At 50.0% G+C, this 115,343-nt stretch carries 103 protein-coding genes, 1 tRNA gene and 1 other RNA gene (2 of these 105 cut by a window edge); 64 read left to right on the forward strand and 41 right to left on the reverse strand.

The window, feature by feature from the left end; translation table 11 throughout:
• The 7 genes in view from mlaF to murA are tightly spaced (at most 17 nt apart) and all read left to right on the forward strand, a layout consistent with a single transcriptional unit that may run on beyond the window.
• A protein-coding gene (gene mlaF, locus BZG77_RS00250; protein WP_021022669.1) for a phospholipid ABC transporter ATP-binding protein MlaF crosses the window boundary here: on the forward strand, positions 1 to 672 show its 3' portion. 129 nt of this gene lie to the left of the window's left edge; only the last 672 of its 801 coding nucleotides appear in the window; the start codon falls outside the window, past its left edge; its stop codon occupies positions 670 to 672.
• Positions 668 to 1,447: a lipid asymmetry maintenance ABC transporter permease subunit MlaE gene (gene mlaE, locus BZG77_RS00255; protein WP_269087438.1), complete on the forward strand. Its 780-nt coding sequence runs from the start codon at positions 668 to 670 to the stop codon at positions 1,445 to 1,447. Before mlaF ends, mlaE begins: the two co-directional genes overlap by 5 nt.
• A gap of 2 nt (positions 1,448 to 1,449) precedes the next feature.
• Positions 1,450 to 1,929, forward strand: a complete 480-nt coding sequence (gene mlaD / locus BZG77_RS00260) for an outer membrane lipid asymmetry maintenance protein MlaD (protein ID WP_077645743.1) — start codon at positions 1,450 to 1,452, stop codon at positions 1,927 to 1,929.
• Between the two features lie 5 nt (positions 1,930 to 1,934).
• The gene (gene mlaC / locus BZG77_RS00265) at positions 1,935 to 2,609 is read left to right on the forward strand and encodes a phospholipid-binding protein MlaC (protein WP_077645744.1); all 675 of its coding nucleotides are present in this window, start codon (positions 1,935 to 1,937) and stop codon (positions 2,607 to 2,609) included.
• Positions 2,606 to 2,920, forward strand: coding sequence for an STAS domain-containing protein (locus BZG77_RS00270; protein ID WP_021022665.1), 315 nt, complete (start codon positions 2,606 to 2,608; stop codon positions 2,918 to 2,920). Before mlaC ends, BZG77_RS00270 begins: the two co-directional genes overlap by 4 nt.
• Positions 2,921 to 2,937: 17 nt before the next feature.
• Entirely contained in the window at positions 2,938 to 3,192 is a 255-nt protein-coding gene (locus BZG77_RS00275; protein ID WP_394329756.1) for a BolA family protein, read from the forward strand.
• 9 nt (positions 3,193 to 3,201) lie between these two features.
• Positions 3,202 to 4,491 carry a UDP-N-acetylglucosamine 1-carboxyvinyltransferase gene (gene murA / locus BZG77_RS00280; RefSeq protein WP_021022663.1) on the forward strand — a complete coding sequence of 430 codons (1,290 nt, stop codon included), beginning with the start codon at positions 3,202 to 3,204 and terminating at the stop codon, positions 4,489 to 4,491.
• Between the two features lie 82 nt (positions 4,492 to 4,573).
• On the opposite strand, the gene degS is transcribed toward murA, so the two are convergent.
• From degS to zapG, 3 genes are all read right to left on the reverse strand, one after another.
• Positions 4,574 to 5,644, reverse strand: coding sequence for an outer membrane-stress sensor serine endopeptidase DegS (gene degS, locus BZG77_RS00285; RefSeq protein WP_077645745.1), 1,071 nt, complete (start codon positions 5,642 to 5,644; stop codon positions 4,574 to 4,576).
• A gap of 164 nt (positions 5,645 to 5,808) precedes the next feature.
• Positions 5,809 to 7,173 (reverse strand): Do family serine endopeptidase, encoded by a 1,365-nt coding sequence (locus tag BZG77_RS00290; RefSeq protein WP_108743917.1) that lies wholly within the window; start codon positions 7,171 to 7,173, stop codon positions 5,809 to 5,811.
• Between the two features lie 87 nt (positions 7,174 to 7,260).
• Positions 7,261 to 7,638: a Z-ring associated protein ZapG gene (zapG, locus tag BZG77_RS00295; protein ID WP_077645747.1), complete on the reverse strand. Its 378-nt coding sequence runs from the start codon at positions 7,636 to 7,638 to the stop codon at positions 7,261 to 7,263.
• 243 nt (positions 7,639 to 7,881) lie between these two features.
• On the opposite strand from zapG, the gene zapE reads away from it, so the two are divergent.
• From zapE to sspB, 8 genes are all read left to right on the forward strand, one after another.
• A complete protein-coding gene (gene zapE / locus BZG77_RS00300; protein WP_077645830.1) occupies positions 7,882 to 8,988 on the forward strand; it encodes a cell division protein ZapE in 1,107 nt (368 codons plus the stop codon).
• A gap of 230 nt (positions 8,989 to 9,218) precedes the next feature.
• On the forward strand, positions 9,219 to 9,647 hold the full coding sequence (rplM, locus tag BZG77_RS00305) for a 50S ribosomal protein L13 (protein WP_025674468.1): 429 nt from the start codon (positions 9,219 to 9,221) through the stop codon (positions 9,645 to 9,647).
• Positions 9,648 to 9,660: 13 nt separating this feature from the next.
• Positions 9,661 to 10,050, forward strand: coding sequence for a 30S ribosomal protein S9 (gene rpsI, locus BZG77_RS00310; RefSeq protein ID WP_021022657.1), 390 nt, complete (start codon positions 9,661 to 9,663; stop codon positions 10,048 to 10,050).
• A gap of 379 nt (positions 10,051 to 10,429) precedes the next feature.
• Positions 10,430 to 11,020: a ubiquinol-cytochrome c reductase iron-sulfur subunit gene (gene petA / locus BZG77_RS00315; RefSeq protein ID WP_077645748.1), complete on the forward strand. Its 591-nt coding sequence runs from the start codon at positions 10,430 to 10,432 to the stop codon at positions 11,018 to 11,020.
• Positions 11,020 to 12,288, forward strand: coding sequence for a cytochrome b (locus BZG77_RS00320; RefSeq protein ID WP_077645749.1), 1,269 nt, complete (start codon positions 11,020 to 11,022; stop codon positions 12,286 to 12,288). The genes petA and BZG77_RS00320 overlap by 1 nt, the downstream gene beginning before the upstream one ends.
• Positions 12,285 to 13,022 (forward strand): cytochrome c1, encoded by a 738-nt coding sequence (locus BZG77_RS00325; protein ID WP_077645750.1) that lies wholly within the window; start codon positions 12,285 to 12,287, stop codon positions 13,020 to 13,022. The genes BZG77_RS00320 and BZG77_RS00325 overlap by 4 nt, the downstream gene beginning before the upstream one ends.
• Positions 13,023 to 13,109: 87 nt before the next feature.
• Complete coding sequence (gene sspA / locus BZG77_RS00330) at positions 13,110 to 13,748, forward strand: stringent starvation protein SspA (protein WP_021022653.1); 639 nt, start codon at positions 13,110 to 13,112, stop codon at positions 13,746 to 13,748.
• The gene (gene sspB, locus BZG77_RS00335) at positions 13,748 to 14,272 is read left to right on the forward strand and encodes a ClpXP protease specificity-enhancing factor (RefSeq protein WP_077459889.1); all 525 of its coding nucleotides are present in this window, start codon (positions 13,748 to 13,750) and stop codon (positions 14,270 to 14,272) included. Before sspA ends, sspB begins: the two co-directional genes overlap by 1 nt.
• Before the next feature lie 133 nt (positions 14,273 to 14,405).
• Here sspB and pyrI read toward each other — a convergent pair whose 3' ends face one another.
• From pyrI to argF, 3 genes are all read right to left on the reverse strand, one after another.
• Complete coding sequence (pyrI, locus tag BZG77_RS00340) at positions 14,406 to 14,873, reverse strand: aspartate carbamoyltransferase regulatory subunit (protein WP_021022651.1); 468 nt, start codon at positions 14,871 to 14,873, stop codon at positions 14,406 to 14,408.
• Positions 14,870 to 15,814, reverse strand: coding sequence for an aspartate carbamoyltransferase (gene pyrB / locus BZG77_RS00345; protein WP_021022650.1), 945 nt, complete (start codon positions 15,812 to 15,814; stop codon positions 14,870 to 14,872). Before pyrB ends, pyrI begins: the two co-directional genes overlap by 4 nt.
• A 214-nt stretch (positions 15,815 to 16,028) precedes the next feature.
• A complete protein-coding gene (gene argF, locus BZG77_RS00350; protein ID WP_077645751.1) occupies positions 16,029 to 17,036 on the reverse strand; it encodes an ornithine carbamoyltransferase in 1,008 nt (335 codons plus the stop codon).
• Positions 17,037 to 17,358: 322 nt separating this feature from the next.
• Between argF and BZG77_RS00355 the strand changes: the two genes are divergently transcribed.
• The 7 genes from BZG77_RS00355 (at position 17,359) to BZG77_RS00390 (ending at position 21,655) form a co-directional block, all read left to right on the forward strand.
• The gene (locus BZG77_RS00355) at positions 17,359 to 17,601 is read left to right on the forward strand and encodes a hypothetical protein (protein ID WP_021022648.1); all 243 of its coding nucleotides are present in this window, start codon (positions 17,359 to 17,361) and stop codon (positions 17,599 to 17,601) included.
• Between the two features lie 156 nt (positions 17,602 to 17,757).
• Positions 17,758 to 17,833: transfer RNA gene (locus tag BZG77_RS00360), tRNA-Ile, on the forward strand.
• A 523-nt stretch (positions 17,834 to 18,356) separates the two neighbouring features.
• Complete coding sequence (locus BZG77_RS14795) at positions 18,357 to 19,394, forward strand: TIR domain-containing protein (RefSeq protein WP_158011394.1); 1,038 nt, start codon at positions 18,357 to 18,359, stop codon at positions 19,392 to 19,394.
• A 135-nt stretch (positions 19,395 to 19,529) separates the two neighbouring features.
• On the forward strand, positions 19,530 to 19,733 hold the full coding sequence (locus BZG77_RS00370; RefSeq protein WP_077645752.1) for a hypothetical protein: 204 nt from the start codon (positions 19,530 to 19,532) through the stop codon (positions 19,731 to 19,733).
• A gap of 313 nt (positions 19,734 to 20,046) precedes the next feature.
• Complete coding sequence (locus BZG77_RS00380) at positions 20,047 to 20,625, forward strand: toll/interleukin-1 receptor domain-containing protein (RefSeq protein WP_158011395.1); 579 nt, start codon at positions 20,047 to 20,049, stop codon at positions 20,623 to 20,625.
• Positions 20,626 to 20,636: 11 nt separating this feature from the next.
• Positions 20,637 to 21,215, forward strand: a complete 579-nt coding sequence (locus tag BZG77_RS00385; RefSeq protein ID WP_077645755.1) for a TIR domain-containing protein — start codon at positions 20,637 to 20,639, stop codon at positions 21,213 to 21,215.
• Between the two features lie 2 nt (positions 21,216 to 21,217).
• Complete coding sequence (locus tag BZG77_RS00390; RefSeq protein WP_198532365.1) at positions 21,218 to 21,655, forward strand: hypothetical protein; 438 nt, start codon at positions 21,218 to 21,220, stop codon at positions 21,653 to 21,655.
• A 496-nt stretch (positions 21,656 to 22,151) separates the two neighbouring features.
• Here BZG77_RS00390 and BZG77_RS00395 read toward each other — a convergent pair whose 3' ends face one another.
• The 5 genes from BZG77_RS00395 to BZG77_RS00415 form a co-directional block, all read right to left on the reverse strand.
• The gene (locus tag BZG77_RS00395; RefSeq protein WP_077645756.1) at positions 22,152 to 23,690 is read right to left on the reverse strand and encodes a replication endonuclease; all 1,539 of its coding nucleotides are present in this window, start codon (positions 23,688 to 23,690) and stop codon (positions 22,152 to 22,154) included.
• Positions 23,674 to 23,937 carry a hypothetical protein gene (locus tag BZG77_RS00400; RefSeq protein WP_077645757.1) on the reverse strand — a complete coding sequence of 88 codons (264 nt, stop codon included), beginning with the start codon at positions 23,935 to 23,937 and terminating at the stop codon, positions 23,674 to 23,676. The genes BZG77_RS00395 and BZG77_RS00400 overlap by 17 nt, the downstream gene beginning before the upstream one ends.
• Complete coding sequence (locus BZG77_RS00405) at positions 23,930 to 24,172, reverse strand: helix-turn-helix transcriptional regulator (protein ID WP_074213514.1); 243 nt, start codon at positions 24,170 to 24,172, stop codon at positions 23,930 to 23,932. The genes BZG77_RS00400 and BZG77_RS00405 overlap by 8 nt, the downstream gene beginning before the upstream one ends.
• Positions 24,173 to 24,263: 91 nt before the next feature.
• Complete coding sequence (locus tag BZG77_RS00410; RefSeq protein ID WP_077645758.1) at positions 24,264 to 25,160, reverse strand: hypothetical protein; 897 nt, start codon at positions 25,158 to 25,160, stop codon at positions 24,264 to 24,266.
• A gap of 36 nt (positions 25,161 to 25,196) precedes the next feature.
• Entirely contained in the window at positions 25,197 to 26,435 is a 1,239-nt protein-coding gene (locus BZG77_RS00415; protein ID WP_077645759.1) for a site-specific integrase, read from the reverse strand.
• A gap of 920 nt (positions 26,436 to 27,355) precedes the next feature.
• Here BZG77_RS00415 and BZG77_RS00420 point away from each other — a divergent pair.
• The 4 genes from BZG77_RS00420 to BZG77_RS00450 all read left to right on the forward strand — a co-directional run bounded on the left by BZG77_RS00420 (position 27,356) and on the right by BZG77_RS00450 (position 33,168).
• Positions 27,356 to 28,405, forward strand: coding sequence for a hypothetical protein (locus BZG77_RS00420; RefSeq protein WP_077645760.1), 1,050 nt, complete (start codon positions 27,356 to 27,358; stop codon positions 28,403 to 28,405).
• A 768-nt stretch (positions 28,406 to 29,173) separates the two neighbouring features.
• Positions 29,174 to 29,545, forward strand: coding sequence for a hypothetical protein (locus tag BZG77_RS00435; RefSeq protein ID WP_077645762.1), 372 nt, complete (start codon positions 29,174 to 29,176; stop codon positions 29,543 to 29,545).
• A gap of 350 nt (positions 29,546 to 29,895) precedes the next feature.
• The gene (locus BZG77_RS00440) at positions 29,896 to 30,744 is read left to right on the forward strand and encodes a hypothetical protein (RefSeq protein WP_077645763.1); all 849 of its coding nucleotides are present in this window, start codon (positions 29,896 to 29,898) and stop codon (positions 30,742 to 30,744) included.
• A 720-nt stretch (positions 30,745 to 31,464) separates the two neighbouring features.
• Positions 31,465 to 33,168 (forward strand): hypothetical protein, encoded by a 1,704-nt coding sequence (locus BZG77_RS00450; RefSeq protein ID WP_077459881.1) that lies wholly within the window; start codon positions 31,465 to 31,467, stop codon positions 33,166 to 33,168.
• A gap of 353 nt (positions 33,169 to 33,521) precedes the next feature.
• Here the strand turns inward: BZG77_RS00450 and BZG77_RS00455 are convergent, their stop codons facing one another.
• The 4 genes from BZG77_RS00455 to arcA all read right to left on the reverse strand — a co-directional run bounded on the left by BZG77_RS00455 (position 33,522) and on the right by arcA (position 38,235).
• Positions 33,522 to 34,382 carry an endonuclease/exonuclease/phosphatase family protein gene (locus tag BZG77_RS00455; protein WP_077459880.1) on the reverse strand — a complete coding sequence of 287 codons (861 nt, stop codon included), beginning with the start codon at positions 34,380 to 34,382 and terminating at the stop codon, positions 33,522 to 33,524.
• A gap of 635 nt (positions 34,383 to 35,017) precedes the next feature.
• Positions 35,018 to 35,161, reverse strand: coding sequence for a hypothetical protein (locus BZG77_RS14800; protein ID WP_158011396.1), 144 nt, complete (start codon positions 35,159 to 35,161; stop codon positions 35,018 to 35,020).
• A gap of 327 nt (positions 35,162 to 35,488) precedes the next feature.
• On the reverse strand, positions 35,489 to 36,637 hold the full coding sequence (locus BZG77_RS00465; RefSeq protein WP_077645766.1) for a DUF3103 family protein: 1,149 nt from the start codon (positions 36,635 to 36,637) through the stop codon (positions 35,489 to 35,491).
• Between the two features lie 377 nt (positions 36,638 to 37,014).
• Positions 37,015 to 38,235 (reverse strand): arginine deiminase, encoded by a 1,221-nt coding sequence (gene arcA / locus BZG77_RS00470; RefSeq protein ID WP_077645767.1) that lies wholly within the window; start codon positions 38,233 to 38,235, stop codon positions 37,015 to 37,017.
• A 327-nt stretch (positions 38,236 to 38,562) separates the two neighbouring features.
• On the opposite strand from arcA, the gene rraB reads away from it, so the two are divergent.
• Positions 38,563 to 38,946 (forward strand): ribonuclease E inhibitor RraB, encoded by a 384-nt coding sequence (gene rraB / locus BZG77_RS00475; RefSeq protein WP_021022642.1) that lies wholly within the window; start codon positions 38,563 to 38,565, stop codon positions 38,944 to 38,946.
• Between the two features lie 51 nt (positions 38,947 to 38,997).
• Here rraB and BZG77_RS00480 read toward each other — a convergent pair whose 3' ends face one another.
• The 4 genes from BZG77_RS00480 to pepA all read right to left on the reverse strand — a co-directional run bounded on the left by BZG77_RS00480 (position 38,998) and on the right by pepA (position 44,660).
• The gene (locus tag BZG77_RS00480) at positions 38,998 to 39,381 is read right to left on the reverse strand and encodes a DUF2061 domain-containing protein (RefSeq protein ID WP_077645768.1); all 384 of its coding nucleotides are present in this window, start codon (positions 39,379 to 39,381) and stop codon (positions 38,998 to 39,000) included.
• A gap of 239 nt (positions 39,382 to 39,620) precedes the next feature.
• Positions 39,621 to 42,479, reverse strand: coding sequence for a valine--tRNA ligase (locus BZG77_RS00485; RefSeq protein ID WP_077645769.1), 2,859 nt, complete (start codon positions 42,477 to 42,479; stop codon positions 39,621 to 39,623).
• Between the two features lie 18 nt (positions 42,480 to 42,497).
• Positions 42,498 to 42,998: a DNA polymerase III subunit chi gene (locus BZG77_RS00490; RefSeq protein WP_021022638.1), complete on the reverse strand. Its 501-nt coding sequence runs from the start codon at positions 42,996 to 42,998 to the stop codon at positions 42,498 to 42,500.
• Between the two features lie 150 nt (positions 42,999 to 43,148).
• Positions 43,149 to 44,660, reverse strand: a complete 1,512-nt coding sequence (pepA, locus tag BZG77_RS00495; RefSeq protein WP_021022637.1) for a leucyl aminopeptidase — start codon at positions 44,658 to 44,660, stop codon at positions 43,149 to 43,151.
• A 194-nt stretch (positions 44,661 to 44,854) separates the two neighbouring features.
• Between pepA and lptF the strand changes: the two genes are divergently transcribed.
• Positions 44,855 to 45,955: an LPS export ABC transporter permease LptF gene (lptF, locus tag BZG77_RS00500; RefSeq protein ID WP_021022636.1), complete on the forward strand. Its 1,101-nt coding sequence runs from the start codon at positions 44,855 to 44,857 to the stop codon at positions 45,953 to 45,955.
• Positions 45,955 to 47,028, forward strand: a complete 1,074-nt coding sequence (lptG, locus tag BZG77_RS00505) for an LPS export ABC transporter permease LptG (RefSeq protein ID WP_077645770.1) — start codon at positions 45,955 to 45,957, stop codon at positions 47,026 to 47,028. The genes lptF and lptG overlap by 1 nt, the downstream gene beginning before the upstream one ends.
• A 138-nt stretch (positions 47,029 to 47,166) precedes the next feature.
• On the opposite strand, the gene BZG77_RS00510 is transcribed toward lptG, so the two are convergent.
• The 5 genes from BZG77_RS00510 to BZG77_RS00530 form a co-directional block, all read right to left on the reverse strand.
• The gene (locus BZG77_RS00510; RefSeq protein WP_077645771.1) at positions 47,167 to 49,119 is read right to left on the reverse strand and encodes a TonB-dependent receptor domain-containing protein; all 1,953 of its coding nucleotides are present in this window, start codon (positions 49,117 to 49,119) and stop codon (positions 47,167 to 47,169) included.
• Between the two features lie 292 nt (positions 49,120 to 49,411).
• Positions 49,412 to 49,963, reverse strand: coding sequence for a BON domain-containing protein (locus BZG77_RS00515; protein WP_077645772.1), 552 nt, complete (start codon positions 49,961 to 49,963; stop codon positions 49,412 to 49,414).
• Between the two features lie 3 nt (positions 49,964 to 49,966).
• Positions 49,967 to 50,557 (reverse strand): phosphoheptose isomerase, encoded by a 591-nt coding sequence (locus BZG77_RS00520; RefSeq protein WP_077645773.1) that lies wholly within the window; start codon positions 50,555 to 50,557, stop codon positions 49,967 to 49,969.
• Between the two features lie 3 nt (positions 50,558 to 50,560).
• Complete coding sequence (locus tag BZG77_RS00525) at positions 50,561 to 50,926, reverse strand: YraN family protein (RefSeq protein WP_077645774.1); 366 nt, start codon at positions 50,924 to 50,926, stop codon at positions 50,561 to 50,563.
• Positions 50,923 to 52,773, reverse strand: a complete 1,851-nt coding sequence (locus tag BZG77_RS00530) for a penicillin-binding protein activator (protein ID WP_158011397.1) — start codon at positions 52,771 to 52,773, stop codon at positions 50,923 to 50,925. Before BZG77_RS00530 ends, BZG77_RS00525 begins: the two co-directional genes overlap by 4 nt.
• Positions 52,774 to 52,834: 61 nt before the next feature.
• Here BZG77_RS00530 and rsmI point away from each other — a divergent pair, with 61 nt between their 5' ends.
• From rsmI to lpxC, 17 genes are all read left to right on the forward strand, one after another.
• Entirely contained in the window at positions 52,835 to 53,692 is an 858-nt protein-coding gene (gene rsmI, locus BZG77_RS00535; protein WP_021022630.1) for a 16S rRNA (cytidine(1402)-2'-O)-methyltransferase, read from the forward strand.
• 54 nt (positions 53,693 to 53,746) lie between these two features.
• Positions 53,747 to 54,127: RNase P RNA component class A (gene rnpB / locus BZG77_RS00540), an RNA gene on the forward strand.
• Between the two features lie 251 nt (positions 54,128 to 54,378).
• Positions 54,379 to 54,837 (forward strand): division/cell wall cluster transcriptional repressor MraZ, encoded by a 459-nt coding sequence (gene mraZ, locus BZG77_RS00545; RefSeq protein WP_021022628.1) that lies wholly within the window; start codon positions 54,379 to 54,381, stop codon positions 54,835 to 54,837.
• Between the two features lie 16 nt (positions 54,838 to 54,853).
• Complete coding sequence (gene rsmH, locus BZG77_RS00550) at positions 54,854 to 55,804, forward strand: 16S rRNA (cytosine(1402)-N(4))-methyltransferase RsmH (RefSeq protein ID WP_077645776.1); 951 nt, start codon at positions 54,854 to 54,856, stop codon at positions 55,802 to 55,804.
• Positions 55,805 to 55,807: 3 nt separating this feature from the next.
• Positions 55,808 to 56,137, forward strand: a complete 330-nt coding sequence (ftsL, locus tag BZG77_RS00555; protein ID WP_077645777.1) for a cell division protein FtsL — start codon at positions 55,808 to 55,810, stop codon at positions 56,135 to 56,137.
• Positions 56,134 to 57,900: a penicillin-binding transpeptidase domain-containing protein gene (locus tag BZG77_RS00560; protein WP_077645778.1), complete on the forward strand. Its 1,767-nt coding sequence runs from the start codon at positions 56,134 to 56,136 to the stop codon at positions 57,898 to 57,900. The genes ftsL and BZG77_RS00560 overlap by 4 nt, the downstream gene beginning before the upstream one ends.
• Complete coding sequence (murE, locus tag BZG77_RS00565; protein WP_077645779.1) at positions 57,887 to 59,359, forward strand: UDP-N-acetylmuramoyl-L-alanyl-D-glutamate--2,6-diaminopimelate ligase; 1,473 nt, start codon at positions 57,887 to 57,889, stop codon at positions 59,357 to 59,359. Before BZG77_RS00560 ends, murE begins: the two co-directional genes overlap by 14 nt.
• Positions 59,356 to 60,723, forward strand: coding sequence for a UDP-N-acetylmuramoyl-tripeptide--D-alanyl-D-alanine ligase (locus tag BZG77_RS00570; RefSeq protein WP_077645780.1), 1,368 nt, complete (start codon positions 59,356 to 59,358; stop codon positions 60,721 to 60,723). The genes murE and BZG77_RS00570 overlap by 4 nt, the downstream gene beginning before the upstream one ends.
• On the forward strand, positions 60,723 to 61,805 hold the full coding sequence (gene mraY, locus BZG77_RS00575; RefSeq protein WP_077645781.1) for a phospho-N-acetylmuramoyl-pentapeptide-transferase: 1,083 nt from the start codon (positions 60,723 to 60,725) through the stop codon (positions 61,803 to 61,805). The genes BZG77_RS00570 and mraY overlap by 1 nt, the downstream gene beginning before the upstream one ends.
• 2 nt (positions 61,806 to 61,807) lie before the next feature.
• Positions 61,808 to 63,142, forward strand: coding sequence for a UDP-N-acetylmuramoyl-L-alanine--D-glutamate ligase (gene murD / locus BZG77_RS00580; protein WP_077645782.1), 1,335 nt, complete (start codon positions 61,808 to 61,810; stop codon positions 63,140 to 63,142).
• Complete coding sequence (gene ftsW / locus BZG77_RS00585) at positions 63,139 to 64,347, forward strand: cell division protein FtsW (RefSeq protein WP_077645783.1); 1,209 nt, start codon at positions 63,139 to 63,141, stop codon at positions 64,345 to 64,347. Before murD ends, ftsW begins: the two co-directional genes overlap by 4 nt.
• Entirely contained in the window at positions 64,340 to 65,401 is a 1,062-nt protein-coding gene (murG, locus tag BZG77_RS00590; protein ID WP_077645784.1) for an undecaprenyldiphospho-muramoylpentapeptide beta-N-acetylglucosaminyltransferase, read from the forward strand. Before ftsW ends, murG begins: the two co-directional genes overlap by 8 nt.
• Before the next feature lie 10 nt (positions 65,402 to 65,411).
• On the forward strand, positions 65,412 to 66,869 hold the full coding sequence (gene murC / locus BZG77_RS00595) for a UDP-N-acetylmuramate--L-alanine ligase (RefSeq protein WP_077459859.1): 1,458 nt from the start codon (positions 65,412 to 65,414) through the stop codon (positions 66,867 to 66,869).
• Positions 66,870 to 67,093: 224 nt separating this feature from the next.
• A complete protein-coding gene (locus BZG77_RS00600) occupies positions 67,094 to 67,864 on the forward strand; it encodes a cell division protein FtsQ/DivIB (protein ID WP_198532367.1) in 771 nt (256 codons plus the stop codon).
• A 12-nt stretch (positions 67,865 to 67,876) separates the two neighbouring features.
• Positions 67,877 to 69,133 carry a cell division protein FtsA gene (gene ftsA / locus BZG77_RS00605; protein ID WP_077459858.1) on the forward strand — a complete coding sequence of 419 codons (1,257 nt, stop codon included), beginning with the start codon at positions 67,877 to 67,879 and terminating at the stop codon, positions 69,131 to 69,133.
• 33 nt (positions 69,134 to 69,166) lie between these two features.
• The gene (gene ftsZ / locus BZG77_RS00610) at positions 69,167 to 70,339 is read left to right on the forward strand and encodes a cell division protein FtsZ (protein WP_021022615.1); all 1,173 of its coding nucleotides are present in this window, start codon (positions 69,167 to 69,169) and stop codon (positions 70,337 to 70,339) included.
• Between the two features lie 117 nt (positions 70,340 to 70,456).
• On the forward strand, positions 70,457 to 71,374 hold the full coding sequence (gene lpxC, locus BZG77_RS00615) for a UDP-3-O-acyl-N-acetylglucosamine deacetylase (RefSeq protein ID WP_025744297.1): 918 nt from the start codon (positions 70,457 to 70,459) through the stop codon (positions 71,372 to 71,374).
• 150 nt (positions 71,375 to 71,524) lie between these two features.
• On the opposite strand, the gene BZG77_RS00620 is transcribed toward lpxC, so the two are convergent.
• The gene (locus BZG77_RS00620) at positions 71,525 to 71,983 is read right to left on the reverse strand and encodes a DUF721 domain-containing protein (protein ID WP_021022613.1); all 459 of its coding nucleotides are present in this window, start codon (positions 71,981 to 71,983) and stop codon (positions 71,525 to 71,527) included.
• Between the two features lie 482 nt (positions 71,984 to 72,465).
• Between BZG77_RS00620 and secA the strand changes: the two genes are divergently transcribed.
• Complete coding sequence (secA, locus tag BZG77_RS00625) at positions 72,466 to 75,198, forward strand: preprotein translocase subunit SecA (RefSeq protein WP_077645785.1); 2,733 nt, start codon at positions 72,466 to 72,468, stop codon at positions 75,196 to 75,198.
• A gap of 63 nt (positions 75,199 to 75,261) precedes the next feature.
• The gene (mutT, locus tag BZG77_RS00630; RefSeq protein WP_021022611.1) at positions 75,262 to 75,657 is read left to right on the forward strand and encodes an 8-oxo-dGTP diphosphatase MutT; all 396 of its coding nucleotides are present in this window, start codon (positions 75,262 to 75,264) and stop codon (positions 75,655 to 75,657) included.
• A 120-nt stretch (positions 75,658 to 75,777) separates the two neighbouring features.
• Here the strand turns inward: mutT and yacG are convergent, their stop codons facing one another.
• From yacG to nadC, 8 genes are all read right to left on the reverse strand, one after another.
• Positions 75,778 to 75,978: a DNA gyrase inhibitor YacG gene (yacG, locus tag BZG77_RS00635; protein ID WP_021022610.1), complete on the reverse strand. Its 201-nt coding sequence runs from the start codon at positions 75,976 to 75,978 to the stop codon at positions 75,778 to 75,780.
• A gap of 10 nt (positions 75,979 to 75,988) precedes the next feature.
• A complete protein-coding gene (zapD, locus tag BZG77_RS00640) occupies positions 75,989 to 76,729 on the reverse strand; it encodes a cell division protein ZapD (RefSeq protein ID WP_077645786.1) in 741 nt (246 codons plus the stop codon).
• 23 nt (positions 76,730 to 76,752) lie between these two features.
• Positions 76,753 to 77,367, reverse strand: coding sequence for a dephospho-CoA kinase (gene coaE / locus BZG77_RS00645; protein WP_077645787.1), 615 nt, complete (start codon positions 77,365 to 77,367; stop codon positions 76,753 to 76,755).
• On the reverse strand, positions 77,367 to 78,236 hold the full coding sequence (locus BZG77_RS00650) for a prepilin peptidase (protein WP_077459854.1): 870 nt from the start codon (positions 78,234 to 78,236) through the stop codon (positions 77,367 to 77,369). The genes coaE and BZG77_RS00650 overlap by 1 nt, the downstream gene beginning before the upstream one ends.
• Before the next feature lie 72 nt (positions 78,237 to 78,308).
• On the reverse strand, positions 78,309 to 79,532 hold the full coding sequence (locus tag BZG77_RS00655; RefSeq protein WP_077645788.1) for a type II secretion system F family protein: 1,224 nt from the start codon (positions 79,530 to 79,532) through the stop codon (positions 78,309 to 78,311).
• 3 nt (positions 79,533 to 79,535) lie between these two features.
• Positions 79,536 to 81,218, reverse strand: a complete 1,683-nt coding sequence (locus tag BZG77_RS00660) for a GspE/PulE family protein (RefSeq protein ID WP_077645789.1) — start codon at positions 81,216 to 81,218, stop codon at positions 79,536 to 79,538.
• Between the two features lie 70 nt (positions 81,219 to 81,288).
• Positions 81,289 to 81,735 (reverse strand): pilin, encoded by a 447-nt coding sequence (locus BZG77_RS00665; protein WP_077645790.1) that lies wholly within the window; start codon positions 81,733 to 81,735, stop codon positions 81,289 to 81,291.
• A 264-nt stretch (positions 81,736 to 81,999) separates the two neighbouring features.
• Positions 82,000 to 82,902 carry a carboxylating nicotinate-nucleotide diphosphorylase gene (gene nadC / locus BZG77_RS00670; protein WP_077645791.1) on the reverse strand — a complete coding sequence of 301 codons (903 nt, stop codon included), beginning with the start codon at positions 82,900 to 82,902 and terminating at the stop codon, positions 82,000 to 82,002.
• Between the two features lie 233 nt (positions 82,903 to 83,135).
• On the opposite strand from nadC, the gene ampD reads away from it, so the two are divergent.
• The 5 genes from ampD to lpdA all read left to right on the forward strand — a co-directional run bounded on the left by ampD (position 83,136) and on the right by lpdA (position 90,962).
• Entirely contained in the window at positions 83,136 to 83,693 is a 558-nt protein-coding gene (gene ampD, locus BZG77_RS00675) for a 1,6-anhydro-N-acetylmuramyl-L-alanine amidase AmpD (protein WP_077645792.1), read from the forward strand.
• Between the two features lie 229 nt (positions 83,694 to 83,922).
• Positions 83,923 to 84,696 (forward strand): pyruvate dehydrogenase complex transcriptional repressor PdhR, encoded by a 774-nt coding sequence (gene pdhR / locus BZG77_RS00680; RefSeq protein ID WP_077645793.1) that lies wholly within the window; start codon positions 83,923 to 83,925, stop codon positions 84,694 to 84,696.
• Positions 84,697 to 84,788: 92 nt separating this feature from the next.
• Entirely contained in the window at positions 84,789 to 87,455 is a 2,667-nt protein-coding gene (gene aceE, locus BZG77_RS00685) for a pyruvate dehydrogenase (acetyl-transferring), homodimeric type (protein ID WP_077645794.1), read from the forward strand.
• Positions 87,456 to 87,467: 12 nt separating this feature from the next.
• Entirely contained in the window at positions 87,468 to 89,354 is a 1,887-nt protein-coding gene (gene aceF, locus BZG77_RS00690) for a pyruvate dehydrogenase complex dihydrolipoyllysine-residue acetyltransferase (protein ID WP_077645795.1), read from the forward strand.
• 183 nt (positions 89,355 to 89,537) lie between these two features.
• Positions 89,538 to 90,962 (forward strand): dihydrolipoyl dehydrogenase, encoded by a 1,425-nt coding sequence (lpdA, locus tag BZG77_RS00695; protein WP_077645796.1) that lies wholly within the window; start codon positions 89,538 to 89,540, stop codon positions 90,960 to 90,962.
• A gap of 128 nt (positions 90,963 to 91,090) precedes the next feature.
• Here the strand turns inward: lpdA and BZG77_RS00700 are convergent, their stop codons facing one another.
• The gene (locus tag BZG77_RS00700) at positions 91,091 to 93,004 is read right to left on the reverse strand and encodes a methyl-accepting chemotaxis protein (protein WP_077645797.1); all 1,914 of its coding nucleotides are present in this window, start codon (positions 93,002 to 93,004) and stop codon (positions 91,091 to 91,093) included.
• 556 nt (positions 93,005 to 93,560) lie between these two features.
• On the opposite strand from BZG77_RS00700, the gene acnB reads away from it, so the two are divergent.
• A complete protein-coding gene (gene acnB, locus BZG77_RS00705; RefSeq protein WP_077645798.1) occupies positions 93,561 to 96,158 on the forward strand; it encodes a bifunctional aconitate hydratase 2/2-methylisocitrate dehydratase in 2,598 nt (865 codons plus the stop codon).
• Between the two features lie 127 nt (positions 96,159 to 96,285).
• On the opposite strand, the gene BZG77_RS00710 is transcribed toward acnB, so the two are convergent.
• Positions 96,286 to 97,422, reverse strand: coding sequence for a glycerate kinase (locus tag BZG77_RS00710; RefSeq protein WP_077645799.1), 1,137 nt, complete (start codon positions 97,420 to 97,422; stop codon positions 96,286 to 96,288).
• Positions 97,423 to 97,564: 142 nt separating this feature from the next.
• Between BZG77_RS00710 and BZG77_RS00715 the strand changes: the two genes are divergently transcribed.
• From BZG77_RS00715 to BZG77_RS00740, 6 genes are all read left to right on the forward strand, one after another.
• On the forward strand, positions 97,565 to 97,948 hold the full coding sequence (locus tag BZG77_RS00715) for a YacL family protein (RefSeq protein ID WP_158011398.1): 384 nt from the start codon (positions 97,565 to 97,567) through the stop codon (positions 97,946 to 97,948).
• Positions 97,949 to 98,188: 240 nt separating this feature from the next.
• Entirely contained in the window at positions 98,189 to 98,527 is a 339-nt protein-coding gene (locus BZG77_RS00720; protein ID WP_021024177.1) for a P-II family nitrogen regulator, read from the forward strand.
• Between the two features lie 17 nt (positions 98,528 to 98,544).
• On the forward strand, positions 98,545 to 99,774 hold the full coding sequence (locus BZG77_RS00725; RefSeq protein ID WP_077645801.1) for an ammonium transporter: 1,230 nt from the start codon (positions 98,545 to 98,547) through the stop codon (positions 99,772 to 99,774).
• Between the two features lie 162 nt (positions 99,775 to 99,936).
• Positions 99,937 to 100,953: a Fe(3+) ABC transporter substrate-binding protein gene (locus BZG77_RS00730; protein ID WP_077645802.1), complete on the forward strand. Its 1,017-nt coding sequence runs from the start codon at positions 99,937 to 99,939 to the stop codon at positions 100,951 to 100,953.
• Positions 100,954 to 101,016: 63 nt separating this feature from the next.
• Complete coding sequence (locus BZG77_RS00735; protein WP_077645803.1) at positions 101,017 to 102,648, forward strand: ABC transporter permease; 1,632 nt, start codon at positions 101,017 to 101,019, stop codon at positions 102,646 to 102,648.
• Complete coding sequence (locus BZG77_RS00740) at positions 102,645 to 103,691, forward strand: ABC transporter ATP-binding protein (RefSeq protein ID WP_077645804.1); 1,047 nt, start codon at positions 102,645 to 102,647, stop codon at positions 103,689 to 103,691. The genes BZG77_RS00735 and BZG77_RS00740 overlap by 4 nt, the downstream gene beginning before the upstream one ends.
• A gap of 61 nt (positions 103,692 to 103,752) precedes the next feature.
• Here the strand turns inward: BZG77_RS00740 and BZG77_RS00745 are convergent, their stop codons facing one another.
• Positions 103,753 to 104,358 carry a TetR/AcrR family transcriptional regulator gene (locus tag BZG77_RS00745; RefSeq protein ID WP_077645805.1) on the reverse strand — a complete coding sequence of 202 codons (606 nt, stop codon included), beginning with the start codon at positions 104,356 to 104,358 and terminating at the stop codon, positions 103,753 to 103,755.
• A gap of 347 nt (positions 104,359 to 104,705) precedes the next feature.
• Between BZG77_RS00745 and hpt the strand changes: the two genes are divergently transcribed.
• Positions 104,706 to 105,236: a hypoxanthine phosphoribosyltransferase gene (hpt, locus tag BZG77_RS00750; RefSeq protein ID WP_021024183.1), complete on the forward strand. Its 531-nt coding sequence runs from the start codon at positions 104,706 to 104,708 to the stop codon at positions 105,234 to 105,236.
• Positions 105,237 to 105,365: 129 nt separating this feature from the next.
• On the opposite strand, the gene secF is transcribed toward hpt, so the two are convergent.
• The 4 genes from secF to can all read right to left on the reverse strand — a co-directional run bounded on the left by secF (position 105,366) and on the right by can (position 109,294).
• Complete coding sequence (gene secF, locus BZG77_RS00755; protein ID WP_158011399.1) at positions 105,366 to 106,256, reverse strand: protein translocase subunit SecF; 891 nt, start codon at positions 106,254 to 106,256, stop codon at positions 105,366 to 105,368.
• A gap of 12 nt (positions 106,257 to 106,268) precedes the next feature.
• Positions 106,269 to 108,047: a protein translocase subunit SecD gene (secD, locus tag BZG77_RS00760; RefSeq protein WP_108743916.1), complete on the reverse strand. Its 1,779-nt coding sequence runs from the start codon at positions 108,045 to 108,047 to the stop codon at positions 106,269 to 106,271.
• A 107-nt stretch (positions 108,048 to 108,154) separates the two neighbouring features.
• Positions 108,155 to 108,562: a hypothetical protein gene (locus BZG77_RS00765; protein WP_131826128.1), complete on the reverse strand. Its 408-nt coding sequence runs from the start codon at positions 108,560 to 108,562 to the stop codon at positions 108,155 to 108,157.
• A 57-nt stretch (positions 108,563 to 108,619) separates the two neighbouring features.
• The gene (gene can / locus BZG77_RS00770) at positions 108,620 to 109,294 is read right to left on the reverse strand and encodes a carbonate dehydratase (RefSeq protein ID WP_077459835.1); all 675 of its coding nucleotides are present in this window, start codon (positions 109,292 to 109,294) and stop codon (positions 108,620 to 108,622) included.
• A gap of 211 nt (positions 109,295 to 109,505) precedes the next feature.
• Here can and BZG77_RS00775 point away from each other — a divergent pair, with 211 nt between their 5' ends.
• The 3 genes from BZG77_RS00775 to BZG77_RS00785 all read left to right on the forward strand — a co-directional run bounded on the left by BZG77_RS00775 (position 109,506) and on the right by BZG77_RS00785 (position 113,060).
• Positions 109,506 to 111,164 (forward strand): SulP family inorganic anion transporter, encoded by a 1,659-nt coding sequence (locus BZG77_RS00775; RefSeq protein WP_077645809.1) that lies wholly within the window; start codon positions 109,506 to 109,508, stop codon positions 111,162 to 111,164.
• Between the two features lie 205 nt (positions 111,165 to 111,369).
• Positions 111,370 to 112,293 (forward strand): ABC transporter ATP-binding protein, encoded by a 924-nt coding sequence (locus BZG77_RS00780; protein WP_077645810.1) that lies wholly within the window; start codon positions 111,370 to 111,372, stop codon positions 112,291 to 112,293.
• Positions 112,290 to 113,060, forward strand: coding sequence for an ABC transporter permease (locus tag BZG77_RS00785; RefSeq protein ID WP_021024190.1), 771 nt, complete (start codon positions 112,290 to 112,292; stop codon positions 113,058 to 113,060). Before BZG77_RS00780 ends, BZG77_RS00785 begins: the two co-directional genes overlap by 4 nt.
• A gap of 84 nt (positions 113,061 to 113,144) precedes the next feature.
• On the opposite strand, the gene mrcB is transcribed toward BZG77_RS00785, so the two are convergent.
• Positions 113,145 to 115,343 carry the 3' portion of a penicillin-binding protein 1B gene (gene mrcB / locus BZG77_RS00790; RefSeq protein WP_077645811.1) on the reverse strand. It continues 144 nt past the right edge of the window, so 2,199 of the gene's 2,343 nt are visible here — the last part of the coding sequence; its start codon lies beyond the right edge, outside the window; its stop codon occupies positions 113,145 to 113,147.

A 115,343-nucleotide genomic window follows, 5' to 3' on the forward strand; every position in this document is an offset into this window, starting at 1 on the left:
GGTAAAACCACGTTACTACGCTTGATCGCTGGCCAGCTAAAGCCAGACGCCGGTGATATTATTTTTGATGGCCACTCCATTCCCTCGCTAGGGCGTCGCCAATTATTCGATGTCCGCCAGCGCATGAGTATGCTCTTCCAATCAGGCGCCCTGTTTACCGATATGTCGGTATTCGATAATGTTGCCTTCCCGCTGCGCGAACACACAGACTTGGATGAATCCATGATTCATACCATTGTAATGCTAAAGCTTGAGGCGGTGGGATTAAGAGGGGCTGCCGCATTAATGCCCAGCGATCTCTCAGGCGGTATGGCCCGTCGAGCGGCTCTGGCCCGTTCAATTGCCCTTGATCCTGAGCTCATTTTGTTTGATGAACCCTTTGTAGGACAAGATCCCATTACCATGGGCGTGCTGGTGACCTTGATTCGTCAACTCAACCAAGCACTCGGGCTAACGTGTGTGGTCGTTTCACATGACGTGCCTGAAGTGATGAGCATTGCCGATAAAGTGTATCTTTTGGCCGATAGCCGTATTATCGCCAGTGGATCGCCGCAATCGTTGCGAGATAATCCAGACCCTTGGGTGCAGCAGTTTTTAGAAGGGCATGCTGATGGACCCGTGCCATTTCGTTATCCCGCGGGTGAGTTAAAGCAGGAGATTTTCGGTGATTAAAACACAAATCGCGGACATGGGTCGTCGAACCATGCGTGTGGCCGAGTCAATGGGCCGCGCCACCTTTGTGATGACCGGTGCGCTGGTGGGGCGTCCTCAACCGAGTAAAACTTTCCCACTGCTTATTCAACAACTCTATTCTGTCGGAGTACGCTCACTCGCGATCATTATTGTCTCCGGGTTATTTATCGGCATGGTATTAAGCCTGCAAGGGTATTTAGTCTTGTCGGACTTTGGTGCCGAGACCAGCCTTGGGCAAATGGTTGCTTTATCGCTACTGCGCGAGCTTGGCCCTGTGGTCACAGCACTGCTATTTGCTGGGCGGGCGGGATCCGCGCTGACCGCTGAAATTGGCTTGATGAAAGCCACCGAGCAGCTATCGAGTTTAGAGATGATGGCGGTTGATCCGCTGCGTCGTGTCATTGCGCCCCGGTTTTGGGCCGGCGTCATCGCCATGCCCTTACTGGCGGTGATCTTTATGCTGGTCGGGATTTGGGGCGGCGAGCTGGTCGGGGTAGACTGGAAAGGCATTGATCATGGCAGCTTTTGGTCGGTGATGCAGGCATCGGTCGACCTTGGCTACGATGTGGGTAACGCGCTGATCAAAAGCCTCGTTTTTGCTATCGCCGTGACCTGGATTGCACTTTTTAACGGTTATGATGCCACGCCAACCTCGGAAGGGATCAGCCGCGCGACCACACGTACTGTGGTACATTCATCGCTGGCCGTACTCGGCTTAGACTTTGTCCTTACTGCACTCATGTTTGGGAATTAATCATGCAACAGAGTCGTAAAACAGAATTTTGGGTAGGCTGCTTTGTGATCGCAGGGATTGCAGCGCTATTAGCCCTTGCGTTTCAAGTCGCCGATGTTCAGCGTTGGGGGCGGGCAGACACCTACACCCTCACCGCTGAGTTTGACAATATTGGTGGGTTAAAAGTGCGCTCCCCTATCAAAGTGGGGGGCGTTACTGTTGGCCAGGTAACGGATATTTCGCTCAATCCAGACACCTATGTCCCACAAGTGACACTGCAAATCAGTGAAGAAGCGGGACGTTTCCCGGAATCGAGCTCGGCGTCGATCTACACTGCAGGGCTGCTGGGCGAGCAATATATCGGTATTACCCCAGGGTTTGTCGATGAAGCGCTCGGCATTGGCTATTTAGAGGCGGGAGAAAAAATCCAAGACACCAAGTCGGCCCTTGTCTTAGAAGATTTGATTGGTCAGTTCCTCTACAGTATGGGTGACAAGGAGTAAATGGCATGAGAAAGACACTTATCGCATTAGGCTCGGCGCTGAGCTTGATGTTAGTCAGCCTTGGACAGACGGTACAGGCCAGTGAGCCGGTCGACCAATCCAACCCATATCAGCTGATTGAACAAGTCGCAGAGAATACGTTTTCGCGCATACGCAAAGATCGTACCTTGCTCCGCGCTGATCCCGATTTATTACGTGATGTCGTCAAAGACGAACTCCTACCTTATATCCATACGCGCTATGCGGCGTCGCTGATATTAGGCGCCCAGTATTATCGCAAGGCAACGCCTGAACAGCGCGATGCATTTACCGAGGCCTTCACCGAGTACATGATTGCCTCCTATGCACAGATTTTACTCGAATATGACGACCAAACCATTGAGGTTCAAAAGGATAAACCGATTGATCCGAATGATAAAATTGTCAAAGTTCGCGTCGATATGACTGACGCATCACGTCCGCCTATTCGTCTGGATTTTAGCTTACGTAAAAATACGCGGACAGGAAATTGGCAAGCGTATGACGTGACGGCTGAAGGGGTCAGTATGATCCAATCGAAGCAGTCTGAGTGGAAGACACCACTGCGTCGTGATGGTATTGATGCCGTGGTCGAACAATTAAAAGAGATCGCCAAGCGGCCCATCCGTCGTGAAGATAAACAAAAACAGGATGCATCATGAGCGTCAACTTGACGGCTGGCAGCGAGCAGCACTATCACTTGTCAGGACGGCTTGATCGTGACACAGTGCCTGCCTTTTGGCGTCAGCGTCACCAATGGATCCCAACCGATAACGCCTTAACGTTAGACTTAAGTGCGTTATCACGTGTGGATTCAGCAGGAATGGCGATGTTGCTCCACCTTGATCGTACGCTGCGTCATCAAGGACAGCAGGTACGGTATCAAGGGATGCCTGAACAGCTAAAACTATTGTTAACGCTGAGTAATTTAGACACATTTTTTGACGATGCGGAGCATCAACAAGGAGTTTAAACGTGGAAGCAAGCGACGTGAAAGCCATTTTAGAGGCCGCTTTTTCAGAACAGGCTCAGTCAGTGGACGAGCTGCATGTGAAAGGTGATGGCAGCCACTTTGAGGTCATCGCTGTTGCAGAGATGTTTGACGGTATGTCACGCGTAAAAAAGCAACAAACGATCTATGGTCCGTTAACGGATCACATTGCGCGTAATGATATTCATGCGGTCAGCATTAAAGCGATGACACCGGCTGAGTGGGCACGCGATAAAAAGCTGATGCAGTTGTAAGAGGATATGATGCAAAAGTTTCGAGTGACGGGCAATGGCCCGCTTAAAGGTGATGTGGCCATTTCTGGCGCAAAAAATGCCGCCCTCCCGATTTTATTTGCTTCATTACTGGCTGAAGAGCCAGTCGAAGTCGCGAATGTCCCTAAGTTACGCGATATTGACACGACGATGGCCCTGTTATCACGCTTAGGGGCCAAGGTGAGTCGCAACGGGTCAGTGCATGTTGATGCCAGTGAGATTACTGAGCTCTGTGCGCCTTATGATCTCGTGAAAACCATGCGTGCGTCTATTTGGGCACTTGGGCCGTTAGTCGCTCGCTTCGGCAAAGGCGAAGTGTCTTTGCCTGGCGGTTGTGCAATTGGCGCGCGGCCCGTGGATTTGCACATTAACGGCCTTGAACAGCTCGGTGCCACCATCACGTTGGATGAGGGCTATGTGCGTGCAACCGTCGATGGCCGCTTGCAAGGCGCGCATATCGTGATGGACAAAGTCAGCGTCGGTGCGACAGTCACCATCATGAGTGCGGCGACGTTAGCGCAAGGCACCACGGTGATTGAAAACGCGGCGCGTGAGCCAGAAATTGTCGATACGGCCAAGTTCCTCAACATGTTGGGGGCAAACGTCACGGGAGCAGGCACCGATCGCATTGAGATTGAAGGCGTAGAGCGTCTTGGCGGCGGTAAGCACACCGTGGTGGCAGATCGCATTGAAACCGGTACCTTCTTAGTCGCGGCCGCGGTGTCTGGTGGGCATATTGTGTGTCGCCATACCTCGCCAGAGTTACTCGAAGCGGTCCTTCATAAGTTGGAAGAAGCCGGTGCCAAGGTGGTGACGGGTGATGACTTTATCGAATTAGACATGACAGACCGCGAGCTCAAAGCCGTGAACGTGCGTACCGCGCCACATCCGGGCTTTCCAACCGATATGCAAGCTCAGTTTAGCTTGCTGAACTTGGTGGCCAAAGGCACTGGAATAATCACTGAAACCATCTTTGAAAACCGCTTTATGCATGTGCCGGAATTACAACGTATGGGCGCTCATGCAGAGATTGAAGGCAATACCGTGATCTGTGGTGATACCGATAGCCTAAGCGGGGCACAAGTGATGGCGACGGATCTGCGCGCCTCTGCCAGCTTGGTGATTGCCGGCTGTATTGCAAAGGGCGAAACCTTGGTGGATCGTATTTATCATATCGATAGAGGCTATGAGCGTATCGAAGATAAACTGCAGGCCTTAGGGGCTAAAATCGAGCGCATTGACGCCGATGAAGCGAACGAGTCCAGTGATATCGCAGGCTAATTGGCCTTCCTGCTTAACACAAAAAACGCCAGCCCTCACAGGCTGGCGTTTTTTATGGGCGCCCATTTTCGCTATGCGTTGGCTAACGCTGCCGGCTTTCATCGCCCACTTTGACTGGCAAGGTCAGGGTTTCACCGTCTCTGATCAGCGTAATGTTAAGCGTTGAGCCAGGACGCGTATCGGTCACCATATCCATCGCACCGCGTGCACCGCGCACCGGCTTGTCGTTAATTTGAATAATCAAATCTTGAGGCTGAATCCCCGCTTTTTCTGCAGGTCCGTCTTTATCAAGCCCAGCGACCATGACCCCACGTTGCTGCTCGGCATCTAATAATCGGGCCATCACCGGGTTTACATCACGGCCATCAATACCAATATAGCCGCGGATCACTCGGCCATCGGCAATCAGTTTATTCATGATTTTTGCGGTTAAACGGTAAGGGATCGCAAAGGAAATGCCATAGGTTTCAAGGTCGGTTGCTTGTTGAAAAGAGGCGGTATTGATGCCGACGAGCTCACCGCGACTGTTTACCAGTGCCCCGCCAGAGTTTCCTCTGTTAATGGCCGCGTCGGTTTGGAGAAAATCCTGGCGACCATAAAAGCTCATCCCGGTCCGGCCGGTAGCGGAAATGATGCCATAGGTGGTGGTTTGCCCTAAATTATACGGATTGCCGATGGCGAGTACGGTATCGCCCACCGTGGGTTGATAGTTTTGATTGACCGGGATCACGGGGAGATTGTCTGCTTGAATTTTAAGCACGGCTAAATCCGTACGCTCATCTTTACCCACTGTTTGTGCCGTGAAAATGCGCCCATCTTGCAAGGCGACGATCACTTGGTCGGCTGCGGCGACAACATGATAGTTGGTGACGATATAGCCTTTAGCGCTCATGAGCACCCCTGAGCCTAATCCTTGGGTATTAAGCTCTAATTTATCGTTACCGGTATAATTACGGGTGTAGATATTGACGACCGCCGGTGAGGCGCGCTTGACCGCATAGCTAAATGACACCAGTTCTGCCGTGTCTTGGCCGTCGCTTTCAATAAAAGACAGTTCGGATAACACGCCTGAGCGCAAATCAGRCACCGCGACTAATAGCAAGGCAGCCGTGACTAGGCCAATAACCACGGAACGAACAAGTAAAGCCAGCATAAACAATGCCATCCTCAAGCAAAACAAAGCGAGGCTAGAGAATAGCATTGTGAGGTCGGGTTGTGGAAATCATCACCGTCTTGGGCGGATAAAAAAACCATGAGTCAATAAAAATGCCTGCCGACGTGGCAGGCATCAAAATGAAGGTGTGGATAGACGCCGGTTTATCGAATCACGAGATAAAGCGAGCTGTTATCACGCACAATATTAAGGGCGAGCACACCTGGATTATCCTCGAGCAGCTTGCGCAGATCGCCCAAGCTCTCTACTTTGTGTCGATTGACGCCAATAATGACATCGCCCGCGCGTAGTCCATATCGAGCGGCAAGCGAGCCTTCTTCAATCGTGGCAACTTCGACACCTGCTGGTTTCGCATCATGGTTTTTCAACTCTGCGCCAGCCAAAGCTGTGTGGAGGTTATCCGCTTTGGTTTGCGTTTGAGCTGCTTCTTTAAGGGTTGTTTCCATCTCGAGACTTTCACCGTCACGAATCACGCCGAGCTCAACGGTTTTACCTGCCCCTAACGTCGCAATTTTGGCGCGTAACTCACTAAAACTGCGAATACTCTTACCGTTGACAGAGACAATAATGTCACCGGCTTTGAGGCCAGCATCGTCAGCGGCAGAGTCAGGCATTACCTGACTAACAAAGGCGCCGTGCTGGGTGGCGAGCCCAAAGGCATCGGCTAACTCGGCGGTCAATTCCCGGCCAGTCACGCCAAGCATGCCGCGTCGTACCGAGCCATATTCGATGATTTGGTCGACCAAGCTTTTCGCCATATTCACCGGTATCGCAAAGCCAATCCCGACATTGCCGCCGTTCGGGCCCAAAATCGCGGTGTTGATCCCCATCAGTTCACCATTGAGATTGACCAGCGCGCCGCCGGAGTTGCCACTGTTGATCGCCGCATCGGTTTGAATAAAGTTCTCGAAGTTTTCTAAGTTCAAACCACTGCGCCCCAGTGCTGAGATGATCCCCGAGGTGACRGTTTGTCCGAGCCCGAATGGGTTACCAATTGCAACGGCAAAGTCACCAACACGTAAACGATCCGAATCAGCGAGTGGAATTTGCGTCAGATCTTTCGCATTCTCATCGAGCTGCAATAAGGCAATATCAGACATTTCGTCGCTGCCGATCAGGGTTGCATCGTATTCGCGGCCATCTTTGAGTTGGACACGGATCTCATCCGCATCATCAATCACATGATGGTTGGTCACGATATAACCTTTATCGGCATCAATAATCACCCCCGATCCCAAACCACGAAAAGGGCGCTCTTGGACTTGCTCAGACGGAACGTTGGGACCAAAGAAAAACCGAAATGCATCAGGAATACGTTGCTTAGACACCTTGTTGCCTTCCACCGCAATACTGACCACGGCTGGTGAGACTTTTTCTAACATTGGCGCCAAACTGGGCATGGTTTCACCGCTTACCGCCTGAGGCAAGGCGGCATAGCTCGGTAGAGGAGAAAAGGCCGCGCCAAGAGTCAGCGCGGCGACGCTAATTGCGAGTAAAGACTTTTTCATCATGGGTTAACTCCAATTGTCGACGTACAAATTGAGAGTGGGGGCAATCTGAAAAAGTTCAATCCTCGATTAGCTGGCGCGCGAGCCTTAGTCGCTTTTTAACAAGCCCGAGGCGCTGCCAGAATAGTCACGAGGTGGGGTATCTACTTCTAGGTTGGTGATTTTCCCTAGACGCTTGGCAAAGGGGTTATCTTGATCGGGCAAGTCAGGCATCAGATCCGACGATGTCTTGGCCATATGTTGATAGAGCTTATTGTAGTCTTTCGATAAGGTATCAAGCAGTTCAGCACTTTGCGCAAAGTGATCCACAAGCTCTTGGCGGTATTGCTCAAGCTCGTAACGTGACTTTTCTAGCTCCCTTTTCATATTTTTTTGTTGTTTGAGATCGCGCGTGGTCATACGGGCAATAAAAAAGCCCACCGCGATACCGATGACGAGAAAGATCAGGCTATTAATCCAGGCCATAACTGCTCCTTGTGCTCTCACATTGACTGAACACCCTGGGTGTCCGGGAGTCAGTCAGGGCAAGCGACATCACTTGCCTACGTATAATAATATCGTACATCTGCTGGTGGCTTAGCAAGATGAAACGTGTGTTCACTATACATGCCAGCTCACGAACGTGGTACTCCTATGCGCGCGTATTTCTCTTTCTTGCTCGCGTGTTACTATGAAAACGATGGCGATAACCAACGAGGCTTTCAAGGAATGACGCCCTTAGAACATTATAATAACGATCTGACCCACCACCATTTTATCGAAGACCCCGCGCAACGTATGGCGGTCGAGAAACTTGATGAGCTCTACCACCGTTTACTCGCTCATCCTATAACCTCCACTACGCCGGAAAAGCGCRGCTGGTTGCCTTGGCGAAAGCGCGAACCGGCCTCTGTAACCCCAGTAAAAGGCCTATACTTTTGGGGCGGTGTGGGACGCGGGAAAACCTATTTAATGGATACGTTTTTTCACGCACTCCCTTTTGATAACAAAATGCGCATGCACTTTCATCGCTTTATGCATCGGGTACATCAAGAGCTAAGAATACTGGATGGCGAAGCGGATCCATTGCCGCACATCGCCGATAAGTTTGCACAAGAAACCCGCGTGCTGTGTTTTGACGAATTCTTTGTCTCGGACATTACCGATGCCATGATCTTAGGGACCCTGATGGAAGCGCTATTTGCCCGCGGGATCACCTTGGTTGCGACCTCAAATATCGTGCCTGATGAACTGTATTGGAACGGGTTACAGCGCGCACGCTTTATGCCCGCCATTGACTTAATCAACCAGCACTGTGAGGTGGTCAATGTTGACTCAGGCGTTGATTATCGCCTGCGTACTCTGACCCAAGCGGCTATTTTTTATCACCCGCTTGGCGATACCGCTACCGAGACGATGCAGGCGTATTTCAAAAAACTCAATGGGGAAGGGGGGCAGCGCGACCAAGTGATAGACGTAAATAACCGCCCGCTACATACCATTGAAAGTGGCGATGGCGTGGCGCATTTTAGTTTTGCTGAGCTGTGTCAGTCCGCCCGCAGTCAAACCGACTACATGGAAATTGCGCGGCTTTATCACACGGTATTAGTCGCTGACATGCCGCAATTACACAGTACACAAGACGATGCTGCGCGTCGGTTTATTGCGCTGGTAGACGAGTTTTATGAGCGTAGCGTCAAACTCATTATTTCAGCGGCGGTGCCACTCGATAGCCTCTATGATGGCGACCGTTTAGCGTTTGAGTTTAAGCGTTGCCAGTCACGCCTGATTGAAATGCAAAGCCATGACTATCTCGCATTGCCTCATTTGCCCTAAGGCTGTCTGCTGGCGAACAGTCAAACAATAACCAACTGAGAAAAACGGCGGAATTTTTTTGCGAAAAGGAGGTGATTTTTTCTCCACTCTTCCCTATAATCTCGCGACCCACCGTTACTGTTGAAAGGCTTTGGCCGGGTGTACCACCACTCGAAGGGGTGATGTATGGACGCTTAACAGTGGGAGCTTAGGCTCCTGAAGTGAAACTTATTAATCGGGTAATTATTAGCATGAAAACTTTCGTTGCTAAACCAGAAACTGTAAAACGCGACTGGTTCGTTGTAGACGCTGAAGGCAAAACGCTAGGCCGTCTGGCCACTGAAATTGCAACGCGTCTGCGTGGCAAGCACAAGCCAGAGTACACGCCTCACGTTGACACTGGTGACTACATTGTTGTTATCAACGCTGAAAAAGTGGCTGTAACTGGCCGCAAAAAGTCTGACAAGATGTACTACAGCCACACTGGCTACATTGGTGGCATCAAGTCAATCAGCTTTGAAAAACTGATCGCGCAAAAACCTGAGCTGGTGATTGAAAAAGCCGTTAAAGGTATGTTGCCACGCGGTCCTCTAGGTCGTGCTATGTACCGTAAACTGAAAGTTTACGCAGGTTCTGAGCACAAGCACGCGGCACAACAACCGCAAGTACTAGACATCTAAGAGGAATAAAGCAATGGCAGAACAATACTACGGCACCGGCCGTCGCAAAAGCTCCGCAGCTCGTGTCTTCATCAAGCCGGGTAGCGGCAACATCGAGATCAACAAGCGTTCTCTCGACACTTACTTCGGTCGTGAAACCGCTCGCATGGTTGTTCGTCAGCCACTTGAGCTGGTAGAAATGACTGAGAAGCTTGACCTGTACATCACCGTTTCTGGTGGTGGTATCTCTGGTCAAGCAGGCGCAATCCGTCACGGCATTACTCGTGCCTTGATGGAGTATGACGAGTCACTACGTCCTGCACTACGTGCAGCTGGCTTTGTGACGCGTGATGCGCGTAAAGTTGAGCGTAAGAAAGTGGGTCTTCGTAAAGCACGTCGTAGCCCGCAGTTCTCGAAGCGTTAATCGACATTATCGTCAGATTTGCTACAAAAAGCCTGGTGTTCACGCCAGGCTTTTTTTATGCAATTTTTTCTGATGCAATAAGGTAGGGTATACCCCTTTATTTCCTTTTAAAACAGTGTATAAGCGCGCACTTTCCAACATTTTTATTACCCTTTACATAATTCTGTGCACACAGCTCACATTTGTTACAAAAAGGTAGCTTTATCTTGTCAAAAAGTAGGGTTTTCTCTATCATCTAGCCGACGTAATAGCAGCTAAGATTTAATCGAACTGATCCCAGTCAGCCGTTATTACATATTCGTTTTTAAGTAAGCCGTACGCTCCATGGACGCAAAGGACAAAATAAAAATCCAAGCGGGAGCACATGGGAGAATGTTGGATGAGCAATGCGCCAGTGAATACCGGCCGACGCCGCTTCCTGACTGCGACGACGTCAGTTGTTGGCGGTTTAGGGGCCGTAGCAGTTGCCGTGCCTTTTATTAAGTCATGGAACCCAAGCGCGAAAGCCAAAGCGGCGGGCGCGCCGGTCGAAGTCGATATCAGTAAGCTGCAAGACGGACAAATGATCCGTGTCGAGTGGCGAGGAAAACCTGTGTGGATTGTGCGCCGTAGCGACGCCGTGGTTGAGGAGCTTTCAAGCTTTGAAGACCAATTGCGCGATCCGCAATCAGCACAGCCGCAACAACCGGAATATGCAACCAACCAGCTCCGCTCTATTAAACCTGAAATTTTTGTCGCGGTTGGTATCTGCACCCATCTTGGTTGTTCACCAACCTATCTACCAGACAGCTTCAGTGAGCAGGTGAGTGGGGTGAAAGCCGGGTTCTTTTGTCCGTGTCATGGGTCGAAATTTGACATGGCAGGACGCGTCTTTCAAAACGTACCTGCGCCACTTAACCTGGTCGTTCCACCTTATATGTACTTGGACGACAAGCGAGTGCTGGTGGGACAAGATGAGGGGGCTGCGTAATGGAAAGTTTTGCTAACTGGGTTGAGAAACGTCTTCCCGCGATGAATGCCTATCGCAAGCACATGACCGAGTACCCAATGCCGAAGAACTTTAACTTCTGGTATATGTTTGGTGTGCTCGCGATGATTGTTCTGGTTAACCAAATTCTGACCGGGATTTGGCTAACYATGAACTATGTCCCTTCAGCGGAAGGCGCGTTTGCCTCTGTTGAATACATCATGCGTGATGTCGAGTACGGTTGGCTGCTCCGATATATGCACTCCACTGGGGCCTCCGCATTCTTCGTGGTGGTGTACCTGCACATGTTCCGCGGCCTTATTTATGGCTCTTATCAGAAGCCGCGTGAGCTACTGTGGCTGTTTGGGATGCTGATCTTCTTGGTATTAATGGCAGAAGCGTTCATGGGCTACCTGCTGCCATGGGGGCAGATGTCTTACTGGGGAGCACAGGTTATCATCTCCTTGTTTGGTGCGATTCCTGTGATTGGTGATGACTTAACGCTTTGGATCCGCGGTGATTACGTGGTATCAGGCGCAACCTTGAACCGCTTCTTTGCGCTTCACGTGGTGGCCTTGCCGATTGTCTTGCTGTTGTTAGTCGCGTTGCACGTGCTAGCGTTGCACGAAGTGGGCTCCAACAACCCAGATGGTATCGACACCAAACTGCCTAAAGGCGAAGCGGATGACGATGGCCAGCAGTCACAGTTTACATTTCACCCTGATTACACCAAAAAATATAAGATCATTGACTCGATTCCTTTCCATCCATACGGCACGGTGAAAGATCTCATTGGCGTGGGTGTGTTTGGTATCTTGTTCGCGTATGTGATTTTCTTTAACCCTGAGATGGGCGGTTACTTCCTTGAGCCACCGAACTTTGAGGCCGCRAACCCGCTGAAGACCCCTGAGCATATTGCTCCGGTTTGGTACTTCACGCCTTTCTATGCAATTTTGCGTGCAATTCCTGACAAGCTGATTGGTGTTATCGCCATGGGTGCGTCGATTGTGGTGCTGTTCTTGTTGCCATGGTTAGATCGTTGTCGCGTGCGTTCGTATCGCTACCGTAGCAAACTGCATTTGGCAAACATTGTGCAATTTGTGATTGCGTTTGTAGCTCTCGGCATTCTGGGCGCGTTGCCAGCGACTCCAACGTACACCTTGCTGGCGCAGATCTTCAGCTTCTGTTACTTCATGTTCTTTGTGCTGTTGTTCTTCTACAGCAAAAATGAGGCAACAAAACCGCTACCAGAGAGGGTGACATTCAAATGAGAAAATGGATTGTAATCTTGTGCGCGCTGTTGCCCTCTTTGGCAATGGCCGCGGGCGGTAACGTTCACTTGGACGACGCCAACAACGATTTAACGGATAAAGCCTCATTRCAACGTGGCGCAAAAATGTTCATGAACTACTGCTTCGGCTGTCATGCCACGCAGTATCAGCGCTATCAGCGTGTCGCAGAAGATCTGAACATTCCAMAAGACTTGATGGAAGAACACCTGATTGTCGACAAGAATGCGGACTATGGTGAGTTAATGACTAACGCCATGAGYCAAGAGTCGGGTGCACAGTACTTCGGTGCGCCAGCGCCTGACTTGACGCTGGTCGCGCGTGTACGTGGTACTGACTGGMTCTATACCTATCTGCGTTCATTCTATGTTGAYCCATCGCGTCCGTTTGGCGTGAACAATACGGTATTCCCTAACGTGGGCATGCCGCATGTGCTTGAAGAGCTTCAAGGCACCCCACGTAAAGTGTACGAAACACGCATGGTGGATGGTGAGCCGGTTGAGGAATTTGTCGGTCTGCARTCTGACGGCAATGGCGAGCTGAGYRAGGGCGAGTATGATAATGCCGTCCGAGACTTGGTCAATTTYCTCGAGTATTCCGGTGAGCCGGTGAAGCTTGAGCGCCAGCAACTCGGTTGGTGGGTGATCGGTTTCTTCGTGGTATTCTTGATTTTGGCTTACTTCCTYAAGAAAGAATATTGGCGCGATGTGCACTGATCGGTTAATCTAGTGTGTTGCTAATCCGCAATGGGGRCTTKKAGTCCCCATTGCTTTCTATTGATATTGAACATCCTGGAGGGGTTGATGGCTGTTGCTGCCAATAAACGCTCGGTGATGACGTTATTCTCTGACGCATCTGATTTATATAGTCATCAGGTACGCATCGTCCTCGCAGAGAAAGGTGTCAGTGTAGAAATCGAGCTGGTGGATCCGAATAATCTGCCAGAAGATCTGGTTGACTTAAATCCTTATAACTCTGTTCCAACCTTGATTGACCGTGAGTTAGCGCTGTATAACGCAGACATCATCATGGAATACTTGGATGAGCGTTTCCCTCACCCGCCATTGATGCCGGTTTATCCTGTCGCGCGTGCACAAAGCCGCTTGATGATGTATCGCATTAAGCGTAACTGGTATACCTTGGTGGATCAGATCATGCAGGGCAGTGCGGATGAGGCGGATAAAGCCCGTAAGCAATTACGTGAAGAGCTCCTGGCTCTGGCGCCTGTCTTTGCCGAAGATCCTTACTTCTTAAGTGAAGAATTTAGCCTTGTTGATTGCTACTTAGCGCCACTTTTATGGCGTTTACCTGCACTGGGTATTGAACTGACCGGTCAGGGCTCAAAGCAAGTCAAAGACTACATGACGCGTCTGTTTGAGCGTGATTCGTTTCTCGCCTCACTGACAGAAGCTGAACGTGAAATGCGACTAACAGGTCAATAATGTCTACATCTGAATTTGCCATGACACCGCGCCGTCCTTATTTGGTTCGGGCGTTTTACGACTGGTTACTGGACAACGATCTTACGCCACACATTGTGGTCGATGCGACCTTACCAGGGACGCAAGTACCGTTTGATTACGTCAAAGACGGGCAAATTGTACTGAACATCGCCCCTCGAGCAGTCGGTAATCTTGAACTCAGTAACGAGCATGTGTGCTTTAACGCGCGCTTTGGCGGTAAACCGCAGCAAGTGATGGTGCCAATGGCAGCCGTGCTTGCACTGTATGCGCGTGAAAATGGCGCCGGGACCATGTTTGAAATGGAGCCTGCCTACGCCAACGCTGATGACGAGATGTTCGAGGACGAGACGTTCGAGCCGGCACCGACCGAAGAGGACGAGCCATCGCTTGTCTCTGTTGACAGTGTTGACGATCCAGACGCACTGCCACAGGCAGATGACGAACCAGAAGCGCCAGCGGCGCCGAGTAAAAAAGGCAAGCCGACGCTTACCGTGGTGAAATAACCACTTGGCAGGTTAAACGATGACAAAAAACCAGCATCTCGATGCTGGTTTTTTTATGTGTTACGCGCGCGGCAGGCGCAGTGCAAGCGCGCCCGAAACCGAGCGCCCTCGCACTAGGGCTAGACAGAGAGGACTAGTGACGCTCGGTCATGATCTCGCGTGAGAATACCTTCTCACAGTACTTGCAGCAGAGCTTCACATCGTCGGCCTCCGTGAGCACTCGGAATGAGCTATCGACAGCCGGCTCGCCATGGGTAATGCAGTTAGAGTTTGGGCAGCTAAACACCCCTTGAATCACCTCAGGCAATGTCAGCGGCAGCTTGGCGACCACTTGATAATCTTCAATTTGATTCACCGTTGCCTGTGGCGCGTACAGGGCAAGCTGACTGGCTTGATCTTCGCTGATCACCACGTTCTCGATTTTGATCAAATCTTTACTGCCGAGCGCCGACGAAGGCAGATTCAAACCAATGGTGATCCGCTGATCGCTACCATGCATTTGAAACAGGTTTAAGATCTTAAAGCCAATGTGCGCGGGGATATGATCAATCACAGTGCCGTGGCAGATCGCTTCGACTTGTAGTTTATTATCCGTGCTCATTTTGCAACTCCTTCAACCTGTTCATTTAATACCAGCGCGAGTAGAGCCTCTCGGGCATACACCCCATTTTCTGCTTGCTCAAAGTAATACGCGTGCGGGGTTTTATCGACATCAACGGTAATTTCATCCACGCGTGGCAGCGGATGCATCACCTTCATATTCGGCTTGGCATCACGCAGCATGCCGGCACTTAAAATAAACGCTGATTTAATGTGGGCGTATTCTGACTCATCAAAACGCTCTTTCTGCACACGCGTCATATACAAAACATCGAGCTCTGGCACCACATCGCTAATGCTACTGTGTAGGCTATAAGGGTGGCCGCCCGCGGCAAGCTCATCAAGTAGATGCTCTGGCATGGCGAGTGCATCCGGGGCGATGTAAAAGAAGCGGTTGCCCTCGAACTTTGATAACGCCTGGGTCAGCGAATGCACGGTACGGCCATATTTGAGATCTCCCACCATGGCGATATTTAAGTTATCCAAGCGGCCCTGGGTTTCGTAAATCGAGAACAAATCGAGCAAGGTTTGAGTCGGATGCTGATTCGCGCCGTCGCCACCGTTCACCACCGGTACGCCTTCAGAAAACTCAGACGCTAATCGCGCAGCGCCTTCTTTTGGGTGACGCATGACAAAGCCATCAACGTAAGAAGAAATCACACGGACCGAATCGGCCAAGGTTTCGCCTTTTTTGCCTGACGAGGTATTGCCGCCGTCGGGAAAGCCAATTACCGAGCCGCCAAGGCGCTGAATCGCGGTTTCAAACGATAACCGCGTGCGAGTTGACGCTTCAAAAAAGCAGCTAGCAATCACTTTATTTTTTAACAGCGTCGGGTTCGGGCGAGCTTTAAGTTCGCCCGCCGTGGCAACGATTAACTCTAGCTCGTCGCGGCTGAGCTCGGGAATGGAAATAATATGTTTGTGATAAAGCGTATTGGCCATAACGCGAGTCCCTTTCTTTGCAGTGTGCTACAGGCAAAAAAAAACCTCCGAAACGGAGGCTTTTACGATCACGACCAATGCGAATGCCGTCCCGCGATGGGGCGGATAAATCGCTGTTTGTGGGTGGAATAACCAACATAATTTCTGGCCGTGTAGTGAAATCTGGCCGAATTATACGCCCCTATTTGTGCTGTGCAAGCAAAAGTGCAATCGTTTACGCGCTTGCTTTGACGAGTGTGGCAATCATCACAGCCTTGATGGTATGGAGGCGGTTCTCGGCTTGATCAAAGACGATCGACTGCGCCGATTCAAATACCGCGTCGGTCACTTCCAGGCCATTGAGCCCGTATTGATCGGCAATTTGTTTACCCACGCCGGTCTCGTCATTATGAAACGCGGGCAAGCAGTGCATGAACTTGGCATCTGAGTTCTCGGTGGCGGCTATCAAACCGGGGTTGACTTGATAAGGGGTGAGATCCGCCACCCGCTGTGCCCAAACCGATTCTGGCTCGCCCATCGACACCCAGATGTCGGTATAAATAAAATCACAGCCTTTCACCGCCGCCGTATCTTCCGTGAGTGTGATCGTTGCTCCAGTACTGGCGGCAATATCTTGGCAGGTGGCAATCAAATCCGCCTCAGGCCAATAGGCTTTAGGACCAATCAAGCGTAAATCCATCCCCATTTTGGCCGCGCCCACCATCAACGAATTGCCCATGTTATTGCGCGCATCACCCACATACGCAAAGGCGATTTGATTGAGCGGCTTGTCACTGTGCGCTTGCATGGTGAGTAAATCCGCCAGCACTTGAGTGGGGTGAAAGTCATCGGTAAGGCCATTCCACACCGGCACACCAGCATGGGCGGCTAAGGTTTCCACCACCTCTTGACCAAACCCACGATACTGAATGCCATCGTACATTCTCCCTAACACCCGCGCGGTGTCCTTCATGGTCTCTTTATGGCCAATTTGGCTGCCGCTGGGGCCGAGATACGTAACTTGTGCGCCTTGATCAAACGCCGCCACTTCAAACGCACAGCGGGTGCGGGTTGAGGTTTTCTCAAAAATCAGCGCGATGTTTTTGCCCGTTAGCTGTGGAGTTTCCTCACCACGGGCTTTGGCCGCTTTAAGGGCGGCGGCATCATCAATCAGATCGTGGATTTGCTGAGGTGACAAGTCGAGTAAGGTGAGCAGTGATTGCTGGTAGAGGTCGCTTTTCATATTTATCCCTAAATGACGCGCTAAATTGAATATTAAATCGATATTTGTGTTTAATTATTCTTTGATGGTAAAGCGCGTGTCAACAAGATGCAAGCGACAAAACCGAGATTAAAGGCTATCAATTAATCATTAACACACCGTTTTGAAGGTTTTCTGACCGCAGGAGGGGGATTTAATCAAGGACTGACAAAGCTGATAAATTGGCGACAAACGACACAATCCTTTTACCGCCTTATAGCGAGGGAATGACAGGGCAGTGCGACGAGTGCGAGATAGTGTTTCTGTCCTCAAGGGCAACGACACTATTAGGAAGGAGAACACCATGAAAACACACAACCAAGCACTGACTCTGAGCGCACTGATGATGATAGTTGGCCTAGCGGGCCCGGCAATGGCGAATGACGAGCCGATGCAGCCTGCAGACGGCCAGCCAGCGGTGACTTGCCCTGAAGGTGGCACGGATTGCGACACCCAGCCAATACCAGAAGACGACAACAGCGCCTGGCCACCGGAAGAAGAAACCTGGCCCGCCGATGACAACAGCGAAGACCCCGCCATGCAGTAAGTGGTGTCACAGAACTCAGTAAGTAAAGCATGAGTGCCGTCACACTGGCGGCGCTTGTTTTGCCACCACTGCGCTAAGTGCTCAAAAACCATACTGAATTGACCCCCCTTACAACTAGACACCCTGTTTGCCTTCCCCTATAATCCCAATCCACTCGGCCCCTTAGCTCAGTGGTTAGAGCAGTCGACTCATAATCGATTGGTCCCCAGTTCAAGTCTGGGAGGGGCCACCAGTCATAGAAAGGCCTGAGAGGTTAGTAACTACTCAGGCCTTTTGCTTTTTATTTTGCTGTGTAGCACATATGTAGCAAATGAATCGCCATAAAAGGTCCTGTTGATTCGCACTCCCCACCTGCCATACCCATTCTCAGGTTCGATATCAGTGATAGCTTGCTTGAGCACAGCTTTCGAATAGACCGTCTTTTGTACCCATATCACAAAACATGTGCCATCTAACATTTTGGATAACAGCGCACGAAAACCAAAACAGCCCCTGATACACTAGCCCCAAATCTACCAACTCGATGGCGTGTTAGGTGCCGACAACTGATCGGCGGTAGCATGGCTAAACACTGAATGCTTAACCAGCTTATCTACTAGATACAACCAAATGCGTGCACGTTTATCCGTGATCGATTCACACTATCCCAGAACGGATGATTAAAAGAGTGCGTATAATGGTTTTGGGAAATCACGCATACGCACTAGTACAATGTTAGGCATCCGACTTATATCATCTGATTTTAAGAGGTATCAATGGCTATCAGAAAAAAGAAGAATGAGATAAAACGGCTCATTGCGGCCTTTGAAGAACAAGCAAATAAGTTTCATGATTTGAAGCTAAGTACTGTCTATAGAAAAAAGAACAAAATTGTTAATGAGCGACAGTTTGATAAACAAAATCATATAATAATGCTTTGGCAATACTATGGGGTAATGTCTGATACCCATAAACTTACAATAGATGTGATTAATAGGCATGAAATTTGGGGTGTACTTGGTGCTGAACTATCTGCTTATTCACTTCTAGAAGGCGAAACTTGCCATTTATTTATTCGTATGGCAAACAGGGCTGGCGCACTGTTCTCTGAAAAAGAGAGAGAGAAAATTAAAAGTAAGCAGCTTGAAGAGCTTGTAGAAGAAGGCATGAGTAACCCTGAAGGCAAGCCTGTTTGTACTCACAATACTGCAAATGCATCTATTTGGCTCCACTATCTGCTTTATTTTATTTCTAAAATTAGACCTAACAGTGCAGACCTTGCTCGTATTGACATAGACCCATTTACACTTTCATTAATGGCACTCGAAGACCTTCTGGAAAACGAAATTATTCAAAAAATAGATAAATCCACCACCAAACTTGAAGACATTAATTTTAAAGTTGCATTATCTTTTCCTGGAGAAAAAAGACCATATGTCGCCAATGTCGTTGAAAAGCTAAAACGAGTCTTCGGCACTGACTCTATTTTCTATGACTTCGATTATCAATCTCAATTAGCAAGACCTAATCTGGATACATATTTGCAGAGCATTTATCGAGATCAGGCTGATCTAGTAGTTGTTTTTCTGTGTGAAGACTACATCAAAAAGCAGTGGTGTGGCTTAGAATGGAGAGCTATTAGAGACATAATCAAACATAAGGAAGATGATAAGGTTATGTTTATAAATTTTGATAATGCAAATGTTGAAGGCGTGTTTTCTATTGATGGCTATATAGATGCAACCTACCACGACGAAAACAGCGTTGCACAGTTTATAACCGAGAGAGTTAATCTTTTTGCAGATAATGCCTAATAAGCAATTTAAGAGTGATTCAGCACGCTTGGCATTTTTGGTTTGGGTTGAGTTTAGTGTTTACAGTGATCAAATCAAGTATCGTGGTCGCGTGCTTCATACCTTAATTGGACGTTAAGCCTCAAAGGAGACCTCATGGAACAAATGTTCGCAGATGAAATAGTACGGTTGATTGTAGCCGCTATTATTTTTATCCCTCCACTATGGAAAATATTCAAGAAAGCAGGCTTTAGTCCTTGGGGTTCGCTTCTTGTACTTATCCCACCTTTTGGTGTTGGCGTCTTAGTAGTAGCGCTAGTTCTAGGTTATAGAAAATGGCCAAATGGCAAGGAGGCATAGCATGGGTGGCATTAGCATTTGGCAAATAATAATAATTCTTATCATGCTTGGCCTTAGCGTAGCTTGGACACTGTTAATCGCACGCATCGTAGGGAAAGCTGGTTTTAATAAATGGTGGGCGATAATGTCTCTCGTTCCACTCCTAAACATAATTTTTATGTGGGTCTTTGCTTTCAAAAAATGGCCCGTGCAAGAACCAGAGGCTTAACAAGTTTGGCAAGCGGGACAAATTTAAGCGAGGCTTCGCCACAAATTTTCCCCTTCCAAAGGCGTTAAGCTGCTTGGTAAGGGTTAGGAATATTAGGGAATACAATTGGCTCTACTCAAAAAATCACAACTATTAAACGTCTACAATAACCGTCAAGCATACCTTATCGACGAGGCGGGAGAGAGGGGGTTCGCGAAGAAGAAGCTCGAAGAATCAGCTAAATCGTTCTCGTTTGCTGAAAGCTATGACATTTTTCTCTCACATTCCTTCGATGATGCGAGAGTGGTGAAAATAGTAAAAGAGTTGCTAGAAGAGAGTGGTTACAGCGTCTATGTGGACTGGATAGAAGATAACCATCTAGATCGTGGTGAAGTGTCCCCCGAAACTGCAGCAGTTCTTCGAAATAGAATGAACAGTTGCTCCTCACTAATCTATTTGACATCGCCGTCAGCGGAAAAATCCCTTTGGATGCCTTGGGAACTTGGATACATGGATGCAAAAACTGGTCGAGTCTCTGTTGCGCCAATAGTCGGAGATGACGAGCAATTTGAAGGTAGAGAGTATTTAGGCATGTATCCCTACTTGGATCTGACTATGGATAAATTCTATGTCCACAAAAGATCGAACGAATGGGTTAATTTAGATGGCTGGATGCGAGGAGAAAACCCAAAAGTTTTCAAATAGTGAGGAAATATATGGCAAAGAGGGTGTTTTTCAGCTTTCATTATAAAGACGTTGCTGAGTTTAGGGCTAATGTTGTTAGAAACCATTGGAGGTTTAAGCTTAGCCGTGAAATAGCTGGTTATCACGATGCTTCAATATGGGAGAGCGCAAAAAAACAAGGTGACGTTGCGCTCAAAAGACTAATAAATTCTGGCTTAGAAAGGACTTCGAATACGTGTGTTCTAATAGGCAGCCAGACGTATGAGCGACCGTGGGTAAGATACGAAATCCTGAAAAGCTTCAAAAGGGGGAATAATATCATTGGCGTTCATGTAAATTCAATAAAATGCAGGAGCCAACAGACTAAAATAAAGGGGCCAAACCCATTAGAGTATGTAGGGGTTACCTTTTCTGATTCTGGTTTGACAGCCACTCTATGGGAGAAAATAAATGAAAACTGGGTGAAATACGATAAAATTGATGGATCTGCATCTTATCGAGTTGAAGTCGCTCAAAAATATAGAGGAAATGGTTACAATCTCGGTAACTTTTTTAACGTATATGATTGGGTGTCTGATAACGGATACAATAACTTCGCGAGTTGGATATAGCAATGTCGAACCCAAACGTACTAACCGAAGAATCACCATCGGTTCAAGCTCACCTGCAAATTATGCAGGGCGTAATTAATCGGATGGCTGCAAATAGTACAGCATCAAAGACGTGGTGTATCACGATCGTGTCAGCGATACTGGTTTTGGTTGCCGACAAAAGCAAGCCAGAATATGCATTTATAGCGTTACTGCCTATTTTGCTATTCTTGGCCCTAGATTCATATTATTTGGCGCTCGAAAAAGCATTTAGAGATTCCTACAACGAATTTATTGGTAAGCTTCATGAACAAAGGATTTGTTCAGAGGATCTATATTCTGTTGTGGCAAAAGGGAATATGACAAATCATCAAATAGCTGCATTAAAATCGTTTTCTGTGTGGGGGTTTTACGTGTGCCTCGGAGTAATGGTTTATTTGGCTAAAGAACTCGTACTTTAGCGCACTAAGGTTTGGCGCTTAACAAACGCATGTTGCCGGACTGGTTTATCGCTGTGCTCCAAACCATTCGCAAATGCGGGCTACGTGGATTCCCCCGTTCGTCAAGCATCCGTGAAGCGTATTGAGTTTGGTTTGGACTGCCGCTCTACATTCGGCTTTTTACTGACTCACGTCATGGCCCTGATGACATTGTGCGGTTGCAGTGTCTAATTTGTTAGGAGGCATCAAGGTGCCCGCCGTATTAACAGGCTCTATGCAAATGGTATTCACCGGTACTCATCAACTTGAGTATGCAATGATTCTGTTGGCGTAGTTCGTTATATGGCAGGAATATAACGAACRATAAAATATATCAATATGAAAGAATCGAAAATTAATTTTTGGTTAGATTTTCATCTCATATCGAGCAGCTTTTCAAAGCTACTTTGACGCTAAACATATCAAACTTCCAAAAATACAGTTATTCACAGAACTCCAAGTAAAAGCGCATCTGTCTTCAAGACAGATGCCATTCGTTGGTGCGGGTGATGATGGCCTTTCCGCCTGCTGAGATGCCTTTAAGCACATTTAAAAGCTCGTCTTCGCTATACATGGACGTTTTCACCACGCCTGTATCAGTATCAAAAGCCAGCTCATAATGAGGGGCTATAGCTTGCTCTGTGCGCTTGCAGAATACGCCACCCATCAGATCTGTAAAGCTTTTCCAGTTGCCTTTGTCGGCTGCGTCGTGGATATCTTGCACTAGCTGACTTTCTGCCATCATTGCCTTTAAGCGGCGTAATTCACGCCAAACCGTCACCGAACACCCTCCCAGTTGTTGAAATTGGCGAATGCTCCAGCATGCCGCCCATGCATCGACGCGCGCCGCTGCACATTTCGGGTCTTCACCGTAGATACCTGCATCAAGATGATCACCGTCGATGTTTTTTGAGATGTATTTCGCGATATACCCCGTCGCTGAGCCCTTGTTAGGGTCAATCTTTACTTCCGTAAAGCGGTGCTGCTCGGCGCCTGTTTCGTCGCCATCTTCCCGTAAAGCGTAATCTCTCATGGTAGTGATGAGGGTGTCGTAATGCGCAGGTTCGACGAACAACAATAAATGCCAATGGGGTGTACCGTCGTGCTGTGGCTCCACAACGCGAAAGCCATAGAATCGCACTTCCTCGCGCTGTAGCTTGGCACGCATAAGTTTCCAAATATCATTGAGGTAATCCTGAGCCTCAGCAGGCGTATAGCCTCCCCATTTCGGGTTTTCATCGCCCGTTGTCGCATAGCTGCGGTGGTATTTAGACGGGCAAGTAATAGTGAGAAAGGTCGCCACATGGCCGAGCTCATTGGCTAGGTCTTCAAAGCCTCGCGCCCTCACCATGAGCTCGGTTTTGCGAATTTTCGGATCAGCAACGCCCTTTTTCGATAACTCCAGCAGGCTAAAGCTTTGCCCTAGTTGATTGGTAACAGTCGTGTTCGCAAGGTATTGCTCTTGGTGAAACTTTTGAGAAGCGCGGGCGCTTAGGGTTTCTTCGGAGCAGTAGATAGACTTGCGACGGTTTACCTCATTGAGGTGTCGCATCACGGTTTCAATGTTCTTACGCTGGGCTTTTCGCAGCTTGCGCAGCCACCATGATTTATCGGACATACGACGCAGCCGACCTTCTAGGGTGTATTTTTCCTCATCGGGAGGCAGCACGCCAAAGCTGGTACAAAGGGCGTGAAGGGTTGCGATTGTTTGCTGTTCGTCCCCCATTAATTCACGCCTAATCGCCAGTGCGGAATCAACAAGGTTTTCCGCTTCTTCTCGCAAGGCGTCTTCTGAGATATTGAGATTTAGCTTTTCGGGCGACACGGTGAGCTTGCTCATCAGGCTGTCGGTGAGCTCGCGTAGGTAGGTGTTTCGCGCTTGCTTGTTGGAAATGGCGCGATAGTGTTTGAACAGGATTTTTTGCGCTTTATCCGGCAAGCGGCAAAGGCGCTCTTTGACGAACGCCTTATCATCCCAGTCAATTTGAGCAAATTCAGTTTCAGGAATGGCTATCATCCAATGCCCTCCCTGCTGGTGTGAGCTCAAAAACATACCACTTGATACCGTAGGAGTAGGTGGTTCGGTACGTGATGAGCTTTTCTCGATAAAGCTTAAAGACAGTGCGTGGGTTTAATTTCATATCAAACCCTGTTGAGCCAATGTATCCGGCCTGATTGACGCGATAATCGGCACATAGCTCAAACCAATGCCCCGCTTGCATCGCACGGATAACCGATTGTTGATGTTTATTCAGCTTAGGCATGCTCACGCTCTCCGTAGCTGAGGTGTGCCTGTTTGCGGTGCTGATCTAACCAGTTATCCAAATCTTCTTTTAGGTAACGTACCGCTCGGCCAATTTTGATAAATGGTGGCGCTTCGGTGCGGTTGAGTCGGTGGCCCTCCATGCGTGATTGACGCAGGAAAGAACGGCTCATGCCGATATAAGCAGCGGTTTCTTGTTCTGTGTATGCGCGTTTTTGGGTGTGTTCAGTGTGCATAACGATATCTCCGTGTGTTCGTTGGGAGATACCGTAACCGTCCCAACTAGCTTGGGACGCTGGTTGGGACGCTGGTTGGGAGAGTTTTTAGCTAAAGCATTTTACGTACCGCTGAGACGTAGTTGCAGAAGGTTTTGTAACTCAACCTTCTCATCTTATCTCCTCGGCCAAACCATTTGATATCGTCACGGTTTATTTCCGAAATGATGCCGTCTTCGTCAATCTGGTGAGCGTTGTTTTCATGATCTCGCCTAACGGCATACCATACCTTGAGAGCGTCAGCGTCTCGATCCCCTGCCAATACTTTTCGAATCATGATTTTGAAGGGGTTGGTTTCAATTTTGCTCATATCAGGGACAGAAATGCTTCGGCCTGTTTCGCCCTCAGGGCGTAGGCCAAAGGCGGCATTGACGGCCTGAAAATCAAACCGTAATTGGTCAGTATCTATCGCCAATGGCTTGGCCTCTAACGCCCTACCTGTTTTGGCTAGGGCGTCCCATAGGCCTGAAAATCCCTGACGATTCCATTCCTCTGGGCCTGCTTGGGCCAGTTGCCTAGCTTCTTGTCCATAGGTCGCCTTGGTGCCTATGGCCCCATAGGCCATAAAGGGGGCCATAGGCCTTTGGGGCAGGGAGGATACCCGAGAAAATGGGCCGTTCTCGGCGTCTGGGAAATCGTTTTTGACCTCCCGCCAGTGGCTTACTTGGTCAGGTTCCAATATTTGGGCGTGACGAATAGGGGCGGTTTTTGAATGAACACAGGCTATTGACTGGTCTTGTGTTAGGCCTATTACGCCCTTGTAGGCGAACAGGTTTGCCAGTGCAAGCCTATGGCCCTCTTCGGCCGCAAGCATCGCTCCCATCGATTTTTCATCTACCCATGCGCACAGGGAAAGCTCCCCTTGCTCGACAGCGGCCAATAGGTCGCCTTTGGTGATAGGGGTGACATCGTGGATTTCATCTAGGCGGTAAAAGCGACGGTTTTGCATCTAATACTCTTTATCTGTTATTCCAATTAACATCTATTAGCCACCAATAAGGCTAACAGCCGCAGCCTTATGCTCTGGTGCTAGGTGGGCATATCTTAACGTCATTTTTAGGTCGGCGTGGCCTAGTAGCTCCCGAACGGTATTGAGATCGACGCCTGCCATCACGAGCTTACTGGCAAAATGATGTCGGAGGTCGTGGAAGTTAAAACCTTCAATATTTGCAAGCCCTAATACGGTTCCCCACGGCTTTTTAACGTCGGTAAGCGGTTGGCCGTTTTTGCCCTCAAAGAGGTAGGTGGCCTCGGGGTTTTGCTCTCGCCAGCTTGCCAGTGTGTTATAGGCCTCATTGTTGAGTGGTACTATGCGGCCTTCTTTTGATTTTGCATTCCCGCCGCGCACTTGAAGATAGCGTTCAGAAAAGTAGATATCACGCCATTCGAGGCTGAGTAGTTCGCCTCGGCGTAGCCCTGTGTTGATAGCTAGCAGGATAAGAGGCTCTACATAATCCACGAACGTGACATCATCTAAGCACGGATACAACGAATAATTACGTATAGCCCGATGCTCATTGGCCGAACGGCGAGCTAGGCGAATATCTTGGTCTCGATGCTTGATAGCATGCCGTAATCGCTTCTCTTCCATGTCGGTGAGATAGCGTAGGCGGGTATTGTCGGCCTTGATGGCTTTCACTTTGGTCAGTTCGTGTGATTCGATTAATCCCCATTCAACGGCGCGAGATAATGCGCCTTTAAGTGAGTTCACACTGTGATTAATTGTCGACGCAGCTTTACCCTTTTTCCGTTGCTCACTTCGCCATTTCTCAACTTCCCATGCGGTAATTTGGTCGAGCTCTTTATCCATCAAAAACGCAAAGCGGCTTTTAATGTGGTTCACAATACGCTGGGCCGTTTTCGGATTACGGGTTTGCAAGTAGGGGAGGTATCGCTCGTCTAGGTAAACGGGTAGTTTGAGGTGTTTGCGGCGTTGGCTTTCTTGGCGTGCTTGCTTCCTTTCATCATGCACGTTGTTCCCTTTGGCAACGTCACCTGCCTTTTGTTTAGCAAGGTCACGCGCTTGGGCTGGGGTTAGGTCGTGTGCTGTTCCGAGCTTGTAGTTAACCTGTTTGCCATCATGTCGGTAGTAGAGATAGTAAACAATGCGCCCCGTTGCTGAGATACGAGCATGAAAGCCATGAATCTCGGTATCGTTGATGCGTTTATCCTCAACCGAAAACTGTTTGATACTGCTCGCGGTGATCTTCTTTTTAAGAGGCATGATGCTTTGCGTCCTTGGTGTCTACCCATCGATTCTGTGTAGCATATATGTAGCAAATCAATCATACTTCCATGAATTTAGATGAACAAGGAAAAACAAAGAAAACGATATAAATACATGATATTATTGGGTTAAATTGTTCTTCTTTGTTCACTGCGATTCATGCAAAAACACCCAAAAAGCGTCTCATAATCGATTGGTCCCCAGTTCAAGTCTGGGAGGGGCCACCAGTCATAGCAAGGCGTAGCAGGTTAGTACCTACTACGCCTTTTTTGTACCTGCTGATTTTTAGTCAAACACTTAGTCAAACAAGGAACGGGTACAACTCCCGTTTTCGCATTAGAAAAAATCAGCGGAGTAACTCTGATAGATGCTCAACACTCCAATCCTGCTAGCAGTCCTCTTTCCACTTGCTTATACAAACGCCCACCAAAACGACTAACCCCCTGTGCCCTAGGTAACTTCTTGTACCCATCTCACAAAATATGGCTTATCTAACACTTTGGACAATAGCGCACGAAAACCAAAACAGCCCTTGATACACTAGCTTCAAATCTACCAACTCGATGGCGTGTTAGGTGCCGACAACTGATCGGCGGTAGCATGGCTAAACACTGGACGGTTAACCAGCTTATCGGTTAGATGCAGCCAAAAACGTGCGCGTTTATCCGTGACAGATTCACACTATCTCAGAACGGATGACAAAAAGATCCTATTAGTCAGACGCTTACAGACTCACGCTTGGGGATAGTGTGAATACGTGAGGAGTGATAGGCGGCATGCACACTTTCGCGGAAGAGCCGTATCGATTAAAGAGGAAAAATCCGGGTGGGATCATTCGGTTAGGTAGAAAATGGTGCGGATAACGATTTTGCGAAATCGAGTATGCGCGCTAATACAATGTTAGGCATACATAAAGAATGAGTTGGATTCAAACATTGGACGTAAAAATACAAGCTGCTCTAATAGCATCAATTGTGACATTGATCGGAATTTTTATGAAGGATTTCGTTTTTCAAAAATTAAAGGAGAAACGTGATCAATCGAAAAGTACGCAAGATGTGTATAAAAAATATGCGGAGCCCTTGGCGGCCGCAGCCGAAAGCATGTTTTGGAGGCTCAATGAAATATTTAATGTTAAGGGACGGGCTCATTTCTTAATAAGAAGTGAAGTAATAACAGGTTTCGAAGATTACAAATATAAAAGTACACTGTATCGGTTGGCATCTCTTATCGGCTGGGTTTATGCGATTAAGAAAGAACAGTCTTACATGAAGCCCGTTGGTGCCGTGTCACAGGCATCTATATCAGAATCCATGCGTGTATTTGAGTCTGCCCTTGCCGATGGTCCTCATGTGGAAACTGAAAGGCTGACACGTCTTGTCGAATTATGGTCGCTAGAATGCTCTCCCGAAAAATCTATTGATTTGTCAATTGCTTTAGAAAAAAGGCACAAATCCTTCCTTAAAAGTAAGAGTGTTACTCTAGCCACAGAGCTCAGTGAGCAAGACTTATTCGATCTTTGTAGGGAATGTGCAGATTATTTATGTGCTCAGCTTGATTGTAACCAACTTCGAGATGAATTGATTAAGGAAACAATGCAACAGTCTGCCCGACGACTTTCTATCCGTGAGGCGTGGATATATCGGGACTGGCAAGCGGGAATCGGGGAGTTGATGGTTCGTAAGTCGGAATCCGATGCAAGAGATTTTGATGTAATTGGATTTAAAGAGTTTGAATCGATGCTTGAGTCTAATGATCCAGAAATTTCTAAATGGATTTCTCGAATCGAAAATACATTTAAGGATCTTGATATAGACAAATTGGATGGTCAGGATGTAAGGGTTGAACAAATACGGTCAACTTTCAAGGCCGTTGCCAAACTAATTGTTGAGATTAATAATTCGGGCTTAGAAGTGAGTCCGTTTGGAAACCAAACGATTGCTGCTGCGGAGGCAAACAATGCCTAACAAGGTGCTGCTAGGGACAAACCTATGCTGCGCTCCGGTTTGCCCCAGAGCACGGCGTTATAAGCTTTAAGGAAATTCATGCAGATCGAATGTCCATCTTGCACTACAGACAACAAAATTGAGTTTGGTGAAAATATTGTTTGTAGCGAATGCAAAGAGTCACTTTCAGGCCACTCTTACAAGAAATTTAAGAAGCCGCTTTTATCGGCTACAACTGCTCTATTTATTGGCGCATTCGGAACATATAAGGCAGATCAAATACTCTTTGAGGATCAACGATATCCACTTAATGTTGAATATGAACTTGTAGATAGTTGTGTAAACTCGTCGCGCATACCAAGGAGCTCTTACCACCAAGCTGACAAAATTCAGATTTGTCTATGTGCCTTAGAAAAAACAATGCAAGTGATCAGTTACAAAGAGGCACAGAAAAACGAGTCAGAGTTTCTGACTCGTTTTAGAGGCAGCCTGACTAGCTGCAATTAGTTACTTTCCCTTTGGAGGGTTATTGCCTCGCTTGCCTCCAGAAGGCTTACCGGTTGTGCTTGGACCGTTGTGTGGGCGAGTTGAACCAGGTTGACTTGTTGCAGATTGCGCTCTTGCGGCAAAAGAACCTTTCGGGACGACTCCACCGTTTGATTTAGCTGTCGCTGACTGAATTCGAGCAGCAGCGGCTTTTGACATTGATTCGGACATAGTAGTCTCCATAGTTGAATAAAAATTGTCCCCGCTGGGACATTGACAATGCTAGGGGTTAGGAAAAGACAAATGGGGACAAAACAGGAATCTCATGAGCTTTTTTTGCAAATAAAAGGGCTGTTAGCAGAGCTAGGGTGGACTCAGAACAGGTTTGCTCGAATTTTGTACAGCGAGTTGCATGAGTGGGATGACGAAGACGAAATCTTTAGGTTTCAAGAGAAGTTTAAAAAGGAGCTTCAACGGCCGACAACAAAGCCTGATAGACTGAAAGTGTATCTTGATGTGATGATGAGGCACCCTGAAGCGAAAAAGCTGGATGTGGTTATGAATAGGTATATCCCCCAAGGATCAATTAGTTCTAGCCTAAGTAAGGGCATGAAAGATATATCTTCCGAAATCGACAGCGCTTATAACAAGACGTTGAACCGGACAAGCCGGTGAACGCGGCGTTAAGTGCTTGAGTTTTATCAAATGACGCTTAGCTGTTTATTTTTCTTAGATTAGACTAGTTCACTGTTTTTAAGAGCTTTTATTGTTAAAATGGGCTCGCTCACCCAAGGTGGGTATTAAAGATCTCTCACCTTTGATAAGAACACAATATTTGGAGTTGTACATTGGAAGCTAAATTCACCTTTTATAATATTGAAAAGTGTGGCTATTACACGTTTGGAGCAGTGCTACCAGTTTTAGGTGGTATTGGCGATACTTTTGAGAAGTTAGCACAATGGGCTTCTGATGGAAGACAACTCTAAAATACAACAACTTACCAGCATGATGCTGACAATGACATCATGCGAACATTCTATGTTGATTCAATTAAGTGTCAAACAACAGGCGATATCTTACTAACATTATGGAATGAAGTCGAAAACGATAATGGCAAGATTTATGGGATGAGCCCAAGTCAAATGCCAGGTGATACTCAAATACTTGAAACGGGTTTTAGTGGGCGTGCAATTCCTGGCTTTCCAAGTTACTTCTGGATTTCACCTGAACATAGTGTTTTTGCATCAATAAAATTTGATCACTCCGTTCACGGAAAGCAGAGTTTGGACCGATACATTAACGGCTTCTTATCTAATAAATCAGTTTATCGGGTTTTTGATGAGGACAACTGTGTGATTGGTTTTTCTGAGAATGGTCAGGCTGTAGAAGGTTGCGAAAAAATTCACCCTCGATTCTCATCAAAAATCAAGAAAAACAATATGTTAGAAGCTGAGTTGTTAGCTAATATTTCCAAGATACGCAAGTTTGTTAAAAAAGAGTCGTTACTGTATGGAACTGAAGACGATCGGGTATTAATTGAGCGTGTTTTTTCTAATCTACTAAATAATGCACCTGTCTTTGTACAATCAAAAGATATTATACATGAAATAGCTTTTGAACCATCAGAGTCTCAATTAAGAAGAATCATCGCTAATTTTTACGAAAATGAAGACGAAAACCTTAAGAATGTAGGTTTTGTTTACAATACTGGCAAGCGGGTTATGCTTAAAGGTATAAATGTTAGTTTTAAATACAATTTGGATGTGGTTAGGTTTGATGCGCACGTTATAAATGTTGAAAACATGTTGGCAGCAATTCAGTCATCGAGAGCGGAACTTCTATCTGAGATGGAAAATCCGATAAGCACTCAATAGTGATGGTGGGTTAAATGATTAAATATTTTATTATACTCGTAATATCAGCGGGGTGCGTGGATAGCTATAATTTATCCGCGCGCTATAGGGAAAACATTTGGTGATTTTTCGAGCGATAATGCTTTTAAAAAAGAGTTAAGAGAGAATAAAAAGGATTCCAACTATTTATCAGAACTTGTTGAAATTGTACTGGTATCGGCATTCGTATTAATGTCTATATTAATAATTCAATTCACATACCCTGTTTTCAAAGGAATGGCTTTCTTTGGTTTTAATGTACAGATACTTAAAGTAGTCGGTTTTTATATTGTCTCTACGTTAACAATTTTTCAATTGCATGCGGTCTCTAGAGTTATTCTAGCGAACTACTTCTTTCTTAATAAATTACGAAAGAAGAATATTAATGATGAAATTGACCATCTCCATAAATGAAGCCGCATAACAAATAAGAATAAGTGTCGCGCAGCCGACACTTCATTTGGGTGTTGAACAAGCCCGTTGCTTTATTAAGTAAATAGCTCGAATGCGCATAGGTAGGCGCTGCGTCTGGCACTTTTTTCAGCGCGAGCGCAGCCAAGAAGTGAGTAGATAAGACCTCACTTCAATACGTTACGTTAACGATGTGGTTTTTGTCGGTTTCGTAGTGACAACTTTTAATCCTTAATGATACAAGATTAAACTCAAAAAGTAAGTTTCAGACTAGGGGGGAGGTACGTTTAAATGGGATGGTTAGATAAAGCTAAGAGCGCAGCGGCTGGAGTCAACGAAAAAGTAAACAATATTGATGTTTCTGATATTACGAATAAAACCAAAGAGTACGGAAGAAACGCCTACGATAGTACAGCTGCGAAGTCAGCCCAAGCTGCTGAAGGAGTGAAAAAAGCTGCATCTGACTTAGATTCAGCAGCAGTTGCCGAAAGCGTTAAAACTAAGGCTACTGATCTATCTCAAAGGGGACAAGAAGCTGCTACCGAAGCTTACGAGCAGGCTAAAGAGAAAATCGACAATATCGATTGGGAAGAACTAAAAGATGTGGATGCTCAAAAAGCTAATGCAATCAGATATTGGGAAACTGGTACTGACAAGCTAAACCAATGGGCTAGAAGTACTTTTGAAGTTGATAAAGATACTTTGCGGATGGTTTCAGATTTGCAAGGCAACCTACCTGTTCCTGTTAAAACATCGGAAGAAATCTTTGAACAATGCCGAAATATTGCCATTCAAAGGGCAATGTCTTCGTTCTTCTTAAACCAGACAGCTAATTCTATTGATGACCACTCTCAAACTAAGTATGAGAACTTGTCAGAAAACTACAAAGAGTTTGGGGGGCGCATTGGTGAGCATAATTTAAGAAATTCACATGAGAACTTTTCTTCTATGCAAGATCAAAGAGCTGCTGCAAAAGATACGTTTTCTCCTCTGGAAGATGGGTATAATAAAGATGCCACACTCCAGCCGCATGACGCGGATATCGAGCATGTTATTGCAACTAAGGATATTTATAGCTCGACTTTGTTGAAAGCCGGTACAACGGATAAAGAACTTCTAGATGCAATGAATGATTCTGGTAACTTAATCTTTACAAACTCTTCGGTGAATCGTTCAAAAAGAGATATACCACTTGGTGAGTTCCTAGAAAATTCAGTTCCGCATCCAGATAAACCAGGTGTTCGTATCATGCAAATTCAGGGTGAACAGTATGAATTAAACGAAGAAGACTGTAATGCTGCTTTAGAACAAGCTCAGAAGGTTTTGAATAGGCATAAATCTAGTGCAGCCGTCGAAATTGGGATGACCGCGGTTAAGAGTGGTGCGACGATGGCGGTTCAGCAGGTTGTCGGTATGATTGTTGTTGAAACCATCGATATTTTTATGGATGAAATCAAAGTCTTTTGCAAGGAATTCAAACTATTTGATGAAAAGGGTATGGTTCAAAATGTGAAGGAACTTAAGGTTCGGTTGACTCAACGTTTGAATCAACGCTTCGAAGAAAGACAGATTTGGGCTAAAGCTAAAACTCTTGGGATAGAGGCTGGCGTGAGTGGTGCGTTAAGTGTCATTCCTCAGATCTTAATTTCAATGGTTACGAAACTTCCTTCGTTTGCTCTAGGCTTGATACGTGAGGGCACTCTAAGTTGTATTCGTTGTGTTCGAATTATGTCTAGTAATGATGAGAATAAGCTTAAATCTATAAATATCATCATGGCAAGTACCGCTTCAGCAGTAGTGGGTTTGTACGTCGGTCGCGTAATAAGTACAGGGCTTGCGTCTGTACCACTACTGAACCGATTCAATGCTCAGACCACCGCGATTTTGTCAGGGCTTGTAGTAACAGCAGTTCCATTGGTTGCTATTTACGTGTTTGATCAGAACAAATCAAAGTTCACCTTTGCATCTGGAAATATTACGACAGGTGAGGCTTAGTTGTATTAGTTCAATAAGAAGGTTGGGTGACAACAGTCTTATTCCTATCGCCGTAATAATAGTATCTTTGGACTTGTGTAGTGGAATAGTGAATTTGGCCACGGTGCTAGAGCGTGTAAGAACAGAGATCCGTTCAGCAGAATCAGAGTAACCAAACTCGACAAGTGCGGCCTGATGATTTTGTCACGATCTCTGGTGATGGCTTAAGTTCCGTATGCATTCCCACGCAGGAGCGAGGGAACGAGTAAATAGAGGATAAATTTGCCGAGTTAACCATTGGCCCGTTCTTTTTCTTCATGAATATAAAAAGGCACTGATCACAGTGCCCTAATATCAACCGTCACACAGCATTGTTACTGTTCAATCATCTTCATCTCAACAATGATAGGCAGGTGATCCGTGACTGCAGGCCAGTTAATATCGCCATACGACATGTTGTTTTGCGGCACCGTGATGTTTTCAACATGCCATTTTTGGGCTTTTCCTGTCATCACATAATCGACTTGGATCTCAGGATTACTCGCGGGCCAAGAGCGAAAATCAACCGCTTCATCGTTAACCACATTCCAGTAACGGCTCAATTCCTGATAAGTCGCAGAATGTGGTACATCGTTCATGTCACCGAGCAGTAATTTGATACCTCGAGAATCTATGGCGGTATCGTTTAATTCTCTCACTTGCTCAACACGCATCGTCGGATCTTCTTTTGTGTCTAAATGCGCATTAAAAATGGTGATTGGCGCGTCAAACCCTGGGACATCAACATGTGCCTCAAAGGCAATGCGCTGCTCACGCTCACCCGATGGCAGTTCAGTGATCGCGGTTTTTAAAATAGGGTGTTTTGACGCGACAGCCAATCCGTACTGACCACCCTCAAAGTCGATAGCCCTACCAAATTCAACATTAAGCCCAGTAAGCTCAGCGAGTTTCTTTGGTTGGTCTACTCTGCCGCTACGCGCTGTCAGTGCGTCAACTTCTTGTATTGCAACGATATCAACATTCAACGCCTTAATGGCTTTGGCGATTTCTGTTAATGAAGACACTCGACCTGCGGCCATATTGAATGTCGCAACACGAAGTGTAGGTGCTTCCTCCACAGAAAACGTCTTGTTAATCAAATCGGTCTGGGCTTGATAAGGTTCTCTATGTCCTCCGGCAAATGCAGTGGCTGATACAATTAAAGAGATTGGTAACAGTAGGTGTTTGTATTTCATTGTTATTTTCTTCGCCTTTGTGGTTTTTTCGCGAGGAGAATTATCTTAGAAAGATATAGGATAAGCTGTGATAGATATCTCAATAAAAAGATACATAAACAATCTAGATCACACTTACATGTAAAGTGTAATGGCCCACTAACATTGGCCACGGTGTTAGAGCGTGTAAGAACAGAGATCCGTTCAGCAGAATCAGGGTAACCAAACTCGACAAGTTCGGCTTGATGATTTTGTCACGATCTCTGGTGATGGCTTAAGTTCCGTATGCATTCCCACGCGGGAGCGTGGGAACGAGTAATCGTCGCCAATGACATCACCGACGTTAAAGTACGCGTAGGTCGGCATAAGCGCCTTCTCGATCGCGCAAGCTGGGTGTGATTTCCGCCGCGCGCCATCCGACATCGTGGATAAAATTGGCGCCAAACGTAACAGGCGCAGTGCAACTGGCGCCCAGGTGGCATAGCGCATCATTGTTGACATCTTACCGGGGCTTGTGTCACCTACGCCAATGGGATCATTTGACGGATTACGGATTACGGATTACGGATTACGGAATACCGAATACAGAAAGAGCTGAGCCCCGATTCGAGCACGATCTGCTCTCTTCTGTACTCTGTAAGCGAAGCGTTCTGTATTCAAAAATCCTGAATATCGCGTAGGTCGGCATAAGCGCCTTCTCGATCGCGCAAGCTGGGTGTAATTTCCGCCGCGCGCCATCCGACATCGTGGATAAAATTGGCGCCAAACGTGACAGGCGCCCAGGTGGCATAGCGCATCATTGTTGATATCTTACCGGGGCTTGTGTCACCTACGCCAATGGCACCATCGATGTATAAATTTTGTCATTGTAGTGGCGAACTAACATTGGCCACGGTGTTAGATCGTGTGAGAACAGAGATCCGTTCAGCAGAATCAGAGCAACCAAACTCGACAAGTTCGGCTTGATGATTTTGTAACGATTTCAGTTCATGGTTCAAATCTCGTATGCATTCCCACGCAGGAGCGTGGGAACGAGTAATAGAGATCCAGGGCAGTAAAGTCACAGTGAAAAAACGCAGCCCCACGGCTGCGTTTTGTTTATCTCACTCAATGAAACCAAGCCTGTGTTATTGAGTCGGCTCAATGGTCAGTGGCTCCCAGGTTGCCATGGCATTGCCGCCGGCGCCGTATTGGTCTGGGTATGCACGGCCTTTAAGCAGGGTGTAGTACACATCAACAAAGTCATCATCGTTGGTCAGCCAGCCGTCGGGGATGGCTTCGATGATTTTGCCGGTGATTTGCGTGACCACGCCATAGGCTTGCGCTTCCAAGTCGGGGATCGCGGCTAGGATGTCGCTCGCCACCTCGTTAAGTTTCAGCGCCAGCTCTTTGTAGTTGGTGCCGTCGTCTTGCTCCATTAAGATCACGTCTGCCGCGCCCCAGCGATAACGATCCCAATGGATCATCACTTGGTTGGGGTAATAGGTGGTTTTGTCGTAATCCAAATACGGCATATCGACAATGTCGAGCGTCGGTTCATCGCGGCTGGGGTTCACGCCGGTGACAATGGCATACACTTCTGCCGCGCCGGAGATCCACGGTTCTTTATCGTCGGCCAGACGGATGGTTTTTAGCACTGTGGTGTCAATGGGTTGGGCTGGGGCTTGTGCCATCATGCGTGCACTACGACGCATCCGTGGTGCTGGATTCTGCTCCGCCAAGGTGCGACGCATCACTTCCAATCCGGCTTTTAATGCCGCTTTGCCGTCCGTATCAATCACTAACACGGGGCGGTCAGGCATTTGATAGACGTCTAGCCAGTGGGTGTTGCCCTCAGTGTCAAAGGCCTCAATCTGGGTCCAGCTTTTTTCATCACCGGCCGGCTCAAAGGCAAACAAAGGCGCTTGGCCGGCTTGCCAACGCGCGAGCATGCTTGGGTCGGCTAAGCGTACTTCGAGCAGTTGGTCGGCGACGTCTTCGACGCCTTGCGCCTCACGCAATGCACGGTCAGCGCTGTGCAGCTGAGCATCCAGGCTGCGTTTGCTGCGTGAGCTACGCGCTTGAGGCTGTGTCAGTGCCGACAAGGGAGCATTTAAGCCATAACTATTAATATTGCGCTGTAGCGTTGGGGCAATTTGCGCATAGTCTTGGCTGAGTTGTTTGGCGGTGTCGCGCTTGACTGTGACCACTCGGTGACCTGCATTGCCGGCAAAAGCGGGAGTAAAAGCGTGGGTAAAGCCGACCAATAGCAGCGAAATCAGTATTTTCTTATTCATCGCATGTCCTCTTGTGTACTTCAACTGACGTTAGCGGACTAACGTTTGTATAGTGCGATGTCTTTGCCCCAACACGCTATGTGTAAAGCGAAGGGGTGAGAGTACCGTTCATAAAAAAACGTGTAACCTTGTTGCGACGTTAATCATTTCTGGTACTAGAGTAAATGCTCACTCATAAAAAAGCATGGTAGTGGGATGGGGTCTCTTTACCGAGCATTTGGCCGTTTTTTATTAACATCCTGATAATGATAAAGACGTGACGATGCGGCGTTAAGGCCGGTTGGCGGGCGTGAATACGAGGGTTGCGGTTAAACGCAACAGTAGACGGTAAAATAAAGCCGCTGGCAAGGCAGCGGCTAAACTGAAATCGGCGAGAGTTAGATACCGTCGCGTTCAAGCGGGCAGCTCATGCAGCGTGCGCCACCACGGCCTCTTCCGAGCTGATCACCGGGCACCGATAACACCTTGATACCTGCTTTATCATACTTTTCATTGGTGTAGGTATTGCCTTCGTAGCCAATGACAACGCCAGGACGTACGGTTAGCACGTTATTGGCGTCGTTCCATTGCTCACGCTCGGCGGCATAGCTGTCGCCGCCGGTAGTAATGATGTTTAACGGGCCGACATCCAGCGCTTTTTCAATTGCGGTGAGGTAGCAAGACTGCGCGTCTACGTTAAGGCCGTCTTCGCCTTTGCGGGTTAAGCGCCAGCAAGGCAAATCAGGGCGCATCACCGTGGGGTAGACTGAGAAAGTATGGATATCCATGTGGGTCATTACGGTATCAAGGTGCATACACGAGCGGTTTTTTGGCAGTTGTACTGCAATCACTTCTTTGGCTTGGCCACTAAATAGCAGGCTACGTGCCAGTTGCTCAACCCCTTGAGGCGTGGTGCGCTCGGACATGCCAATTAACACCGCGCCGCGGCCAATGACCAGCACATCGCCACCTTCTATCGCGGCGTTGTCGTAATCGCGGACCTCATCACCGAGGTAATTGACAAATTGGCTTTGCGCGAACTCAGGATGCCAGCGGTAAATGGCGCGCAAGTGATTGGTCTCTCGCTGGCGGGCAGATTTCGCCATTGGGTTGAGTGAGACGCCGCCATACACCCAGCAGGAGGTATCGCGGGTAAACAGATGGTTGGGCAGCGGCTCAATCACGAAGTCGGTTTTGTCGTGCATCGCTTGCATCATCGAGGATGATTGCACGGGTAAATCGATATAGCTTAAGCCACCGAGCAGAATGTCCGCGAGCGTGTTGTGGTCGATATCGGCCATGTAGGCGCGCACATCGTTGGCAAATTGATAGCCAAGACGGTATTGGTTGAGCTGGGTGTCGAGCAGCCATTGCTTGGCATCAGGTTCGGCTAATGTTTCAACCAGTAAGTCGTGCAGTAGGTGCACCTGCACGCCTTGATCCGTGAGTGTGCGGGCGAACATATCATGCTCTTCGCCGGCACGCTCTACCGCCAGAACATCATCAAACAACAAATCGTGGCAGTTAGATGGCGTTAGGTGGTTTAACGCTCGTTCAGGGCGATGAAGCAGAACGCGCTTCAGTTGCCCAACTTCGGATCCAACGTAAAACTCACTCATGGTAGGTCCTCTTTTTCCTTAATACGGGCCAGGCAATGAGACAAACAGCGCCTTGCACACCCGGGATGTGTGCTCACCGATAAGGTGGGAATGCGGGCCGTTTGCACAGGGTGGGCGTGTCTCATGTCCTCCTTGGATGGTCGAATAATGACAACCTTCCGAGGGGAGGTCAATGTTACAAATCACTAACAATCTCGCCAAACTAGTAAGGTCACAGAAAATTCATCAACTTGGCGGTTTTATCGTCAGCTTCGCGGTGAGCGAACGTGGCATTTTTGCCGAAACCGTGCCATATTGCGCCCGTATTCATTTTCTGGAGTCGCGCTTATGTCACAGGCTGAACTGATTGAACAACAACACCAAGAAACGCGCATGATTATCGAGGAGCTTCTCGCTGACGGTAGTGATCCGGATGCGTTATATACCATTGAGCACCATTTATGTGCCGATACCTTTGCGGCGCTGGAAGATGCGGCGGTCGAGGCCTTTAAAATGGGCTTTGAGGTAGCAGAGGCTGAAGAGCTCGAGCTGGAAGAGGGCGGCACGATTGTTTGCTTTGATGCGGTCATGGAAACCGCTTTGAATGCCGAACGCATTGATGAGCAGGTAGAAAAGTTGGTGGCGTTGGCCGACAAGCACAACATTGATTACGACGGCTGGGGCACCTATTTCGAGTCGGATGAAGACGAAGAAAGCCCAGAAAGCGAGTAAATTTACTCGCACCAGTAAGCCTCAAAAAGCCACGTTAGCGTGGCTTTTTATTTAGTGGTGGTGGCCAAGGTGCACCGGCGCGGGTTTTACCCCATGACGGCGCTGCCAGATTTTTTCATGGAAAAAGTAAGCCAATGTATTGATGCTTGGCTCAACCAGCGCTAATGCACCACCGACTAACCAATCGCCACTGATCAAATAGCCCACTAAGAAGGCAACGTTAAAGTGCACCACCGCAAAGCTGGCGGTTTTAATCACCGGACGCGCTTGACGGCTTAGTTTCCACACTTTTTCATGAAGGTAAAAGGCACCCGTGTTGACCGTTGGCTCGGTCATGGCAATTAAGCTACCTAAAATGATATCGCCGGTGAGCATATATGCGACCGTAAAGGCGATCGAAAAGTGGATAGCGGCAAAACTGAGTGTCTTTTTCATGGTGTAGCTCCTTCGCGGCAACACGCGTTTAATCAACAATGACAGTATGTACGGTTCATGTCGACAAATAAAAACGGTTCTCACTATCTTTTAGATAGAGAAGGGCTATCAAAGGCGATCAGTGCTGGGTACAACAACCGTTGAGAAAGTGACCAAGCCAATTGTGTGCTGGTGTTGGGCATAAAAAAAGCCACGCCGATTGGCGTGGCTTATCACAGGGTATCGGTAAGACCGATGAACTATAACGCAGCGATGGTGACCTTTTGCTCACCGAGCTTGGTTAAGGTGTCACGATAGCCATCGAGCTTTTCACGCTCTTTCGCTACCACGGCTTCGGGCGCTTTAGCGACAAAGCCTTCATTGCCAAGCTTACCTTCAACACGCTTGATCTCACCTTCGATTTTGGCGATCTCTTTGTCCAGACGCGCCAGTTCGGCATCTTTATCAATCAAGCCCGCCATTGGGATCAAGATCTCAGCGCTGCCAACCAAGGCAGACGCACAGGCCGGTAGCGTTTCGCTGCCGTCCAGTACCTTGAAACTGCCCAGTTTGGCCAGTGCGTTTAAGGTGGTGCTGTTGCTGCTCGCACGATCAGCATCACGTGAATCGGCGGCTTTTAGCATTACGTCAAGCGGTTGGCTTGGCGCAATATCGTACTCAGCACGTAGGTTACGGATGCTGACGATAAACTGCTTCACCCACTCAATGTCTTCTGACGCTTGGGTGTTCACGTGGCTTTGATCAAATTGCGGCAGAGGCTGCTGCATAATGGTGTCGCCTTCCACGCCGTTTACCAGCGGTTTAACGCTCTGCCAGATCGCTTCGGTGATGTAAGGGATCACAGGGTGCGCCAGACGCAAGGTTTTTTCCAGCACGGTGATCAAGGTATAACGGGTGGCACGCTGTTGTGCGTCGTCACCTTTCCACAGCACCGGCTTGGTCAGCTCCAAGTACCAATCGCAGAATTGATGCCAGATAAACTCATACAAGACGCCCGCCGCCATATCGAGACGGTAGTTGTCGAGGTGGGTGTTAAAGTCTTTGGCCGCTTGTTGGAACTGAGACTCGATCCACTGATCGGCATTTGAGAAGGTCATCTCGCCGCCGTTCATGCCGCAATCTTGCTCTTCGGTGTTCATCAGCACGTAGCGGCTGGCGTTCCAAAGTTTGTTACAGAAGTTGCGGTAACCTTCCAGGCGCTTCATGTCCCAGTTGATGTCACGGCCGGTAGAGGCCAGTGCCGCCAAGGTAAAGCGCAAGGCATCGGTGCCGTGGGCATCGATGCCGTTTTCGAAGGTTTTGCGGGTCGCCTTCTCGATTTTTTCAGCCAGCTTAGGCTGCATCATGTTACCGGTGCGTTTGGCAACCAGATCATCAATGCCAATGCCGTCAATCATGTCGAGTGGGTCAAGCACGTTGCCTTTCGACTTCGACATCTTGGCGCCACTTTCATCGCGAATCAGGCCGGTCATGTAGATGGTTTTGAACGGGACTTGTGGCTTGCCGTTTTCATCTTTGATGAAGTGCATGGTCATCATGATCATGCGCGCCACCCAGAAGAAGATAATATCGAAGCCTGACACCAATACATCGGTAGGATGGAAGGTTTTCAGTGCATCAGTATTTTCTGGCCAGCCGAGGGTGCCGAATGTCCAAAGCGCCGATGAGAACCAGGTATCGAGCACGTCTTCGTCTTGGCGCAGCGCGACGTCGTCGCCAATCTGGTTGTCACGACGGACTTCGTCTTCATCGCGGCCCACATAGACGTTGCCTTGGTCGTCATACCAGGCAGGAATGCGGTGACCCCACCAAAGCTGACGCGAAATACACCAGTCTTGTACATCGCGCATCCACGCAAAGTACATGTTTTCGTATTGCTTGGGCACAAACTGAATGTCGCCATCTTCTACCGCTTTGACAGCCGGCTCGGCGAGCGGCGCGGTGCGCACATACCATTGGTCGGTCAGCATCGGCTCAATGACCACGCCACCGCGATCGCCATAAGGGACGGTCAGATCGTGATCTTTGATTTCACCCAGCAAGCCGAGCGCGTCAAATTCTGCGACGATCGCTTTACGCGCCGCAAAACGTTCCAAACCTTGGTAGGCGGCTGGAATGTCGCTCGCGTAGGTGGTGCTTGGCTGGCCTTTGTGATCAAACACTTCTGCGTGCTCGCGGATATCCGCGTTCAGGGTCAAAATGTTGATCATTGGCAGCTGGTGGCGCTGGCCGACTTCGTAGTCATTAAAGTCGTGCGCGGGAGTGATTTTTACACACCCGGTGCCTTTTTCCATGTCGGCGTGTTCGTCGCCCACGATCGGGATACGACGATTCACCACTGGCAGCAACACGTGCTGACCAATCAGATCTTTGTAGCGCGGATCGTTTGGGTTTACCGCAACACCGGTATCGCCCAGCATGGTTTCTGGACGGGTGGTGGCAACGACAATGTAGTCTTTACCGTCTGCGGTTTTGGCACCATCAGCCAGTGGATAACGGAAATGCCACATGTGGCCTTTCTTGTCTTTGTTTTCCACTTCCAAGTCCGAAATCGCCGTGTGCAGTTTCGGATCCCAGTTCACCAAGCGTTTGCCGCGATAAATCAAGTCTTCTTTGTGCAGGCGCACAAACACTTCTTTTACCGCATTGGAGAATCCTTCGTCCATGGTGAAACGTTCGCGATCCCAGTCGACAGAGGCACCCAAGCGGCGCAGCTGTTGGGTAATGGTACCACCGGATTCGCCTTTCCATTGCCAAATTTTGTCAATAAACGCGTCACGGCCGTAGTCGTGCTTGGTTTTGTTTTCTTCGGCTGCGATCTTACGTTCCACCACCATCTGCGTGGCAATACCGGCGTGGTCGGTGCCCACTTGCCAAAGGGTATTTTTACCTTTCATGCGCGCGGCACGGGTCAGGGTATCCATGATGGTATCCTGAAACGCGTGGCCCATATGYAGGCTACCGGTTACATTCGGAGGTGGGATCATGATGCTAAAGGCATCTTTGCTGGTATCACCATGAGGTCGGAAATAGCCCGCCTCTTCCCAGCGCTGATACAGCGCTTTTTCAATTGATTGTGGATTATATGTCTTTTCCATAGCGCTCTTGAAAGATCGTCAAGGGTTGGGCGATTGGTCGATGGCCAAGGTATGAAGTTGCAGGCCTGCCAGTCGGTATGCTTTATATCGGTGACGCGCGTGCTGTTTAAGCGTCTCATCGCAAGGGACGAAGTCTACCACTTGTGCAAACGAAGGCGCAAAATTTGATGCCTCTGTCGCCAAATTGATTAACACACTGCGATGACCGGTATGGCGCACACCTGGCCAGCCTATTTCCACCGGTGCGCCGCCTCGCGGCCCTTCACCGACCAGATTATGGGGCACGAAGGTATCTGGGTCACGTTGCCATAAAGCGTCATCCAATTGATGCGCTTGGGCTTGGTCTTGTGCGGCCAGATAAATGCGTTGCCCTTGTTGATAGTAGTAAAAAGCCAAATCAATGGCGGTGTCTATCAGTATTTGTTGTTCACGCGCTTGCTGCTCAGGTGTCAGCCCCAGGCTGTTGCTGTCGTCTGCCGGCTCGGGCGGCGACAAAAGATAAAAGGTGGCGGTGGGCATATACGCTCCTAAATGTGAGAAACGGCCTCCGTCCCAAAAGCGGGGTGTCCGGGTAGCGCGGAGCCATCAACATAGCCGATTGTGCGTGCAGACACCAGTGCCGGATAAAGTTTCAACAAAAAAGGAGGCCGGTGGGCCTCCTGTTCGTGGTTACTCTTCCAATTCAAGCCCGGAGCGGTTGAGTAAAAATTGCACCAGCAGAGGAACGGGACGGCCGGTGGAACCTTTTTCTTTGCCGCCGCTTTTCCAAGCAGTCCCGGCGATGTCTAAGTGTGCCCAGTTGTACTTTTTGGCAAACCGAGACAAGAAGCAGCCCGCGGTGATGGTGCCACCGCCTTTACCACCAATATTGGCCATATCGGCAAAGGGGCTATCGAGTTGCTCTTGGAACTCATCCGTCATTGGCAAGCGCCATGCGCGATCACCTGCTTGCTCTGAGGCGCTGATAATATCGTGCGCCAAGGGGTTCTGGTTAGCAATCAGGGCGCTGATGTGATGGCTCAGTGCCATGATGCACGCGCCGGTGAGGGTTGCCACATCAATCACACACTCTGGCTCATAACGCTCTACATAGGTGAGGGCATCACAAAGTACTAAGCGACCTTCGGCGTCGGTATTGAGCACCTCGACCGTTTGCCCTGACATGGTCGTCAGGATGTCACCTGGACGGTACGCTTGGCCGTCTGGCATGTTTTCACAACCGGCGAGCACACCCACGACATTGATAGGTAGGTTAAGCTCGGCCAAGGCACGCATCACCCCAAATACCGATGCGGCACCGCCCATGTCGTACTTCATCTCATCCATACCGGCACCGGGCTTAATGGAAATACCGCCCGAGTCAAAGGTGAGGCCTTTGCCGACGAGCACAATCGGTTTTGCCTCTGGATCAGGGCTGCCCTTGTACTCCATGATCGACATCATCGATTCATTTTTTGAGCCACGGCCAACCGCAAGATAGGAATGCATGCCCAGCTTGTCCATTTCTTCTTCACCGATAATACGGGTGGTGACCGCATCATAGTCATCGGCTAAACGGCGCGCTTGCGAGGCAAGATAGGCTGGGTTCGCCACGTTCGGTGGCATATTACCCAAATCTTTACAGGCATTCACACCAGAAGCGATCGCTAAGCCATGCGCGATGGCACGCTCACCCAGATTCAATTCACGACGCGTTGGGACGTTGAACACCATTTTGCGTAATGGGCGACGAATTTCTGGCTTAACACTTTTAAACTGGTTAAAGGTGTACAAGCTGTCTTTGGTGCTTTCAACCGCTTGACGTACCTTCCAGTATGTATCACGGCCTTTAACGTGTAGCTCGGTTAAAAAGCAGACCGCTTCCATCGAGCCGGTTTCATTGAGGGTGTTGATGGTTTTTTTGATGATTTCTTTGTATTGGCGCTCGCCGAGCTCGCGCTCTTTACCACAACCCACCAGTAATACGCGCTCAGATAACACGTTCGGAACATGGTGTAGCAGGAGCACTTGGCCGGGTTTACCTTCAAGATCACCGCGGCGCAGCAGGGCGCTGATGTAGCCGTCGCTGATTTTGTCGAGTTGCTCGGCCACGGGGGATAGGCGGCGAGGCTCAAACACGCCAACGACAATACAGGCACTGCGTTGCTTTTCGGGGCTACCGCTCTTTACACTGAACTCCATTTGTACTCCTAGATCCTAAAGACAATTGAGACCAAATGTTGGATAATGCCGCCTCTATATGTTGTTGAACGCAATTTAATGCGTCCAGATTAGCCGGCGGTCAACAAATGGCCGAAAGATTAGAAAACAACTAATTAACCCAGAAACTATAGTTATTCGAGTAAAAAAACAAGTTTTCCATAGGTGCCTTCGCTTTGATAATTGTTCGATATTTGATCCGGGAGACAGTTAAAACACAAGTTGCCGTTTTATTTGTGTTGTTTCTGGTCTTTTTTAGCCAAAAATTTATCCGTGTGCTTGCCAGTGCCACGGAAGGATCGATCCCGGGGAATCAGATCATTACCTTAGTCGGTTTATATATGCCGTCGATGGCAATGCTGATGTTACCTTTGAGCTTGTATATCGGCATTTTGATTACATTCGGGCGGCTCTATGCTGAGAGTGAGATCACGGTCATGAACGCCACTGGGATTGGCAATGAGTTTCTGATCCGCGCTGCGCTGTATCTCGCGATTATCACCGGATCCGTGGCGGCGTTTAACTCGCTTTGGCTAACGCCATGGGCCAATAACCAAGAGCTCGAGGTGATGGAGCAATTAGAGGCCAAATCCGGTTTAGAATTGTTGGTGCAAGGGCAGTTTCAAAGTGCGCCATCGGGTGAGGCGGTGATTTTCGTCGATAATATCGAAGATGATGGTAAAACGCTCAAGCAGGTATTTGTCGCTCAGCCCGTCCCCCAAGGCTCTTTACTGCCGAATGTGGTGGTGGCCGATAAAGGCTATGTGTCTGAGCTGCCTGACGGTCGCCAAGTCTTGGATTTGTTAGAGGGAACCCGTACCGAGGGCGTACCGACTCAGCTTAACTATGGTGTAACGACCTATAAAAACTATCAGGTATTGATTGGTCAGCGCGAAGTGCGTGAAAAAAGTCGTGATTGGGATGCGATGCCAACCTTGCAATTGGTTGGTGAATCAAGTTTGAAGGCGCGCGCCGAACTGCAGTGGCGTATTTCCTTGGTATTGTGTATCCCCTTGATGACCATGATTGTGGTGCCGTTATCGGCGGTGAACCCGCGTCAGGGACGCTTTGCCAAACTCTTCCCCGCGATAATGATTTATCTGGCCTATTTTTTATCGATCAGCGCGGCGAAATCCGCGGTAGAAGATGGCGATCTGCCCGCACAAATTGGTCTGTGGAGTATCAATGTGGCCGCCTTATTACTGGCCGTGATCCTCGCCAGCTGGGATTCGCTACCGGTGAGAAAACTCAAAGCTAGCTTAAAAGGATCTGCCTGATGTTTCGCATTCTTGATTGGTATATTGGCCGGACTCTGATAGGCACCTCGTCACTGTGTTTGGCGACCTTGGTGGGATTGTCTGCGATCATCAAGTTTGTCGAGCAGTTACGCTCGGTCGGTGATGGTACCTACACCATGGGCAAAGCGATTTTGTATGTGTTGCTCAGCATGCCGCGCGATATTGAAATGTTCTTCCCCATGGCGGTTTTGCTGGGGGCATTGATTGGTTTGGGGATGCTGGCCTCAAGCTCAGAGCTGGTGGTGATGCAGGCCGCTGGGGTGTCGAAACTCCAAATTGGCCTATCAGTGCTTAAAACGGCCATTCCGTTAATGTTGATTGTGATGGTGCTGGGCCAGTGGGGCGCACCGGATGCGCAAAAAGCCGCTCGTGAGCTGCGTGCCATTGCCAAATCAGGCGGAAACATGATGTCGGTGCGGCGTGGGGTTTGGGCGAAAGATGGCGACGATTTTATTTATATCGCCCGCGCGGATGAGCAAGATACGCTGACCGGTGTGAGCATTTGGAAGTTTGATGACCAGCAAACCATGACCAATGTGGTGTTTGCTGAGCGTGCTGATTATCTCAATAAAGACAGTTGGATGCTTAAAGATGTGACCATTACGCGCATGCAAAATCAAACCGCGCTGAGCAATGTAGAGCAGGATGAATTGGTTTGGAATACCACACTGACGCCTGACAAATTAGCGGTGGTGACGGTGAAACCGGAAGAGCTACCGCTATCGGGTTTGTATAGTTATGTGTCGTACCTTAAAGCGTCACAGCAAGATGCGTCACGTTATGAGCTGGCCCTGTGGCGCAAAGCGGTACAACCGCTGTCGATCGCGGTGATGATGCTGTTGGCGCTGAGTTTTGTCTTTGGCCCTTTGCGAAGTGTCACCATGGGTGCGCGGGTGCTATCAGGGGTGATTTTTGGCTTTGGCTTTTATATCGCCAACGAAGTCTTTGGGCCGATGAGTTTGGTGTATCATCTCCCTCCGGCCATTGGTGCTATCACCCCAAGTGTCATTTTTCTGGTGATTACCTTGCTGTTACTGAGACGCAAGCTGTAGCGCTGAAAGTAAACGCTTAGCGACAAGGTAAGGTGATGACATCAGTGCTTTGGCAAATCAATCGCGAGCGTGAAGAGATTAAAAAAGGGCCGATAACATATCGGCCCTTAGTGTATTTGATCATTCTCTAAGTGTAGTTTAGAAGCTGTAGCTCATACCTAAACGAACATCGCGCCCAGGCTCAGGCATGCTATTGCCGCTGCTTAAGGTAAACGAGCTATGCTCGCTGTATTCCTTGTCGAGCAGGTTGTTGACCGCCAATGAAACCGTGAGCCCTTGGTAGGCCGCTGGCTGCCACTGTGCGCGTACATCATGAACCACGTAACCAGGCTTCTCGTGTTTACCTTCTGGCACATCGGTCAGCCTTTCCACCCCAGTAAGGGTATAGCCTAAGCTTACATCGGTATCGACCAGCTGATATTGCGTATCCCATACCCAAGTGTTGCCGACTGAAGCGCCAATTGCCATGGCGTCGCCTAAAGGATCGCCATTTTCATCTTCCATGTCGACGTAGCTATAGCTCAGACGGGTGTCGAGTTGGTTGAGCATCCAGTTGACACTGGCTTCGACGCCTTGGCTCGTGACATCATCCTTTAGATTGTAAAGGTAGTGTGGGTCACTACCGCGATCATACGCCTGGAAGTTTTCTATTTGAGTATTAAAGCCGGTGACCGCAAAACTTAGGGTGTCTTGTTCGGCTAGCATCTCATAACCTTGCCATTCAACACCGATTTCAGCTTGTTTAGCCTGTTCGGGCTTTAAGCCTTTTTCCACATCAACGGCACCACCGATCAGCAATACTTCGCGGGTTTTAGCACCGCGCACGGCTTCGCCATAGCCAGCATGTAGACGCAGGTTGTCAGTGGCTTGATAGCTCAGTTGCAGGTTCGGTGACACTTCACTGCCATCGACTTCACCCGCCTGGCCGTATTCTGTGCGGTAGTCATCAAAGCGTGCGCCCCAAGCAATGCCAAGGTCTCCGACTGTCATTCTATCTTGTAAGAAAACGCCAATGTTTCTGGCTTTGTCTTGGTCGTTAGGACCATTTGCTTCTTTATAGTCGATATTGTCGGTTTTTTGCTCGAACATATCGATGCCAGCGGTGAGGTCATGCTGCAAAGCACCGGTATTGAAACGCATATGATTACGAATATCACCGCCAGTATTGCGTGACCGGCTGAATGTCTGTTTCTCAATGCGATCAAGGTCGAGGGTGTTTTGATAGAGCTTGGTGGTCAGTTCAATCCAGTTAGAATCCGGCGCCCAGCGATGTTGGAAAGAGAAGGTTTCGCGCTCGGTTTCTTGATAGCTCTGTGACTGACGGCTGAATTCAGGCATGTGCGCACGGATAAAGTAATCGCCCTCATCCGTCCGACGTTCGGCGCTAACACGAACATCATGATCACCGTGCTCAAGAAGCGAAAGCTTGACCAAGTAGCTTCGTTGTTGGCTGGCAGTAGCAGGTTGTAAATCACCACCACCGTGACGATAGTCGTCACTATTGCGACCTTTCATGTAGGCAAGAATGCCCAGTGATTCGCCAAGGCGACCATACACAGCGGAACTGCCCGAGGTCGCATTTGCTGCGCTTTCGTGGCCGGCGGAAAAACGGGCACCGATATCTTGCCCTGCGCGAAGCATGTCTTGCGCATCTTTGGTTTCAAAGCGGACGCTACCCCCTAATGCGCCAGGGCCACTATCAGCGCTAGCAGGTCCGGACTCTACACCAACACGTTTGAGCAATTCAGGTTCAATACTTAAACGCCCTTGGTGATGGAACAGGTAGCCACCTTGAGCTGCACCATCAACGGTAATGTTGAGGTTGGTATCTTCAACACCGCGCAGATAGATCTTTTGTCCGGTGCCAATCCCGCCGCCGACGTTAATGCTGGCGGTATCGCGGAATATGTCTTCTAGATCTTGTGCCTGACGTGCTTCAAGCGCTTCGGCATTAACCGCTATTTTGCCTTTTAGGCTGTCAGCGGTGACAGTCACTGTCTCGACGGGCTTTGGGTCTTGAGCATGAGCGGGCAGACTGAGCGTTCCCGCGGTGATAAAAGCAAGGGTGAGCGGACTTAAACGTAAATGCATGTCATACTCCTATGCAAATGGTTATCGTTTATTATGGGGCGGAACTATATCAAGGCGAGATCAAAATAACCAATAAAATCATATTAAAAATGCGTATTGTTACGATTATCATTGGCTATGTTGCTAAATGAATAGACTATGCGACGTGTTTGTTTTTAATAAGAAAATAGAGAGGCAATCAGAGAGCGAATGCAGATGCTATGCGGTGGAAACGGACTAGCAAAGAATAAAGACGGAAAATAAGAGGGCCAGCAATCATGCCGGCCCACGCAAAAGAATACGTCTTTTAACGTTAATCTTTTTTAGATTGAGGCGCATCTAGGTATTCAAACGCCTTAACCACGCCTTCTACACCGCGTATATTGCGCGCTATCTCAACCGCTTGGTCCGCTTGTGATTGGGTGACGGCGCCCATTAAAAACACTTCGCGGGCTTCAGTGACCACCTTGATATTTACCGCGCGTAACTGGTCATCGGCGACGAAGGCTGCTTTGACGCGAGTCGTTAGCCAGCTATCCGTACTGATATCGGCCAAGCTAACCATTGGCGTTTCACGGACTTCGTTATAGACAACATCGACGTTATCCAGGGCTCGGACCCGTTCAACCAGTTGCTGGGTGAGGGCCTGGTCGGTGCTTTGCCCGACTAACAGAACTTGCCCTTGAAACGATGCCGCTTTAACGCGAAGCTTATTTTTGAACGGGGCTTTGTTCACGATCCCGGCGGTATTGAGACCAATTTGGGTATCATGCCACTCTTCTCCGGTCGTACGAGGATCGGAGGAATAAATGGCGGAACACGCTTGCAGCGTCAGTGCCAATATCAAGGTCATGATAACGCGCATGAATTATTCTCCGTGAGAAGGAAAGAGGACTTGGTCAATCAGGTCACACAAGCAATGGACAGTGAGCAGGTGTCCTTCTTGAATGCGCGCGGTACGTTGCGAGGGAATACGGACTTCGACATCACGCTGGCCAAGCAACCCGGCCATTTCGCCGCCGTCTTTCCCGGTTAACGCAATAATGGTCATATCACGGGTCACGGCAGCTTCCATCGCTTTGATGATGTCTTTACTGTTGCCGCTGGTGGATATGGCCAGAAGCACATCGCCCGCTTGCCCTAGCGCTCGTACTTGCTTGGAGAAGATTTCATCGTGGCTGTAGTCGTTGGCCACTGCGGTTAAGGTGGTAGTGTCTGTGGTGAGTGCCAAGGCCGGTAAGCTGGGACGCTCAGTCTCAAAGCGATTTAACAAGCAAGACGCAAAATGCTGGGCATTCGCGGCGGAACCGCCATTACCACAACACAAGATTTTGTTGCCGTTAAGTAGGCTTTGCACCATCACTTGTGCCGATTGTGATAGATACTCGGGAATCGCTTCTGCGGCCGCGATTTGGGTTTGAATACTTTCGGTAAAGCTCTCTTTAATGCTCTCTAGCATGACTTACCCTTGAACAATGTTTTGAATCCAGTTGACCGCCTCAACGCTGCCATCAAAGGTGACAGCGTCAAAGCGAAATTCGGTTTGCATACTTTTGATGCCGCGGCATTGCATCCAACGCTCAGCGGCGAGAATTAAACGACGTTGTTTGATGGCGGTAATGCTCGCCGCCGCACCACCAAAGCCGTGCCTGCGCCGGAAACGCACCTCGACAAACACCAAGCAACTGCCATCGCGCATCACAAGATCAATCTCGCCGCGACGACTATGGGCGTTTTTATCGAGCAGACTCAGCCCGTGGCGCATCAGGTATTGGCAAGCGTGTGCTTCGTAAGCCTGTCCTGTTGCTCTGGACTGAGGCTGTTTCACTGCGCCTCTCCGCGAGATCCCGTCTCAACAGGCTCAATGGCGGTTCGACCAAATCGCGCCCAGTCTAGCTGACGGTGGATAATACACTGATCGGCGAGTGAGAGTTGCCCCGTTTGACCATTTAGCTGATAACCCGGCTGGGCTTGCATTTGTGGTAGCCCCTTCAGCAGCTGGTAAGCATCCATCCCCAAGGCATGTAAGCGCGTGGTGTTGTTACTTGGTGATGGATGACGCTGTTGATAGCTTTTATACGCATCGCTTTGGGTGTGCACTAATAAAGGAATATCACTGAATTCGATGCCTTCAAGCTCGGCTAATTGGCCCATGCCATCGGCGCGGTTATTGCTACGCGAGCTTGCATAGAGTTTAGGCGGCAAGACATCGGGATTAATCGCGACCTCAATAAAGGGTTTTAATAAGGTCAGCTCAGCGGCACCGGCCACCATATAAACGGCGTCGATATCGCGACGGCTGCGGGCTTGCGATTGTAAGGGTAAGTCGGTGAGTTTTTTCAGTTGTGAAATGCGGCGCTGACTGGCGTCTAAACCAAAGATATCACGAATGCGTGCTTGCATTTTATCACGATCACCGAGAGGCGCTTGCTCAACGTCTGTATCGGTGAGTGACTGCCAGCGGGCGGAAAATGCATCACGGATCCGTTGACCAAAGGCGGAGTCAGGGTAGAGCACTAAAGGGAACTGGTACCCCTGCTGGTGAAGACGGTCGGCGGCTTGCGCGGCTTCTTGTTCGGGTGACAAGGTGAAGTAGCACACACCTTGCGTATAATTTTCATCCGTGGGCTGATTAAGCGCCAATAAAGGCACTTGGCCGGCGAGCGCGTCACTGACTGCGGCGACTTTGTGTTTCTGCAGTGGCCCCACCACGAAGTCGATGCCGTCATCACGGATACGTTGCGTGAGCGCATCGACATCCATGGCGTTGGTATCGTAAAAGCGCACACGAGGGCGTTGATCTATTTTCGCATCAAGCATGGCTTCAACAAAACCATCACGAATGGCATCCCCTTGATCAGCAAATTTATCCGTCAGTGGTAGCATGACCCCTACATTGGTGGGTTGTGTGATGGTCAGTGCTTGGATATCGGCTAAATTATCCGGTAAATACTGGTTCGCGGGGTGTGTAGGGTGCGACACCAAGTAGGCATCTAATTGGCTTTGCATCTCGGCCAGATCGCGGGTGTAGCGGCGCGCGATATCCAACAAGGTCACCCAACCGGCAAGAATGTCATCATCACTGGATTGAAGCTGTTTGATCTCGCGCTGGTTGAGCGATTGTAAATCTTGCCACAGCGTGTTCCATGCTTGCTGAGCTTGGTCTGATTCAATATAGCTGGCTAACCGATACTGATTGTTGACCGCGTCCAGGGCATTGCCTTGCTGACGCGCAATTTTGGCTTTTTGCTGATAAAAGCGGACATATTGCCCCTCGGTGAGCTGCCAATCAGGGGATAAGGCCAACGCTTGATCGGCTTGGGTTAGCTTGCCGGTTTGTGCCAAAAAGCGCCCACGCGCGAGTGTCCATTCAATACGCTGGTCAGTATTAAGATTGCGCTCAGCCAAGCGCTGCAGCAGCACATCCGCTTGGTTCAATTGCTGCTCGTTAATCAGCGCTTTTATCGCCAGTAAAAACCAGTCATTTTGCTTATCACCTTGGCTGGTTTCGGCCTGCAACAAATAAAATGTCGAATTTTCCGTTGCCGGTTGACTGATGACATCACGCGCAGTTGGCGTGGTGGACGGCGCACTACAAGCCGCTAAAGCCAATGCTAAGGCTACAGGGGTAATAAGTCGTGTTACACTTTGACGCTTCTGGGTAAGTTTAACCATGAACATATTTCAACCGTGACAACGTTGCCCCTATCTTAATCGCCGAAGGGTTGTTAAACAAATGACTGATGCAAATCTATCCGACCATGCTCACCCCACGCTGTATATTGTGCCAACACCGATTGGTAATTTGGCTGATATTACCCAGCGTGCTCTTGATGTTTTAGCCAGTGTCGACGTGGTCGCGGCCGAAGATACGCGTCATACGGCCCGGTTGCTATCGCATTTTTCGATTAGTGCGAAAACTTTTGCGTTGCATGAGCATAATGAACAGCAGAAAGCCGCTGCATTGTTAACGCGCCTGCAACAAGGCCAGTCGATTGCATTAGTCTCTGATGCTGGCACCCCCTTGATTAGCGATCCGGGATATCACTTGGTCACCCAATGCCGTGAGGCGGGTGTCAGAGTAGTCCCATTGCCTGGCGCCTGCGCGGTAGTCACCGCATTAAGTGCATCGGGTTTGCCTTCAGACCGTTTTAGTTTTGAAGGGTTCCTGCCTCCTAAGACAAAAGCGCGACAAGATACGTTCCGTGAATTGGCCGATGATCCGCGTACCTTAATTTTCTATGAGTCACCGCACCGTATTCGTGACAGCTTGGCGGATATGCGCGAGGTACTGGGCGACGCACGTCGCGTGGTGTTGGCGCGCGAACTAACGAAAACTTTTGAAACCATCCATGGGGCACCGTTGGGTGAACTTATTGAGTGGTTGAGTGAAGATCCTAACCGCTTACGTGGAGAAATGGTGTTATTGGTCGCCGGCCATCGCGCGGATAAAACGGCTTTGCCAACCGCGGCGTGTCATGCGCTGGGTCTATTGGCGGCCGAGTTACCGTTAAAAAAAGCAGCCGCGTTAGTCGCGGAATTATATGCGGTGAAAAAAAACGCACTCTATAAATGGGGCCTAGAGAATTTATAGCTGAGCGCGATTTACGCTGGCTTGCGTGAATATTCTTCTATATACTCCCCCGCTCGAGTTGGCCGGGTAATCGCTGCTTTATTGATGTCCTTTGGGAGACTGATAAAGGGGAGGAAAGTCCGGGCTCCTCAGGGCAGGGTGCCAGGTAACGCCTGGGAGGCGCGAGCCTACGACCAGTGCAGCAGAGAGTATACCGCCGATGGCTCTTCGGAGCACAGGTAAGGGTGAAAGGGTGCGGTAAGAGCGCACCGCGCGACTGGCAACAGTTCGTGGCACGGTAAACTCCACCCGGAGCAAGACCAAATAGGTCCCTATTGGCGCGGCCCGCGTTTGGGGACGGGTAGGTTGCTGGAGCCTGTGAGCGATTGCAGGCCTAGACGAATGGTTACCACCGTTTTTACGGTACAGAACCCGGCTTACAGGCCAACTCATCTCCTTTTAGGGCGAGCCTTTTTGGCTCGCCCTCTCTTTTTCAGCGATTGAGTCAGACGATTTGGTTATAACCGAACGTCATCGGCTTTTTTGTGTATTGATTAAGCCGCTAAAAACCTTCTTTAATCTTCCTAGGTGTGATCTTGCTCACTGTCATGGCTTGCTTGACTTTCTTTTTACCTGCTACGTACACTTCTGGGTGGGAAAATGTGGTGTAAAGTGGATAATCTTGGTGAAAAAGGGAAAATAACGTCATGTTACGTGGCGTCAGCGCCATTTCGGTCGATAAAAAAGGGCGACTTGCTCTGCCAACGCGCTATCGCGATGGGTTAATTCACCATTGTGATGGCCAGTTTGTGTGCACGATCGATCACCAACTTCCTTGCTTGGCGCTGTACCCGGTCCCGGAATGGGAAGTGATTGAGGCGAAGTTATCGCAGTTATCCAGCTTTCAACCTGCAGAGCGACGCCTGCAGCGCTTATTACTTGGCCATGCGTTTGACTGTGAAATGGACGGACAAGGTCGCTTATTACTGCCTGCGACCTTGCGCCAATATGCCGGGTTAGACGGCAAAGCGATGCTGGTTGGCCAACTCAACAAATTTGAGATTTGGGACGAGCAGACGTGGCAGGCACAAATTCGCCAGGATATGGACACACAGGCGGAATCAACCCCGATGCTCAGTGAGCGGTTAGCAGACCTCTCATTGTAAATAATGAAGTGAATGTATGTCAGAACAATATACCCATGTTTCCGTCCTATTAAATGAATCGGTGGACGGCCTTGCGATTAAACCCGATGGCATCTATGTCGATGGTACCTTTGGTCGCGGCGGTCATTCGCGCCATATCTTGTCGCAATTGGGTGATAACGGTCGCCTGTATGCGATCGATCGCGATCCACGTGCGATCGAAGAGGCAAATTCCATCGATGATCCGCGTTTCCAGATTATTCATGGCCCGTTTTCTGAGATAGCGTCGTACCTCAGTGAGCGTGGGCTATCTGAAAAGGTCGATGGGATCCTCCTTGATTTGGGCGTGTCTTCGCCCCAGCTTGACGACCCTAGCCGTGGCTTCAGTTTTATGCATGATGGCCCGCTTGATATGCGTATGGATCCGAGCACCGGCCAGTCGGCCGCACAGTGGTTAGAAACCGCCAGTGTCGATGATATTGTTTGGGTATTAAAAGTGTTCGGCGAAGAGCGTTTTGCGCGCCGGATTGCTAATGCCATTGTTCGTCACCGTGAAGATGAAGAAGCACCTGCGCTGACCACGACCAATCAGCTTGCCAAGCTGATTGATCACGCGGTGCCGTTTAGAGAGAAGAAAAAGCATCCTGCGACACGTAGCTTTCAAGCGATTCGCATTTATATCAACAGTGAGCTGGATGAAATCGAGCAAGCCCTGCAAGGTGCGCTCGCCAGTTTAGCCCCGGGTGGACGCTTATCAGTGATTAGCTTTCACTCGTTAGAAGATCGCATGGTCAAGCGCTTTATCCGTAAGCAAAGTAAAGGACCGGATGTGCCTAAAGGGGTGCCTTTGACTGAAGCACAGATTGCCGAGCTCGGTTCGGCGGCAATGAAGCCGATTGGCAAGGCGATTAAACCGTCCGCGGAAGAAGTGGCGCATAACGCCCGGGCGCGAAGCTCGGTATTACGCGTGGCGGAAAAGTTAGGATAACGCATGAAACCGCGCCCAAGCCTCGCTAAGCAGATAGGCCAGGATGTATTGGCAATCGGGAAGTTGCCATTAGGGTTACTGCTGGCGGTATTGGTTTCGGCGATTGCGGTGGTATCTATGACCCAATCAACGCGTAATTTGATTGCCAAACAGGACGCGCTATTAGAGCAACGTGAAACCCTTGAAGTGGAGTGGCGCAATCAATTGCTAGAGGAAAATGCGTTGTCTGAACATAGCCATGTGGAGTCCGTGGCGCGTCAGTCTTTTGAAATGATTCGTCCCACCAGTGAGAACGAAGTGATTGTAACGCGACCTTTGAGTAACGACCGGTGAAAAAACGTTCTACCAAGTCTACCAATCGCCGTACACCCAAAGCGCCACCGGTATTGATTCAGTGGCGCTTTGGTCTTGTCTGCGTATTTATTGGCTTAGCCTTGGCTGCCTTGGTGGCGCGCGCCGCTTATATCCAAGTGATTGAGCCCGATCGGTTACGCCACGAAGGAGATCTACGTTCGATACGGACTGAGAAGGTTCCTTCCGCGCGAGGCATGATCACGGACCGTCAAGGTGAGGCACTCGCGATCAGTGTGCCCGTTCAAGCCGTGTGGGCGGATCCGGTGACGGTATTCAAACACCAAGGATTAAAAAATGTCGATCGCTGGCATGCGCTTGCGGATGTTTTGGGGTTAGATCGGCAAGCCTTAATCGATAAAATTCAGGCTAATCGGCAACGGCGTTTTATTTATCTGCAACGTCAAGTGCACCCAGCCATGGCAGCGTACGTTGATAAGCTTGAGTTACCAGGCGTAGGGTTAAAAGCTGAGTCACGCCGCTTTTATCCCAGCGCGGAAGTCAGTGCACACCTTGTTGGGATGACTGGGATTGACGGCCATGGTTTAGAAGGGATCGAACGCCGATTTGATGATTGGCTGGCGGGTGAGCATGGTAAACGCACGGTGCGTAAAGACCGATTTGGCCGTGTCGTGGAGCATATTGCCACCGAAGATAAAAAAGAAGGCCAGTCACTGACGCTGAGCATCGATCAGCGTCTTCAAGCCATTGCGTATCGTGCTATCAAACAAGCCGTCGCCGATTACCGCGCCACCTCGGGCTCTTTGGTGATGGTGGACGTGAAGACCGGTGAAGTGATGGCCATGGTCAACGCCCCCTCCTATAATCCCAATAATCGTAGCTCACTCAAAAGCTTTAACATGCGTAATCGCGCGATTACTGATGTGTTTGAACCGGGCTCAACCATGAAGCCTTTTGTGGTACTCACGGCATTAGAAAACGGTGTTGCCGATATGGACACCGTAATAGATACCGGCAACGGCATTATGCAAATCGGTGGCAGTCGAGTGCGTGATGTTTCTAAAGTCGGCAAAGCTAACCTTGCGCGTATTCTCAAAAAATCCAGTAATATCGGTGTGAGTAAACTCTCATTAGCCATGCCTGTAGAGACCTTATTAGGTCAATATGGCAGCTTTGGGCTCGGCACCGGTACGGGCGTTGAGCTGGTTGGTGAATCTGTGGGCCATTTCCCCTCTCGGCGTCGTTGGTCAGATTTTGAACGTGCCACGCTAGCCTTTGGCTATGGATTATCGGTGACACCGACTCAGCTTGTGCGTGCTTATGCCACGCTAGGGTCGTTGGGCATTAATCGACCACTGAGCATTTTAAAGCGTGAAGGCGTCACAGAAGGTAAGCAAGTTGCCTCGCGCGAAAATGCCTACAAAGTCCTGCAAATGCTGGAAGGGGTGACCCAAGAAGGCGGCAGTGCGCGTCGTGCCGCGGTTGATGGCTATCGCGTTGGCGCCAAAACCGGGACCGCGAAAGTCGCTGTCGCCGGTGGCTACGGCGACGAATATATTGGTTACACCGCAGGGCTGGCACCCATTAGCGATCCTAAGCTGGCCATGGTGGTGGTGATCAACGAGCCGCAAGGCGACAAATATTATGGGGGGCAGGTCGCGGCACCTGTGTTTTCGAGCGTGATGAAAAGCGCACTCCAGATTTTAAACATTGCACCGGATGCCGGTACGGGTCCGGCGTTGCAAGTAGCAAAGCATGCAAATGAAGTGAATGGCGATGAATGATTTAAACCAATGGCTGAGCCCTTGGCTGGCGGATGTGCCCTCGATGCCGGTACGGCACCTATCCTTGGATAGCCGCAAAATCCGTCAAGGTGATGTATTCGTGGCGATAAAAGGCCACCAAGTTGATGGTCGCCAGTTTATCGATACCGCGATTCAGGCCGGTGCTGTGGCTGTGGTGCAGCAAGCGGAGCAAAATGCTGTGCAGTGGCATCAGAATGTGCCGCTCATCAGTTTATGCGTTTTACCTGCTTCCTTATCGGCATTAGCCGCGCGTTTTTATCAGCACCCGCAACAGCACATAGGTATGATTGGCGTGACCGGCACCAATGGTAAAACCACGGTCTCCCAATTGATTGCACAGTGGTTAGATGCCTTAGGTGAGCGGACCGCAGTGATGGGCACCACTGGCAATGGCTTTATTGGCCAATTAGAAGCGGCGGAAAACACCACGGGCGATGCCATTGGTATTCAAGCCCAGCTTGCGGCGTTTGCGCAGCAAGGTGCACGCCATGTCGCGATGGAAGTGTCTTCACATGGCTTGGTGCAAGGGCGCGTTGCTAGCCTCGCGTTTAATGCGGCCGTGTTTACCAATTTAAGCCATGACCACCTCGATTATCACGGCACCTTAGATGCCTATGCGGCGGCGAAAAAGCAACTGTTTGATTTGGGCTCTCCGCTCAAAGTGATAAACGCTGACGATGCCGTGGGGCGCACTTGGCTCCAGCAATGGCCTGACGCGGTTGCCGTCGCCATGCAGCCCGACGCATTAAGTGCTCACGCCGGCCGGTATGTACTGGCACAGTCGGTGACCTATACCACCGAGGGGGTCTGTGTTCGTATTGACTCCTCGTGGGGCCAGGGTGACATGTATGCAGAGTTAGTGGGTGATTTTAATGTCAGCAACTTATTGGTGAGCTTGGCGACCTTGCTGGGGCTGGGTTATTCGTTATCAACCTTGTTGACGAGTAGTCAGCAGTTACAAGCGGTTGTGGGGCGCATGGAGGTTTTTCTTGCGCCTGACAAACCGACCGTGGTGGTTGACTATGCTCACACGCCCGATGCGCTTGAGAAAGCACTACTGGCCTTACGACGTCATTGCCACGGCGCACTTTGGTGTGTATTTGGCTGTGGCGGCGATCGTGATACGCGTAAACGCCCGGTGATGGCCCGAGTGGCTGAACAGCATGCCGACAAGGTGGTGTTGACCAATGATAACCCTCGCGGTGAGGCCCCTGAGTCGATCACGCAAGATATGCTCGCGGGGCTGCACAACCCCGAACGTGTATGGGTAGAGCATGACCGCGCTCAAGCGGTGACGCAGGTCATCGAGCAAGCGCAAGCCAACGACATTGTCTTGGTGGCAGGCAAGGGCCATGAAGACTATCAAGTGCTCGCGCATGGCAAGGTGCATTACTCTGACCGCGAGACGGTCGCGGCGCGACTCAAGGAGTTATCATGATTCGGACAACCCTCAGCACATTGGCGAATGCGATAGGGGCCACTGTGTATTATGCCGATCACGCGTCGGGTACGCCGCCGATCGATGCCATTACCACCGATACGCGTGAGCTGCGCGCGGGGGCACTGTTTGTCGCGCTTAAAGGTGACCGTTTTGATGGCCACGATTTTGCTGAGCAAGCAAAAGCATCAGGCGCCGCCGCGATGGTGGTTTCGCGCCAGTTGGACATTGATATACCCCAATTGCTGGTGGACGATATACGCCTTGCCCTGGGTCAGTTAGGCGCTTGGGTCAAACAGCAATGCCAGGTGCCGACCATTGCGATCACGGGGAGCTGCGGTAAGACCACAGTCAAACAAATGCTGGCGACGATCTTGGCACAGAAAGGACCCACGTTATCGACTGCCGGCAACTTCAATAATGATATTGGTGTCCCGCTGACGTTGTTTCGACTCACTCCTGCACACCACTATGCGGTGATTGAACTCGGCGCTAATCATATTGGTGAAATTGCTTATACCACATCATTGGTCAAGCCTGATATTGCCATGGTCACTAACTTAGCCGCGGCCCATCTCGAAGGGTTCGGCTCATTAGAGGGAGTGGCTGTTGCCAAAGGCGAAATTTATCAAGGGCTGCCCGAAGGCGGGATAGCGTTGGTGAATCAGGGTAGCCACGGTGGTGATACATGGGGTGACGTCCTGGCAGATAAGCAGGTGATTGCGGTAACAGACACGCAAGCCGCCCCCCTGACCTTGATTGATAGTGCCCTGACAACCGCAGGCTGTTATCAGCTCACGCTAAGTGACGGACAGAGCCAACAGTCGGTGATGCTGCCGCTACCGGGCAAGCACAATATTATCAATGCGTTAATGGCCGGTTGTGCGGCGATGCAGTTACCCGGCGTGAGTCTGGCGGATGTCGTGGCCGGGCTTGAGTCGGTAGAAAACGTCGCAGGACGCACACAAGTGAGTGAGCCTCGCCCAGGGTTACGGCTGATTGATGATACCTATAACGCCAGTGTCCCAGCGATGAAGTCTGCCATTGATGTTTTAGCCAGCTATCCAGGTGAGCGTTGGTTGATCGTCGGTGATATGGCAGAGCTGGGTGAATACAGTGAGCAAATGCACCGTGAAGTTGGAGAGCATGCGGCGCAAGCTGCTGTTAACCGTGTCTTCACGACCGGACGCGATAGCCGTGTGATCAGCGAACGCTGTGGCGGCGATCATTTTGACAGTAAAGAGGCGCTGATTGCGCACGTAGTAGCCATGATAAAAACACAAACACCTGACACGATACTGATTAAAGGCGCCCGAGGGATGGCGATGGAAGCGGTTGTCACCGCAATCAAGGAGGCTTGCTAATGCTTTTATGGCTAGCGGAAGTACTACAAAACCTTTTACCCTCAATGCGCTTGTTTGAATACCTGACATTTCGCGCCATTGTTAGTGCACTGACGGCATTGGTTTTCTCGCTTTGGGCCGGCCCACGTCTGATTCGACGTTTACAGTCGATGCAGATTGGTCAAGTTGTTCGCGAGGAGGGCCCCGAATCTCACTTTAGCAAACGCGGTACGCCGACGATGGGCGGGGTCTTAATTGTTGCTGCCATTAGTTTAACCGTTTTGTTGTGGGCCGATTTATCCAACCCCTATGTGTGGGCTGTGATGGTCGTGCTACTGGGATACGGTGCGATTGGTTTTGTTGATGACTACCGCAAGGTAGTGCGTAAAAATACCGATGGATTAGTCGCCCGTTGGAAGTACTTTTGGCAATCTGCGATCGCACTCGGGGTGGCGTTCGCGCTCTACGCCCATGGCAATGACACCGCGGCGACACAACTGGTGGTGCCTTTCTTTAAAGACGTGATGCCCCAGCTTGGTCTGTTTTATATTGTCTTCACTTACTTTGTCATCGTGGGAACCAGCAATGCGGTGAACCTCACTGATGGCTTAGATGGCTTGGCTATTTTGCCAACCGTGATGGTTGCCGGCGGCTTCGCCTTTATTGCTTGGGCGACCGGTAACGTCAATTTCGCCAGCTACCTGCATATTCCGTATATCGAATACAGCAGTGAACTGGTTGTGGTTTGCGCGGCCATTGTTGGCGCGGGGCTGGGCTTTTTGTGGTTCAACACCTATCCGGCGCAAGTTTTTATGGGCGATGTGGGCTCACTGGCGTTGGGCGGTGCATTGGGCACGATCGCCGTGCTGGTCCGTCAAGAATTGCTATTGATCATCATGGGCGGGGTGTTCGTGATGGAAACCATCTCAGTGATCTTGCAGGTAGGCTCGTACAAACTGCGGGGAAAACGGATTTTCCGTATGGCGCCGATTCATCACCATTATGAATTGAAAGGCTGGCCAGAGCCTCGGGTGATCGTACGGTTTTGGATTATTTCTTTGATGCTGGTGTTGATTGCCCTCGCCACCTTGAAGGTCCGTTAACCATGACGCAACCAGGCCACCGCACATTAACCGAGTTTAAGCATATCGTGGTGATGGGGCTGGGGATCACCGGCCTCTCAGTGGTGAACTTTATTGCTCGCCATCATCCTGACGCCATGATCCGCGTGATGGATTCGCGCCAATCTCCTCCTGGAGAGGCGCAGCTGCCAGAGACGGTCGTACGACATACGGGAAGCTGGCATTCGGCATGGCTGGCGTCAGCTGACTTGGTGGTGATTAATCCTGGTATCTCGCTTGCCACCCCCGTATTGGCGCCTGTTCATGCCGCGGGCACGCCCATTGTTGGTGATATTGAACTCTTCGCTTGGTACTGCGATAAGCCCGCAGTGGCGATTACCGGCTCAAATGGCAAAAGTACGGTCACGGCGCTGGTGGGAGAAATGGCGAAAGCTGACGGCATTAATGTGGGCGTGGGCGGTAATATCGGCGTGGCGGCACTGGATTTGCTCGACAAAGGCCACGACCTCTATGTGTTAGAGCTGTCCAGCTTTCAATTGGAAACCACTAAGTCATTGACCCTTCAAGGCGCCGCCTTCTTGAACTTCTCAGAAGATCACATGGACAGGTATCAAAGCTTGGCGGATTATCGGGCGGCGAAATGTCGTATTTTTACCCATGCAACTACCTTGATCGGCAACGCAGATGATGCACAGACACAGATTGATGCCGACATGTGTTTGTTTGGCTTTAGCCAGGGCGATTACTGTTTGGGCACTGACGATGGGCAAACGTGGTTATCGGCGCAAGGAAAGCCTGTGCTACCGGTGTCCTCACTGAGCCTTGTTGGTCGCCATAATGTAGCAAACAGCCTCGCGGCCATGGCATTGGCTGATAGTGTCGGGATGAGCCAGCCCGCTCAAATCACCGCGCTGCGCACATACACTGGGCTGGCACATCGTTGTCAAAAAGTCGCTGAGCACCAAGGTGTGATCTGGGTGAATGACTCCAAAGCCACCAATGTTGCCAGTACGTTAGCGGCGCTTGATGGTCTTGAAGTGAGCGGTTACTTACACTTGTTAGTAGGCGGAGAGGGTAAAGGAGCCGACTTTAGTGTGTTGCAGCCTGCACTCGCCAAGTTACCTGTCAGGCTTTACTGTTTTGGTAAAGATCAAGCTCAATTAGCCGCACTGGACGCGTCGGCACAGTGCTTTGATACCCTGCAACAAGCCATCGATGCCGCGGCAACGGCTGCAACGAAAGGCGACATGGTATTGCTGTCGCCAGCGTGTGCAAGTTTGGATCAATTTACTAACTTTGCCGCTCGTGGTCAGGCGTTTGTTGCCGGCGTAGAATCTGTTATCGCGAGGCCGTTATGACAGCAGTGCGTGCATTCCCCAAATATTGTTGGCAGTGGCTCCGAACGCCATCGCCGGGGGTACTGTACGATCGCCAATTGGTGTGGACGTCTCTGCTCCTAATGGTTATTGGTCTTGTCATGGTCACCTCAGCCTCGCTCCCAGTTGGATTACGACTGGCGGATGCCCCCTTTTTGTTTGCCAAACGCCATGCCTTTTATTTGCTGGTTGCCATGTTGGCGGCGGTGGCGGTGATGTATATCCCTGTCAAACTTTGGCAGCGCTACAGTGGCTACATGTTATTGATCTCATCGATTCTCTTGCTGGCGGTGTTGGTGGTGGGTCGTTCGGTCAATGGCGCGGCACGATGGATTTCTATCGCGGGGATCAATATCCAACCGGCCGAGATTGCCAAGTTATCTTTATTTGTCTTTTTAGCCGGATATCTGGTGCGCCGCCATGGTGAAGTCCGTGAACATTTCCGTGGTTTTGCCAAGCCGCTGGCTGTGTTGCTGCTGTTTGCGGGGTTGTTGCTGATTCAACCAGATTTAGGCTCAGTGGTGGTGATGTTTGTGACCACCGTGGGCATGTTGTTTATGGCTGGGGCAAAATTGTGGCAGTTTATCGCCTTGTTGATGACGGGTCTGACCTTGGTCGCGGGCTTAATCATTGCTGAACCCTATCGAGTGCGGCGAGTCACTGCGTTTTTAGATCCTTGGCAAGACCCGTTTGGCAGCGGCTACCAGCTGACGCAATCTCTGATGGCATTTGGACGTGGCGACTGGTTTGGCCAAGGACTAGGAAATTCGATTCAAAAGTTAGAGTATTTACCGGAGGCGCACACTGACTTTGTCTTTGCGGTCATTGCCGAGGAACTCGGGCTCGTGGGTTTGAGTGTGATTCTGTGTCTTATTTTTTTCCTCGTTTTCAAAGCGCTTTTCATTGGAAAGCGCTGTCTGGCGCAAAACCAGTTATTCGGTGGTTTTTTAGCCTTTGGCATTGGCATTTGGTTTGCCTTTCAAACCCTGGTGAATGTCGGTGCGGCGTCGGGCATGTTGCCGACCAAAGGGTTAACCTTGCCACTGATCAGCTACGGAGGATCGAGCTTGGTGATTATGGCGGTCGCGGTGGCCTTGTTACTGCGCATTGATCACGAATACCGCTTAGCGACGTCTCAAGCACACCAAAAAACCCCTTATCAAGGTAAAGATCATAAACATGACTAAAAAACGATTATTAGTGATGGCAGGCGGGACCGGTGGTCATGTATTTCCCGGCCTTGCGGTCGCCAAGTTTTTAGAAAAGCAGGGATGGGATATCTGTTGGCTCGGTACCGCTGATCGCATGGAAGCCGAACTCGTTCCCAAATATGGTATCGAGATCGCATTTATTCGTGTCAAAGGCTTGATTGGATCCGGACTGATGCGCAAGCTACGAGCCCCTTGGATGATTGTCAGTGCCATTTGGCAGGCACGCCAAGTGATTAAACGTGTCAAACCCGATGCGGTGTTGGGCATGGGCGGTTATGTCAGTGGCCCAGGCGGAATCGCCGCTTGGATAAGTGGTGTGCCAGTGATCCTCCATGAGCAAAATGCCGTGGCGGGGCTGACCAATCAGTGGTTAGCCAAAGTTGCCAAGCAAGTGTTGCAAGCCTTCCCGGGCGCGTTTGATGGGCAGCCGGTGGTTGGGAATCCCGTACGTCGAGACGTGTGTGACCTCCCGGATCCCGCGCAACGATTCGCAGACCGTCAAGGTGCACTACGTATTTTGGTGATGGGGGGCAGTCAAGGCGCACGTATCCTCAATCAAACGGTGCCTGAGGCAATGCCACGGCTAGAACAGTCGGTGACGGTGCGTCATCAAGCCGGGAAAAATAATGCGGAAAAGACGCTTTCCGCTTATCAACACGCCGGAATGGTCGATGTTGATGTGAGCGAATTTATTGATGACGTGGCCGAGGCTTACGCTTGGGCCGATGTGGTAATTTGTCGAAGCGGCGCGCTTACCGTGTCTGAATTAGCGGCGGCTGGCGTTGGGGCGATTTTTGTCCCCTTTATGCATGCAGATAGGCAACAAGCACTCAACGGTGATTACTTAGTCGCCCGTGGTGCGGCTTTAATGATTGAGCAGCCATCACTGACCGCCCAGTCACTGGCGGAAACAATCAATCGGTTAGACCGCCACCGCCTGTTAGCGATGGCGACGGCGGCGCGTGACGCTGCCATTATTGATGCAGATGCCCGCGTTGCGGATGCTATTACCGCACACGCAAACACATAGAGAATAGATAATGGGTAAATTGGATAATCAGCAGCTGGAAAAACTTCGCGCCATGATCCCGGAAATGCGCCGGGTCAAGCGGATCCATTTTGTCGGGATTGGCGGTGCAGGCATGTGCGGTATTGCTGAGGTGCTGATTAATGAAGGTTACCAAATAACCGGCTCGGATCTTGCACAGAATATCGTCACGGAGCGATTGGCATCCATGGGGGCGCAGATCTTTATCGGTCATCAAGCGAGCCATATAGAACAAGCCAGTGTGGTGGTGGTATCAACAGCAATTAAAGCTGACAACCCGGAAGTTGAAGCGGCAAAAGCTTTACGGATCCCGGTAGTCAGACGGGCAGAAATGCTTGCCGAATTAATGCGCTACCGGCATGGTATTGCCGTTGCCGGCACCCACGGCAAAACCACCACGACCGCGATGGTGACGCAGATCTTTTCTGAGGCAGGCCTGGATCCCACTTTCGTGAATGGCGGGTTAGTAAAAAGTGCGGGCACCAACGCACGTTTGGGAAGCAGTCGTTATTTGATTGCAGAGGCGGATGAGAGCGACGCGTCGTTTTTACACTTGCAGCCTATGGTCGCCATTGTGACCAATATTGAAGCGGATCACATGGATACCTATGGCGGTAGTTTCGCAAAACTGCAACAGACGTTTATCGACTTTCTCCATAATCTGCCGTTCTATGGTTTAGCGGTGGTGTGCATTGATGATCCCGTGGTTCGCGAGTTAATTCCGTCGATTGGTCGTCAAGTGATCACCTATGGGTTCTCGCAGGATGCGGATGTATGTTTACATGATTACCAGCAACATGGGCAATGTGGCATTTTTAAAGTGACACGCCCTGGCCGCGAAACCTTGACCATTCGCTTGAATACGCCAGGCCAGCACAACGCCCTGAATGCGGCAGCAGCGATTGCGGTAGCAACCGAAGACGGGGTGGACGACGACGCTATTTTACGTGCCCTCGCTAATTTTGCCGGGACGGGACGCCGTTTTGATCAACTTGGCGAGTTCCCGGTCGATGACGGCACTGCCTTGCTGGTGGACGATTACGGCCATCACCCTAGCGAAGTGGATGTCACGATTAAAGCCGCACGCGGTGGCTGGCAAAACCATCGCTTGGTTATGATTTTTCAGCCACATCGCTATAGTCGTACGCGCGATCTTTATGATGATTTTGCCAACGTGTTAGAAAAAGTCGACGTGTTGCTGATGCTAGATGTGTATGCAGCTGGTGAAACCCCGATTGCGGGAGCCGATGGGAGAAGTCTTTGTCGTAGTATTCGCGCTCGCGGTAAGCTGGACCCGATTTTTGTGCCGAATGCCGATGCCTTACCCTCCGCGCTCGCCAATGTTATTCAAGCGAATGACTTGGTTTTAACACAAGGGGCGGGAGATATTGGTAAAGTAGCGAAAAACTTAGCGGCAAAACAGCTAGACAAGGCTGAAATGGCACAATAAAACACAAGTTGGCAACGTAAAAACGGCGCGCAATTGCGCGCTTGGTGACCAAAAAATAGATTTTTATCGCGTTCAGGAGCCAAAATGCGCGCAATAGATCCCAGCTTATGTATGAAAATGCATATCTGTGTTGGAGTGCTTGGCGCGGGATCGCTATAATCAGTCGGTTTTTTCGCGATGAGTGTCAAGTAGCATCGACACAAGGCGACAAGATAGGTATGAGCATGGTTAATGCCCTTACACGAGTGCAAGGAATGGTGCAGCTGGATCGCCAAAAAAGCGCATCACTCGCGTTTTTAATTGGGGTTATTATCCTGATGCTCTTTGGTCTAGCTCGTGTGATTGACTGGATGAGTGATGAGCAGCAGCTCCCCTTATCGCAACTGATGATCGAAGGCGACCAGACTTACGTGACAGCGACGCAAGTCCGAGAGGCGGTGTTGWCAGTGGGCGAGTTAAAGAGCTTTATGCTGCAGGATGTGGATAGCATCCAGAGCAGCATTGAGGCTCTGCCTTGGGTGAAGCATGTGGCCGTGAGAAAGCAATGGCCGGATACCTTGAAGGTGCACATCACTGAATATCGCGCGAGTGCGATTTGGAACGGGCAAAAGTTGCTCACACCAAGCGGTGAGGTTTTTGATGGTGCACCCAGTGATGTGGCTGACAAATCGTTAATTTCGCTACACGGCACACCCGGCTCAGCTGAAGAAGTGCTGGCGACGAGTCGTGAACTGGAAAAGAAACTGCGGAAAATTGGTTTATCGATACAAGCGCTGTCACTGAATAAACGTCGGTCTTGGCGTATCGTAACACGAGATGGCGTACGGATTGAGTTAGGGCGGACAGCCCGGCAAGAACGGCTTGCTCGCTTGGTCGCGTTATACCCGCGGATCAGTGCGCAAGATAAAACAATTGCCTATGTAGATTTGCGTTATGACACGGGCGCGGCCGTTGGCTGGAAAAGCGAAACAGGCCCCGCGAATAGCCAAGATTAAGAGATGGTGTGAATGAATAAAACGACAGATAAGTCACTGATAGTTGGGCTCGATATTGGGACGTCCAAAGTGTCTACTCTGGTCAGTGAAGTACTGCCAGACGGCACCATCAACGTACTGGGTGTGGGCAGCAGCCCATCACGCGGCATGGATAAGGGTGGCGTTAACGACTTAGAATCTGTGGTTAAATCTGTTCAGCGTGCGGTGAATGAAGCAGAGATGATGGCCGATTGCCAAATCAGTTCTGTTTATCTTTCTTTGTCAGGAAAGCACATTCACTGCCAAACTGAGAGAGGCATGGGGACAATTTCGGATGAAGAGGTTACCCAAGACGATATAGACAACGTGATTCATACGGCAAAGTCGGTCAAAATCAGTGATGAGCAGCGCGTGCTGCATGTGATCCCGCAAGAATACAAAATCGATTACCAAGAAGGGATCAAAAATCCGCTCGGCCTATCTGGCGTAAGGATGGAAGCCAGTGTGCACCTCATCACATGTCACAATGATACCGCGAAAAATATTGAGAAAGCCGTGGAGCGTTGTGGTCTTAGAGTGGATCAGCTGATTTTCTCCGGGCTATCAGCGAGCCATGCGGTGATCACGCCGGATGAACGAGAGCTCGGCGTGTGCGTGGTCGATATTGGCGGCGGCACCATGGATCTTGCAGTTTGGACTGGCGGCGCACTTCGGCATGCCGAGGTCATTCCTTACGCGGGCAATGTGATCACCAGCGATATAGCCTATGCCTTTGGCACCCCACTGGCGGATGCAGAAGACATTAAAGTGAAATATGGCTGTGCATTGAGTGAGTTGGTGAATAAGGATGCAAAAGTCAATGTGCCGAGCGTGGGTGGACGCCCGTCGCGGACGTTACAGCGACAAACCTTGTCTGAAGTGATTGAGCCGCGTTGTTCAGAATTGTTGGGACTGGTGAATCAAAAATTAGTCGCCATTCAAGAAAAACTGCGTAGCGATGGTGTGAAACATCAAATGGCAGCTGGAATAGTGCTTACTGGCGGAGCATCACAAATGCATGGGCTGGTTGAATGCGCGGAACGCGTGTTCCAAAACCAAGTGCGTGTTGGGCAGCCAGCCAATGTCACGGGACTGACTGATTATGTACAAGCGCCTTGCTATGCAACCGCGGTTGGGCTTTTACACTACGGTAAAGAAAGCTTGCTGACAGAAACGAGTGAACCAGAACAAAAGCGGGCTGTGGCTAGCTGGATTAAGACGCTGAGTAGCTGGTTTAAGAAAGAATTTTAACCCTGATGCGAACAGGAAGGACGGAGAGAACTCATGTTTGAACCGATGATGGAAATGTCTGACGATGCGGTGATTAAGGTCGTCGGCATTGGCGGTGGCGGTGGTAACGCCGTTGAACATATGGTGCGTGAGTCAATCGAAGGGGTTGACTTTATTAGCATTAATACGGATGCCCAAGCACTACGGAAAAGCAGTGTCGGCACGGTCATTCAAATTGGCGGTGATATCACCAAAGGACTTGGCGCGGGGGCAAATCCGCAAGTTGGGCGTGATTCCGCACTCGAAGATCGCGATGCGATTAAAGCTGAGCTCGAAGGTGCCGATATGGTATTTATCGCAGCCGGAATGGGCGGTGGTACCGGCACCGGGGGAGCGCCTGTTATCGCGGAAATCGCGAAAGAAATGGGGATTCTTACCGTTGCTGTGGTCACCAAGCCTTTCAGCTTCGAAGGTAAAAAGCGACTGGCGTTTGCCGAGCAAGGAATCGAAGAGCTGTCAAAGCAAGTTGACTCGCTGATTACGATTCCCAACGAAAAATTGCTTAAGGTGCTAGGTCGCGGCATTACCTTGCTGGATGCCTTTGCGAAGGCGAACGATGTGTTACGCAATGCCGTACAAGGGATTGCAGAACTGATCACACGCCCTGGCCATATTAACGTTGACTTTGCTGACGTACGCACTGTGATGTCAGAAATGGGACACGCAATGATGGGCAGTGGTGTTGCAACGGGCGAAGATCGTGCTGAAGAAGCGGCAGAGATGGCCATTTCTAGCCCACTTCTTGAAGACATCGACTTGGCGGGTGCGCGTGGTGTGCTAGTCAACATTACAGCAGGCTTTGATATGCGTCTTGATGAGTTCGAGACCGTGGGTAACACCGTCAAAGCATTTGCATCAGACAATGCCACTGTGGTGATCGGAACGTCGATGGATCCAGAAATGAGCGATGAGCTGCGAGTGACTGTGGTGGCGACCGGGATTGGCAACGAACGTAAGCCAGACATTACCTTGGTCACCAATGCACAGTCTGGGCAAGCAAAAGCCGAGCCTAAAAAGGCACAGCCTTTGCAGGATAAACCTCAGGCGGCAAGTTCAAATCCAGCGGCGAAAGAGCAGCCAGCTGCTTCATCGAATGCAGCACCAAAATCGCAGACTGAGCATGATTATCTCGATATTCCTGCGTTTTTGCGTAAACAAGCTGACTGATCGCAATTGCTTGGTTTGTAGCCAGTGATGTGCTACCATCTCGCTCCCCTTGTCTAAGGTGACAGGGTAATGAGTGACGCAGAGCACACTTTTTTAAGAAAAAGTTGAGATAAGCCGATGATTAGACAGCGAACATTGAAAAGTATGGTCCAAACGACTGGTGTGGGTCTCCACTCTGGGCGTAAGGTTACGCTTACTCTGCGTCCGGCTCCTGCCAACACCGGTGTGATTTATCGTCGCACTGACATGGAGCCGCCGGTTGATTTTCCGGCCAACCCTGAGGATGTGCGCGATACCATGCTGTGCACCGCCTTAGTGAATGACGCGGGTGTTCGCATCTCAACCGTTGAGCATCTCAGTGCTGCAATAGCAGGAATGGGTATCGATAACATCATTATCGAAGTGAATGCGCCAGAGATCCCGATTATGGATGGCAGTTCAAGCCCGTTTATTTTCTTGCTGCAGTCTGCGGGTATCGATGTCCAAAATGCGCCAAAACGATTCATTCGTATCAAAAAGCCTGTTCGCATTGAAGACGATGATAAGTGGGCGGAACTGTTGCCTTATAACGGCTTCCGTCTCGACTTTGCCATCGAATTCGACCATCCGGCGATTGAATCGGAGCAACAAAACTTGGTGCTCGACTTCTCAAGTCAATCTTTTATTAAAGACTTGAGCCGCGCGCGAACCTTCGGTTTTATGCGTGATATCGAATACTTGCAGTCACAAAACTTGTGTCTGGGTGGCAGCTTTGACTGCGCGATTGTTTTGGATGATTATCGCATCTTGAACGAAGACGGCCTACGTTTTGACAATGAACTGGTTAAGCACAAAGTCCTGGATGCCATTGGTGACTTGTACATGTGTGGACACAGTATTCTTGGTGAAATGCGCGCCTACAAATCAGGCCATGCCTTAAACAACAAGCTGTTACGCGCGGTGTTGGCCGATCAAGAAGCGTGGGAGTGGGTCACATTTGAAGAGACTGAAACCTCTCCTGTGGCATTTGCTGAACCGGGAATGGTATTGGCCTAAGCGATATCCTTGCGCATAAGCTACTACTTGCGTATACGCCACTACTTGCGTATAAGCTACTAGATGGTGTGACCGCTGACAGAAAGCGATATGAAGCCTAACCGTTAGGCATCGTAACCAAATACGAGATTAAGATAAAAAAGCCGGAGTTTACTCTGGCTTTTTTTGATCATGGGCCAGGTTAGCTAATGCTTCAAATCGTGCTTTTAATGTTGGGGAAGCGCCTTCCCCTAACGCGCGAAGCAACTCGCCAGAGGCTTGGCTAAGATGACGAGAAGGGGCCTTCTCGTGATCTGTTCTGTCCGCGGCGGCTAATGCTGGATTAATATTCACCTCAATGGTCGTCAAGCTCGCGAGGCCTTTGGTGCGTAACACCGAGAGCAGGTGCTGACGCTCATAGTTAAGCCGCATGGCCCAAGCGGCGCTACCTACTTCAATCACTAATACGCCATCACGATAATTGGCAACGCGACATGCCTTTGAGGTTTCACCGGGCAACAATGCTAAGATCAGCTTGTTTAGCTTGGCAAGCTCGACCGCCCGTTGGGCAATGTTGTTGGAGTCGCTCTCTAGCAGGTGTAGCGTTGAGCGAGGACGATGGTCTCTCATAGCACAATAACTGCCTTTTTTGTCATCAATTCGGTGTGGGAACGGGCGCACAGCGTCTAATTTTCGCTAATTGATCCCTTGAGTCCTAGATTTGTCATAGGATGTGAGACTATTTTACCTTATCATACATGCGTGACCCCAGCATGTAAGCTAACCCATTTGATCAATTAGGGATTGCTGGGGGAGTACAATATACAGTGCGCGAATCATTCACAGGTAAGTGTCGCATGGGTACGGCGATAAGGGAGAACCTTTTTCCATTCCGTCTATCACATTATCAGTTACGTGGAAATTGTTGTGAAGCGGCGTGATCGCCCTTGAATTCTGTCCGATTTGGCTCCACTTAAAAGAGATAAGCCTTGTTATCTCATGTTGAATCGATGAGCTTAAGCCAACCCGCGTTGAACTGAAACACGCCAACAGAGTGGCAGTGTAGCGGCCGCCCATGTGGGAAGACCATTAAAAAGAGTACCGGCAACGCCATGTTATCGAAAGTCCTGACTAAAGTTATCGGAAGCCGAAATGACCGCACCTTGCGTCGGCTGCGAAAAGTTGTTGATGAAATCAACAAACTCGAACCCCAATTTGAAGCGTTGAACGACGATGCGCTAAAAGCTAAAACCGTTGAGTTCCGCGAGCGCTTAGATCAAGGCGCTGAACTGGATGATCTTATTCCAGAGGCCTTTGCAACAGTACGAGAAGCCTCGAAGCGTGTCTTCGGTCTGCGCCATTTTGATGTGCAGATGATTGGTGGGATTGTGCTGCATAACGGCAAAATTGCCGAGATGCGTACCGGTGAGGGTAAAACGCTCACGGCGACCCTGCCTTCCTACCTGAACGCGTTAACCGGCAAGTCGGTTCACATTATCACCGTCAATGATTACTTGGCCGAGCGTGATGCTGAAACCAACCGTCCTTTGTTCGAGTTTCTAGGGATGACGGTTGGCGTCAATGTACCGAATATGCCGCCAGAGGCCAAAAAAGCCGCCTATGCGTGCGATGTGCTGTACGGCACCAATAACGAATTCGGTTTTGATTATTTGCGTGACAATATGGCGTTTCGCGCCGAAGACCGCGTTCAGCGTGATCGCTACTTCTCTATCGTCGATGAGGTCGATTCCATCTTAATTGATGAAGCGCGAACGCCATTAATTATCTCGGGGCCGGCAGAAGATAGCTCCGAAATGTATCAGCGCATTAATGCCTTGATTCCTAGCTTAAAGCAGCAAGCAGAAGAAGACACCGAAGATTATCAAGGTGATGGCCATTTCACGGTCGATGAAAAGGCGAAGCAGGTCTACATGACCGAAAACGGTCAAGAGTTTGTTGAAGACTTGCTGAAGAAAAACGGCTTGATGGGAGAGGATGATACCCTTTACTCGCCTGCCAACATTAGCCTTATCCATCACATTAATGCCGCCTTGCGCGCGCATGTTTTGTTTGAGCGTGATGTTGATTACATCATTAAAGACGACGAGGTCATCATTGTTGATGAGCACACTGGCCGTACTATGCCAGGTCGTCGCTGGTCTGAAGGCTTACACCAAGCCGTAGAAGCCAAGGAAGGGGTGAAAATCCAAAACGAGAACCAAACGCTGGCCTCGATTACCTTCCAAAACTTCTTCCGTTTGTATGACAAACTCTCAGGCATGACCGGGACCGCTGATACCGAAGCATTCGAGTTCCAGTCGATTTATGGACTCGATACCGTTGTGATCCCCACCAACCGTCCGATGGTGCGAAAAGACCATGCGGATCAGGTTTATATGACCGAGAAAGAAAAGTTTGTCGCGATTGCTGAAGACATCAAAGCACGTGCAAAAGCCGGTCAGCCTGTATTGGTGGGCACGGTATCGATTGAAAAGTCTGAGCTGTTGTCTGATGCGCTTAACAAAGATGGCATTAAGCACCAGGTACTGAATGCGAAGTTCCACGCGCACGAAGCGGATATTGTGGAGCAAGCCGGTTATCCAGGCGCAGTCACCATTGCGACCAACATGGCGGGCCGTGGTACGGATATTGTTCTGGGCGGAAGCTGGAAACAGGTTCTCGGTGATGTCGAAAACCCCACCGATGCCCAAGTGGAAGCGGCGAAAGAAAAATGGCAACAGCTGCACGACCAAGTGGTCGAAGCCGGCGGCTTACACATCATTGGTACCGAACGTCACGAATCGCGTCGTATTGATAACCAATTACGTGGTCGTGCCGGACGTCAAGGTGATCCGGGCTCAACCCGTTTTTATCTATCCATGGACGACTCACTGATGCGCATTTTTGCATCAGAGAAGGTGTCCAATATGATGAAGCGCCTCGGGATGGCTGAAGGGGAAGCGATTGAACACCCCTGGGTTAACAAAGCGATTGAGAATGCGCAGCGCAAAGTTGAAGGCCGTAACTTTGATATTCGTAAGCAGCTGCTTGAGTTCGATGACGTCGCCAACGATCAGCGTAAAGTGGTTTATGAATTGCGTGATGCATTGCTCGTCTCAAATGACATCAGTGAGATGATTGAGCACAACCGCGAAGACGTGGTTAATACCATTGTTAACCAATATATCCCGCCACAGTCGTTAGAAGAAATGTGGGATATTGCTGGGCTTGAGAAGCGCTTAAAAGCCGATTTTGATATCGAGCTGCCGATTCAACAATGGTTGGATGAAGATGACAAGCTCTACGAAGAGTTGCTGCGTGAACGTATTCTGACTGCCTTAATTGAGGTGTACAAAGGTAAAGAAGAAGCCGTTGGTGCGGAAACGCTGCGTAACTTTGAAAAGGCGGTCATGCTACAAACGCTCGACACCCTTTGGAAAGAGCATTTGGCGGCGATGGATCATCTGCGTCAAGGCATTCATTTGCGTGGCTATGCCCAGAAAAACCCGAAACAAGAGTATAAGCGCGAGTCGTTTGAGCTGTTTGAAGGCATGTTAGATGCATTAAAAACCGATGTCGTGACTGCTTTGAGTCGTGTTCGGGTTCAACAGCCTGACGACGTTGAGCGCATGGAAGCTGAACGTCAAGCACGTGCTGAGAAAGCGGCGCGTCAGCAACAGGTTAATCATGCACAGGCTGAAAACCAGTTTGATGATGGTGAAAGCGCTGAACGTGACGACAGCGGCAACGAAACCGTGGTACGTGATGGGCGAAAAGTTGGCCGAAACGAGCCTTGTCCTTGCGGATCAGGGAAGAAATTTAAACAGTGTCACGGTAGAATCTAGCCCCTGACCCTGTGTTAGCAAAAAGGCCGTTTTCGCGGCCTTTTTTTATTATTAGGAGAGTGCATGAAACGGGTAAGTATTGCCGCGGGCATTATTGTCAATTCGGCACAAGATCAAGTGTTTATTACACGTCGTCACGATCAGGCCCACCAAGGAGGAAAATGGGAGTTTCCGGGCGGGAAAATTGAAGGCAGTGAAACGCCTAAACGCGCTCTGCTCCGTGAACTCAAAGAAGAAGTGGGTATTGATGCCACCGAGGTCAGCCCATTTATTTCGTTAGACTTTGATTTTCCAGACAAAGCCTTGAGCTTAGATTTTTTCTTAGTGTGTCGTTTTGATGGTGAGCCGGCTGGTTGTGAAGGCCAAGAGGGGGTTTGGGCGCCTATCGCTGAGCTGGATAACTATACGTTTCCAGACGCGAATGACGCCGTACTTGAGAAAATTCACGCCCGATTTTGACTCGGTTGCACTAACATCAAGACTAACACGCGAGCGGGGCGAAGGACGCTCGCCATTGTGTTAATACAGTTTGCTACGCGAAGTGAGCGCAGCCTGCTCAGTGAAGTGAATGCAGCCTGCTCAGTCGGGCTGCTCTTCTGACCACAAGTCATCATCCGAGATATCAGGTGCACCGGGGATGGCTTTTTCTTCACTGGCCCACTCGCCTAAATCGATCAGTTGACAGCGTTTACTACAAAATGGACGGTGTGGACTCACCTCTCCCCAAACCACAGGCTGTTGACAGGTCGGGCATTTCACCACAGTGGGGGTATTACTCACGTACTTCTCCTTAACAGACACTGATATGAACAGGCATATTGTCGGCGACCTCATGATCATCGTCAAATGGCATAAACCGGATGGCGAAGCGGTTTTTATGGCCTGATACCAAAGGGTACACGCCCAGATCCGGTGTCAGTTTTAGTCGAATTAAACAAGCGCCATCGGCTTCTTGTTGATAAAACCCTTGTTTTACTGTCGCAGTGCCGCCGAGTGCGCTTTCGCGTGTTAGTTGCAGCCAAAAAGCGAGTGCATCACGCAGCGGCGATAGGGTAGCCATCCAAGTTTGAATCGCATTTTGTCGGGCCGCGAGCGGCTGATGCAACCAATAATGAAAAACGGGCAAATCAAAACTGCAGCTGCCTCCGGGAATCGAGAAGCGTTGCTTGATGCTGGTTAAGAAGCGATCTTCCCGCAGTGGCTGACCAAAGCGTTTGGCCTGGAGCACCGAACGTTGGTGCGCGGCCACCTGATCGAGTAGCTGATTCAGCTGGGTTTGATCCACTTGCGGTACGTTTGCCCATGCGTTGAGCTTTTTCTTCAGTTTATCCAAATCCTTGGCTAAGTCTGCTTTTACTTGCACCTGCTCTAAAATTTCCAATAAATCGAATAAACTGCGGAAAAATTGAATATGGTGGCAGGGTGCTGAAAGGCCGCTCACTTCGTCCAGTTGGTCGAGCAGGTACTCCAGGCGCAAATAAATACGCACCTGTTCATTGAGTGGGTGTTCATACACAGTGAGGCTGGTCATAAGCGTTGAGCTATCCTGTCCGGCTATACACCGGCGTTTGCCTGGGTTGCCAAGGTTAAATACGTGTGGTGTAAGGCATCAACTTGTCGATCAAGTTCCGCCTCCGTGTGGGTATTGTCGATCACGTCATCAGCCACGTCGAGGCGTTGTTGACGACTGGCTTGCGCGGCCAAGATTGCCTGAACTTGTTGTTGGCTGACCTGATCGCGCGCCAAGGTTCGGGTTATCTGGGTGGCCGGGTCAACATCCACCACAAGGATGCGATCGGCTAATGTCATCAGGTTATTTTCTACTAATAAGGGCACGACAAGCAAACAATACTGAGATTGCGCGTCGGCGCAAGCTTGAATCATGCGGGTACGAATCAACGGGTGGAGTAAATCGTCAAGCCATTGCTTGTCGTCTGGTTGGCTAAATACACGCTCACGAAGCCACGCCCGCGCCAGGCTACCATCATGATTTAATGCCGACGCACCAAAGCGCGCCACAATCGCATCCAGCCCTTGGCTGCCAGGTTTTACTACCTCACGTGCAATCACGTCAGCATCGACAATATCGATCCCTTTTGCGGCAAACCGGTCCGCTACTGTGGTTTTACCGCTACCAATCCCGCCGGTTAATCCGACTACCCATGCCATTAGATGACTCCTAAAATGTGTGACAGATACCAGTGTAACAGGCTATCGCCCCAAAGCAGACTTAGCCAGCCAGCCGTGGCAATGAAAGGGCCAAAGGCAAACGCATGTTGCATACCTTGCCGCTGAGAACGAAGCCATAGCGCGCCGACAACGGCCCCGCTCATGGAGGCCATTAAAATTAACAGGGGTAACGCTTGCCAGCCCACCCAAGCGCCCAAGGCAGCAAAAAGCTTAAAATCACCGTAGCCCATGCCTTCTTTGCCAGTGATCAGTTTGAATGTCCAAAATAAGCTCCAAAGGCTGAGGTAGCCAATCATGGCGCCTGTTACGCTGTCTGCCAATGATACTGGGCTGACGCCGATGAGTGCGAGTGCGATCCCGGCCCAAAGAAGCGGCAACGTGATTTGATCGGGGAGCAGCATGGTGTCCCAGTCGATCATCGTCAGCGCAAGTAATGTCAGGCTTGCGCCCATCACTGCGATGGCCCACCCAGGTGAGGTGATCAGCCAAGCGGGCAGTATGCAGACGAGGGCACCCATCAGCTCAATTAACGGATACCGCTTACTGATCCGGGTTTGACAATGCCGGCAGTGGCCTTTTAATGCGAGCCAGCTAATCAGCGGGATATTGTCGTACCAAGCAATCGCTGTGTGGCAATGTGGGCAATGCGAAGCGGGTAAGCTTAAATCAAAGCGCGTGTCGTCTGGCGCATCGATATTGGCGTCAGGAAAGCTAAGCCGGCATTCTTGGCGCCACTGGCGTTCCATCATTGTCGGCAAACGGGCGATCACCACGTTTAAAAAACTGCCAAAAACCAGACCCAGCAGGCCGGCTATCACGATAAAAAACGGGGAGGAGAACACCAACATGACACCTGCTTATTACTTGTTGCTTGTTGTGCGCGAATCATAGCGCGTTACGTATCGAGACTCTATCTTGGCTTAGCCGAGAACGGACATCAGATTAAAAATAGGAAGGTACATGGCAACCACCAAGCCACCAATGAGTAATCCGAGTACTAAAATCAGCAGTGGCTCAATGATCTTACCCAGATTATCGACGGTGTTATCAACCTCTTCCTCGTAAATCACTGCCACCCGATTAAGCATGGTGTCTAACGCGCCAGACTCTTCACCAATCATGATCATTTGCGTCATCATATTGGGAAAACGGCCACTTTCACGTAACGCTTGATAGAGCGGGATCCCGGTAGCTGTGTGTGCAGACACTCGAATGAGTCCGTGTGCATAATAGTCGTTGGTGAGAATATTGGTTGCCGATTTAAGTCCGGAGATCAGTGGGATCCCAGCGCTAAAGGTTGTGGCCAGTGTGCGGGAAAACTTCGCAATACAGGCTTTGCTCAGCACCTCACCAATGATAGGCAGTTTAAGTAGCCAGCGGTGATAGTGGTATCGATAGCGCGGGCGATGCCGTTGTAGCCATTTATGCGATAACATCAGGACAATCAAGATAGCGGCAATGGTCGGCGCATGGGTGGTCATCCAATCAGACAATGCCAGCACTTGCCGTGTGAGCCAAGGTAGGGACGCCCCAAAAGAGTCAAAAATCTGCTTAAATTTTGGGATCACGAACAAAAGTAAGTAAGTGCTAACACCGAGCGCAACACTGACGACAATGGTGGGATAAATCATGGCTTTCATCACCTTACTGCGCAGCAAGGCTTGTTTTTCCCGATAGAGTGCAAGGCGAGCAAATACCAAAGGAAGTTGACCGGTTTGTTCGCCGGTGGCGACCAGATCACAGTAAAAGCGATCAAATAGGGGGCTGGCTTGCGCCAAGGCCGTGCTTAAGCTGGTGCCAGCTTCTAGTTGTTGACGAAGGTAGCGAACCACTAAGCGCATTTCTGCTTTGACTTGATTCTCTTCTATCAGGTTGATTGCCTGAACAATCGGGATGCCAGACTCTAACAAGGTAGTGAGTTCGCGTGAAAACTGGGTAATATCGGCCGCTTTGGCTTTGTGCTGGCGTTGTTGCCAGCTAGAAAGGCGTCGACGTATTAAGCGTGTTGGCAAGATAGCTTGGCCGGCGAGTTGCTGGCGGGCATCGTGCTCAGAATACGCAAATACTTGGCCTTTCTGGTGTCGCCCAAACGGCACGGCTTGACGCCAATGAAAGACGAATAACGTTTGCTTGGCCATGATCATTCCTTATGCCAGTTGGATCACGCGACTGAGTTCTTGCACACTGGTGATCCCTTGATTGAGTTTGGCAATGCCGGACTCTGCCAGCCGCCACATGCCTTGTTGGCAAGCGAGTTGGGTGAGCTCGCTAGCACTGGCATGGCGATAAATCGCGTCAGTAATGGTGTCGTCGATAGGCAGCACCTCATAAATGCCGGTTCGACCTTGATAACCTTGGTCACAGCGGTAACAGCCGCGAGGATTGGCTTGATAGATTTGAGTGGGGTCGCAGCGCGGATAAAGGCGCATCAGCTGGGTCAAGCTTGGGTCATCACGCGGGTGAGGCTGCTTACAGACGGGACAGAGCCGGCGCACCAGCCTTTGCGCCACTACCAAGGTCAATGAGCTGGCGAGGTTGTAAGGCGCGATCCCCATATGCGCTAAACGCGTGATGCTCTCTGCGGCAGAGTTGGTATGTAAGGTTGAGAGCACCAAATGGCCAGTTTGTGCGGCTTTAATACTGATTTCTGCGGTGTCGGTATCGCGTACTTCTCCCACCATGACTACGTCGGGATCTTGGCGCAAAAAGGCACGGAGGGCGGTCGCAAAATCGAGTCCGATCCGCGTATTAACATTAACTTGGTTGATCCCATTAAGCTGGATCTCGACCGGATCTTCAACGGTGGCAATGTTTCGCTGCGGCTGATTGAGATAGTGCAAACCGCTGTATAATGAGACAGTTTTACCGCTCCCGGTTGGCCCGGTGAATAAAATCATTCCTTGTGGTTGATCGAGCGCTGCTTGATAGTGCTGGCGCTGCCACTCGGTTAAGCCTAAATCATGCAGCGTCAGTTGCTGCTGATCATTATTCAATAAGCGAACCACCACTTTTTCACCCCAGACCGTTGGTAAGGTCGATACCCGCATATCGACCGTATGCTCGGCAGTAAGGGTCAATTTGATTCGCCCATCTTGCGGTAAGCGTCGTTCGGCAATATTGAGTTGGGCTAAGATCTTGAGTCGCGTGGATAACCGCCGCGAGACGCCCGCGGGCGGATGGGCATAGGTTTGCAGTAAACCGTCTTGGCGAAACCGTATTTGGAAGTGATCCTCAAACGGTTCAAAATGCACGTCGGACGCTTTTTTTCGTACCGCATCAACTAATATTTGCTGGATATAGCGGCTAATGGGCGCCTGATCGCTTTGCAGTTCCGCGCTATCTTCTTGCGGACTATCGGTGACGGTCAGGGCCGCTAAATCCTGATCACTGATGGTGATGCCATCGCCGATGCCCTCAATATCTGCGCCGTATAAATGGCGCAACGCGGCATCCAAGTCTGGCTGACTGAGCACCACTAAACGGACATTGAGTCCGGTTGAAAAGCGAAAATCAGCCACCGCCTCTGTGTTATCTGGGTCACTGACGCCAAGCAGTAGCTCTTTGCCTTGCTGGGCAAGCGGCAGCACTTGATGGCGCTGAATCAAATCGCGCCGGTCGAGGGCATAACAGGTGTCTTTAAACGGGTACTGATGGCTTTCCGAAAAAGGCAGGTGATGCTGACTCGCGAGGGTGTGGGCGAGCGCGGTGGGGTCAACCCCGGCATCGAGTAAACGGGAGACGCTAAGCGGTGTGCCATCGCCAATGCCCAACGCATCGCGCTGGGCATCAGTCAATAAACCGGCTTGATACAACTGAGCGGTTGGGATCATAAATAACGCTTTTCAATGCTGATAAAACCTAGCACAAGCCTGTGCTAGGTTGCGGATTGATTAGTTAGACTTAGCCTTTGCCTGAATCACTGCCTGAATCACTGCCTATACTCTCGCAGTTGCTAACCTCTTCTTCAAGAGGTTGTTCACAGCTCCATATACCAGCTGCGGTACGTGTTAATGTGACAGCTGGAGTCCCGTCGCCATCGTCACTTGTTGGAAGGCTATCAATCGTTAATGTCATGGTAACCTTGCCAGACTCGCTACCAAGTTCTACATCGTCAGGAATCCCAAGTGTTGTGTTATCAATTTTTCCTGATTTTTCTGACAATTCACCCTTTTCCAGAATCTTTGCTTCTACCGCGGAACGCATATTGGTCAGTGTGGCAATTGCGGCAGTCACTTTGGCTTTATTTTGATATTTTTGGTATTGCGGAATGGCGATAGCAGTCAGGGCGCCAATAATGCTAATGACCACCAGTAACTCAATCAAGCTAAACCCTTGTTGCTTTTGCATCTTATGTCTCTCCTCTCAATGATGGTCGGCCGCCAACGCGGTGGCCGCGAGTGCAGCGACTTTACGCTTGTGAGCGTGGCACAAAAAAGAGGGGCAACATGAGTTTGAGAGTGAAGGGTAAAAGCTGGATGTAAGATTTTGTTTTTTCTGTTGTAGTGTTCGACTCACCACAAATTTTTTGTCACGAAAGCGCGATAAAAAGGCCGCCCATCGTGGGCGGCCTGGTCGACTCTGGGTGAGCGTACGTGTTAGTGAAAGTACGTGTTATTGAAAACGCATGGATAAATCGAGCGCGGTCACGTGCTTGGTAAGCGCGCCCACGGAAATATAATCTACGCCTGTGGACGCGTATTCAGACAGAGTATCCAAGGTGACATTGCCCGAGACTTCAAGCGCCACACGGCCTTGGTTGAGTGCAACCGCTTCGCGCATCATCGGTACGCTAAAGTTATCCAGCATCACAATGTCGGCGCCGGCCTCAATGGCTTGTTTTAGCTCATCCAGATTTTCTGTCTCTACTTCCACCGGTTTATCTGGATTCAGACGACGAGCCTCTTGCACCGCATTGGCAATCCCGCCGCAGGCAAGAATGTGGTTTTCTTTAATGAGATACGCATCGAACACACCAATACGGTGATTGTGTCCGCCACCACAAGCGACTGCATATTTGAGTGCACTACGCAGGCCTGGCACGGTTTTGCGGGTATCCAATAGCTTGGTCTCCGTCCCTTGTAACTGTGCCGCATAGGTTGCCGTTTTACTGGCGCAGCCTGACAAGGTCTGGATAAAGTTCATCGCATTGCGCTCACCCGTTAATAACACGCGTGACGGTCCTTTTAAGGTGCACAAGGCTTGATTGGCAGTGATCGCATCGCCATCGGTCACGTGCCAGGTTAAGGAAACCTCGCCACCCAGTTGTTTGAATACTTCGTTAGCATAATCTTGGCCACAAAATACGCCATCTTCACGCGTAATCAGTACCGCGGTCGACACCAAATCGGCCGGAATCAGGCTGGCGGTAATATCTTTACGCGCGTCAAGATCGCCCCCTAAATCTTCACGCAATGCGTCGCTGACGGCACGGGGCACATCCGTTTTTAGATGAGAGGTGAGATAGGCAAGACGGCTTTTGCTGTCATGAACAGCATGAAAAGGAGTCGATGTCATTATGGCTTACCGCGGTGATGAAAAAACGTGGCGAAATGATAACGCTGGTTGGGGGGAAATGCAGCTTTTGTGTCGAACTTCTTGCCGGTGCTATTCTTTATCCAAGCTGACAGTACACATCCGGATGGTAGCGCGCAGGTGGCGCACGGTGAAGGATGTGCGCGGCACTGCTTATATTCCAATCTGCCTGCCGAGCGGATACAGTAACGCATTTTGCGACACGAGTAGCTTGCATGTCTTTTTCCCGCATCGACGATCATTGGCTAGCGGGCGCGCGCGCCTGTCCTTCTCCCCATTATAACTCACGCCCGGATAGCGAGGATATTTCCTTGCTGGTGGTTCACAATATCAGCCTGCCCCCCGGCCAGTTCGACGGTCCCTATATTGAGCAATTTTTTCAGGGCAACCTCGACGCTGACGCGCACCCTTATTTTGCCCAGATCCGTGATCTTCGCGTGTCCGCACACTTACTGATCCGACGAGATGGAAGTGTGATCCAGTTTGTACCATTCAACGAGCGCGCATGGCATGCTGGCATCTCGTGTTTTGACGGTCGGCAGCAATGTAACGATTTTTCTATCGGTATTGAGCTTGAGGGCACAGACACACTTCCATACACCGACCAGCAGTATCAATCGTTAGCGGCGATCACGCAGACGCTGATGCAGTACTATCCAGCCATCACCCGTGATCGGATCACAGGACATCAACATATTGCGCCCGGACGGAAGACCGATCCTGGTTATGCGTTTGACTGGGACAGATTACACCTACTGCTCTGTACTGCCTGACAAAGCAGTCAGGCTTTTTGGTCTGACCAATTGTAGAGCGCCGTGAAAAAACAACTGTTAGGTGACGAATACAAGGGTTTCCATGATGTCAATCAAAGTTCAGGTGGACAGAATATCCGCTGTCTGGTAACTTTAGAGAATAATAAAGTAATTGGTCTTACCAATTTACAATCAGTCAGTTTCTGCAGTTGATAGCCGTTGCTTTCAATGTGGATGGTCAATAAAAACAATGGCATATCAGCGAATTCGTCAACCCAAACTCTCAGATGTTATCGAGAAAGAGCTCGAAGGCTTGATTTTGGAAGGGACCTTGTCTCCAGGCCAGAAGCTACCGCCTGAGCGAGAGTTAGCGGTCCAGTTTGATGTGTCTCGTCCATCAGTCCGTGAGGCGATTCAGCGACTTGAAGTAAAAAAGTTGCTCACTCGCAAACAAGGTGGCGGCACCTTTGTCAGTCAACGACTGTGGCAGCGATTTTCTGAACCCTTGCTAGAGTTATTGGCGGACCATCCGGAAACCCAGCTTGATTTGTTGGAATCACGGCATGCGCTCGAAGGTATTTCTTCTTATTTCGCCGCTTTACGGGGCACGGAAGAGGATTTTTCTCGGATTGAAGATTGCCATGATTCGATTCGACAAGCGCAGAAAAATGGGGACTTAAAGGCAGAAGCTTCCGCCGTCATGCAATATCTCGTTGCCGTAACGGAAGCGGCGCACAATGTGGTGCTACTGCATATCATGCGTAGCCTCGCACCGTTACTGGAACAGAATATTTACCAAAACTTTGAGCTACTTTATCGCCGTCAAGAGACGGTGGAAAATGTCAGCCGACACCGAGCTGAGATCGTGGATGCAATCACCGCTGGCGAGCCAGAAAAAGCGAGACAGGCGTCGCATGCACACTTAGCTTACATTGAGGAAACTCTGTTGGATCTTGGCCGAGAAGAAAGCCGTCGAGAACGGTCTCTACGTCGAATTCAACAACGCAAGGACGAGCTGGAGTAATCCCTATTCGCCGCCAAAATAAAGGCGAGGGGCCACTGCAGCTGCGACAACGTTTGTTTTGTACGAGTCAATCAACGAAAGGATAGATCGCCATGTCTGAAGTCATGAAAAATGACGTGGACGCACTTGAGACCCAAGAGTGGTTGCAAGCTCTTGAGTCAGTCGTTCGTGAAGAAGGTGTAGAACGTGCCCAGTTCCTTCTGGAGCAAGTCTTAGGGCAAGCACGTTTAGACGGTGTTGACATGCCAACTGGCGTGACCACCAACTATGTAAATACCATCCCTGCAGATCAAGAACCTGCTTATCCAGGTGATGTGAACTTGGAGCGTCGTATCCGTTCTATCATTCGTTGGAACGCAATCATGATCGTGTTGCGCGCGTCCAAGAAAGATTTAGAGCTGGGTGGCCACATGGCTTCATTCCAGTCATCGGCTGCGTTCTATGAAACTTGCTTTAACCACTTCTTCCGTGCGCCAAACGAAAAAGATGGTGGCGATCTAGTTTATTATCAAGGTCATATCTCTCCAGGCATCTACGCGCGTGCGTTTGTGGAAGGTCGTCTCACTGCTGAGCAGCTCGACAACTTCCGCCAAGAAGTTGACGGTAAAGGTATTTCCTCTTACCCACACCCGAAACTGATGCCTGAGTTCTGGCAGTTCCCAACCGTTTCTATGGGTCTGGGGCCTATTGCGTCTATCTACCAAGCGCGTTTCCTTAAGTATCTGAACGGTCGTGGCTTGAAAGACACCTCAGAGCAGCGTGTTTACGCGTTCTTAGGCGACGGTGAGATGGATGAGCCAGAATCACGTGGTGCGCTGTCGTTTGCCGCCCGTGAAAAACTGGATAACCTGTGCTTTTTGATCAACTGTAACCTGCAGCGCCTTGATGGTCCTGTAATGGGTAACGGTAAAATCGTTCAAGAGCTCGAAGGCCTATTTAAAGGCGCTGGCTGGAACGTGATCAAAGTGGTTTGGGGCTCTGGCTGGGATAAACTGCTGGCCAAAGATACCACGGGTAAACTGCTGCAGTTGATGAACGAAACCATCGACGGCGATTACCAGACGTTCAAATCAAAAGACGGCGCCTACGTGCGTGAACACTTCTTCGGTAAATATCCTGAAACTGCCGCCCTGGTTGCCGATATGACCGACGAAGAAATCTTTGCGCTCAAGCGTGGTGGTCATGAGCCATCAAAACTGTTTGCTGCGTTCAAAGCGGCACAAGAGTGCAACGACCGTCCAACCGTTATCCTAGCGAAAACCGTTAAAGGTTACGGCATGGGTGAAGCGGCTGAAGGTAAAAACATCGCGCACCAAGTGAAGAAAATGGACATGACGCACGTCATTGCCATGCGTGATCGTCTTGGCCTGCAAGACTTGCTGTCTGACGATGATGTGCAAAACCTGACTTACCTAAAACTGGAAGAAGGATCTGCGGAACACGAATACCTGCACGCGCGCCGTAAAGCCCTGCACGGTTACACGCCACAGCGCTTACCTAAGTTCACTGAAGAACTGACGCTGCCAAAACTGGATGATTTCTCTGCTCTGCTGTCTGAGCAGAAGCGTGATATCTCTACCACCATGGCGTTTGTACGCTCATTGAACGTATTGCTGAAAGATAAGAGCATTGGCAAGAACGTAGTGCCAATCATTGCTGACGAAGCCCGTACTTTCGGTATGGAAGGCCTGTTCCGTCAAGTAGGTATCTACAACCCACATGGTCAGACTTACACCCCAGAAGACCGTGGCGTGGTGTCTTACTACAAAGAAGACCAAGGCGGCCAAGTACTGCAAGAAGGGATCAACGAGCTAGGCGCGATGTCATCGTGGGTAGCGGCGGCGACCTCTTACAGCACCAATGATCTGCCAATGATCCCATTCTACATCTACTACTCCATGTTCGGCTTCCAACGTGTTGGCGACATGGCGTGGATGGCGGGTGACCAACAAGCACGTGGTTTCCTCTTGGGTGCCACCGCAGGTCGCACTACCCTGAACGGTGAAGGTCTGCAACACGAAGACGGTCACAGCCATATTCTGGCAAGCACTGTACCTAACTGTGTGTCTTACGACCCAACCTTCGCGTACGAAGTGGCGGTGATCATGCAAGACGGTATCCGTCGTATGTACGGTCCTGACCAAGAAAACATCTACTACTACCTGACGCTGATGAACGAAAACTATCATCAGCCAGCCATGCCTGAGGGGGCGGAAGACGGTATCCGTAAAGGTATCTATAAACTAGAAACCTACACGGGCGACAAAGCCAAAGTTCAGTTAATGGGCTCGGGCACTATCATGACCGAAGTGCGCAAGGCAGCGAAACTGCTCAGCGATGAATTCGGCGTGGCGTCTGACGTTTACAGCGTGACCTCGTTCAACGAACTGGCACGTGACGGTCAGGATGTGGATCGTTTCAACATGCTGAACCCAGATGCAGAAAGCAAAGTGCCTTATATCCAAACAGTCATGGGATCTGAGCCTGCGATTGCTGCGACTGATTACATGAAAAACTACGCTGACCAAGTTCGTGCGTTTATCCCAGCTGAGTCTTATAAAGTGCTGGGTACAGACGGCTTTGGTCGTTCTGACAGCCGCGAAAACCTACGTCGTCACTTTGAAGTGAACGCAGGCTATGTGGTGGTTGCGGCACTGAACGAGCTGGCTAAGCGTGGTGATGTTGATAAGAAAGTCGTGTCAGAAGCGATTAAGAAATTCGACATCGATACCAACAAAGTAAACCCGCTGTTCGCGTAAGAGGCTGAAACAATGTCAATCGAGATTAATGTACCTGACATCGGTGCGGATGAAGTAGAAGTGACTGAGATCCTTGTTAGCGTTGGCGACAAGGTAGAAGAAGAACAGTCGTTAATCACCGTTGAAGGTGATAAAGCATCCATGGAAGTCCCTGCGTCACAAGCGGGTGTGGTCAAGGAAATCAAAATTGCCGAGGGTGATAAAGTCACCACTGGCTCTTTGATTATGATCTTCGAAGCCGATGCGCCAGCGCAAAGCGCCCCAGCTCAAGAGGCGGCGCCAGCCGCCCCTGCTGCAGCACCAGCGGCCGCATCAGAAACCAAAGAAGTGCACGTGCCTGATATCGGTGGAGATGAAGTTGAAGTCACCGAGATCATGGTCGCGGTTGGCGATAGCATTGAAGAAGAGCAGTCACTGATCACTGTTGAAGGCGATAAAGCCTCAATGGAAGTGCCTGCACCGTTCGCGGGTACCGTTAAAGAAATCAAGATCGCGGCAGGTGACAAGGTGTCAACTGGCTCACTGATCATGATGTTCGAAGTGGGTGGCAGTGCTCCTGCTGCAGACGCCCCAGCAGCAGCCGAAGCACCAGCGGCGCCGGCAGCAGCACAAGCCAAAGACGTTCACGTCCCTGATATTGGTGGCGATGAAGTTGAAGTGACTGACATTATGGTTGCCGTTGGCGATACCATTGAAGAAGAGCAGTCACTGATCACCGTTGAAGGCGACAAAGCGTCAATGGAAGTACCGGCACCGTTTGCGGGTACGGTCAAAGAGATCAAAATTGCGGCGGGCGATAAAGTGTCCACCGGCTCGCACATCATGGTGTTCGAGGTTGCTGGTAGCGCGCCAGCAGCGCCTGCACCTGCAGCGGCACCTGCTGCTGATAAGGCGGCACCCGCTCCTGCGGCTAAGGCAGACGCCCCAGCGGCTAAAGCTGACGCCGGCAAAGACGAGTTTGTAGAGAACAAAGAATACGCGCATGCGTCGCCTGTTGTTCGTCGTCTTGCCCGCGAATTTGGCGTGAACCTTGCGAAGGTAAAAGGTAGCGGTCGTAAAGGACGTGTACTGAAAGAAGACGTTCAGAGCTTTGTCAAAGACGCACTAAAACGCCTTGAATCGGGTGCAGCATCTGGCTCAGGCGACGGCAGTGCACTTGGCTTGCTCCCTTGGCCTAAAGTGGACTTCAGCAAATTCGGTGAAACCGAAGTCAAACCCCTGTCACGCATTAAGAAGATCTCGGGTGCGAACCTGGCACGTAACTGGGTGATGATCCCGCACGTGACGCAGTGGGATAACGCTGATATCACTGAAGTGGAAGCGTTCCGTAAAGAGCAAAACGCGATTGAGAAGAAGAAAGAGTCTGGCATGAAGATCACCCCATTGGTGTTCATCATGAAAGCCGCTGCTAAAGCGCTGGAAGCTTTCCCTTCATTCAACGCATCACTGTCGGAAGACGGTGAAAGCCTGATCATGAAAAAATATGTCAACATCGGCATTGCGGTTGATACGCCAAATGGTCTGGTTGTGCCTGTCTTTAAGGACGTGAACAAAAAAGGCATCTACGAGTTATCTGAAGAGCTGATGGCAGTCTCGAAGAAAGCGCGTGCGGGCAAGCTCACTGCTTCTGATATGCAAGGCGGTTGCTTTACCATCTCAAGCCTCGGTGGTTTGGGCGGTACCGCGTTTACGCCAATCGTTAATGCACCAGAAGTCGCAATCTTGGGTGTCTCTAAGTCAGAAATGAAGCCAGTATGGAACGGTAAGGACTTTGAACCTCGCCTGATGCTGCCACTGTCGCTGTCTTATGACCACCGTGTGATTGACGGTGCTGAGGGTGCGCGCTTTATCAGCTACCTCAACGGTCTAATGTCCGATATCCGCCGTTTGGTACTGTAATCGCAACATCGATAACCCAACCGGTCCGTGAAGGGTCGGTTGGGAATTGTTGTGCAGCTCACAGGCTATGGGTTTTTATTTTTCAGCCCATTAACATGGCTGTAAACTGTGGCACCAAACACCCACAACAATAAAAACTACCGCTCTTAGCCTGTCAGGGAATAAGACTACAACGAGGTCAGAATGAGTAAAGAAATCAAAGCGCAAGTCGTCGTTCTTGGCGCTGGTCCTGCTGGATACTCCGCCGCTTTCCGCTGTGCCGACCTAGGTTTGGAAACAGTGCTGGTTGAACGTTACAACACCCTAGGGGGTGTGTGTCTAAACGTTGGCTGTATTCCTTCTAAAGCCCTACTACACGTTGCCAAAGTGATCGAAGAAGCCAAAGCGATGGCCGATCATGGCGTGGTTTTCGGCGAGCCACAAACCGATATCGATAAAATTCGCTCTTGGAAAGACAAGGTGATCGGTCAGTTGACCGGTGGCTTAGGTGGCATGGCCAAGCAGCGTAAAGTGACCGTGGTGAATGGCAAAGGCCGTTTTACTGGCGCCAACACCCTGCTGGTCGAGGGTGAAGAAAACACCACTATCAATTTTGATAACGCGATCATCGCGGCCGGCTCTCGTCCTATCGAGCTGCCATTTATCCCGCATGATGATCCACGTATCTGGGACTCTACTGACGCGCTCGAGCTCAAAGACGTACCAGAGAAAATGCTGCTGATGGGCGGTGGTATCATTGGTCTAGAAATGGGTACTGTCTATCACGCATTGGGCTCACAGGTCGATGTGGTCGAAATGTGTGATCAGGTGATCCCGGCGGCCGATAAAGACGTGATTAAAGTCTTTACCAAGCGTATCAGCAAGAAAATGAACCTGATGCTGGAAACCAAAGTCACCGCAGTAGAAGCCAAAGAAGATGGCATTTACGTGACGATGGAAGGCAAAAAAGCGCCAGCAGAGCCTGTACGTTATGATGCTGTATTGGTTGCGATTGGCCGTAGCCCGAATGGCAAACTGCTTGACGCCGGCCAGGCCGGGGTTGAAGTTGACGATCGCGGCTTCATCAATGTTGATAAGCAAATGCGCACTAACGTGCCACACATCTATGCGATCGGCGATATTGTTGGTCAGCCAATGCTTGCGCATAAAGGTGTGCATGAAGGCCATGTGGCTGCGGAAGTCATTTCTGGTAAGAAGCATTACTTTGATCCGAAAGTGATCCCATCGATTGCTTATACTGAGCCAGAAGTAGCATGGGTCGGTAAAACCGAGAAAGAATGTAAGGAAGAGGGCATCAACTACGAAGCCTCTACCTTCCCATGGGCGGCTTCTGGTCGTGCGATTGCGTCTGACTGCGCTGACGGTATGACCAAGCTTATCTTCGATAAAGATACGCACCGTGTCATCGGTGGTGCCGTTGTCGGTACCAACGGTGGTGAGCTGTTGGGCGAAATCGGTCTTGCGATTGAAATGGGCTGTGATGCCGAAGACATCGCGTTGACTGTTCACGCTCACCCAACACTCCATGAGTCTGTTGGCTTGGCCGCTGAAGTGTTTGAAGGCTCAATCACGGATATGCCGAATCCAAAAGCGAAGAAAAAGAAATAAACTGCGCGTTTATATGTTTCTTCTTAAGCCCTGCATTGCGGGGCTTTTTTATATCGGTGATATATCGATTGAGAAGAAAAAAGCGGGCCTCGGCCCGCTTAGTCAGTATGATGGTCAAGCGTTAACGCTTAAAGCTTGAAGCTGCCCACCAAGGTATCGAGACGTTTAGACAGATCACGCAGTGACTCGCTGGCTTCAGCCATGGTATTGGCGGTATCCGCGGTCTGTTGCGAGCTGTGATTAATCTCTTCAATATTCTGATTGATGTCATTGACCACCGTTGATTGTTCTTCTGTCGCGGTCGCTACTTGTGTATTCATGTCTGAGATTTGGATAATCTGCTCATTAATCGCGTTCAGTGACAGCGACGCCTCATCCGATGCGTTGACCCCTTCGGCTGTCATGGTGCGGCTTTGCTCCATTGCGTTGACAGCATTATGGGCCTCTTGCTGCAGGCGGTTGATCATGGTCTGGATTTCATCGGTTGAATCGGAGGTACGGCTAGCCAGGTTACGCACCTCGTCGGCAACGACCGCAAAGCCTCGTCCTTGTTCGCCCGCACGTGCCGCTTCAATGGCGGCGTTCAATGCGAGCAGGTTGGTTTGCTCTGAAATACCACGAATTACATCCAAAATGCCGCCAATTGCGTCGGTGTTTTCAGCCAGCGCACTGATCACTTTCGACATATTCTCCATATCGTCGGCAAGGCTGGCGATGGTGTCTCGCGCTTGGGTGACCACACCTTGGCCATTGGCTGCATCATCGGACGCTTGGTTAGCGGCACTGGCGGCATTAGCGGCATTGCCGGCAATTTCATTCACCGTCGCGCCCATTTCATTAATCGCCGTCACCACTTGTACGGTGCGATCACGCTGATACTCACTCTGAGATTGCGTGGCGCTAGCTTGTGACGAGACTTGCTCTGCGGCATGACGAAGCTCACCACCGGTACTGGCAACGTCTGAGACTAAGCGATGAATCTTGTCGACAAAGCTATTAAACCCAGACGCTAACTGACCAATTTCGTCTTGGCTATCGATGTCGACTCGTCGGCGTAAATCGCCTTCACCCTCGCCGATCTCACGGAACACATTCGCCACGTATTGAATCGGTTTGGTAATGGTCGTCGCAAGCCAAACGGCCACTACAATAAATACTAACCCAACGACCACAGACACCATCAGGATCTGATTGCGGGTTTGATTGAGTGGTGCAAAGACTTCTTCTGCTGGAACATCTGCGATGACATACCAGTTCATGGAGGGAACATAACTTGAGGCGAGTAGGACTTCCTTGCCATTAATGTGTGTATCGAGGAGGTTAAAGTCACCTTTTTGGAGCAAGCTCCGTGCTTGTGCTCCATACACATCACTCAATGTTTTTTCGCCCATGAGATCGGTGTCACGGTGCAATTGGACCATGCCATCGGCATTGACTAAGAAAACAAAGCCCGACTGCTCGATTTTGAATTGATTCAAAAAGCGGGTCATGTCTTCGAGTGAACGCGAAAACCCAGCCAAGCCTTTGCCGTTAAGCTGTTGAAAGTTGACGAACAGTTTGAGCTCGCCATTATCCTCTTGGAATACCTGCGCCATGGTGGCATTGCCACTGTCGAGAAAGTTATAAAACCAACCGTCTTTTTCTCGCGTGAGGACGCGTAAAAAACCATCTTGGTTCCAATACTGGCCGGTCTCTCGGTTAGCGATAGAGGCATCATTGAGATCGTATTGGTCACGTAACACGTTAAGCTGCTTGACCACGCGGGCTTCTTCGCTCGGGGTGATCCCTTGGTTGAGAATATCGAGTGTCACCGGGTTTGACGCGAGCTGACGCGCAGCAGATTCCAGCTGGTTAACTTCACTATTAATGGTATCTCTAAACTGAGTGAGGGTGGTCGGAAGCTCATTCTCTAACAGGCGCTTTTCCATAATATCGCGTGCTTGGCTTAAGCTCATATAGCTGACGATCGCTGTCGATGCGATCACGGCTGAGACAAATGCCAACACGAGCTTTTGTTTAATCGTGAGTTGTTTTAGCTTCATGACTTTCTCTTTACAAGTTTATGAATACAGAGTCTGCCACGCATAGGGTGACAAAAACTCGCTTCGTTTTATGGAACTAATATCTAAATTAGCAGGAGTATTTGAATGATTAATGAGATATCGATATGTGTTCACCAAACTTAACCAAGTGCTTGGGGGTATTGATAAAAATGACAAAACTTGCACTGATTTTAACCGTCGTATCAATGCTCGCGAGACGTCTCTGCTGCGAAGCTGTGAACTTGATAACATACTGACTACTGCGGGACAGAAAAAAGCCTTGTAGAATCAATGATACTTGCGACACACGTGATAAGTCGTGTACGCAAACGAGGTATTGGCGCGCTGCGTCGCTAAGATCTAAGTGAAATGTTTCATAAAAGGGGTGGATTTTAATTTTAGGTTAAAAATGCTACTCTCATGCAGCGGTTACGTGCTCGAACCCTCGTCTTGCTGGAAAATTTTAATAAACTTCGCCGGATAAGCGTGATACGAGTACTAACACTTTCCAAGGATGTTGGATCACACGATCTGACCGAGATAAGAGGAAATAGTCGTGCTTGAAGCCTACCGTAAACACGTCGAAGAACGTGCCGCTCAGGGTATTGTGCCTAAACCGCTGAACGCTGAGCAAACCGCCAGTCTGATAGAACTGCTGAAAAACCCGCCCACTGGCGAAGAAGAAACCCTTATTTATTTGCTGGAAAACCGAATTCCACCCGGCGTGGATGAAGCCGCCTATGTGAAAGCAGGCTTTTTAGCTGCCTTGGCAAATGGTGAGGCGCAATCGCCGTTAATTAGCCCTGAGCGCGCCACAGAGTTACTCGGTACCATGCAAGGCGGTTATAACATCCAGCCTCTGATCGCGTTGTTAGAGGATGAAAAACTCGCGCCAATTGCAGCCAAAGCCCTGTCACATACCCTGCTCATGTTTGATGCTTTCTATGACGTGGAAGACAAAATGAAAGCAGGGAATGCTTACGCTAAACAAGTGATGCAATCGTGGGCCAACGCAGATTGGTACCTGGAAAAACCGCAGATCCCTGAAAAAGTGACACTGACGGTGTTCAAAGTATCGGGTGAAACCAACACCGATGACTTGTCTCCCGCTCCAGATGCATGGTCACGTCCAGATATTCCCTTACATGCTCTTGCGATGCTTAAAAACGAGCGCGAAGGTATTCAGCCGGATAAACCCGGTGACATTGGCCCCATTGAGCAAATGAAGGCGCTGGAAGAAAAAGGCCACCCACTGGTTTATGCCGGTGATGTGGTTGGCACTGGCTCGTCACGTAAATCAGCGACCAACTCGGTGTTGTGGTTTATGGGCCAAGACATTCCGAATGTGCCGAACAAGCGCTTCGGCGGTTTCTGTTTAGGCGGAAAAATCGCCCCTATTTTCTTTAATACCATGGAAGACGCGGGCGCATTGCCGATTGAGCTCGATGTGACTTCGCTCAATATGGGCGATGTGATTGACCTGTACCCCGCTGACGGTAAAGTGTGCAAGCATGGCACCGATGACGTGCTGTCGACCTTCCAGCTCAAAACCGACATCTTGTATGATGAAGTGCGTGCCGGTGGCCGCATCCCATTGATTATCGGTCGCGGCTTGACCGATCGAGCCCGTGAATGTCTCGGCCTTGAGCCATCTGATGTCTTCCGCCGTCCCCGTCCAGTGGCTGAATCCACCAAAGGCTTTACGCTGGCACAAAAAATGGTCGGTAAAGCCTGTGGCGTTGAAGGTGTACGTCCGAATACCTATTGTGAGCCTAAGATGACCACGGTAGGGTCACAAGACACCACCGGACCCATGACCCGTGATGAGCTCAAAGACTTGGCGTGTCTTGGTTTTACCGCCGATTTGACCATGCAGTCCTTCTGTCATACGTCAGCATATCCAAAGCCGGTTGACGTGGAAACACACCATACCTTGCCCGATTTCATCATGAATCGTGGTGGCGTGGCACTGCGTCCAGGCGATGGGGTGATTCACTCTTGGCTCAATCGTATGCTGCTGCCTGATACCGTGGGTACTGGTGGCGACTCACACACGCGTTTCCCGCTGGGGATTTCTTTCCCTGCCGGCTCGGGTCTGGTGGCCTTTGCTGCCGCAACCGGGGTGATGCCGCTGGATATGCCTGAGTCGGTCTTGGTGCGCTTTAAAGGCGAAATGCAGCCCGGTGTTACCTTGCGTGACTTAGTCCATGCCATTCCGTATTTCGGCATCAAACAAGGTCTGTTAACGGTTGATAAATCAGGAAAAATCAACGAATTTTCCGGTCGTGTTCTCGAAATCGAAGGGGTTGAACACCTCACGGTTGAACAGGCGTTTGAGCTATCAGATGCATCCGCAGAGCGCTCTGCGGCTGGTTGTACCGTGAAGCTGTCACAAGACTCAGTGGCCGAGTACCTTGAGTCCAACATTGTGATGTTGAAGTGGATGATTGCCGAAGGTTATGGCGACCGCCGTACCATTGAGCGCCGTATTCAAGCGATGCAGCAATGGCTAGACAGCCCAAGTTTGATGGAAGCGGACAAAGATGCCGAGTATGCCCACGTACTTGAAATCGATCTGGCCGAGATCAAAGAGCCTATTTTGTGTGCGCCGAACGATCCGGATGATGCGCGTACCTTGTCGGACGTGGCAGGCGACAGTGTCGATGAAGTCTTTATCGGAAGCTGTATGACCAACATTGGTCACTTCCGAGCAGCCGGTAAATTGCTGGATAAATTCGGTGGCAGCTTATCGACTCGGATGTGGGTGGCACCACCGACGAAGATGGATAGAGATCAGCTGACCGCTGAAGGTTATTACGGTATCTACGGTCGTGCTGGGGTACGGATCGAAACGCCGGGATGTTCCTTGTGCATGGGTAACCAAGCGCGTGTGGCGGAAAAATCGACTGTGTTGTCGACCTCGACACGTAATTTCCCAAACCGTCTCGGTACGGGCGCGAATGTGTATCTGGCGTCGGCTGAGCTGTCGGCAGTCGGTGCGATTCTCGGCCGGATCCCGACTCAAAAGGAATATCTAGAGTACGCTGAGCAAATCAATGCGACGGCAAGTGATACTTATCGTTATCTTAACTTCCATCAAATGGATGCCTACACCAACATCGCGAATGATGTGATTGTTAAAACCGCAGTGTAGGACGCGCTGATGGCCGATAGCGTTCGGCATGGCGCCAAGAAAAGCGCCTTCCATCTTTATGGGAGGCGCTTTTTTTCGTGTGCGTGACCGAGTGAGAGAGCGCCAACTGGCTTCGTGTTATGGTTGATTAATTAATCGGGTTATCCATTAATCGCGCAATATTCTCAGCCGTGCGCGTGACGTTGCTTGCCGTGTTGACCAGCGCCTCAGACAATGAGCAGGGCCCTGGCTGAATGGGGAAAATCGCTTTGACGCCGTTTTGATAAAGCGTATCACAGTTGTCACCGACACTGCCGGCGATCACCACCACGGGAATGTGATGTGATTGGCCAATCCGGGCGAGCGCCATGGGGACTTTTCCGTGCTGAGTTTGACCATCGACCCGTCCCTCACCGGTAATAATCCAATCTGCTTGTGCCAGGGTCGAATACGCGTGGGTCCGTGTTAGTAGCAACTCCACCCCGGGTACGAGCTGGGCATTGAGTAAACCGCCTAAAGCGGCACCGATTCCGCCTGCTGCGCCTGCGCCTGGAAAGTGCGCAATGGCATGGCCAAGTTGATAGTGACAAATACGGGCAAAACGGTGAAGGTGTTGCTCTAAACTGCGAATGTGGCTGACCGTGGCGCCTTTTTGCGGACCAAATACGGTAGCAGCGCCTTCGGGTCCACATAGCGGGTTATCGACATCACAGGCCGCGGTGAGTGTGACAGCACGCAGGCGTGAATCGAGCGTGCTGAGATCCAGTGTCATCAATGCACCTAATCCGTGTCCAGTCGGAATAATTGGTTTGCCTGCACCGTCAAGCAGGCGCGCGCCTAAGGCGGTCAGGATCCCGGCGCCCGCGTCATTGGTGGCACTGCCACCTAAACCAATAATGATTTCATCGATGTCATGAGCAAGCGCTGCACGGATCAGCTCACCGGTACCTAAGCTGGTAGTATGGAGCGGATTTCTTGCGGTACTTGGCATTAATGGTAAACCTGAGGCACTGGCGACATCCAACACGGCCAGTCGTTGCTCACGATTAATCACAAAACTGGCCGTCACCGGGCGAAAATCTGGCCCCGTGACGTCACAGTGAAAACGTTCTCCACCGAGTCGTTCGAGCATACTTTGTGCAAATCCCTCACCACCATCTGCCATTGGCAACAGTGAAAACGTGGCATTAGGCAGTGCGGCTGCCATGCCTGTTTGAATAGCGTTAGCGACTTGTGGGGCGCTGAGGCTTTCTTTGAATGAGTCCGGTGCGATCACAATATGCATGGCTTGTCCTTGGCGATATGACGGTCGTCCATTAAGTCGAACTGAAGTAAACAGTATGAGCGAAGTGCTACCTTGATAACAGCTTGTGCTTGGCAATTCGTGGCAAAAGCCGGACAATGCCGCGCGAAGATTGGAGGTGGATGTGGATTACGAATTTTCTCGCAATAGTTTTGATGACAGTTATCGCATTGTGTTCTCGATGGGCCATGAAGCGATTGGTCGCTGGTTGTTCGATGAAGTAGGCACTGAGCTTAGCCACGTTGAGCAATATGTCGAAGCCCTCGCTCAGCTGGAAAACGAACAGCAATGGTGCGGGCATACTTTTACCTTAACAGCCAATAAAGATGAAGTGGTGGTGATGGCGAATGCCATGCTACAAACACCATCGGATGAGGCGCAAGCAACCCTCAGTGCGCAGGCATTGACGTTTTATGATCAAGAAAGCTGTGCCGCGTGTGGCTATGATGACTTTGTGGAAATGTTATCGGCCTATCGCGACTTTATTATCCGTTATGGTCGACGATAACTCGAGATAAACGCGGAGCGAGGAATCGGCCCGCGTTTTTGCGATGATCGCTGATGGTGCAGTTGAGCGATAACACATTGCCGATGCGCTGTCTTGGTGAATACCTCGCACTTTTATAGTGCAAACTCCTCGAATTATCCCCTCCTTGTTTTCTAAATACATGATTTTAAAGCCATCAAATATTGGCACGCCTCTTGATACCTACAGTGAGAAGCAAACACAAGGACTCAGGAGAAGGATATGAAACTGATTAGCGCCATTATCAAGCCATTTAAGCTTGATGACGTTCGTGAAGCATTGGCGGATGCCGGTATTGATGGCATGACGGTCTCGGAAGTCAAAGGCTTTGGCCGCCAAAAAGGGCACACAGAATTATATCGTGGCGCCGAATACCAAGTCGATTTTTTACCCAAAGTGAAACTTGAAATCGCGGTACAGAGCGAGAATGTGGATTCTGTCGTTGACGCGATTTCTAATGCTGCACAGACCGGAAAAATCGGCGATGGCAAAATCTTTGTCTTCGATCTTCAGCAGGCGGTGCGTATTCGTACCGGTGAAATGGATTTGGAAGCAATTTGATACAGGGAGTATAGACAATGGAACTGGTTAATACAGTGACAGAATTGCGCTACGCGCTCGACACCTTTTTCTTTCTTTTATCCGGCGCGTTGGTGATGTGGATGGCCGCGGGCTTTGCGATGTTAGAAGCCGGCTTGGTGCGATCTAAAAATACCACGGAGATCCTGACCAAAAATATCTGCTTATATGCCATTGCGTGCACCATGTATTTACTGGTCGGTTACAACATCATGTATGTCGACAATGCGGGTGGGGGTTTTATGCCTTCATTTGGCACCTTGATTGGCACACAGGGCGCCGAGGCTGATCATTCATTGGAATCAGACTTCTTCTTCCAAGTTGTGTTTGTTGCTACCGCTATGTCAGTGGTGTCTGGTGCCGTCGCGGAACGAATGAAGCTGTGGGCGTTCCTGGTTTTCTCTGTCATCTTGACGGCGGTGATCTATCCAGTTGAAGGATATTGGACCTGGGGCGGCGGCTTCCTATCTGAGGCCGGTTTCAATGACTTTGCCGGCTCAGGAATTGTTCACATGGCCGGTGCTTCCGCGGCATTAGCCGGTGTGCTCTTGTTAGGCGCACGTAAAGGCAAGTATAGCAAAAACGGTAAAATCAACCCGATTCCTGGCTCTAACTTGCCGTTAGCGACTTTGGGGACATTTATCCTTTGGTTCGGCTGGTTTGGCTTCAATGGCGGCTCGCAGTTGATGGTCTCAGATTTTGAGAATGCGACAGCGGTGGGACAAATCTTCCTCAACACGAACGCGGCGGCGGCGGCCGGTGCTATTGCAGCCTTACTGGTATGCAAAACCCTATGGGGAAAAGCGGATTTGACCATGGTCTTAAATGGCGCGTTGGCTGGCTTGGTGGCAATTACCGCCGATCCGCTGTCACCCTCGCCAGTGGCGGCACTGATCATTGGTGTGGTATCTGGGGTCATCGTCGTGTTCAGTATTATCGGTCTCGACAAGATAAAAATTGACGATCCTGTCGGTGCGATTTCCGTCCACGGTGTGTGTGGTTTCTTTGGCCTCATGGTTGTGCCTTTAAGTAACACAGCAGCGACCTTTGGTGCCCAGCTTCTGGGAGCGGCCGTTATTTTTGCCTGGGTATTCGGTGCAAGCTGCGTGGTTTGGTGGATATTGAAGAAAACCATGGGCATTCGCGTGACCGAAGAAGAAGAGATGTCGGGTATGGATTTACACGATTGCGGTATTGATGCGTATCCCGAATTTGTCAGCGTAAAATAGCCACGCGTATAAGACATCGTTAAACGCTGAAACGAAACCTTACATTTTTACAGTAGGGTTTCGTTTTTTTGATCCTATTGATATTGAGCATCCAGTCATTCTATGTATACTAACGAAAGTAAGATTCGTTATCATTTATCATCATATTTAAGGACTGTTACGATGAAAAAACTGCTGATTGCCTCGGCTGTGACGGCTAGCCTGCTAGGAACAAGTACTGCGTTCGCGGCTGAAGAAGTGAATGTCTACTCGTATCGCCAACCGTTTTTGATTGAACCCATATTTGATGCGTTTACTGAAGAGACTGGCATCAAGGTAAACGTTAAGTTTGCTAAAAAAGGCATGGCAGAAAAGGTCAAGCAGGAAGGCGAATATAGCCCAGCAGATGTCCTTCTTACGGTTGATATTTCACGCCTTAAAGAGCTGTTAAACCAAGATGTGGTGCAAGCGGTTCAAAGCGATGTGATTGATAGCAATGTGCCTGAACAGTTTCGTGATAGTGAAGATAAGTGGGTAGCGCTGACAACGCGTGCACGTGCGGTATACTCTTCTCGGGAGCGAGTTGGCGAGTTAGGTGACGATTTTGACTATCTTGACTTGGCAAAACCCGAATGGAAAGGCAAGATTTGTACCCGTTCAGGCAAACACCCTTATAATGTCTCTCTTGTGTCCGCTATCATTGAAAACCATGGTGAAGCGAAAGCCAAAGAATGGCTAGAAGGTGTAAAAGACAACCTCGCGCGCAAACCACAAGGTAACGATCGCGCGCAAGTAAAAGCGATTAAAGAAGGGCTCTGTGATGTGTCGCTAGGGAATAGCTATTACCTAGGTAAGATGCTAAACGATGAAGAGCAAACAGCGTGGGCGGAAGCGGTTTATCTAAATTATCCGGGCCAGAATACTCATGGGACACATGTCAATGTGAGTGGTATGGCGATGGCGAAGTACGCACCGAACCAAGAAAACGCGCTTAAACTTATGGAATTTTTAACGTCAGACAAAGCGCAGCATATGTATGCTGAGGTTAACTTCGAAGAGCCGGTGAAAGCGGGTATCGAGAAGTCTGAGCTAGTGGCATCTTGGGGGGATTATAAGCACGACCCAATGCCGTTAGAGGCGATTGCTGATAACTATGCCCAATCAGTGAAGCTGTTGGATGAAGTTCAGTTCGACCTATAAACCCTCGCGTAGGGGCGACGACCGCCCCTGTTGTCTTTCTCTGACGCCTTAATGTAGTAGGCCATGCGAGATAGATTACCCATTATAAAAACCAGCAGCTGGGGCCTAGCCCTGTTGCTGGTTTTGCCGAGCTTAGCGATCTTTTACACCGCGGTTGGTGATACAGGTGATATTTTTCCTCACCTGTTCCAGACCGTGCTCCCTACCTATACCCTAAATACCAGTCTTTTAGTGGTTGGTGTGGTCGCGATTGCGATGATACTGGGTGTCCCGACAGCGTGGATGCTGGCGATGTATCAGGTCCCTGGCAGCCGACAATTGCAATGGGCGATGGTCCTACCGCTGGCGATGCCCGGGTATATTATCGGTTATATCTATACGGACTGGTTTGATTATGCTGGGCCGTTGCAGCGCGCTTTACGGTATGCCTTTGAATGGCAAAGCGTGACCGATTATTGGTTCCCCGATATGCGTACGCTAACGGGGGCTTGCTTTGTCTTAGCGCTGGTGCTGTACCCTTATATTTACTTATTAACACGCGCTGCTTTTATGGAGCAAAGTGTGACCTTGACTCATTCTGCCCGCCTGTTGGGTTGCTCGCCACTTCAGAGTTTTCGCCGAATTTCTTTTCCGCTAGCCCGGCCCGCTATTGCCGTTGGCGCGTCGCTGGTGGCGATGGAGGCGTTGGGCGACTTTGGTACGGTCAATTATTTTGCCGTTAGCACACTGACCACGGCGGTCTATGATACTTGGTTGAGTTATTCAAGCTTAACGGCAGCAGCTAAAATATCCGCGATAATGCTGATGGCGATTTTTCTTTTAATCAGTGCCGAGCGTTATGGACGACGTAAACAAGCCCAATTTAGTCCAAGCTCAAGCAGTGACGCAATCGAGAAAACGCCTTTGCGAGGCTGGCGTAAAGTAGGCGTAGTAGTCTGGTGCTGGAGCCTATTATCATTGGCTTTTATCTTACCGCTTTTACAGTTGGTGATGTACGCATGGCACTACTATGAAAAAAATGCCATCAGTGATTTCGCCGCGTTTAGCTATAACAGCTTTTATACCTCGACGTTGGCGGCTGTTATCGCGGTGGCTATTGCGTGGACGGTGAATGTCTATCGTCGCTTACGTGGTGATGGTATTAGTGTTGCGCCAATGCGTCTGGCATCTATGGGCTATGCGGTACCCGGCACCGTGCTCGCTATCGGGGTAATGCTGGTGCTTACGCGCGGTGATCATGTCATTAATGATGTTGCCACCGCCTATGGATGGGGCCGGCCAGGACTGGTACTGTCAGGGACCATGGTCGCTTTGCTGGCAGCATTTGTAGTGCGCTTTAGTGCCGTTGCCATTGGTAGTATCGAATCAAGCATGGCCAAAATCCCCCCTTCGCTCGATATGGCGGCGCGAACCATGGGCTGCACAACCACAGGGGTCATTCGCCGCGTGCACCTGCCTTTAATTCGTCGTGGTACGCTTATTGCGATGTTGCTGGTGTTTATTGAGTCGATGAAAGAGCTTAATGCGGCTATTTTACTGCGCCCATTTAACTTTGAAACACTGGCCACCTATGTGTACAACTTTACCTCTGATGAACACCTAGAGTATGCTGCATTACCGGCAATTTTACTGGTAGTGGTTGGCTTAATTCCGCTTATCTTGATTAACCGGTCATTGGAGCAGAAATATCAATGAAGTGCGCCTTGTCGATTAAAAACCTGACCTGCAGCTATAACGGCACGCCTGTCTTAAAAGATTTATCGTTGCGAGTGGCACCTGGAGAGATTGTTTGCCTACTCGGTGCCAGTGGCTGCGGAAAAACCACTTTGTTAAAAGCAATGGCAGGTTTAATGCCGCTATCGGCAGGGACGCTATCGATTGGCTGTAAAGTCATGGATAATGAGCATCACTCTGTGCCACCTGAGCAGCGTAATATCGGTATGATCTTTCAAGATTATGCGCTTTTTCCGCACCTAACCGTTGCAGAGAATATCGGGTTTGGACTTTCACAGTTGGCCGCTCAAGCGCGAGCGAGCAAAGTGGCTGACATGCTTAAATTGGTCCATTTAACTGACCTTGGAGATCGTTATCCGCATCAATTATCCGGTGGTCAACAGCAACGGGTAGCGATTGCCCGTGCGCTTGCCTATGAACCCGATCTGTTATTACTGGACGAGCCTTTTTCTAACATTGACACCCAGGTACGCCACGACTTGATTGAAGAGATCCGGCGTATTTTTAAATCACAGGGTGTGACAGCGATTTTGGTGACTCACAGTCGCGAAGAAGCCTTTGCCTTTGCCGATAAATTGGCCGTAATGAATCAAGGCCTTATTGAACAGTTCGGTGATACCACAGAGGTCTATTATCAGCCTGCAAGCCGCTTTGTGGCAGACTTTCTTGGTCAAGGGTCTTATGTTCCTGTAACCGTGTCTGAGCAAGAGCAAATGCAGACACCACTTGGCCCTTGGCCGCGTCCTGTACATTGTCATCCCGGCCCGCATTGGTGGTTACTCCGGCCACAATTTTTAAGTATTCGGGCAGACGAGCAGGGCGAGGGACAGGTCTTGTCACAACAGTTTATGGGAGATAGCAGCCGCTACACCATTGATATTCATGGGCAGAAGTTGTCAGTTCACGCTCGAGAGCCGCTGTCGGTCGGAGAAAAAGTGCGTTTAAATATTCGTTCTCATGAGCCCGTTTTGTTCAATGATGGACCGAGCTTTATCGATCCCTAACGCGCATGGATGACGCATTAAAAAGCCAACGTGACGTTGGCTTTCTATCGTGCCATGGCGTTTAGCCATGCTGGCATAATACATCAATGTAATGCTGGGCCATGGCATTAAGCGCCGCTTTATCGGGCTGTTGGTGGGCTTGTAAAAATAGCACATAACAGACCCCTGCTAGCATGCTGGCGAGCTCTCTGGGTTGATGGCTATCTGTCATTTCGCCTTTTTCGATGCCACGTTTAAATACGTTCTCGAACTGATCAACCGCATCTCGACTGCCTTTGACAAAACGTGGCCAAATATCCTCGCGAATCGACGTACTCCATTCAAACCAGACTTTCATCCACGCTTTATCGGCGAGTGCGGTATCAATTATCTGTGATGTGATACAGTTTAATGCGCCGCGCATCGATTGATCTTGCTCGGTACACTCATTAATCAACGCAATAAAGTGCTTTTCGGTTTGTGCAAGGATTTCTTCCACAAGATCTTCGCGCGTAGGAAAGTAGTTAAAGACGGTCGCGACGGAAACGTCCGCCATGTCTGCGATATCCGCGTGCCCAGCGCGGCCAATACCGCGTTTCGCAAAGACATCTAAACCACAAGTTAATAACTGCTCTTTACGCCTTTCCGGCGACAGTCGCGTCCTTGTTCTTTCATTTGATTGAGCCATCCTAAAACCTGCCAACTTATTTTTGGTTTGTACAAATTAATTATTGTTTGTGCTAACAATTTTCTTATTAGCGATATTGAGTTTATACCAGCTATTTATCGTCTGACAACGGGCGTAAAGCTGATCTAGGCCGTAAAACGGTAATTTTGTCTGCAAAAAAAGTCATTCATTATTAAAAAGACAGTCATGGATTATTTTTTCTTATCAATCAGTGTGATAGTTAACTAGTTTGCGGGTGCAAATAGCTGACAACCGGCGTGACTGGGATCCGCAATCGATTTAGTGCTAGACTATGCCACCTTTGTTAGTGACCCCCGCGATCGTGGGGACAAACCATCGGGGCAGATATGAAACACACCGTTGAAGTGATGATTTCAGAACAGGACGTACAGGCGCGAGTAAAAGCCCTGGGCGCCGAGATCAATGAGCATTATAAAGACTCAAACGACCTTGTTTTGGTCGGGTTGCTGCGTGGCTCGTTCGTCTTTATGGCGGATTTATGTCGCGCGATTGACTTGCCACATTCGGTCGACTTTATGACCGCATCAAGCTATGGCAATAGCATGGAAAGCACGCGTGACGTGCGCATTCTTAAAGATTTGGATGACGACATCAAAGGAAAAGACATTCTTTTGGTTGAAGATATCATTGATACCGGCAACACGCTCAGTAAAGTCTGCGAAATCTTATCGCTGCGTGAGCCAAACTCGGTACGTATTTGTACCCTGCTCGATAAACCCGAGCGCCGCGAAGTGAATGTGACAGTCGATTGGCTTGGCTTTACTATCCCGGATGAATTTGTTGTCGGGGTTGGGATTGATTATGCTCAAAAATATCGCCATTTGCCGTATATCGGTAAAGTGATCCCGTTGGATTAATCTCCGCAGCGACGCGTAACGCTTGTCATCACAGAGTGACCGGTAGTTATTACGAGAAATGAAAAAACCGAGCGCTTGCTCGGTTTTTTTTGTAGCGACTTTTGTAGGAAACATAGCGGGTTCGGTGGGTTAGCACGTCCCCTCATGCTCTGGCGCACGCTGATAATGTGAAGCCGATAGCCCCAGTATTTCTTGTAGGCAAGATGCGACGGCGACCGATGACCAAGTTCCAGTGAGCACCCCCACAAACAGCGTTAGGGCAAAGCCATACAGTGCATCGCCACCCAGTATCAACAAGCATCCGATGGTAAACAGCGTCGTCCCGGCAGTGATCAAGGTACGCGAGAAGGTCTCGCAGACCGCAATATTGGTGCTGATATAAACACATTGGTTCGGTTTGGCCCTTAGGACATCGCGCAGCCGGTCGCCGATCACAATCGAGTCATTGAGCGAGTAACCGATTACAGCTAGCAACCCGGCAATTACATTGAGATCCATGGGCACGGCGAGAATGGCGAGTAGCCCCAAGGTGAGGGTGACATCGTGTATAAGCGCGCCTATGGCTGCTAGGGCGAGTCGCCACTCAAAGCGAATCGCCAAATAAAGCATGATCGCCAACGAGGCAACCAGTAGGGCTAAGCCACCTTGCTCAAACATGACCTGACCGACCTGAGGGCCGACCACGTCCGCTTGAATCAAACTCACTGGCATCGACAGCGCAGTACTGATTTGTACCATCACCTGTTGAGGATCTTGCCATTGAGAGGAGTGGGGCAACACTAACTGCCACTGTCCCTGTGTGGTACTTGCCTTGAGCGTGGCCAGATCGCCAAACTGACTGTGCAGGGCTGGGATCAGCGTATCACTGCCAGCCAAGCTTGGTAGCGCGAAGTCAATCACGATACCGCCGGTAAAGTCGATGCCTAGGTTCAGGCCATAATACGTAATCGCCCAGATGCTCATGGTCATTAGCAGCGCGGAGAGAGCGAAGCTGGTATAGCGGGCTTGGGTTAAGTTCATGGTATTCATTCCTTAAATGGTCACCGCGCGGCGGCGATCACGCCCCCAAATCGGATTGATGATGGCTCGGGTGCCAACAATGCCGGTTATCATGCTGGCGCACAGTCCCAGAATCAGAGTGGTGGCAAACCCTTGTAAGGGGCCAGAGCCGACGGCGTACAAACAGGCCGCAGAAATCAAGGTGGTGATATTGGCGTCAAAAATCGTGCTAAACGCCGCGCGATAGCCGGTATCAATGGCATTGGCTAGGCTTGCGCCCGCTCGCAAGCGATCGCGAATACGCTCAAAGATAAGCACATTGGTATCGACCGCCATGCCTACCGTGAGTACAAGGCCTGCGATGCCTGGCAACGTCAGCACAGCACCGGGCAGTAGCGCGAGAAGGCCGACTTGCATCATGAGGTTGGCAGTAAGCGACACAATCGCCACCCAGCCAAAACGGCGATACCAAAGCACCATAAAGATAGCCATGCCGATCATGCCGACAGCCAGTGCGGAAAAGCCTGCTTTAATATTTTCAGCACCTAAGGTGGGACCAATGGCGCGCTCTTCGACGATTTTAATGGGGGCGGTTAATGCGCCGGCACGCAATAGCATCGAGAGGTTACGCGCTTCTTCTGGGCTCGATAGCCCCGTGATCCGAAAGCGATCACTGAGCGCACTTTGGATGGTCGCTACGTTGATCACGCGCTCGTGAGCCACCAGATCGCCCTGCGCATTGGCTTGGTACTCGCGATAAACGGTCGCCATTGGATCGCCCAAGTGCCGACGAGTAAACGCAAGCATGGTCTCGCCACCTTGTTTATCCAGGCGAATGTCGACTTGAGGACGGCGCATTTCATCGACACTGGTGCGCGCATCAATAATATGTTCACCGCCTAAAATGGCATGGCGCGCGAGCGGTACGGCATTGTGCTGCGCATCGTATAGTGGTTTAGGGCTGGTAGGATCGAGGGCATAGAATGCGAGTGAAGCGGTGGCACCAATCACGCTTTTGGCTTGCTTAGGATCATGCACGCCAGGTAGTTCGATACGAATATAGTCTTTGCCTTGACGTTGCACACTGGCTTCGGCCACGCCTAACGCGTCGATACGCTTGCGCAGAATATCGATATTCTGACGTACGGCTTGATGACGCATGGCCTCACGCTCGGTATCTGTCATTTGCCAGCGATGGGTGGCACTGCTAAAGCGCCATTGCGGATAATGCTCAGTAAACCAACCGCTCACTTTGGTACGATCAGCGGCATTTAACATCGGCAATTGCACCGTGGTTTTATCCTGCTGGTTGAGGCTCGCGGTCGGCGGCAAGCGTTGACTGTCTAACCAAAGGTTGAGGCTTTGGAGCAAGGCGTCTGCTTGATGGGTCAGTGCTTGGTCGGTGTCGACCCACAGTAATAATTGGACGCCACCGCGCAGATCTAGCCCTAGCTTAACCGGCTCGGCGCCTAGGCGTGATAGCCACGCGGGCGCTGCGGATAAATAATCGAGAGTGATCTCCGCATCGGCACCTAGGGCGCCTTTTAATTGCTGTTGTACGTTCTGTTGCTGGCTAATATCGGGCGTGATTAAGGTGACATTCCCTTGCGAGTCATAACGTACTTCACTGACGGCCTCTGGATGGGCGTTTAGCCAGCCTTGTAGCGCGTGGTGAGAGTGATGAGACACGCGCACTACAGGATGATCGCCAAAAAAGCTCGGTAATGCCTGCATGGTGAGTACGACTAGCATCAGCACCAATACAGCATAGTGCCAGAATGCATACCGATTAACGGGAGTTGCTTTATTCATTTTTTCTCCTTGGCTGTGCATCGTGCACAGCAAACCTCACATCGAGTGTGAACTCGATGTCGCTACTGGGGGGATTAAGGCGCACAGGCCTTCAGGAAAGCGAACGATTAACGCGAATGAATAAAGCGATATTGCAGATTGTGCTCTCGCCAGCCTCCGAGGCGGGGGAGCGAAAATGCAAGATATTGGCGGGGGAGATACACCCCAAGCACGCACAAAAAGGCGATGAGGTGCCAAGCAAGACTAACGTGCGTGGGAGGAAAAAGGGCGGCTAAATTTGGCGGTTGGGGATCGTCATCCAATAAAGGGGCTGGCAATGCAACGCTGGCTCTTGCGGTCGACAGTAGGGCCGGTGTGTGTTGCAGCGTATGAATTTGCTGATTTGGCTGCCACGGTGAAACATGAGATTTCGCCACGGCATTAGCGATCACCGCAAACAGCATCAGGCTCGCCATCAGCCACAAGAGTAGCCGAGAGCGATGCGTAGCGCGGGATGAAGGTGTGATCGGAGTCATGGTCGTGTTGTACAACTATTCACCACCGCGCACAAGCATTATAGCGTCAGCATTGTGTCAATTTTCATAGAGAGGATGTGTGGCCGCGCCGGGGACCAAATGGCTCATCGCCGCTTGATAGTGTATCTCTAACGATTCACGGCTGTTCGCTGTCATACCGAGATCGCGTAAGATCCCGTCCGTGGTGTCGTAAAACCAGCCATGGATATTGACATCTTGGCCTCGTTCCCAGGCAGCGCGTAAAATGGTGGAGTTGCCTAAATGATAAACCTGCTCAGCGACATTGATTTCACATAAACGATTACCACGCGCTTGGGGCGGCAATTGGCTCAGGTAGCTTTTATGCTTAAGGTAAAGGTCGCGAATATGTAATAGCCAATTATTGATAAGACCCAGTTCGGGATTTTCAATCGCGGCATGCACCCCGCCACATCCGTAATGACCACAGACAATAATATGCTTGATTTGTAGCACATCAACGGCATATTGCACGACCGACAAGCAGTTTAAATCCGTGTGGATCACTTGGTTGGCGACATTGCGATGCACAAACAGCTCGCCAGAGTCTAATCCTGTTAGTCGCTCAGCAGGCACACGGCTATCGGCACAACCAATCCACAAATATTCCGGGTGCTGCTCTTTCGCTAGGTCGGCAAAAAACTGGGGATCCGTATCACGAATGTCTTTTGACCAGGCTTTATTGTTGGCAAATAACGCTTTTATCTGGGCCATGCTCACTCAGTCTGTTGGCAAAGTTATCAATCGTCACTATACCGCACTCTTGAGGTGTGAAATATACTGAGATCAATATTCATATTTTTTACATCGGTCGCGTCCAGCGGATCACGCTGTGACGCTTTCAACCACTGCTCGGATAGGTTAATACGAGAAAATTCGTATACTGTTCGCTCTATCATAATCTTAACGGCAGTCGAGGTAGTGCGTGTTTGATAAAGGACGATTTGCGCAGTTGTCATTAAAGGGGGATTTATTCGGCGGGGTGACCACCGCGATTATCTCATTACCATTGGCGCTCGCCTTTGGTGTTGCCTCCGGTGCTGGCGCTGAGGCTGGGTTATGGGGAGCGATTTTGGTGGGGCTGGTCGCGTCGCTATTTGGTGGATCTTCGACGCTGATATCAGAGCCTACGGGGCCGATGACAGTCATTATGACCGCGGTACTCACCGCCATGATGTCGCGTTACCCCGAAGGTGGCCTTGCCATGGGCTTTACTGTGGTGATGATGGCGGGCGCGTTTCAAGTGCTGATTGGCAGTTTGCGGCTGGGAAAATACGTAACCTTGATGCCGTATAGCGTGGTGTCCGGTTTTATGTCGGGGATTGGCGTGATCTTGATTTTGCTCCAACTCGCACCATTATTAGGGCAAGCAACACCGTCCGGCGGCGTCTTAGGCACCCTGACAGCGATACCGGATTTAGTGATCAATGCCGATATTAAAGAAGTTTTTCTTGGTGTGCTCACCTTGGGTATTTTGTTTTACTTTCCTGCCAAATATCGTCGTTTTATCCCGGCTCAACTTGTCGCCTTAGTCAGTATTACCTTGGTGTCGGTACTGCTTTTTGATGTCGAGAGCATCCGCCGTATTGGTGAGATCCCGACCGGTTTACCCTCGCTAGTAGTGCCTCATATCACCGCCGAGCATTTGACCACCATGGTCATTGATGCCCTGGTGCTGGGGACGTTAGGATGCATAGACACCTTACTGACCGCAGTGATTGCCGACTCGCTGACTCGCCAAGAACATAATTCCGACCGTGAATTGCGCGGCCAGGGCGTCGCCAATATGATTGCAGGCCTGTTTGGCGCACTGCCGGGGGCCGGTGCTACCATGGGCACTGTGGTCAATGTACAAGTCGGGGCGCGTTCACCGTTATCGGGGATATTCCGTGCCGCTATTTTAGCCGCAGTCGTGTTAGTGGCGGGGGCATTAACGGCGCCGATCCCAATGGCTGTGCTTGCCGGTATTGCGCTTTATGTCGGTTTTAATATTCTCGATTGGAGCTTTCTACATCGCGCGCACAAAATCAGCTTGCAGCAAACCGGTATCATGTACGGTGTGATGGCGTTGACTGTATTTGTTGATCTGATTGTCGCGGTGGGCCTGGGTGTCTTTATTGCTAACTTACTGGTGATCGAGCGATTAAGTCGCGAGCAGGCAAAACAGGTACGGGCCATCAGTGATGCGGAAGACGATGAGGTGCCGTTAAATGATGAAGAGCGTGCGCTTCTAGATGCCAGCAATGGCCACGTACTCTTTTTCTACTTGTCTGGCCCGATGATCTTCAGTGTCTCAAAGGCCATTGCCCGTCAGCACGCTCATATCAGTGAGTTTCGGGTGATGATCCTCGACTTAAGTGATGTGCCTATGCTGGACATGACGGTAGGGCTGGCATTGGAAAACGCAATCAAAGATGCGCGTGAAGCGAATTGCACGGTATTTTTACTTTGCCCGCATGATGAAACGCGAGAGCAACTGCAGCGCCTGCATATTGGTGATTGGGTACGTGACGCGCACATCTTCACTTCGCGCAAGCCTGCACTCGAAGCGGCCAATCGATTAGTCGAAGTCATGCCTGCGTAAGCGTATTGACTGCCAAAGCGTATTTATTCTCAACGCGCATTTATTTCCAAAAGGCAAAGTCGCGATAGCATGGATCGTGGTTAATCGCCGCCCTCGGTGCGATTAACCCTTTTTTTGTGGCGGTGTTTCTCAGACCAATACCGGTTACCATAGCAACATTGATGCGTCAGACAGCATGATGCTGATTTTATCTTAACGGGAGCTTATGAAAGCAATTGAAATCAAGGATCTCGTCAAAACGTACGGGTCCAATGTGAAGGCATTGAAAGGCGTATCGCTCTCGGTCGAGGAGGGCGATTTTTATGCGCTGCTAGGGCCAAATGGCGCGGGGAAATCCACGACTATTGGCATACTGAGTTCGCTGGTCAATAAAACCCAAGGGCAGGTCAGTATTTTTGGCTATGACTTGGACACCCAAAAGGTGGAGGCGAAAAAGCAAATTGGTCTGGTGCCACAAGAGTTCAACTTTAATCAGTTTGAGAAAGTGCAGCAAATTGTGGTGAACCAAGCTGGCTACTATGGGGTGCCGCGAGCGCAAGCCAAAGCGCGTGCGAAGAAATATCTCTCACAACTGGATTTGTGGGACAAGCGCCATGAGCCCGCGCGTAATTTATCGGGTGGAATGAAACGGCGGTTGATGATAGCCCGTGCCTTGATGCACGAGCCGCGTTTGCTGATTCTGGACGAGCCAACCGCAGGCGTCGATATTGAGCTGCGCCGTTCTATGTGGGACTTTTTAAGCCAGATTAATCGTCAAGGGATCACCATTATTCTCACCACCCATTATCTGGAAGAAGCCGAAACCCTGTGCCGTAATATTGGCATTATCAATCGGGGGCAGCTGGTCGAAGATACCTCGATGAAGGCGTTGTTATCGAAGTTAGATGCTGAGACCTTTATTCTCGACCTCCAACCTGGGCATCAGCTCAATGCGCTTGAGGGCGTGAACTGGCAGACCACTGACACCAATACCTTGGAGGTGGAAGTCAGCAAGTCAATGGGATTAACCCCGGTCTTTGAGCAGTTGTCACAACAGGGAGTGCAAGTATTATCCATGCGTAATAAGGCCAACCGTTTAGAAGAGTTGTTTGTCACCTTAATTCAGAAAAATGGGGAGGAGCACGCATGAATGCCTTGTATTGGATTGCATTTCGTACCCTCATTCACAAAGAAGTGGCGCGTTTTACTCGGATCTGGGTGCAAACCTTGGTCCCGCCCGCGATTACCATGAGCTTGTACTTTGTCATTTTCGGTAATTTGATTGGGTCGCGTATCGGTCAGATGGAAGGTTTCAGTTACATGGAGTATATCGTTCCTGGCTTAATCATGATGTCAGTGATCACTAACTCCTACTCCAATGTGGCGTCTTCTTTTTTTAGTGCCAAGTTTCAGCATAATATCGAGGAGCTGTTAGTCGCGCCCATCCCTAACTATGTGATTATTGCCGGTTATATTGGCGGAGGCATGTGCCGTGGTTTAGCAGTGGGGGCTTTAGTGACGATGACGTCCTTGTTCTTTGTGGATTTGCAAATCGCGCATCCATTTATCGTGGTCACCACGGTGACGCTGACCTCTGCCGTGTTTGCGTTAGGTGGCCTGATTAACGCCATCTTTGCCAAAACGTTTGACGATATCAGCCTGATCCCGACCTTTATACTGACCCCGCTAACGTATCTCGGTGGCGTGTTTTATTCGCTGTCGCTGTTGCCTGAGTTTTGGCAAGGGGTGTCTAAGCTGAACCCTATCGTGTATATGGTTAACGCGTTTCGCTATGGCTTTTTAGGGGTATCCGATGTGGGGATCATGACATCATTTGGGGTGCTGTTACTGTTTATTATCGGCTTATACGCGCTGGCTTGGCGCTTGATTTCTAAAGGCACCGGCTTGCGTAGCTAAATACCACACCGCCCCAGTCAGTATGGCTGGGGCGTTTTTTTGCTCGCTGTTTGGTATACAAACGCGTATCGAGTGGACAAGGTGTCAATTAAATAAACCTTTAAGCCAACCGACGGGATCCGGCTGGCGACATCGCTTGGCAAACTGGCCGTTTATGTCCCATATGGGGAGCGACGTCTCACCACGACAATTTAGCGCGTATTGGCTACCTTGTTGGCTGACCGCCACGGTGGTGATGTCGGCAGGCCAAGGGAGTGCCAAGGGTGTCGCGCCTCGACGATTTAAATAATCATCATAAACACGTAAAGCACCAGAGGCCCCGGTGAGCCCTGTCGATTGATTATCATCGCGGCCCAACCACACCGTGGTGACTTCTTTGTCGTCGATACCGACGAACCAGCTATCACGGTTATCATCTGTTGTCCCCGTTTTGCCTGCGAGTGCTGCATGGCGATGACGTTGCTGCAAGAAACGCCCTGTTCCCTGTTTCACCACTTGCTTCATCGCATACAAGGTCAGCCAACCGGCTTGCTCAGCCACAACACGTTCCGCTTTGGGCCAGTTTTGATACAAACCTTGACCTTCTTTGGTAGTAACGGCCCTCAGAGCCGTTAATGGGGCCCTTTGCCCTGCATTGCCCAGTGTTTGGTAGACTTGAGTGACCTCAAATGGGCTCATGCTAAATGCCCCCAGAAGCAGAGAGGGAACGCGTGGAATGGTGTCAGTTTTTGCCCCCAATTGACCAAAGGTGTTAACCACATTTTCTAACCCCAGTTGCATGCCGAGGTTGACCGTTGGCACGTTATAGGATTTTGCCAAGGCGGTCAGTAACGACACGGTGCCGCGGTATTGGCGATCATAGTTGCGAGGTTGCCAACTGCTCCCTTGACTGCCTTCTAAACGAATGGGCTTATCGTCAATATTACTGGTGAGCTGAAAGCGTTCAGGCTGATTTAATGCAGTCAAATAAACCGCAGGTTTGGCGAGTGAACCGATAGCGCGTTTCGCATTTAAGGCACGGTTAAAGCCTGCAAAGCCCGGGCGAGCGCCACCCACCATGGCACGGACCTCGCCACTTCGTCTGTCTGCGATCACGGCGGCGGCTTCTAGTTGATTTCCTGCGCGATGTTTAAGCGCCTTCACCTTTTCGGTCACCGCACGCTCAATCGCTTGCTGTGACACAGGATCAAGGGTGGTGAAAATACGTAACCCAGCGCCAGCGGCATATTTATCACCGACTTTATGACGGATTTCTTCTTTGAGTTGATCAAAGTAAGCCGGTTGAGGACGCGATAGAGTAGGCGTTTTTTGAATATCAAGCGGACGGCTGGCTGCCGCTTGGTAATCGGCGCTTGACAGTCGATTTTGCTCTAGCATCAGTCGTAGCACCAGATCGCGACGACTTTTCGCGCGTTCAGGGTGGCGGAACGGGTTGTAGTAGGAAGGCCCTTTTACCATCCCCACGAGCAGCGCCAGTTGGTCTACCCGTAACTCGCTAATCGGACGTCCAAAATAGAGTCGCGCGCCTAACGGAAAACCATGTACGGGTTCGCCACGATTTTGTCCCAGATAGACTTCGTTAAAGTAGGCTTCTAACAGTTTATCCTTGCTGTAGCGAAAATCGAGGATCAATGCCATGTAGGCTTCTTGCGCTTTTCGCCACAAGGTGCGATCGCGGGTGAGAAAGAGGTTTTTAGCCAGCTGTTGCGTTAAGGTAGAGCCGCCTTGTACGGTACGACCGGCGCGAATGTTAGCCACGAGTGCGCGTAAGATCCCCGAGGGTGAAACGCCTTCATGGTGATAAAAATCTCGATCTTCTGTGGTGAGTAACGCCTCGACTAAAAACTCTGGGAAACGCTCTCGGGGTAAAAATAGGCGTTGCTCATTGATGCCAGACTCCATCATGCCCAGTAATTTCGGCTCGATGCGTAAAAGCCCTAGCGATTGGTTGGCGTTAACGTCAGTAATCTGGTTGACTTGATTATCGCCAAAGCTCAGCATCGCATGTCGTGCGGGCGCCGGGCCATCTTCAAAATCAAACGGACGACGAATGATTTCAAGCCGTGTTTGTGAGGCCGAATATTCACCAGGGCGCTTCGGCGTGCGTACTTTTTGGTAATTCAGCGCATCCAATTGCTGACGCAGTTGAAGGAGTGATACATCGCTACCTGGTGAGAGGTTAATCACTCGGCCATATACCACGCCCGGAAGCTGCCAAATTTGGCCGCTACTAAAACGGTCTTGTATCTTACCATCCAGATAAATACCGAGCATGACAACGGC

Source organism: Salinivibrio sp. IB643, assembly GCF_001996105.1.
GTDB lineage: Bacteria > Pseudomonadota > Gammaproteobacteria > Enterobacterales > Vibrionaceae > Salinivibrio > Salinivibrio costicola.

Bases quoted from the DNA above. Each gene is read 5' to 3' on its own strand.
- BZG77_RS00410 (WP_077645758.1), bottom strand. From the start codon at position 25,160: ATGCAAAACCGTCGCTTTTACCGCCTAGATGAAATCCACGATGTCACC.
- can (WP_077459835.1), bottom strand. From the start codon at position 109,294: ATGGCCCAGATAAAAGCGTTATTTGCCAACAATAAAGCCTGGTCAAAA.
- ftsA (WP_077459858.1), top strand. From the start codon at position 67,877: ATGAATAAAACGACAGATAAGTCACTGATAGTTGGGCTCGATATTGGG.
- ampD (WP_077645792.1), top strand. From the start codon at position 83,136: ATGTCTTTTTCCCGCATCGACGATCATTGGCTAGCGGGCGCGCGCGCC.
- BZG77_RS00720 (WP_021024177.1), top strand. From the start codon at position 98,189: ATGAAACTGATTAGCGCCATTATCAAGCCATTTAAGCTTGATGACGTT.
- ftsW (WP_077645783.1), top strand. From the start codon at position 63,139: ATGACAGCAGTGCGTGCATTCCCCAAATATTGTTGGCAGTGGCTCCGA.
- rsmH (WP_077645776.1), top strand. From the start codon at position 54,854: ATGTCAGAACAATATACCCATGTTTCCGTCCTATTAAATGAATCGGTG.
- BZG77_RS00385 (WP_077645755.1), top strand. From the start codon at position 20,637: ATGGCAAAGAGGGTGTTTTTCAGCTTTCATTATAAAGACGTTGCTGAG.
- lptG (WP_077645770.1), top strand. From the start codon at position 45,955: ATGTTTCGCATTCTTGATTGGTATATTGGCCGGACTCTGATAGGCACC.
- BZG77_RS00740 (WP_077645804.1), top strand. From the start codon at position 102,645: ATGAAGTGCGCCTTGTCGATTAAAAACCTGACCTGCAGCTATAACGGC.
- murE (WP_077645779.1), top strand. From the start codon at position 57,887: ATGGCGATGAATGATTTAAACCAATGGCTGAGCCCTTGGCTGGCGGAT.
- arcA (WP_077645767.1), bottom strand. From the start codon at position 38,235: ATGAGTGAGTTTTACGTTGGATCCGAAGTTGGGCAACTGAAGCGCGTT.
- zapG (WP_077645747.1), bottom strand. From the start codon at position 7,638: ATGGCCTGGATTAATAGCCTGATCTTTCTCGTCATCGGTATCGCGGTG.
- BZG77_RS00665 (WP_077645790.1), bottom strand. From the start codon at position 81,735: ATGCAAAAGCAACAAGGGTTTAGCTTGATTGAGTTACTGGTGGTCATT.
- secF (WP_158011399.1), bottom strand. From the start codon at position 106,256: ATGAACTTAACCCAAGCCCGCTATACCAGCTTCGCTCTCTCCGCGCTG.
- murA (WP_021022663.1), top strand. From the start codon at position 3,202: ATGCAAAAGTTTCGAGTGACGGGCAATGGCCCGCTTAAAGGTGATGTG.
- pepA (WP_021022637.1), bottom strand. From the start codon at position 44,660: ATGGAGTTCAGTGTAAAGAGCGGTAGCCCCGAAAAGCAACGCAGTGCC.
- BZG77_RS00450 (WP_077459881.1), top strand. From the start codon at position 31,465: ATGGGATGGTTAGATAAAGCTAAGAGCGCAGCGGCTGGAGTCAACGAA.
- argF (WP_077645751.1), bottom strand. From the start codon at position 17,036: ATGAAAAGCGACCTCTACCAGCAATCACTGCTCACCTTACTCGACTTG.
- BZG77_RS00490 (WP_021022638.1), bottom strand. From the start codon at position 42,998: ATGCCCACCGCCACCTTTTATCTTTTGTCGCCGCCCGAGCCGGCAGAC.
- BZG77_RS00710 (WP_077645799.1), bottom strand. From the start codon at position 97,422: ATGCATATTGTGATCGCACCGGACTCATTCAAAGAAAGCCTCAGCGCC.
- BZG77_RS00725 (WP_077645801.1), top strand. From the start codon at position 98,545: ATGGAACTGGTTAATACAGTGACAGAATTGCGCTACGCGCTCGACACC.
- BZG77_RS00355 (WP_021022648.1), top strand. From the start codon at position 17,359: ATGAAAACACACAACCAAGCACTGACTCTGAGCGCACTGATGATGATA.
- BZG77_RS00270 (WP_021022665.1), top strand. From the start codon at position 2,606: ATGAGCGTCAACTTGACGGCTGGCAGCGAGCAGCACTATCACTTGTCA.
- mraY (WP_077645781.1), top strand. From the start codon at position 60,723: ATGCTTTTATGGCTAGCGGAAGTACTACAAAACCTTTTACCCTCAATG.
- BZG77_RS00660 (WP_077645789.1), bottom strand. From the start codon at position 81,218: ATGATCCCAACCGCTCAGTTGTATCAAGCCGGTTTATTGACTGATGCC.
- BZG77_RS00700 (WP_077645797.1), bottom strand. From the start codon at position 93,004: ATGAAGCTAAAACAACTCACGATTAAACAAAAGCTCGTGTTGGCATTT.
- pdhR (WP_077645793.1), top strand. From the start codon at position 83,923: ATGGCATATCAGCGAATTCGTCAACCCAAACTCTCAGATGTTATCGAG.
- secA (WP_077645785.1), top strand. From the start codon at position 72,466: ATGTTATCGAAAGTCCTGACTAAAGTTATCGGAAGCCGAAATGACCGC.
- BZG77_RS00650 (WP_077459854.1), bottom strand. From the start codon at position 78,236: ATGTTGGTGTTCTCCTCCCCGTTTTTTATCGTGATAGCCGGCCTGCTG.
- BZG77_RS00510 (WP_077645771.1), bottom strand. From the start codon at position 49,119: ATGCATTTACGTTTAAGTCCGCTCACCCTTGCTTTTATCACCGCGGGA.
- aceF (WP_077645795.1), top strand. From the start codon at position 87,468: ATGTCAATCGAGATTAATGTACCTGACATCGGTGCGGATGAAGTAGAA.
- BZG77_RS14800 (WP_158011396.1), bottom strand. From the start codon at position 35,161: ATGATGCGCTATGCCACCTGGGCGCCTGTCACGTTTGGCGCCAATTTT.
- mlaD (WP_077645743.1), top strand. From the start codon at position 1,450: ATGCAACAGAGTCGTAAAACAGAATTTTGGGTAGGCTGCTTTGTGATC.
- BZG77_RS00745 (WP_077645805.1), bottom strand. From the start codon at position 104,358: ATGGCTCAATCAAATGAAAGAACAAGGACGCGACTGTCGCCGGAAAGG.
- murG (WP_077645784.1), top strand. From the start codon at position 64,340: ATGACTAAAAAACGATTATTAGTGATGGCAGGCGGGACCGGTGGTCAT.
- aceE (WP_077645794.1), top strand. From the start codon at position 84,789: ATGTCTGAAGTCATGAAAAATGACGTGGACGCACTTGAGACCCAAGAG.
- BZG77_RS00735 (WP_077645803.1), top strand. From the start codon at position 101,017: ATGCGAGATAGATTACCCATTATAAAAACCAGCAGCTGGGGCCTAGCC.
- mraZ (WP_021022628.1), top strand. From the start codon at position 54,379: ATGTTACGTGGCGTCAGCGCCATTTCGGTCGATAAAAAAGGGCGACTT.
- lpdA (WP_077645796.1), top strand. From the start codon at position 89,538: ATGAGTAAAGAAATCAAAGCGCAAGTCGTCGTTCTTGGCGCTGGTCCT.
- BZG77_RS00465 (WP_077645766.1), bottom strand. From the start codon at position 36,637: ATGAATAAGAAAATACTGATTTCGCTGCTATTGGTCGGCTTTACCCAC.
- secD (WP_108743916.1), bottom strand. From the start codon at position 108,047: ATGAATAAAGCAACTCCCGTTAATCGGTATGCATTCTGGCACTATGCT.
- BZG77_RS00395 (WP_077645756.1), bottom strand. From the start codon at position 23,690: ATGATAGCCATTCCTGAAACTGAATTTGCTCAAATTGACTGGGATGAT.
- zapD (WP_077645786.1), bottom strand. From the start codon at position 76,729: ATGACCAGCCTCACTGTGTATGAACACCCACTCAATGAACAGGTGCGT.
- ftsZ (WP_021022615.1), top strand. From the start codon at position 69,167: ATGTTTGAACCGATGATGGAAATGTCTGACGATGCGGTGATTAAGGTC.
- pyrI (WP_021022651.1), bottom strand. From the start codon at position 14,873: ATGAGCACGGATAATAAACTACAAGTCGAAGCGATCTGCCACGGCACT.
- BZG77_RS00520 (WP_077645773.1), bottom strand. From the start codon at position 50,557: ATGCTAGAGAGCATTAAAGAGAGCTTTACCGAAAGTATTCAAACCCAA.
- sspB (WP_077459889.1), top strand. From the start codon at position 13,748: ATGTCTACATCTGAATTTGCCATGACACCGCGCCGTCCTTATTTGGTT.
- hpt (WP_021024183.1), top strand. From the start codon at position 104,706: ATGAAACACACCGTTGAAGTGATGATTTCAGAACAGGACGTACAGGCG.
- BZG77_RS00515 (WP_077645772.1), bottom strand. From the start codon at position 49,963: ATGCGCGTTATCATGACCTTGATATTGGCACTGACGCTGCAAGCGTGT.
- pyrB (WP_021022650.1), bottom strand. From the start codon at position 15,814: ATGGCCAATACGCTTTATCACAAACATATTATTTCCATTCCCGAGCTC.
- rraB (WP_021022642.1), top strand. From the start codon at position 38,563: ATGTCACAGGCTGAACTGATTGAACAACAACACCAAGAAACGCGCATG.
- mutT (WP_021022611.1), top strand. From the start codon at position 75,262: ATGAAACGGGTAAGTATTGCCGCGGGCATTATTGTCAATTCGGCACAA.
- BZG77_RS00785 (WP_021024190.1), top strand. From the start codon at position 112,290: ATGAATGCCTTGTATTGGATTGCATTTCGTACCCTCATTCACAAAGAA.
- sspA (WP_021022653.1), top strand. From the start codon at position 13,110: ATGGCTGTTGCTGCCAATAAACGCTCGGTGATGACGTTATTCTCTGAC.
- BZG77_RS00455 (WP_077459880.1), bottom strand. From the start codon at position 34,382: ATGAAATACAAACACCTACTGTTACCAATCTCTTTAATTGTATCAGCC.
- murC (WP_077459859.1), top strand. From the start codon at position 65,412: ATGGGTAAATTGGATAATCAGCAGCTGGAAAAACTTCGCGCCATGATC.
- coaE (WP_077645787.1), bottom strand. From the start codon at position 77,367: ATGGCATGGGTAGTCGGATTAACCGGCGGGATTGGTAGCGGTAAAACC.
- BZG77_RS00440 (WP_077645763.1), top strand. From the start codon at position 29,896: ATGCGAACATTCTATGTTGATTCAATTAAGTGTCAAACAACAGGCGAT.
- BZG77_RS00370 (WP_077645752.1), top strand. From the start codon at position 19,530: ATGGAACAAATGTTCGCAGATGAAATAGTACGGTTGATTGTAGCCGCT.
- ftsL (WP_077645777.1), top strand. From the start codon at position 55,808: ATGAAACCGCGCCCAAGCCTCGCTAAGCAGATAGGCCAGGATGTATTG.
- BZG77_RS00420 (WP_077645760.1), top strand. From the start codon at position 27,356: ATGAGTTGGATTCAAACATTGGACGTAAAAATACAAGCTGCTCTAATA.
- murD (WP_077645782.1), top strand. From the start codon at position 61,808: ATGACGCAACCAGGCCACCGCACATTAACCGAGTTTAAGCATATCGTG.
- BZG77_RS00780 (WP_077645810.1), top strand. From the start codon at position 111,370: ATGAAAGCAATTGAAATCAAGGATCTCGTCAAAACGTACGGGTCCAAT.
- BZG77_RS00400 (WP_077645757.1), bottom strand. From the start codon at position 23,937: ATGCCTAAGCTGAATAAACATCAACAATCGGTTATCCGTGCGATGCAA.
- BZG77_RS00570 (WP_077645780.1), top strand. From the start codon at position 59,356: ATGATTCGGACAACCCTCAGCACATTGGCGAATGCGATAGGGGCCACT.
- BZG77_RS14795 (WP_158011394.1), top strand. From the start codon at position 18,357: ATGGCTATCAGAAAAAAGAAGAATGAGATAAAACGGCTCATTGCGGCC.
- BZG77_RS00390 (WP_198532365.1), top strand. From the start codon at position 21,218: ATGTCGAACCCAAACGTACTAACCGAAGAATCACCATCGGTTCAAGCT.
- petA (WP_077645748.1), top strand. From the start codon at position 10,430: ATGAGCAATGCGCCAGTGAATACCGGCCGACGCCGCTTCCTGACTGCG.
- rpsI (WP_021022657.1), top strand. From the start codon at position 9,661: ATGGCAGAACAATACTACGGCACCGGCCGTCGCAAAAGCTCCGCAGCT.
- BZG77_RS00480 (WP_077645768.1), bottom strand. From the start codon at position 39,381: ATGAAAAAGACACTCAGTTTTGCCGCTATCCACTTTTCGATCGCCTTT.
- mlaC (WP_077645744.1), top strand. From the start codon at position 1,935: ATGAGAAAGACACTTATCGCATTAGGCTCGGCGCTGAGCTTGATGTTA.
- BZG77_RS00620 (WP_021022613.1), bottom strand. From the start codon at position 71,983: ATGAGAGACCATCGTCCTCGCTCAACGCTACACCTGCTAGAGAGCGAC.
- BZG77_RS00415 (WP_077645759.1), bottom strand. From the start codon at position 26,435: ATGCCTCTTAAAAAGAAGATCACCGCGAGCAGTATCAAACAGTTTTCG.
- rsmI (WP_021022630.1), top strand. From the start codon at position 52,835: ATGACTGATGCAAATCTATCCGACCATGCTCACCCCACGCTGTATATT.
- rplM (WP_025674468.1), top strand. From the start codon at position 9,219: ATGAAAACTTTCGTTGCTAAACCAGAAACTGTAAAACGCGACTGGTTC.
- BZG77_RS00765 (WP_131826128.1), bottom strand. From the start codon at position 108,562: ATGACTCCGATCACACCTTCATCCCGCGCTACGCATCGCTCTCGGCTA.
- BZG77_RS00530 (WP_158011397.1), bottom strand. From the start codon at position 52,773: ATGGTTAAACTTACCCAGAAGCGTCAAAGTGTAACACGACTTATTACC.
- lpxC (WP_025744297.1), top strand. From the start codon at position 70,457: ATGATTAGACAGCGAACATTGAAAAGTATGGTCCAAACGACTGGTGTG.
- BZG77_RS00435 (WP_077645762.1), top strand. From the start codon at position 29,174: ATGGGGACAAAACAGGAATCTCATGAGCTTTTTTTGCAAATAAAAGGG.
- BZG77_RS00655 (WP_077645788.1), bottom strand. From the start codon at position 79,532: ATGATCATGGCCAAGCAAACGTTATTCGTCTTTCATTGGCGTCAAGCC.
- BZG77_RS00730 (WP_077645802.1), top strand. From the start codon at position 99,937: ATGAAAAAACTGCTGATTGCCTCGGCTGTGACGGCTAGCCTGCTAGGA.
- BZG77_RS00405 (WP_074213514.1), bottom strand. From the start codon at position 24,172: ATGCACACTGAACACACCCAAAAACGCGCATACACAGAACAAGAAACC.
- nadC (WP_077645791.1), bottom strand. From the start codon at position 82,902: ATGACATCGACTCCTTTTCATGCTGTTCATGACAGCAAAAGCCGTCTT.